Origin of the sequence: Agromyces sp. H17E-10, assembly GCF_022919715.1 — a bacterium.
GTDB lineage: Bacteria > Actinomycetota > Actinomycetes > Actinomycetales > Microbacteriaceae > Agromyces.
Genome location: NZ_CP095042.1, coordinates 1201296 through 1315174, shown reverse-complemented (window position 1 = coordinate 1315174; position 113879 = coordinate 1201296). Strand labels below are relative to the sequence as shown.

At 71.6% G+C, this 113879-nt stretch carries 103 protein-coding genes, 1 tRNA gene and 1 pseudogene (2 of these 105 cut by a window edge); 56 read left to right on the top strand and 49 right to left on the bottom strand.

All coding sequences use genetic code 11. The features are described 5' to 3' along the window. The 11 genes from MUN74_RS05975 to MUN74_RS05925 all read left to right on the top strand — a co-directional run. Positions 1–824 carry the 3' portion of a LysR substrate-binding domain-containing protein gene (locus MUN74_RS05975; RefSeq protein ID WP_244855511.1) on the top strand. It extends 130 nt beyond the left edge of the window, so the window shows 824 of its 954 coding nt (coding positions 131–954); the start codon falls outside the window, past its left edge; the stop codon is at positions 822–824. A gap of 236 nt (positions 825–1060) precedes the next feature. Then, complete coding sequence (locus MUN74_RS05970; RefSeq protein ID WP_244855510.1) at positions 1061–2677, top strand: LVIVD repeat-containing protein; 1617 nt, start codon at positions 1061–1063, stop codon at positions 2675–2677. A gap of 7 nt (positions 2678–2684) precedes the next feature. After that, positions 2685–3827 (top strand): ABC transporter ATP-binding protein, encoded by a 1143-nt coding sequence (locus MUN74_RS05965; protein ID WP_244855509.1) that lies wholly within the window; start codon positions 2685–2687, stop codon positions 3825–3827. Between the two features lie 100 nt (positions 3828–3927). After that, entirely contained in the window at positions 3928–5091 is a 1164-nt protein-coding gene (locus MUN74_RS05960) for a hypothetical protein (protein WP_244855508.1), read from the top strand. Between the two features lie 3 nt (positions 5092–5094). Then, positions 5095–6993, top strand: a complete 1899-nt coding sequence (locus MUN74_RS05955; RefSeq protein WP_244855507.1) for an ABC transporter permease — start codon at positions 5095–5097, stop codon at positions 6991–6993. Between the two features lie 523 nt (positions 6994–7516). Further along, complete coding sequence (gene gabT / locus MUN74_RS05950; protein ID WP_244855506.1) at positions 7517–8875, top strand: 4-aminobutyrate--2-oxoglutarate transaminase; 1359 nt, start codon at positions 7517–7519, stop codon at positions 8873–8875. A gap of 5 nt (positions 8876–8880) precedes the next feature. After that, on the top strand, positions 8881–10173 hold the full coding sequence (locus tag MUN74_RS05945) for a Glu/Leu/Phe/Val family dehydrogenase (RefSeq protein ID WP_244856363.1): 1293 nt from the start codon (positions 8881–8883) through the stop codon (positions 10171–10173). 47 nt (positions 10174–10220) lie between these two features. Beyond that, complete coding sequence (locus MUN74_RS05940; protein ID WP_244855505.1) at positions 10221–11690, top strand: NAD-dependent succinate-semialdehyde dehydrogenase; 1470 nt, start codon at positions 10221–10223, stop codon at positions 11688–11690. A 99-nt stretch (positions 11691–11789) separates the two neighbouring features. Continuing rightward, positions 11790–13151 (top strand): flavin monoamine oxidase family protein, encoded by a 1362-nt coding sequence (locus MUN74_RS05935; RefSeq protein WP_244855504.1) that lies wholly within the window; start codon positions 11790–11792, stop codon positions 13149–13151. Next, positions 13148–14029, top strand: a complete 882-nt coding sequence (locus MUN74_RS05930; RefSeq protein ID WP_244855503.1) for a universal stress protein — start codon at positions 13148–13150, stop codon at positions 14027–14029. Before MUN74_RS05935 ends, MUN74_RS05930 begins: the two co-directional genes overlap by 4 nt. A 70-nt stretch (positions 14030–14099) precedes the next feature. Then, a complete protein-coding gene (locus MUN74_RS05925; protein ID WP_244856362.1) occupies positions 14100–15620 on the top strand; it encodes an APC family permease in 1521 nt (506 codons plus the stop codon). A gap of 187 nt (positions 15621–15807) precedes the next feature. Here the strand turns inward: MUN74_RS05925 and MUN74_RS05920 are convergent, their stop codons facing one another. Both MUN74_RS05920 and MUN74_RS05915 read right to left on the bottom strand, forming a co-directional pair. Continuing rightward, entirely contained in the window at positions 15808–17445 is a 1638-nt protein-coding gene (locus tag MUN74_RS05920) for an amidohydrolase (protein WP_244855502.1), read from the bottom strand. Next, positions 17442–18737: an MFS transporter gene (locus MUN74_RS05915; protein WP_244855501.1), complete on the bottom strand. Its 1296-nt coding sequence runs from the start codon at positions 18735–18737 to the stop codon at positions 17442–17444. The genes MUN74_RS05920 and MUN74_RS05915 overlap by 4 nt, the downstream gene beginning before the upstream one ends. A gap of 179 nt (positions 18738–18916) precedes the next feature. Here MUN74_RS05915 and MUN74_RS05910 point away from each other — a divergent pair, with 179 nt between their 5' ends. From MUN74_RS05910 to MUN74_RS05890, 5 genes are read left to right on the top strand one after another with little or no spacing between them, the layout of a single operon-like run. Continuing rightward, positions 18917–19531, top strand: coding sequence for a TetR/AcrR family transcriptional regulator (locus tag MUN74_RS05910; protein ID WP_244855500.1), 615 nt, complete (start codon positions 18917–18919; stop codon positions 19529–19531). A 43-nt stretch (positions 19532–19574) separates the two neighbouring features. Then, positions 19575–20021, top strand: coding sequence for an FAS1-like dehydratase domain-containing protein (locus MUN74_RS05905; protein ID WP_244855499.1), 447 nt, complete (start codon positions 19575–19577; stop codon positions 20019–20021). Further along, positions 20021–20446, top strand: coding sequence for a MaoC family dehydratase (locus MUN74_RS05900; RefSeq protein ID WP_244855498.1), 426 nt, complete (start codon positions 20021–20023; stop codon positions 20444–20446). Before MUN74_RS05905 ends, MUN74_RS05900 begins: the two co-directional genes overlap by 1 nt. A gap of 1 nt (position 20447) precedes the next feature. Next, the gene (locus MUN74_RS05895; RefSeq protein WP_244855497.1) at positions 20448–21641 is read left to right on the top strand and encodes a UDP-N-acetylmuramate dehydrogenase; all 1194 of its coding nucleotides are present in this window, start codon (positions 20448–20450) and stop codon (positions 21639–21641) included. 31 nt (positions 21642–21672) lie between these two features. Beyond that, a complete protein-coding gene (locus tag MUN74_RS05890) occupies positions 21673–22059 on the top strand; it encodes a hypothetical protein (protein WP_244855496.1) in 387 nt (128 codons plus the stop codon). Positions 22060–22092: 33 nt separating this feature from the next. Here MUN74_RS05890 and MUN74_RS05885 read toward each other — a convergent pair whose 3' ends face one another. Together MUN74_RS05885 and MUN74_RS05880 are read right to left on the bottom strand one after the other, a co-directional pair. Next, positions 22093–22548 (bottom strand): hypothetical protein, encoded by a 456-nt coding sequence (locus tag MUN74_RS05885; protein WP_244855495.1) that lies wholly within the window; start codon positions 22546–22548, stop codon positions 22093–22095. A 2-nt stretch (positions 22549–22550) separates the two neighbouring features. Next, on the bottom strand, positions 22551–24257 hold the full coding sequence (locus tag MUN74_RS05880) for a PspC domain-containing protein (protein WP_244855494.1): 1707 nt from the start codon (positions 24255–24257) through the stop codon (positions 22551–22553). A 131-nt stretch (positions 24258–24388) separates the two neighbouring features. On the opposite strand from MUN74_RS05880, the gene MUN74_RS05875 reads away from it, so the two are divergent. After that, positions 24389–25573 (top strand): ATP-binding protein, encoded by a 1185-nt coding sequence (locus MUN74_RS05875; protein WP_244855493.1) that lies wholly within the window; start codon positions 24389–24391, stop codon positions 25571–25573. Continuing rightward, positions 25566–26234 (top strand): LuxR C-terminal-related transcriptional regulator, encoded by a 669-nt coding sequence (locus MUN74_RS05870; protein WP_244855492.1) that lies wholly within the window; start codon positions 25566–25568, stop codon positions 26232–26234. Before MUN74_RS05875 ends, MUN74_RS05870 begins: the two co-directional genes overlap by 8 nt. A gap of 84 nt (positions 26235–26318) precedes the next feature. Here MUN74_RS05870 and MUN74_RS05865 read toward each other — a convergent pair whose 3' ends face one another. The 9 genes and pseudogenes from MUN74_RS05865 to MUN74_RS05825 form a co-directional block, all read right to left on the bottom strand. Further along, entirely contained in the window at positions 26319–27911 is a 1593-nt protein-coding gene (locus tag MUN74_RS05865; protein ID WP_244855491.1) for a bifunctional phosphatase PAP2/diacylglycerol kinase family protein, read from the bottom strand. A 63-nt stretch (positions 27912–27974) separates the two neighbouring features. Further along, positions 27975–28619 carry a response regulator gene (locus MUN74_RS05860; protein ID WP_244855490.1) on the bottom strand — a complete coding sequence of 215 codons (645 nt, stop codon included), beginning with the start codon at positions 28617–28619 and terminating at the stop codon, positions 27975–27977. Next, on the bottom strand, positions 28616–29803 hold the full coding sequence (locus tag MUN74_RS05855) for a sensor histidine kinase (RefSeq protein WP_244855489.1): 1188 nt from the start codon (positions 29801–29803) through the stop codon (positions 28616–28618). The genes MUN74_RS05860 and MUN74_RS05855 overlap by 4 nt, the downstream gene beginning before the upstream one ends. 125 nt (positions 29804–29928) lie before the next feature. Beyond that, entirely contained in the window at positions 29929–30756 is an 828-nt protein-coding gene (locus tag MUN74_RS05850) for an ABC transporter permease (RefSeq protein ID WP_244855488.1), read from the bottom strand. Then, positions 30753–31699, bottom strand: a pseudogene (locus MUN74_RS05845) (ABC transporter ATP-binding protein). Before MUN74_RS05845 ends, MUN74_RS05850 begins: the two are co-directional and overlap by 4 nt. A gap of 90 nt (positions 31700–31789) precedes the next feature. Then, on the bottom strand, positions 31790–33055 hold the full coding sequence (locus MUN74_RS05840) for an RNA polymerase sigma factor (protein ID WP_244856361.1): 1266 nt from the start codon (positions 33053–33055) through the stop codon (positions 31790–31792). Positions 33056–33132: 77 nt separating this feature from the next. Continuing rightward, on the bottom strand, positions 33133–33960 hold the full coding sequence (locus MUN74_RS05835) for a YciI family protein (RefSeq protein WP_244855487.1): 828 nt from the start codon (positions 33958–33960) through the stop codon (positions 33133–33135). Between the two features lie 107 nt (positions 33961–34067). Then, positions 34068–35072 (bottom strand): isopenicillin N synthase family dioxygenase, encoded by a 1005-nt coding sequence (locus MUN74_RS05830; RefSeq protein ID WP_244855486.1) that lies wholly within the window; start codon positions 35070–35072, stop codon positions 34068–34070. A gap of 299 nt (positions 35073–35371) precedes the next feature. Beyond that, positions 35372–36073 (bottom strand): LysE/ArgO family amino acid transporter, encoded by a 702-nt coding sequence (locus tag MUN74_RS05825; protein WP_244855485.1) that lies wholly within the window; start codon positions 36071–36073, stop codon positions 35372–35374. 72 nt (positions 36074–36145) lie between these two features. Here MUN74_RS05825 and MUN74_RS05820 point away from each other — a divergent pair, with 72 nt between their 5' ends. Together MUN74_RS05820 and MUN74_RS05815 are read left to right on the top strand one after the other, a co-directional pair. Beyond that, positions 36146–37123, top strand: a complete 978-nt coding sequence (locus MUN74_RS05820; RefSeq protein ID WP_244855484.1) for a LysR family transcriptional regulator ArgP — start codon at positions 36146–36148, stop codon at positions 37121–37123. A 173-nt stretch (positions 37124–37296) separates the two neighbouring features. Next, positions 37297–37737, top strand: a complete 441-nt coding sequence (locus MUN74_RS05815) for a hypothetical protein (RefSeq protein ID WP_244855483.1) — start codon at positions 37297–37299, stop codon at positions 37735–37737. Here the strand turns inward: MUN74_RS05815 and MUN74_RS05810 are convergent. From MUN74_RS05810 to dgt, 4 genes are all read right to left on the bottom strand, one after another. Beyond that, on the bottom strand, positions 37713–38453 hold the full coding sequence (locus tag MUN74_RS05810; RefSeq protein WP_244855482.1) for a hypothetical protein: 741 nt from the start codon (positions 38451–38453) through the stop codon (positions 37713–37715). The two genes, MUN74_RS05815 and MUN74_RS05810, sit on opposite strands and share 25 nt — an antisense overlap. Before the next feature lie 5 nt (positions 38454–38458). Then, positions 38459–39685, bottom strand: a complete 1227-nt coding sequence (locus tag MUN74_RS05805; protein ID WP_244855481.1) for a pyridoxal phosphate-dependent aminotransferase — start codon at positions 39683–39685, stop codon at positions 38459–38461. Positions 39686–39862: 177 nt separating this feature from the next. Further along, positions 39863–42118 carry an esterase-like activity of phytase family protein gene (locus MUN74_RS05800; protein ID WP_244855480.1) on the bottom strand — a complete coding sequence of 752 codons (2256 nt, stop codon included), beginning with the start codon at positions 42116–42118 and terminating at the stop codon, positions 39863–39865. Between the two features lie 102 nt (positions 42119–42220). Continuing rightward, positions 42221–43738: a dGTP triphosphohydrolase gene (gene dgt / locus MUN74_RS05795; protein WP_244855479.1), complete on the bottom strand. Its 1518-nt coding sequence runs from the start codon at positions 43736–43738 to the stop codon at positions 42221–42223. A gap of 186 nt (positions 43739–43924) precedes the next feature. On the opposite strand from dgt, the gene MUN74_RS05790 reads away from it, so the two are divergent. The 5 genes from MUN74_RS05790 to rplA all read left to right on the top strand — a co-directional run bounded on the left by MUN74_RS05790 (position 43925) and on the right by rplA (position 46717). After that, positions 43925–43997, top strand: a tRNA-Trp gene (locus MUN74_RS05790). A 40-nt stretch (positions 43998–44037) separates the two neighbouring features. After that, positions 44038–44313, top strand: a complete 276-nt coding sequence (gene secE / locus MUN74_RS05785; protein ID WP_244855478.1) for a preprotein translocase subunit SecE — start codon at positions 44038–44040, stop codon at positions 44311–44313. 61 nt (positions 44314–44374) lie between these two features. Continuing rightward, positions 44375–45301 (top strand): transcription termination/antitermination protein NusG, encoded by a 927-nt coding sequence (gene nusG / locus MUN74_RS05780; protein WP_244855477.1) that lies wholly within the window; start codon positions 44375–44377, stop codon positions 45299–45301. A gap of 150 nt (positions 45302–45451) precedes the next feature. Next, positions 45452–45880: a 50S ribosomal protein L11 gene (gene rplK, locus MUN74_RS05775; RefSeq protein WP_231047780.1), complete on the top strand. Its 429-nt coding sequence runs from the start codon at positions 45452–45454 to the stop codon at positions 45878–45880. 147 nt (positions 45881–46027) lie between these two features. Further along, the gene (gene rplA / locus MUN74_RS05770; RefSeq protein WP_244855476.1) at positions 46028–46717 is read left to right on the top strand and encodes a 50S ribosomal protein L1; all 690 of its coding nucleotides are present in this window, start codon (positions 46028–46030) and stop codon (positions 46715–46717) included. A gap of 74 nt (positions 46718–46791) precedes the next feature. On the opposite strand, the gene MUN74_RS05765 is transcribed toward rplA, so the two are convergent. Both MUN74_RS05765 and MUN74_RS05760 read right to left on the bottom strand, forming a co-directional pair. Beyond that, positions 46792–47151, bottom strand: a complete 360-nt coding sequence (locus tag MUN74_RS05765; protein WP_244855475.1) for an SPW repeat domain-containing protein — start codon at positions 47149–47151, stop codon at positions 46792–46794. A 73-nt stretch (positions 47152–47224) separates the two neighbouring features. Next, the gene (locus tag MUN74_RS05760; protein WP_244855474.1) at positions 47225–47746 is read right to left on the bottom strand and encodes a dihydrofolate reductase family protein; all 522 of its coding nucleotides are present in this window, start codon (positions 47744–47746) and stop codon (positions 47225–47227) included. A 116-nt stretch (positions 47747–47862) separates the two neighbouring features. Here MUN74_RS05760 and MUN74_RS05755 point away from each other — a divergent pair, with 116 nt between their 5' ends. Continuing rightward, entirely contained in the window at positions 47863–48348 is a 486-nt protein-coding gene (locus MUN74_RS05755) for a winged helix-turn-helix transcriptional regulator (RefSeq protein ID WP_244855473.1), read from the top strand. A 22-nt stretch (positions 48349–48370) separates the two neighbouring features. On the opposite strand, the gene MUN74_RS05750 is transcribed toward MUN74_RS05755, so the two are convergent. Both MUN74_RS05750 and MUN74_RS05745 read right to left on the bottom strand, forming a co-directional pair. After that, complete coding sequence (locus tag MUN74_RS05750) at positions 48371–48643, bottom strand: acylphosphatase (RefSeq protein ID WP_244855472.1); 273 nt, start codon at positions 48641–48643, stop codon at positions 48371–48373. Between the two features lie 115 nt (positions 48644–48758). Beyond that, complete coding sequence (locus MUN74_RS05745) at positions 48759–50288, bottom strand: APC family permease (protein WP_244855471.1); 1530 nt, start codon at positions 50286–50288, stop codon at positions 48759–48761. Between the two features lie 148 nt (positions 50289–50436). Here MUN74_RS05745 and MUN74_RS05740 point away from each other — a divergent pair, with 148 nt between their 5' ends. Both MUN74_RS05740 and MUN74_RS05735 read left to right on the top strand, forming a co-directional pair. Then, a complete protein-coding gene (locus MUN74_RS05740) occupies positions 50437–50805 on the top strand; it encodes an iron chaperone (RefSeq protein ID WP_244855470.1) in 369 nt (122 codons plus the stop codon). Between the two features lie 166 nt (positions 50806–50971). Beyond that, the gene (locus MUN74_RS05735; RefSeq protein ID WP_244855469.1) at positions 50972–57097 is read left to right on the top strand and encodes a DUF7507 domain-containing protein; all 6126 of its coding nucleotides are present in this window, start codon (positions 50972–50974) and stop codon (positions 57095–57097) included. A gap of 66 nt (positions 57098–57163) precedes the next feature. Here MUN74_RS05735 and MUN74_RS05730 read toward each other — a convergent pair whose 3' ends face one another. The 4 genes from MUN74_RS05730 to MUN74_RS05715 all read right to left on the bottom strand — a co-directional run bounded on the left by MUN74_RS05730 (position 57164) and on the right by MUN74_RS05715 (position 61169). Further along, on the bottom strand, positions 57164–57955 hold the full coding sequence (locus tag MUN74_RS05730; RefSeq protein WP_244855468.1) for a tyrosine-protein phosphatase: 792 nt from the start codon (positions 57953–57955) through the stop codon (positions 57164–57166). Between the two features lie 140 nt (positions 57956–58095). Then, positions 58096–59460 carry an NAD-dependent succinate-semialdehyde dehydrogenase gene (locus MUN74_RS05725; RefSeq protein ID WP_244855467.1) on the bottom strand — a complete coding sequence of 455 codons (1365 nt, stop codon included), beginning with the start codon at positions 59458–59460 and terminating at the stop codon, positions 58096–58098. Between the two features lie 157 nt (positions 59461–59617). Next, complete coding sequence (locus MUN74_RS05720; protein ID WP_244855466.1) at positions 59618–60418, bottom strand: PDC sensor domain-containing protein; 801 nt, start codon at positions 60416–60418, stop codon at positions 59618–59620. After that, on the bottom strand, positions 60408–61169 hold the full coding sequence (locus MUN74_RS05715; RefSeq protein WP_244855465.1) for a FadR/GntR family transcriptional regulator: 762 nt from the start codon (positions 61167–61169) through the stop codon (positions 60408–60410). The genes MUN74_RS05720 and MUN74_RS05715 overlap by 11 nt, the downstream gene beginning before the upstream one ends. A gap of 116 nt (positions 61170–61285) precedes the next feature. On the opposite strand from MUN74_RS05715, the gene MUN74_RS05710 reads away from it, so the two are divergent. The 7 genes from MUN74_RS05710 to MUN74_RS05680 all read left to right on the top strand — a co-directional run bounded on the left by MUN74_RS05710 (position 61286) and on the right by MUN74_RS05680 (position 68866). Then, positions 61286–62455, top strand: coding sequence for a CaiB/BaiF CoA transferase family protein (locus MUN74_RS05710; RefSeq protein ID WP_244855464.1), 1170 nt, complete (start codon positions 61286–61288; stop codon positions 62453–62455). A gap of 48 nt (positions 62456–62503) precedes the next feature. Next, positions 62504–63700, top strand: coding sequence for an acyl-CoA dehydrogenase family protein (locus tag MUN74_RS05705; RefSeq protein ID WP_244855463.1), 1197 nt, complete (start codon positions 62504–62506; stop codon positions 63698–63700). 170 nt (positions 63701–63870) lie between these two features. Then, a complete protein-coding gene (locus tag MUN74_RS05700; protein ID WP_244855462.1) occupies positions 63871–65412 on the top strand; it encodes an aldehyde dehydrogenase (NADP(+)) in 1542 nt (513 codons plus the stop codon). Positions 65413–65630: 218 nt separating this feature from the next. Then, positions 65631–66455 (top strand): amino acid ABC transporter substrate-binding protein, encoded by an 825-nt coding sequence (locus MUN74_RS05695; RefSeq protein WP_244855461.1) that lies wholly within the window; start codon positions 65631–65633, stop codon positions 66453–66455. 104 nt (positions 66456–66559) lie between these two features. Beyond that, positions 66560–67219: an amino acid ABC transporter permease gene (locus tag MUN74_RS05690; RefSeq protein ID WP_305038271.1), complete on the top strand. Its 660-nt coding sequence runs from the start codon at positions 66560–66562 to the stop codon at positions 67217–67219. Further along, complete coding sequence (locus MUN74_RS05685) at positions 67206–68045, top strand: amino acid ABC transporter ATP-binding protein (protein WP_305038266.1); 840 nt, start codon at positions 67206–67208, stop codon at positions 68043–68045. Before MUN74_RS05690 ends, MUN74_RS05685 begins: the two co-directional genes overlap by 14 nt. 26 nt (positions 68046–68071) lie before the next feature. Beyond that, the gene (locus tag MUN74_RS05680) at positions 68072–68866 is read left to right on the top strand and encodes a Pr6Pr family membrane protein (protein ID WP_244855459.1); all 795 of its coding nucleotides are present in this window, start codon (positions 68072–68074) and stop codon (positions 68864–68866) included. On the opposite strand, the gene MUN74_RS05675 is transcribed toward MUN74_RS05680, so the two are convergent. The 3 genes from MUN74_RS05675 to MUN74_RS05665 all read right to left on the bottom strand — a co-directional run bounded on the left by MUN74_RS05675 (position 68751) and on the right by MUN74_RS05665 (position 73550). Further along, the gene (locus tag MUN74_RS05675) at positions 68751–70322 is read right to left on the bottom strand and encodes a flavin monoamine oxidase family protein (RefSeq protein WP_244855458.1); all 1572 of its coding nucleotides are present in this window, start codon (positions 70320–70322) and stop codon (positions 68751–68753) included. The genes MUN74_RS05680 and MUN74_RS05675 overlap by 116 nt on opposite strands. Positions 70323–70556: 234 nt before the next feature. After that, entirely contained in the window at positions 70557–71966 is a 1410-nt protein-coding gene (locus tag MUN74_RS05670) for an aspartate aminotransferase family protein (RefSeq protein WP_244855457.1), read from the bottom strand. A 33-nt stretch (positions 71967–71999) separates the two neighbouring features. Next, complete coding sequence (locus tag MUN74_RS05665) at positions 72000–73550, bottom strand: CoA-acylating methylmalonate-semialdehyde dehydrogenase (RefSeq protein WP_244855456.1); 1551 nt, start codon at positions 73548–73550, stop codon at positions 72000–72002. 194 nt (positions 73551–73744) lie between these two features. On the opposite strand from MUN74_RS05665, the gene MUN74_RS05660 reads away from it, so the two are divergent. The 4 genes from MUN74_RS05660 to MUN74_RS05645 all read left to right on the top strand — a co-directional run bounded on the left by MUN74_RS05660 (position 73745) and on the right by MUN74_RS05645 (position 77450). Continuing rightward, positions 73745–75301: a PucR family transcriptional regulator gene (locus tag MUN74_RS05660; protein WP_244855455.1), complete on the top strand. Its 1557-nt coding sequence runs from the start codon at positions 73745–73747 to the stop codon at positions 75299–75301. 196 nt (positions 75302–75497) lie between these two features. After that, entirely contained in the window at positions 75498–75956 is a 459-nt protein-coding gene (locus tag MUN74_RS05655; RefSeq protein WP_244855454.1) for a VOC family protein, read from the top strand. A 10-nt stretch (positions 75957–75966) separates the two neighbouring features. Then, complete coding sequence (locus MUN74_RS05650) at positions 75967–76701, top strand: winged helix-turn-helix transcriptional regulator (RefSeq protein WP_244855453.1); 735 nt, start codon at positions 75967–75969, stop codon at positions 76699–76701. Between the two features lie 104 nt (positions 76702–76805). Further along, on the top strand, positions 76806–77450 hold the full coding sequence (locus tag MUN74_RS05645; RefSeq protein WP_244855452.1) for a hypothetical protein: 645 nt from the start codon (positions 76806–76808) through the stop codon (positions 77448–77450). Positions 77451–77506: 56 nt separating this feature from the next. On the opposite strand, the gene MUN74_RS05640 is transcribed toward MUN74_RS05645, so the two are convergent. The 3 genes from MUN74_RS05640 to MUN74_RS05630 are packed head-to-tail and all read right to left on the bottom strand — an operon-like array spanning position 77507 to position 80765. Then, complete coding sequence (locus MUN74_RS05640; protein ID WP_244855451.1) at positions 77507–78883, bottom strand: NAD-dependent succinate-semialdehyde dehydrogenase; 1377 nt, start codon at positions 78881–78883, stop codon at positions 77507–77509. A 44-nt stretch (positions 78884–78927) separates the two neighbouring features. Beyond that, on the bottom strand, positions 78928–79317 hold the full coding sequence (locus MUN74_RS05635; RefSeq protein ID WP_244855450.1) for a cupin domain-containing protein: 390 nt from the start codon (positions 79315–79317) through the stop codon (positions 78928–78930). Further along, positions 79314–80765 (bottom strand): NAD(P)/FAD-dependent oxidoreductase, encoded by a 1452-nt coding sequence (locus tag MUN74_RS05630; RefSeq protein ID WP_244855449.1) that lies wholly within the window; start codon positions 80763–80765, stop codon positions 79314–79316. Before MUN74_RS05630 ends, MUN74_RS05635 begins: the two co-directional genes overlap by 4 nt. Before the next feature lie 344 nt (positions 80766–81109). On the opposite strand from MUN74_RS05630, the gene MUN74_RS19350 reads away from it, so the two are divergent. After that, positions 81110–82702 (top strand): winged helix-turn-helix domain-containing protein, encoded by a 1593-nt coding sequence (locus MUN74_RS19350; protein ID WP_454665265.1) that lies wholly within the window; start codon positions 81110–81112, stop codon positions 82700–82702. Positions 82703–82800: 98 nt separating this feature from the next. Beyond that, positions 82801–83322, top strand: coding sequence for a helix-turn-helix transcriptional regulator (locus MUN74_RS19345; protein WP_454665268.1), 522 nt, complete (start codon positions 82801–82803; stop codon positions 83320–83322). A 3-nt stretch (positions 83323–83325) separates the two neighbouring features. On the opposite strand, the gene MUN74_RS05620 is transcribed toward MUN74_RS19345, so the two are convergent. Next, complete coding sequence (locus MUN74_RS05620; protein ID WP_244855447.1) at positions 83326–83655, bottom strand: carboxymuconolactone decarboxylase family protein; 330 nt, start codon at positions 83653–83655, stop codon at positions 83326–83328. Positions 83656–83867: 212 nt separating this feature from the next. On the opposite strand from MUN74_RS05620, the gene MUN74_RS05615 reads away from it, so the two are divergent. The 5 genes from MUN74_RS05615 (at position 83868) to MUN74_RS05595 (ending at position 88345) form a co-directional block, all read left to right on the top strand. Continuing rightward, a complete protein-coding gene (locus tag MUN74_RS05615; RefSeq protein ID WP_244855446.1) occupies positions 83868–84290 on the top strand; it encodes a DUF6325 family protein in 423 nt (140 codons plus the stop codon). Positions 84291–84305: 15 nt separating this feature from the next. Beyond that, a complete protein-coding gene (locus MUN74_RS05610; RefSeq protein ID WP_244855445.1) occupies positions 84306–84653 on the top strand; it encodes an SHOCT domain-containing protein in 348 nt (115 codons plus the stop codon). Positions 84654–84685: 32 nt separating this feature from the next. Then, positions 84686–87040, top strand: a complete 2355-nt coding sequence (locus tag MUN74_RS05605; protein WP_244855444.1) for an arylsulfatase — start codon at positions 84686–84688, stop codon at positions 87038–87040. A gap of 77 nt (positions 87041–87117) precedes the next feature. Beyond that, on the top strand, positions 87118–87795 hold the full coding sequence (locus MUN74_RS05600) for a GAP family protein (RefSeq protein ID WP_244855443.1): 678 nt from the start codon (positions 87118–87120) through the stop codon (positions 87793–87795). Between the two features lie 145 nt (positions 87796–87940). Continuing rightward, on the top strand, positions 87941–88345 hold the full coding sequence (locus tag MUN74_RS05595) for a DUF7144 family membrane protein (protein ID WP_244855442.1): 405 nt from the start codon (positions 87941–87943) through the stop codon (positions 88343–88345). Positions 88346–88406: 61 nt separating this feature from the next. Here the strand turns inward: MUN74_RS05595 and MUN74_RS05590 are convergent, their stop codons facing one another. From MUN74_RS05590 to MUN74_RS05580, 3 genes are all read right to left on the bottom strand, one after another. After that, complete coding sequence (locus MUN74_RS05590) at positions 88407–89939, bottom strand: helix-turn-helix transcriptional regulator (protein WP_244855441.1); 1533 nt, start codon at positions 89937–89939, stop codon at positions 88407–88409. A gap of 130 nt (positions 89940–90069) precedes the next feature. Further along, positions 90070–90654 (bottom strand): cysteine hydrolase family protein, encoded by a 585-nt coding sequence (locus MUN74_RS05585; protein WP_244855440.1) that lies wholly within the window; start codon positions 90652–90654, stop codon positions 90070–90072. Positions 90655–90698: 44 nt separating this feature from the next. Continuing rightward, a complete protein-coding gene (locus MUN74_RS05580; RefSeq protein ID WP_244855439.1) occupies positions 90699–91079 on the bottom strand; it encodes a winged helix-turn-helix transcriptional regulator in 381 nt (126 codons plus the stop codon). A gap of 79 nt (positions 91080–91158) precedes the next feature. On the opposite strand from MUN74_RS05580, the gene MUN74_RS05575 reads away from it, so the two are divergent. Next, positions 91159–92031, top strand: coding sequence for an NAD-dependent epimerase/dehydratase family protein (locus MUN74_RS05575; protein WP_244855438.1), 873 nt, complete (start codon positions 91159–91161; stop codon positions 92029–92031). 66 nt (positions 92032–92097) lie between these two features. On the opposite strand, the gene MUN74_RS05570 is transcribed toward MUN74_RS05575, so the two are convergent. Further along, positions 92098–92436 carry a DMT family transporter gene (locus MUN74_RS05570; protein WP_244855437.1) on the bottom strand — a complete coding sequence of 113 codons (339 nt, stop codon included), beginning with the start codon at positions 92434–92436 and terminating at the stop codon, positions 92098–92100. A 128-nt stretch (positions 92437–92564) separates the two neighbouring features. Between MUN74_RS05570 and MUN74_RS19255 the strand changes: the two genes are divergently transcribed. Continuing rightward, positions 92565–93143 (top strand): TetR/AcrR family transcriptional regulator, encoded by a 579-nt coding sequence (locus tag MUN74_RS19255; RefSeq protein ID WP_305038265.1) that lies wholly within the window; start codon positions 92565–92567, stop codon positions 93141–93143. Here MUN74_RS19255 and MUN74_RS05560 read toward each other — a convergent pair. Beyond that, positions 93127–93579 (bottom strand): VOC family protein, encoded by a 453-nt coding sequence (locus MUN74_RS05560; protein WP_244855436.1) that lies wholly within the window; start codon positions 93577–93579, stop codon positions 93127–93129. The two genes, MUN74_RS19255 and MUN74_RS05560, sit on opposite strands and share 17 nt — an antisense overlap. 104 nt (positions 93580–93683) lie before the next feature. Between MUN74_RS05560 and MUN74_RS05555 the strand changes: the two genes are divergently transcribed. Both MUN74_RS05555 and MUN74_RS05550 read left to right on the top strand, forming a co-directional pair. Continuing rightward, a complete protein-coding gene (locus MUN74_RS05555; RefSeq protein ID WP_244855435.1) occupies positions 93684–94691 on the top strand; it encodes a helix-turn-helix transcriptional regulator in 1008 nt (335 codons plus the stop codon). Positions 94692–94808: 117 nt separating this feature from the next. Further along, positions 94809–95267 (top strand): hypothetical protein, encoded by a 459-nt coding sequence (locus MUN74_RS05550; protein ID WP_244855434.1) that lies wholly within the window; start codon positions 94809–94811, stop codon positions 95265–95267. 125 nt (positions 95268–95392) lie between these two features. Here MUN74_RS05550 and MUN74_RS05545 read toward each other — a convergent pair whose 3' ends face one another. The 6 genes from MUN74_RS05545 to MUN74_RS05520 form a co-directional block, all read right to left on the bottom strand. Then, positions 95393–96244 (bottom strand): ABC transporter permease, encoded by an 852-nt coding sequence (locus MUN74_RS05545; protein WP_244855433.1) that lies wholly within the window; start codon positions 96242–96244, stop codon positions 95393–95395. Beyond that, complete coding sequence (locus tag MUN74_RS05540) at positions 96241–97176, bottom strand: ABC transporter permease (protein ID WP_244855432.1); 936 nt, start codon at positions 97174–97176, stop codon at positions 96241–96243. Before MUN74_RS05540 ends, MUN74_RS05545 begins: the two co-directional genes overlap by 4 nt. After that, positions 97169–98359: a polyamine ABC transporter substrate-binding protein gene (locus MUN74_RS05535; protein WP_244855431.1), complete on the bottom strand. Its 1191-nt coding sequence runs from the start codon at positions 98357–98359 to the stop codon at positions 97169–97171. Before MUN74_RS05535 ends, MUN74_RS05540 begins: the two co-directional genes overlap by 8 nt. Beyond that, positions 98356–99537: an ABC transporter ATP-binding protein gene (locus tag MUN74_RS05530; RefSeq protein WP_244855430.1), complete on the bottom strand. Its 1182-nt coding sequence runs from the start codon at positions 99535–99537 to the stop codon at positions 98356–98358. The genes MUN74_RS05535 and MUN74_RS05530 overlap by 4 nt, the downstream gene beginning before the upstream one ends. Positions 99538–99741: 204 nt before the next feature. Continuing rightward, positions 99742–101253, bottom strand: a complete 1512-nt coding sequence (locus MUN74_RS05525) for a permease prefix domain 1-containing protein (protein ID WP_244855429.1) — start codon at positions 101251–101253, stop codon at positions 99742–99744. Between the two features lies 1 nt (position 101254). Continuing rightward, positions 101255–101620, bottom strand: coding sequence for a PadR family transcriptional regulator (locus MUN74_RS05520; RefSeq protein ID WP_244855428.1), 366 nt, complete (start codon positions 101618–101620; stop codon positions 101255–101257). A 271-nt stretch (positions 101621–101891) separates the two neighbouring features. Between MUN74_RS05520 and aceA the strand changes: the two genes are divergently transcribed. Both aceA and aceB read left to right on the top strand, forming a co-directional pair. Next, the gene (gene aceA, locus MUN74_RS05515; RefSeq protein ID WP_244855427.1) at positions 101892–103226 is read left to right on the top strand and encodes an isocitrate lyase; all 1335 of its coding nucleotides are present in this window, start codon (positions 101892–101894) and stop codon (positions 103224–103226) included. 120 nt (positions 103227–103346) lie between these two features. After that, a complete protein-coding gene (gene aceB / locus MUN74_RS05510; RefSeq protein WP_244855426.1) occupies positions 103347–105014 on the top strand; it encodes a malate synthase A in 1668 nt (555 codons plus the stop codon). 105 nt (positions 105015–105119) lie between these two features. Here the strand turns inward: aceB and MUN74_RS05505 are convergent, their stop codons facing one another. Then, on the bottom strand, positions 105120–106508 hold the full coding sequence (locus MUN74_RS05505; RefSeq protein ID WP_244855425.1) for an ATP-binding protein: 1389 nt from the start codon (positions 106506–106508) through the stop codon (positions 105120–105122). A 67-nt stretch (positions 106509–106575) separates the two neighbouring features. Here MUN74_RS05505 and MUN74_RS05500 point away from each other — a divergent pair, with 67 nt between their 5' ends. Continuing rightward, the gene (locus MUN74_RS05500; protein WP_244855424.1) at positions 106576–107133 is read left to right on the top strand and encodes a GNAT family N-acetyltransferase; all 558 of its coding nucleotides are present in this window, start codon (positions 106576–106578) and stop codon (positions 107131–107133) included. Positions 107134–107137: 4 nt separating this feature from the next. On the opposite strand, the gene MUN74_RS05495 is transcribed toward MUN74_RS05500, so the two are convergent. Further along, the gene (locus MUN74_RS05495) at positions 107138–108562 is read right to left on the bottom strand and encodes an MFS transporter (protein WP_244855423.1); all 1425 of its coding nucleotides are present in this window, start codon (positions 108560–108562) and stop codon (positions 107138–107140) included. 55 nt (positions 108563–108617) lie between these two features. Here MUN74_RS05495 and MUN74_RS05490 point away from each other — a divergent pair, with 55 nt between their 5' ends. Beyond that, positions 108618–109574 carry an ArsR/SmtB family transcription factor gene (locus MUN74_RS05490; protein ID WP_244855422.1) on the top strand — a complete coding sequence of 319 codons (957 nt, stop codon included), beginning with the start codon at positions 108618–108620 and terminating at the stop codon, positions 109572–109574. Between the two features lie 64 nt (positions 109575–109638). On the opposite strand, the gene MUN74_RS05485 is transcribed toward MUN74_RS05490, so the two are convergent. Next, complete coding sequence (locus MUN74_RS05485; protein ID WP_244855421.1) at positions 109639–110601, bottom strand: NADP-dependent oxidoreductase; 963 nt, start codon at positions 110599–110601, stop codon at positions 109639–109641. Positions 110602–110750: 149 nt separating this feature from the next. On the opposite strand from MUN74_RS05485, the gene MUN74_RS05480 reads away from it, so the two are divergent. Beyond that, on the top strand, positions 110751–111440 hold the full coding sequence (locus MUN74_RS05480; RefSeq protein WP_244855420.1) for a Pr6Pr family membrane protein: 690 nt from the start codon (positions 110751–110753) through the stop codon (positions 111438–111440). Positions 111441–111449: 9 nt separating this feature from the next. Here MUN74_RS05480 and MUN74_RS05475 read toward each other — a convergent pair whose 3' ends face one another. Together MUN74_RS05475 and MUN74_RS05470 are read right to left on the bottom strand one after the other, a co-directional pair. Beyond that, positions 111450–112253: an alpha/beta fold hydrolase gene (locus MUN74_RS05475; protein WP_244855419.1), complete on the bottom strand. Its 804-nt coding sequence runs from the start codon at positions 112251–112253 to the stop codon at positions 111450–111452. After that, positions 112250–112945, bottom strand: a complete 696-nt coding sequence (locus tag MUN74_RS05470; protein ID WP_370647348.1) for a YqaJ viral recombinase family protein — start codon at positions 112943–112945, stop codon at positions 112250–112252. The genes MUN74_RS05475 and MUN74_RS05470 overlap by 4 nt, the downstream gene beginning before the upstream one ends. 102 nt (positions 112946–113047) lie before the next feature. Here MUN74_RS05470 and MUN74_RS05465 point away from each other — a divergent pair, with 102 nt between their 5' ends. Continuing rightward, entirely contained in the window at positions 113048–113488 is a 441-nt protein-coding gene (locus MUN74_RS05465) for a DUF1294 domain-containing protein (protein WP_244855418.1), read from the top strand. A 3-nt stretch (positions 113489–113491) separates the two neighbouring features. Here MUN74_RS05465 and MUN74_RS05460 read toward each other — a convergent pair whose 3' ends face one another. Further along, positions 113492–113879, bottom strand: the 3' portion of a protein-coding gene (locus MUN74_RS05460) for a TetR/AcrR family transcriptional regulator (RefSeq protein ID WP_244855417.1). 176 nt of this gene lie beyond the right edge of the window; the window shows 388 of its 564 coding nt (coding positions 177–564); its start codon lies beyond the right edge, outside the window; it ends in the stop codon at positions 113492–113494.

Genomic DNA, 113879 nt, shown 5'->3' with positions numbered 1-113879 from the left:
GCGGACTGCGCGAGGCCGAGGACATCCTCGGCGTGCCGCTCTTCGAACGACTGCCGCGCGGCGTCACCCCGACCGAGTACGGCCGACCCTTCATCGAGCGGGCCCGTTCGGTGCTCGCCGAGCTCCGCGTCGCGGGCGAGGAGGTGCGGCTGCTGCAGTCGGGTCAGCTCGGCACCGTGACCGTCGGCACGCACCTCGCCGGCTCGAACCTGCTGCTACCGCGCGCGATCGCGGGGCTCAAGAAGGAGCATCCGCGCCTGACCGTCGTCGTGCGCGAGGGCACGCCCGACACGCTGCAGCAGCTGCTGCTGGCGGGCGACCTCGACCTCACCGTCGGGCGGCTCTCGCCGACCGTGCCCGTGCGGCTCGAGCAGGAGCGCCTGCACCAGGAGCCGATCCGGCTCGTCGCCCGGGCGGGGCATCCCGTGCACGACCGGTCGACCGCGCTCGCCGACCTCGTGGCGTACCCGTGGATCTTCCCCGTCGCCCAGACCGCGCTGCGCGCCGAGCTCGAGGCGGTGTTCTTCCACGAGGGGCTGCCGCTGCCGGCCGACCGGGTCGAGTGCACGTCGATGCTGACGCTGCGCAACCTGCTCGTGTCGACCGACGTCATCGCGGCGCTGCCCATGTTCATCGCGGTCGACGACCGGGAGCTCCGCATCCTGCCGACGCCGCTGAGCTCGATCCGCCGGTCGGTCGGCGTCACGATGCCGAAGGACCGGGCGCCGTCGGCGGCCGCCGCGGCCCTGCTCACGCACCTGCGCCGGGAGGGCGCGCGGCTCGCCGAGTTCGAGCGGGAGCACGCGCGGTCGCTCGCGGAATAGTGCGACGCTCCGGTCGGTCGAGTAGCGCGAAGCGCGTATCGAGACCACCGCCCGCAGCATCCGTGGTCTCGATACGGCGCTGCGCGCCTACTCGACCGACGGAGAAGCAGGTATGCCCGCTCGGTCATGGCTCCGAGCCGTATTGATATTGGACAGCATCGCTGGGTCGGGATGACGCTGAATCTACGACGCCCCCGCGTCGGACGATCTCACTCACTGCTGCCAATGGAGGCGACATGGCCGGCTCACCGTACGTTCCCCACGCGAAGAAGTACCGCCCCGAGGACTTCCAGCGAGTGGCCGGCGAACCGAGCGACCCCGAGCCCGGCACCTGGGGCATGCAGCCCGACGGCACCTTCCTGCCGCCGGCCTCGACCCCGTCGGTGCCGCGCGATGTCTTCGTCGACTGGCCGGGCCAGCTCGACTACCGCGACCCCGAGACGTACACGCTCAACGCGACCGCCGAGGCGTTCTACCCGATCGTCGTGAACACGAGCCACTCGTGGCAGTGCATCTACGACTGGGACGGCACCCGGTACATGCTGCACTACGGTGGCGGCAACCACTGGAAGCTCTACGACATCACCGACCCGCGCGACCTCACGATCGTCGACGAGGAGCAGTGGGGCTGGGACGACCCCCGCCCGCAGTTCGGCGCGACGACCGTGCAGTTCAACGAGAAGCTCGGCAAGCATGTCGCGATCCAGGCCTCCGAGACGCCGCGCTACTTCCTCAAGGGTCGCGTCGCCAACAAGTGGATCGACGACACCGTCGAGGGCCAGCTGAAGGAGTGGGAGGGCCTGCGCGGCTTCCGCACCTTCGAGATGAACGGCCCGAGCCCCCGCGACTGGACCCTCGTCACCGAGGTCTCGACCGACCCGAACCACGGGCCCGACGAGATCCAGGAGGGCAACGGCGTGCTCGACCTGCCCGTCTACTACGGCGACAAGTACCTCTTCGTCGCGACCGCGCCCGACAACACGTTCACGAACCAGCCCTACAAGACGACGCTGTGGGCCGCCGGCCACGCCGCCTACGACGTCAGCGACCCCGCCAACCCCGAGCTGCTGTCGACCTGGTGGGTGCCCGGCACCCGCGCCGGCGAGGAGGACGACTCGGAGTACCTCGAGGGCAACGACCGCTGGAACAACAAGACGAGCTGGTTCGGCTCGCGCATGGGCGTCTTCATGCCCCGCTCGGTCGAGTCGGGCTACCGCTACGCCTACGCCGCCCAGGGCGGCCAGGGCTTCTTCGTGCTCGACGTCTCCGACCCGGCGAACATCCACCACGTCGGCTGGTGCGCGCTGCCGACGAGCGTCGCCGGCACCGAGGGCGACAACGTCGACACGACCCAGGTCGAGGAGACCGGCTACGTCTACGTCTCGGGCTACCCGATGAACACCGACTGCTACGAGCCGGCGAAGGAGATCTACCAGATCGACGTCAGCGATCCGACGCAGCCCCGCGTCGTGCGCACGCTGCCCCGCCCGCTGCCGCCCGCCGAGGCGAAGTTCACCGACTGGGCGCAGCGCCGCGGCTCGTTCGGGCCGAAGCGCTCGGGCTACTTCACGAACACGGGCACCCCGCACGGCGGCGTCATCCCCTACGCGTTCTACGCCGCGGGCCTGCAGATCTTCGACGTGCGCGACCCAGGGGACCCGAAGGTGGGCGCGTACTTCGTGCCGCCGATGGGCCTCAAGGACGACGACGACCTCGCGGCGCCCGTGCACGGCATCTTCGTCGAGTGGGACCGCAACCTCATCTGGCTGTTCGCGAACCATGGCATCTACGCGGTCTCGACGCCGCTGCTCGGCGAGCCCGTCACGGGCCCGCCGGCGAACGCAGGGGAGTGAGCGGGCGATGAGCGCTGACAACGGAGGCGGACAGCTCGTCGTCGACGGGCTCGAGAAGCAGTACTCGCTCGACGGCACCGAGGTGCCCGTCGTGAAGGGCGTGACGTTCACGATCGAGCCCGGCAAGTTCTACTCGCTGCTCGGCCCGTCGGGCTGCGGCAAGACGACCACCCTGCGCTGCGTCGCGGGCCTCGAGACGAGCAACGGGGGCGCCATCTCGCTCGACGGCAAGGTGCTCTCGACGGCGACCTCGCACGTGTCGCCCGACAAGCGCGACATCGGCATGGTGTTCCAGAACTACGCGATCTGGCCGCACATGACCGTGTTCCAGAACGCGGTGTTCCCGCTGCAGGTGTCGAGCGGCAAGCTGCCGAAGCAGGAGGCGCGCAAGCGCGCGATGGAGGCGCTCGAGCTCGTGCAGCTCGACGGCTTCGCGCACCGGCCGGCCACCGCGCTCTCGGGCGGCCAGCAGCAGCGGCTCGCCCTCGCCCGGGCGCTCGCGCATCGGCCGAAGCTGCTCCTGCTCGACGAGCCCCTGTCGAACCTCGACGCGAAGCTGCGCGACACCATGCGCAACGAGCTGCGCAACCTCCAGCAGCAGCTCGGCATCACGGCGCTGTACGTCACCCACGACCAGTCGGAGGCCCTCTCGATGTCGGACCGCGTCGCCGTCATGCACGGCGGCCGCATCGTGCAGGAGGCGACTCCGCGCGAGCTCTACTACCAGCCGGCCGACCGCTTCGTCGCCGACTTCGTCGGCAGGGTCAACATGATCGAAGCCGTCGTCCGAGAGCGTGCGACCGCCGGGGATGCCTCGGCAGAGGCATCCGTCGAGGCCTTCGGCACTCGCCTCATCACCCCCTGCCCGCCCGAGCTCGGCCCCGGCCGCGAGGTCACCGTCACGTTCCGGCCCGAGAGCGTGCGCTGGCACGAGACCGCGCCGGCCCGGCCGAACGTGCTGCCCGCCAGGGTCGCGCGCGTCGAGTTCCTCGGCGAGATCGTCGAGTACGAGGTCGAGGTGCTGAGCCAGGCCTCGGGCGCCGTCGTCGGCACGCTCGTCGGCCGCGGCGCGCCGCTCGACTCGCCGACCGCGGGCAGCGACGTGTTCATCGAGCTCGCGCCGCACGCCTGCCGCGTGCTCGCCGACTAGGGGCCGCATCCGCCGGCGGTCGCCCAGGACGTTCCACCGCACCACCCGCTCCATCCGTCCCCCAACCCACGAGATCCACGTCAGAGAGGACACCCGGATCATGAAAGCAACCACAGCACGCGGCGGAGCCATCGCCCTCGCCGCGACGGGCATGCTGCTGCTCAGCTCGTGCAGCACCTCGTCGACCCCACAGGCCATCGAACCGTCGGGAGACGCCGCGAAGGCGGGCGCCTGCGACGCCGTCGAGGTCGGCCCCATCACCCGCTGCGAAAACTTCTACGACGACATCTGGCCCGCGATCGACGAGCAGATGGACGCGCTCTACGAGCAGGCCAAGGAGACCGACGGCGGACGCCTGGTGATCTGGGACTGGTACGAGCTCTCGCCCGAGGTCATCGCCGAGTTCAACAAGAAGTACCCCGACATCACCATCGAGACCCAGGGCCTCACGTACAACCTGTCGTCGGCCATCATCTCGGCGAAGGCGACCGGGGCCCGCAACACCGACGTCATCTCGGGCTCGATCGTCTCGGCCGCCGCGATGACCGACGAGGGCTACTGGGCCGACGTCGACTGGACCAAGTTCGGGGTGCCGAAGGAGTTCCTCGAGCTCGGCTCGACCGGCATGCTGCCCGACAGCATCAACGGCTCGCTCATGCAGGTCAACACCGAGAAGATCGAGGCGCCGCCCACGCTCGACGGCCTTCTCGACCCGAAGTACAACGGCAAGGTCTCGGTCGCGAGCTACAACGCCAACGTCTTCAGCGGCTACGGCATGGACAAGGGCGAGCAGGCCATGACCGACCTCATCGGCGAGCTCAAGTCGTCGGGCAACCTCAAGGTGCTCGAGGACCAGGACTCGCCGCTCTCGAACGGCGACGTGCCGATCGCGCTCGGCCAGACCCTGTTCAACCCGAACCCGAGCCTCACCGTGCAGCCCTACGAGGACGGCCCCGTCTTCGCGCAGTTCTCCGGCGTGAACGTCGACGCGAAGAACCAGGCCGGTGCCATGCTCTGGGTGCTCTGGAACGCGTACAACCCCGACTGGCTGAACCTGCGCATGACCGACGAGCAGTTCTCGACGACCCAGGTGCCCTACGCGGGCCTGCCGGCCACGGTGTTCGACGAGGCGACCGGGCTCATGAAGACGAACGCCGACGCCCTGCTCGAGGGGCTCGACGCGTCGACGAACATCGAGTCGCCCGACAACCGCGACGACTGGATCGCGATGATCAACGCCGCCGACGCGGCACTGAACGGATAACGCATGTCGACGGCAGGACGGACCACGAAGGCCGAACGCACCCGGCCGACCACGATGAAGGTCGCGACGATGATCGCCGGAACGGTGATCTTCCTCCTCCTCGCGATCCCGCTGGCCGTACAGGTGATCACGGCGTTCCGCGGTCCGTTCCTGCCGTTCGGCGTGTCGAGCGCGAAGTGGTCGGTCGACAACTTCGTCACGCTCTGGGAGCTCCGCGAGGACTTCTGGGCGGTGATCGGCTCGACCGCCCTCTTCGTCGGCGGGTCGACGATCATCTCCCTCGTGCTCGCCTTCGGGCTCGCCTGGGCGACGGTGCGCACCGACATCCCGTTCAAGCGGGTGATCTCGGTGCTCGTCGTGGTGCCGTTCATCATCCCGCCCATCGTCAAGGCGCAGGCGTACCAGCTCATGCTGTCGCCCGAGTCGGGCGTGCTCAACCAGCTGCTGCGGCTGCTGCCGGGCGACCTCGTCATCGACCCGTACTCGTTCGCGACGATGACGGTCGTGCAGTCGCTCACGAACGTGACGTTCCCGTTCCTCATGATCGTGCCGATCCTCACCTCGATGGACGGTTCCCTCGAGGAGTCGGCGCGGGTCTCGGGCGCCTCGTGGGGCAAGACCCTGCGGCGCGTCACGCTGCCGATGCTGTGGCCCGGCCTGCTCGGCGTCGCCGTGCTGACCGGCATCCTCGGGCTCGGCAGCCTCGAGATCCCGCTGCTGTTCGGCCAGGAGGCGGGCAAGAACATCTTCGCGCTGAAGCTCTGGAACCTCATCAGCGCCGGCGCGGGCGAGCTGCCGCAGTACGGCCTCGCCGCAGCGTGGGGCTGCGTGTTCCTCGTCATCACGACGGTCGCGTTCGTCGTCTACCTGCGCGCCACCCGTAACGCCGAGCGTCGTGCCTCGATCTCGGGCAAGGGCTTCCGGCCGACGATCATGAAGCTCGGCGCCTGGAAGGTGCCGGTGCTCGTCGCCGTCGTGGTGTTCGTGCTGCTCACCGCGATCCTGCCGATGTTCGCCCTCCTCTGGTCGGCGATCACGCCGTACCCGATCGCGTTCTCGTTCCAGGCGCTCGCCGCGCAGACCCAGTGGGGTGCGTTCGGCGAGGTGCTCGCCGACGGCGAGTTCTGGGCTTCACTCGGCCGCACCCTCGTCATCGCGGGCGGCAGCGCGACGATCGCGGTGGTCGCGGCGACGGTGCTCGCGTACGGCATCGCCAGGAGCCGGCGCACCGGCTGGATGCGGGGCATGGACCTGTTCGCGTCGTCGTCGGTCGCCATCCCTGCGGTCATCGCGGGCTTCGCGATGTTCCTCACCTTCCTCGTGATCAACCCCGTGATCCCGCTCGCCGGCACGATCGTCGCGCTCGTCATCGCCTACTCGTACCGGGTGTCGATCGCCTACCGCTCGGGCTACAGCGCGACGCTGCAGATCCGCAAGGAGCTCGAGGAGGCCGCGCTCGTGAGCGGCGCGAGCCCCTTCGAGGGGTTCCGCCGGGTCGTCGTGCCGCTGCTCATGCCCACGGTGTTCGCGGTGTGGATCCAGATGTTCATCCTCGGCACGAACGAGTTCACGCTGCCGGCGTTCCTCGCGACGCCCGAGTCGCGCCCGCTCTCGGTGTACATGTACGCGATGATCAGCCCGCGCTCGGCGCAGCTCTACCAGCCCGACCAGGGCGCGGCGATGGCGCTCATCTTCACGCTGCTCGTGTTCGTGATCGGCTACGGGCTGCAGTGGGCCGTCTCGCTGCGTGCGATCGGCCGGGCGAAGCGCCGTCCGACGATCCCCGGGCTCGGTACGCGGGCCACCGCCGCGGTGCCGAACGACCCGCCCGCTCCCGCGACCCGCGCGGTCGCCGCGCAGGACCTCGAGGACCAGCGCGAGCTCGCCACGGTCGCCGACTAGCGAGTCGCCCCGCAGCTCCGGTGGTCGAGTAGCGCCGAAGGAGCGTATCGAGGCCCCTCGAACGTGCACTCGTGGCCCGCTTCCGGGCGACGAGTGCACTTTCGGTTGTTCAGGGGTGGATGCCGCGCGCCCGCGCACCCCTCCAACGAGGTGCGCGCTTCCTTGTGTAGGAAGTTCTGGCACGACGGCGGCGTGTCGCTGCCCGACGCGCCGCCGCATGGGCGGAAGTTCCTACACAAGGGCCGGCGTCGAGTGCGCGGTCGGTTTCGCGGTGGGATGCTGCGGGGCGAGGTGCGGCCGCGGGCAGGGTCTCGATACGCATGCTCCTTCGTCGCTCGCTACTCGACCACCGGAGGGTCTCGATACGCGTGCTCCTTCGTCGGGCGCTGCTCGACCGACGAAGTGGTTGTACGTCGTGGCGAAGAACGTACCCCTGACCGTACACGCGGGCGCTGAGGCATCCCCGTTCTGCGACCTACCATCGACGCAACACGCCACCGTCGTCACTTGCATCGGAGCAGACATGACCCTCGTCGACACCCCGGCCACCACGACCGGAGGCCCCGCCCTCACCCAGGAGCGTCGCCTCGTCACCGCCATCCCCGGACCCCGCTCGCAGGAGCTGATGAACCGCAAGGCCGCGGCCGTCGCCGCGGGCGTGGGCCACACCCTCCCGATCTCCGTCGTCGCCGCGGGCGGCGGCGTCGTCGTCGACGCCGACGGCAACTCGCTCATCGACCTCGGCTCGGGCATCGCCGTGACCGGCGTCGGCAACTCGGCGCCCCGTGTCGTCGAGGCCGTCAGCGCGCAGCTCAACGCCTTCACCCACACGTGCTTCACCGTCTCGCCGTACGAGGGCTACGTCGCCGTCGCCGAGAAGCTCAACGAGCTCACCCCGGGCGACCACGAGAAGCGCTCGGCCCTCTTCAACTCGGGCGCCGAGGCCGTCGAGAACGCGATCAAGATCGCGCGCCACTACACGAAGAAGCAGGCCGTCGTCGCGTTCGACCACGCCTACCACGGCCGCACGAACCTCACCATGGGGCTCACCGCGAAGAACATCCCCTACAAGAACGGCTTCGGCCCGTTCGCCCCCGAGGTGTACCGCGCCCCGCTCAGCTACCCCTTCCGCGACGGCGGCCTCGATGGTCGCGAGGCGGCGGCCCGCGCGATCACGATGATCGAGAAGCAGATCGGCGCCGAGAACCTCGCCGCGATCATCATCGAGCCCATCCAGGGCGAGGGCGGCTTCATCGTCCCGGCCGCGGGCTTCCTCCCGGCACTCGTCGAGTGGGCGCAGGCGAACGACGTCGTCTTCATCGCCGACGAGGTGCAGACCGGCTTCGCCCGCACGGGCGCCTGGTTCGCGAGCGAGCACGAGGGCATCGTTCCCGACGTGATCGTCACCGCGAAGGGCATCGCCGGCGGCCTGCCGCTGTCGGCCGTCACGGGCCGCGCCGAGATCATGGACTCCGCCATGGCCGGCGGCCTCGGCGGCACCTACGCCGGCTCGCCGATCGCCTGCGCCGCGGCGCTCGCGACGATCGAGACCTACGAGCAGGACGGCCTCGTCGAGCGCGCCAAGGAGATCGGCTCGGTGCTCATCGGCCGCCTCAACGCGCTCCGCACCGCCGACCCGCGCATCGGCGACGTCCGCGGTCGCGGCGCGATGGTCGCGATCGAGCTCGTCGACCCCGCCACCGGCGCGCCCGACGCCGCCCTCACGAACAAGGTGGCCAAGTTCGCGCACGAGCACGGCGTCATCCTGCTCACGTGCGGCACCTACGGCAACGTGATCCGCTTCCTGCCGCCGCTCACCATCTCCGACGAGCTCCTCGTCGAGGGCCTCGGCGTCATCGCGGAGGGGCTCAAGCAGGCATGAGCACCATGATCGACAACGTCGTCGTGGAGAACGCCGCCCACGCGGCATCCGCCCCCATCGCGACGCCGCTCACCGACGCGCGCTCGCAGCTCGCCGAGGCCATCGCGCTGCTCGGCTACTCGGAGGGCACCCACCAGCTGCTCGCGACCCCCCGTCGCGAGCTCACGGTGAGCGTGCCGCTGCGCCGCGACTCGGGCGAGACCGTGCTCTTCACGGGCTACCGCGTGCAGCACAACTTCAGCCGCGGCCCAGCCAAGGGCGGCCTGCGCTACGCGCCGAACGTCGACATCGACGAGGTGCGCGCGCTCGCCATGTGGATGACCTGGAAGTGCGCCCTGCTCGACGTGCCGTACGGCGGCGCGAAGGGCGGCATCGCGATCGACCCCCGCGAGCACTCCAAGGCCGAGCTCGAGCGCGTGACCCGTCGCTACACGAGCGAGATCCTGCCGATCATCGGCCCGGAGCGCGACATCCCCGCGCCCGACATCGGCACCGACGAGCAGACGATGGCCTGGATCATGGACACCTACTCCGTGAACAGCGGCTTCACGGTGCCCGGCATCGTGACCGGCAAGCCCATCGCGCTCGGTGGTTCCCAGGGGCGTGCGAGCGCGACCAGCCGTGGTGTCACGCACATCGCGCTCGCCGCCCTCCGCCACGCAGGCATCACGCCCTCGCAGGCGACCGGAGCCGTGCAGGGCTTCGGCAAGGTGGGCGCCGATGCCGCGCGCTTCCTCGCCGAGGCTGGCGTCAAGGTGCAGGCGGTCAGCGACCAGTACGGCGCGGTCTTCAACGCGGCCGGCCTCGACATCGAGGCGCTCAGCGCCCACGTGCGCGAGACCGGCGCGGTCATCGGCTTCGCCGGTGCCGAGGCGCTCGACGGTGCGGCCCTGCTGCAGCTCGAGGTCGACCTGCTCGTGCCGGCCGCCGTCGAGGGCGTGCTGCACGAGGGCAACGCCGCCGACGTCAAGGCGAAGGTCATCGTCGAGGGCGCCAACGGCCCCACGACGCCCGCGGCTGACCGCATCATGCGCGAGAACGGCATCCTCGTCGTCCCCGACATCCTCGCGAACGCGGGCGGCGTCATCGTCTCGTACTTCGAGTGGGTGCAGGCCAACCAGGCGTACTGGTGGCGCGTCGACGAGGTCGAGGCCAGACTGGAGGAGCGGATGCTCAGCGCGTGGCAGCACGTGCTCGGCTACGCGACCTCGCGGGGCCTGTCGCTTCGCACCGCCGCCACCGCACTCGCGGTCGAGCGCGTCGCCGAAGCGCACAAGCTGCGCGGCCTCTACCCCTGATCGATGCGTCGCCCACGCCACGCAATCATCGAACGGAAAGCACACACATGACGAACGCAACGCTCGAAGCCTCGGTGCTCGACCAGGTCGAGACCCGGCTCTTCATCGGCGGCGAGTGGATCGACGCCGAGGGCGGCAAGACCCTCGCCGTCGCCGACCCCGCCACCGGTGAGACCATCAAGGAGATCGCCGACGCCTCGGTCGCCGACGGCCAGAAGGCGCTCGACGCCGCGGTCGCCGCGCAGGACGCGTGGGCCGCGACCGCGCCCCGCGAGCGCGGCGAACTGCTGCGCCGCGCCTTCGACACGCTCATGGCGCGCAAGGAGGAGTTCGCCCTCCTCATGACGCTCGAGATGGGCAAGCCGCTCGCCGAGGCGCGCGGCGAGGTCGCCTACGGCGGCGAGTTCCTGCGCTGGTTCAGCGAGGAGGCGGTGCGCATCTCGGGCCGCTACGGCCTGAACCCCGAGGGCACCGGCCGCATGGTCGTGTCGCAGCGCCCGGTGGGCCCGTCGTTCTTCATCACGCCGTGGAACTTCCCGCTCGCGATGGCGACCCGCAAGATCGCCCCCGCGCTCGCGGCCGGCTGCACCGTCGTGATCAAGCCCCCGGCCCTCACGCCGCTCACGACCATCGCGTTCGTGCAGCTGCTCGAAGAGGTGGGCCTCCCGAAGGGCGTCGTCAACGTCATCGCGACGTCGACCTCGTCGAAGGTCTCGGGCCCGATCATCGCCGACCCGCGCCTGCGCAAGCTGAGCTTCACGGGCTCGACCGAGGTCGGTCGCAGCCTCATGAAGGAGGCCGCCCAGGGCATCCTCCGCACGTCGATGGAGCTCGGCGGCAACGCCCCGTTCGTCGTCTTCGAGGACGCCGACCTCGACAAGGCGGTCGACGGCGCGATGCTCGCGAAGTTCCGCAACATCGGCCAGGCCTGCACCGCGGCCAACCGCTTCATCGTGCACGAGTCGGTCGCCGCCGAGTTCTCGAAGCGCGTCGCCGAGCGCGTCGCCGCCTTCAAGGTCGGCCGCGGCACGGAGGACGGCGTCGGCATCGGCCCGCTCATCGACGACAAGGCGGTCGCCTCGACCGACGCACTCGTGCAGGACGCGGTCGCCAAGGGCGCGAAGGTGCTCACCGGCGGCAGCGTCATCGACGGCGCGGGCTCGTTCTACGCGCCCACCGTGCTGGGCGACGTGTCGGCCGACGCGCGCCTGCTCCGCGAGGAGATCTTCGGACCGGTGCTCGGCATCACCACGTTCTCGACCGAGGACGAGGCGGTGCACCTCGCCAACAACACCGAGTACGGCCTCGTCTCGTACGTGTTCACGCAGGACCTCGCCCGCGGCCACCGCATGATCGACCGCCTCGCGACCGGCATGATGGGCCTCAACACGGGCCTCGTGTCGAACGCGGCCGCACCGTTCGGCGGCGTCAAGCAGTCGGGCATCGGCCGCGAGGGCGGCCTCGAGGGCATCCACGAGTACCTCGACACCAAGTACACGCTCATCCCGGTGGGCTGAGCGACGCTGGGCGGATGCCGCGGCGCGAGCTGCGGCATCCGCCTTCGTCATTTCCGGCGCGAGTCCCACACGGGCGAGCGCGAGCAAGAAGGAAGCATCATGGAACGCATCGATACCGACGTCGTCATCGTCGGCGCTGGAGCCTCGGGCCTCACCGCAGCGAACAAGCTGAAGGCCGCCGGCAAGTCCGTCGTCGTGCTCGAGGCGCGCGACCGCATCGGCGGCCGCCTCTGGACCGACGACATCGACGGCGCCATGCTCGAGATCGGCGGCCAGTGGGTCTCGCCCGACCAGGACGCCCTGATCGAGACGATCGCCGAGCTCGGCCTCGAGACCTACTCGCGCTACCGCGAGGGCGAGAACGTCTACATCGCCGAAGACGGCGAGCGGCGTCTCTTCGAGGGCGAGATCTTCCCGGTGCCGGCCAAGACCGAGGGCGAGATCGTCGGCCTCATCGAGAAGCTCGATGCGCTCGTCGCCGAGATCGATCCGGATGCCCCGTGGGCGCACCCGCGCGCGAAGGAGCTCGACGAGGTGAGCTTCGCCGAGTGGCTCGGCACCCAGACCGACGACGAAGAGGCCAAGCTCAACATCGGCATGTTCATCGCCGGTGCGATGCTCACCAAGCCGACGCACGCGTTCTCGGCGCTGCAGGCCCTCCTCATGGCGGCCTCGGCCGGCTCGTTCTCGAACCTCGTCGACGCCGACTTCATCCTCGACAAGCGCGTGGTCGGCGGCCTGCAGCAGGTGCCGCTCGGCCTCGCCGCGAAGCTCGGCGACGCGGTGCGCCTGAACCAGCCGGTGCGCAAGCTGCGCTGGAACCCTGACAACCCCGAGCAGGGCGTCGTCGCCGTGACCGACTCGCTCGAGGTGCACGCGCAGCGCGTCATCCTCGCCGTGCCGCCGATCCTCTACAGCCGCATCTCGTACGAGCCGCCGCTGCCCCGCCGCCAGCACCAGCTGCACCAGCACCTCTCGATGGGCTTCGTCATCAAGGTGCACGCCGTCTACGAGACGCCGTTCTGGCGCGCGCGGGGCCTGTCGGGCACCGCGTTCAGCCCCTACGAGCTCTGCCACGAGGCGTACGACAACACGAACCACGGCGACTCCCGCGGCACGCTCGTCGGCTTCGTCTCCGACGAGGAGGCCGACGGCGTCTTCACCCTCTCGGCCGAGGAGCGGAAGGCGAAGATCCTCGAGTCGCTCTCGCACTACTACGGCCCCGAGGCCCTGAACCCGGTCGTCTACTACGAGAGCGACTGGGGCAGCGAGGAGTGGACCCGCGGCGCGTACGCTGCGAGCTTCGACATGGGCGGCCTCGCCCGCTACGGCGCCGACCTGCGCAAGAACGTCGGCCCGATCCACTTCGCGTGCTCCGACATGGCCGGCAAGGGCTACCAGCACGTCGACGGCGCGATCCGCATGGGCCGCCTCGTCGCCGAGCAGATCATCGCGGCGTGAGCGCGGCCGAACACCTGCGCATCGTCGTCGGCTACACGGCCGACGAATCGGGTGCCGACGCGCTCGCGCTCGGCGCCCGGATCGCCGGGGCGACCGAGGCGTTCCTCGAGGTCGTCATGGTGCTGCCGATCGAGGCCCGCGGCGGCGTGGTGCCCCGCGACCCCGGCTACGAGCGGCACGTCAAGGCGCGTTCGCAGGGCTGGCTCGCCGAGGCGAGCGCGACGCTCGGCGACGACGTCGCCCAGTCGCTGCACATCCGCTACGCCGACTCGTTCGCCGAGGGCCTCATCGCCGCGGCGCACGAGTTCGGCGCGGCGCTCATCGTCGTCGGCGCGGCGCGCGGGGGACTGCTCGGCCGCTCGCGCATCGGGTCGGTCGCGAGCGCCCTGCTGCACTCGTCGGACGTGCCCGTCGCACTCGCCCCGGCCGGCTCGCGCGAGGTGCCGACGGCGCAGGGCATCACCCGCATCACGGCGGCGATCGGCCTGCGCGCCGGTGCGAGCGCCGTGCTCGAGGCATCCGTGCGCCTGGGCCGCGCCGCCCACGCACCACTCCGCCTCGTCTCGCTCGTGCCGATCGACCTGCCCTCCGGCATGGACGAGGAGCTCGCCGACCTCACCTCGACGGCCCATGCCGACGAGGTGCTGCTCGCCGCCCAGCGGGCGCTCCCCGCGGGCGTCGACGCGACCGTCTCCACCGCCACGGGCTCCAGCATCGAGGAGTCGGTGCGCGCGCTCGAGTGGCACGCCGGCGAGATCGTGCTCGTCGGCTCCTCGAGGCTCGCCACCCCGAGCCGCCTCTTCCTCGGGTCCACCGGCTCGAAGATGCTCCGCGAACTGCCGGTGCCGATGATCGTCGTGCCGCGCCCGACCGATTGAAAGACCCGCGATGACGCACCCCCACGAACACCACACCGAGCCGCACGCGCCGCTCACTACCGCGAGCGCGATGGTCGACGGCGCCGACCCGGGCCTCACGAAGAAGGGCCTGTCGGCCGGTTCGGTCGGCCTCATCGGCGCGATCGTCATCGGCATCTCGTGCATCGCCCCCGCGTACACGCTCACGGGCGCGCTCGGCCCGACGGTCGCCGAGGTCGGCACGCAGCTGCCGGCGATCTTCCTGCTCGGGTTCATCCCGATGCTGCTCGTCGCGTTCGGCTACCGCGAGCTCAACAGCGCGATGCCCGACTCGGGCACCTCGTTCACCTGGGCGACCAGGGCCTTCGGCCCGTGGCTCGGCTGGATGGGCGGCTGGGGCCTCATCGCCGCGACCGTGGTGGTGCTCTCGAACCTCGCGGGCATCGCGGTCGAGTTCTTCTACCTCGCGGTCTCGCAGGTGGTCGGGTTCTTCGGCGGAGATGCCGCGGCGGTCGCCGACCTCGTCGGCAACCCGTTCGTGAACGTCGCGACCTGCCTCGTGTTCATCCTCGGCGCGACCCTCATCTCGTACCGCGACATGCAGACGACGCAGAAGGTGCAGTACTGGCTCGTCGGGTTCCAGCTGCTCGTCATGATCGGGTTCGGCGTCGCCGCGTTCTGGCACGTCGCGAACGGCACGGCGTTCGACGCGACGCCCGTCGAGCTCAGCTGGTTCAACCCGTTCGAGGTCGGCTCGTTCTCCGCCGTCGTCGCGGGCCTGTCGGTCTCGCTCTTCGTGTTCTGGGGCTGGGACGTCACGCTCACGATGAACGAGGAGACGAAGGGCTCGCGCACCACGCCCGGCAAGGCGGCGACCCTGACCGTCACGATCGTCGTGGCGATCTACCTCTTCGTCGCGATGGGCTCGCTCGCATTCGCGGGCGTCGGCACCGAGGGCGTGGGGCTCGGCAACGAGGCGATCCAGGAGAACGCGTTCTTCTACCTCGCCGGACCGGTGCTGGGGCCGCTCGCGATCTTCATGTCGCTCGCCGTGCTCTCGAGCTCGGCGGCGTCGCTGCAGTCGACGTTCGTGTCGCCCGCACGAACCCTGCTCGCGATGGGCCACTACGGCGCCCTGCCGTCGAAGTTCGCGACCGTGAGCCCGCGCTTCTTCACGCCGGGTTACGCGACCGTCATCGCGGCGATCGTCGCGGCCGTGTTCTACACGGTCATGCGGTTCGTGAGCGAGGACGTGCTGTGGGACACGATCACGACCCTCGGCATGATGATCTGCTTCTACTACGGCATCACGGCGTTCGCGTGCGTGTGGTTCTTCCGCAAGACGCTGTTCGCGAGCGCGCGCAACGTGTTCTTCCGGTTCGTCGCGCCGCTCGTCGGCGGGTCGATCCTCGCGGTGCTGTTCTTCACGACGCTCATCGACAGCATGGACCCCGACTACGGCTCGGGCTCGGAGGTCTTCGGCGTCGGTCTCGTGTTCGTGCTCGGCATGGTGATCCTGCTGTCGGGCGTCGTCATCATGTTCTGGCAGCGCTGGAAGCGCCCGGCCTACTTCCGCGGCGAGACGCTCTCGCGCGCGGTCGCGGAGGAGTGAGCTTCGCGCCCACCCTCCGAACGCACGACGAGGCCGCCCCCTGCGACACCAGGGGGCGGCCTCGTTCTTCTTCCGCTGGTCGAGGAGCGCCCGTCTCCCACTCCGGTGGTCGAGGAGCGCCCCGACTCCCGCTCCGGTGGTCGAGTAGCGCCCGACGAAGGAGGGCGCGTATCGAGACCCGCCGCGCCTACGCCTCGTACACGGTGCTACCGCCGACGACGGTGCGGATGACGCGGGCGTCGAGCAGCGCGGACTCGCCGGCCTCGAACGGGTCCGCGTCGAGCACCGCGAAGTCGGCGGCGAGCCCCGCGGCGAGGCGGCCGCGCTCGTCCTCCTCGCGGATCGACGCCGCGGCGTCGCGGGTCGCGTGGCCGAGCGCCTCGGCGAGCGGCAGCGCGAACTCGGGTGCGTACGCCGGCAGCGAGGGGTCGAGCGCCGACTTGCGCGTGGTGGCGATGTAGAGGTTCGGCAGCGCGGGATGCGGCGCGGTCGGCGCGTCGGTCGAGAACGCGAGCAGGGCGCCCGCGTCGCGGTACTCGGGCCACGCGAAGCCGCGGTCGACGCGGTGGTCGCCGAGCTGCGCCTTCCAGTTGTCCATGATCGACGGGTCGCAGTGCACCGGCTGCATCGAGGCCGTGACCCCGAGGCGCGCCATCCGCTCGGCGGTGCCGGGGGCGGCGTACTCGAGGTGTTCGACGCGGTGCCGGCGCGGGCGGCCGGCCGGCCGGTCGCCGTTGACCTCGATGGCGTGCTCGATCGCGTCGAGCGCCGACGAGCTCGCGGCATCCCCGATCGCGTGCAGCGCCACCTGCAGGCCGGCCGCGTCGGCGGCGGCGACGACGGGGGCCATCTGCGCGTACGGCCAGATCGGGTCGGCGTTCGAGCCGTCGGCGTAGGGCGCGCGCATCGCGGCCGTGCAGGCGTCGATGACCCCGTCGGTGATGAGCTTGATGCCCGCGATGCGCAGCCACGGGGTGGCGGGCCGCTGCGCGAGCTCGACGGCGCGGGCGACCTGCGCGAGGTTCTCGGCGTCGTCGCCGGTGTTGTCGATGAGCCAGTACCCCACGAGGTGGAACGGCAGCCCGCCCCGCCGCGCGGCCACCCGTTCGATCGACGCGAGCTCGAGCTCGCCGAACGACATGTCGGCGGCGCCGGTGACACCCGCGGCGAGGTACGCGTCGAGCGCCCGCTCGACGGCGGCGTCGCGGTCGGCGTCGGTGGCGACCTCGGCGAGGTGCGTCCACACGTGGTACTGCGCGGCGGTCTCGTAGAGCATGCCGTCGGGCTCGCCCTCGGCGTCGCGGCCGATGCGCCCGCCGAGCGGGTCGGGGGTGTCTCGGGTGATGCCGAGCTCCGCGAGGGCTGCCGAGTTGACCCACGTCGAGTGCAGGTCGTTCGCGTCGAGGAACACGGGCACGTCGGCCACGACCTCGTCGATCATCTGCCGGGTGGGCGAGCCGCCCGGCACCGAGTCGAAGAGCCACGAGACGCCGAGCAGGTGCGGGGCGTCGGGTGCGGCATCCCGGGCGGCGCGCAGCCGGGCCTGGATCTCGCCGAGGTCGCGCGCATCGCGCAGCTGCACCCGGCCGAGGGCGTCGCCGAGCATGTGCAGGTGGGTGTGCACGTCGAGGAAACCGGGCACGACGAGCCGGCCGCCGAGGTCCAGCTTCTCGGCGTCGGGCCCGGCCGCCTCGGCGGCCGACGCCGCGTCGCCGACGTAGGCGAGCGTCTCGCCGTCGACGACGAGGGCCTCGGCCCATTCCGCGCCGTCGCCGGGACGGTTCGCGGTGAAGATGCGGGCGTTGGTGACGAGCGTGCGGCTCACGCGGTGACCTCCTGGGTCTGAACGGATGCCTCGGGGTGCGCGCCGCCCGACGGGTCGGACTCGGTGCACTGGAGGCGGGTGGACAGGCGGGCGACGACGACGGCCGGCACGGCGAGCACGAAGCTCGCGATGCCGAGCGCCACGGCGAAGCCCTGGTAGCCGAGCACGCCGACGAGCGCCGCCCCGATCACGGGGGTGAGGCTCGAGCCGACGAGGTACACGGCGAGCAGGGGACCCGACCAGCGGCCGTCGGCGTCGAGCGCGGCCGAGGTCGAGACGAAGTACATGAAGGCGATGGCGTAGACCGTGTTCCAGGCGATGAACACGACGATGAACGACGTCTCGTCGGTCGTGAAGCCCTCCACGATCTTCAGGATGCCACCGAGCACGAGCAGGACGCCGAGGGGGAGCGCGCGCCCCCAGCGGTCGCCGACGATCATGAGCAGCACCGACCCGACGAGCCCGCCCGCGGTCGCGCCGCTGAGCGCGAGTCCGAGACCTGCGTCGGTGAGGCCGGCCTGCTCGGCACCCATGGCGCCCGCCATCGCCCACAGCGAGTCCTCGCTCGCGGCCCAGAGGGCGAACGTGACGAGCAGCGTGAACCCGGCGATCGTCACGAGTCGGGTCGTGGCGGCGCTGCGCGCGGGCACCGCGCGCACGACGCCCGTGGGCGTCACCTCGACGGGCATCGCCTCGGCGACCGCGGCGCCGGCCTGCGGCGCGTGCACGGGGGCGGCCGGCAGCCAGCCGCTCACGGCGATGCCGACGAGGCTGAAGAGGGCGAGCGCGCCGAACACGTCGATCGGGGCGAGCCCGATGAGCGGGATGGCGAAGAGCACGATCGTGATGACGCCGCGGTTCGCGAGGCCGTTGAATCCCGCGACCCGGTCGGGGTTGCGGAACGCGGCGAGGGCGGCGCCGGCCGCCGCGACCGCGCCGCCCGCGCCGGCGCCGCCGAGCAGCAGCCCGCCGACGACGACGCCGGGCGCGGGCACGAAGGCGGCCGCGCCGAAGCCGATGACGCCGAGCGCGAGCCCGGCCCGCGCGACGAGCAGGCGCCGGGGGCCGGCGCAGAGGGGCGCCGCGGCGAGGCCGACGATCGCCGTCGCCAGCAGGGCTCCCGTCACGATCCAGCTCGCGGTGAGCAGGTCGGCGCCGAGTGCGGTCTGCAGGGCCGTGATCATGTACGGCGAGAGGTTGACGCCGAGGTAGCCGGCGATGGCGATCGCGAAGGTCGCGGTCGCGGTGGGCAGGCGCAGCGGAACGCGTGCGCTGAGGTCGGAGTGCGACATCGGGGCTCCGGTGGGGATCGGGGCACGTCGGCGTGCCGGGGGTGGCGCGGCGGGGGAGGCCGCATTAAATGAATGGTGTTCGTTTATTATGCACGGAGGCGTCCGATCCGCAACCCTGCGGCCCGAGGCATCCGCGTAGGCTGGCGGACCGGACCCACACCCGAGCCGAGGAGGAGCCCATGGCGAGGCCCAAGGTGCCGCTGCTGTCGACCGACCGCATCGCCGACGCCGCGATCGACCTCGTCGACTCGGGCGCCCCGTTCGGGGTGAACGCGCTCGCCCGCAGCCTGGGCGTGACGCCGTCGTCGCTGTACAACCACGTCGACGGGCGCGACGGCATCATCGAGCTCATGCGCGGTCGGCTCGGCCGCAGGTACCTGCCCGAGCTGCCGACCGGCACGTGGGACGAGATCGTCGTCGAGACCATGCAGGGGATGCGGCGGCTCTACGCCGAGCACCCCGCGATCGTGCCGCTCCTCGTCGGCAAGACGATCACCGACGACTCGGTCATCGCGAGCTACGACTCGCTCGCGACGGCGCTCGCCGAGGCGGGGTTCCCCGACGACGAGGTGCTGTCGGTCGTCGCCGTGCTCGACTCGTTCGCCCTCGGCTTCGGCCTCGACTACGCCTCGCCCGACGACATCTGGCAGCCGGGCGTGCCGACGCGGAGCCTCGGGCGGCTCATCGCCTCGGCCGAGCGCGGCGACGCGCGCAGCGATCGGGTGTTCGAGCTCGGCCTCGAGCTGGTGCTCGACGCGCTGCGGCTGCGGCTCGCGCGCCTGCGCGACGAGTGAGCGCGGCCCCTGTGGCGATCGGCGCGCCGAATAGACTGTCGGGGTGTCTGTGAACCCCGAGCTGCAGGGGCGGGTCTTACCGCCCACCGAGCCGTACCTCGTCGGTCGCGAGAAGGTGCGCGAGTTCGCCCGCGCCGTGTTCGCGACGAACCCGATCAACCTCGACCCCGAGGCCGCGCGTGCCGCCGGTCACGCCGACGTGGTCGCCCCGCCGACCTTCGCGGTCGTCGTGCAGGAGCACACGCTCGCCCAGCTGCTCGCCGACCCCGACGCCGGCATCGACTTCTCGCGCGTCGTGCACGGCGACCAGCGGTTCACGTCGAGCCGCGCGATCGTCGCGGGCGACCTGCTCACCGCGACCCTCACCGTCTCGAGCGTGAAGACGCTCGGCGCCCACTCGATGGTCACGGCCGAGTCGGTCATCACCGACGAGGGCGGCGCGCACGTCGTCACCGCGATCTCGACGCTCGTCATCCGAGGAGAAGACTGATGCCGACCCCCGACCTCGCCTCCCTCGCCGTCGGCGACGTCGTCGCCGAGCGGGCCTTCGAGCTCACGCGCGACTCGCTCGTGCGCTACGCCGGCGCCTCGGGCGACTTCAATCCGATCCACTACCGCGACGACGTCGCCGCATCGGTCGGACTGCCCGGCGTGCTCGCCCACGGCATGCTCACCATGGGCTTCGCCGTGCAGCCCGTCGTCGACTGGGTCGGCGACCCCGCCCGCGTCACCGACTACCAGGTGCGGTTCACGCGCCCGGTCGTCGTCGACCCCGAACAGGGCGCCGAGGTGACCGTCGTCGCGAAGGTCGGCCAGCTCGACGCCGAGGCCTCCGAGGCGCGCATCGACCTCACCGTGTCGTTCGACGGTGCGACCGTGCTCGGCAAGGCGCAGGTTCGCGTCGCACTCGGCTGAGATGACCGACGCCACGACCTTCTCCGAGCTCACGACCCTGCGGGTCGGCGGGCCGATCACGCGACTCGTCACGGCGACGACGCAGCGCGACCTCGTCGACCTGGCCCGAGAGGCCTGGCAGTCGGACGCCCCATGGCTCGCGCTCGGCGGCGGGTCGAACCTGCTCGTGGGCGACGAGGGCTTCGACGGCACCGTGATCCGCGTGGCGACGCGCGGCATCGAGGTGCTGCCCGGTGCCGCCGAGGGGTCGGTGCGCCTCCGCGTGCAGGCCGGCGAGACGTGGGACGACCTCGTCGACTGGACCGTCGAGCAGGGCTTCTCGGGCCTCGAGGCGCTGTCGGGCATCCCCGGTTCGGTCGGCGCGGCCCCAGTGCAGAACATCGGCGCCTACGGCCAGGAGCTCGAGGCGGTGCTCGTCGGCATCGAGTTCCTCGACGAGGGCGCCGACGCCCCGCGCCGCATGACGGCCGACGAGCTCGAGCTCGGCTACCGCACCTCGGTGCTCAAGCAGGGCCTCGCGGGCATCGTCGTCTCGGTCGAGCTCGACCTGCACGACACGTCGGCCGAGCACGCCGTGCTCGGCGAGGCGCTCGGACAGCCGATCGCGTACGCGCAGCTCGCGGGCGCACTCGGCGTGCAGCTCGGCGACCGCGTGCCGATCGCGCGGGTGCGCGAGACCGTGCTCGCGCTGCGTGCCTCGAAGGGCATGGTGCTCGACCCCGACGACCCCGACTCGGTGAGCGCCGGATCGTTCTTCACCAACCCCATCGTCACCGAGCGCGTCGCGCGCACGATGCCGGCCGACGCGCCCCGCTGGTACGTCGAGCCCGACGAACCCGACGAGGTCACCCCGCTGTCGACGCTCGCCTCCGGAACCCCGCTCGACGCGTTCCTCGAGCTGCAGGCCTCGCTCGAGGCATCCGACGCGCCCGCCGAACCGCTCGAAAATGCCCCCGGCCCGCTCGTGAAGCTGTCGGCCGCATGGCTCATCGAGCAGTCGGGTATCCGCCGCGGGTTCGCGCTGCCCGGTTCGCGTGCCGCGATCTCGTCGAAGCACACGCTCGCGCTCACGAACCGCGGTGGAGCGAGCGCGGGCGAGCTCGTGCAGCTCGCCCGGTTCGTGCAGCAGCGGGTGCAGTCCGAATTCGGCATCGTGCTGCGACCCGAGCCGGTGCTCGTGGGCGTCGAGCTGTAACCGGTCGATGCAGTCGCACTAGGGTCGAACGGTGGACCGCACCGACTTCATCGAACACCGCCGCCCCGACGGCGAGCTCGTCGGCTGGCTGCGCCCCGAGGGCGTCGGCGGCTCGGAGGGGTTCGTGCCGATCGACCTGCTCGGGCGCGAGCTCGGCGACGGCGCCGCGGTCGAGTGGCTCGACGGCGAGCAGCTGCTCGAGGCGCACGGCATCGGCTACCTGGCCGACCCGTACGTGCTGCGCCTCGACGACGGCACCGACCTGCGGGTGCGCATCACCGAGGTGAGCACCGTCCGCATCGTCGTCAAGAAGGACGACTTCGGCGCGATCGACGTCCCGCTCATGCGGTTCGAGCTCGCCTGGCCGATGCCGCCCGAGCTCACGCCCCTCGGCGAGCGCGAGCTGCCCGTCTGGTGACGGCGGTGCAGGCGGTGCGGATGCCGCGGTGCCTCAGTCGCGCGCGAGCCGGCGCCTGCGCTCGCCGCGACGGATGAGCCCCACGATTCCGAACAGCACGACCACGACGCCGATCGCCAGGAGGCCGTAGAGCACGACCGAGATCGGGTTGAGCTCCATGGCCGCGGCGAGCGCCTGGTCCCTGTTCGCGCTCCACGCGAGGGTCCAGAACACGAACGCCGCGCTTGCCGCGAACAGGAGCCCCCAGACCAGGGCGCCCCAGCGGATCGTCGGGCGTTCGACGTGAGTCGGCTGCTGCGTCGAGGCCGCCTCGGCCGGGTCGGCGGCGGCGACGGCTTCGAGCACCGGACCATCGGTCACCGTGCGCGGGTCGGTCTCCGCGTCGAGGAGCTCGCCCTGCAGCACCTCGGTCGCGACCAGGTCGCCGTCGTTCGCGAGCTCGACCGCCGTCTGCGGCCGCCGGTGCACGTGGTCATCGTTGGTGGCCATCTTCAGCCCTTCTGGATCTCGATCGTCACGGAACCCGACCCCTGTCGCAGGATCAACCAGGCGTCGATCTTGCCGCTCGAGGGGGCCGAGATGACTCGGCTCTCGTCTCCACTCAGCCGGAAGACCCGCCCCTCGGCGTCGCTGACTGGAACCGACGACCTGCTGCCGTCCCGTCCGATGAGGGTGATGTCGATGTCGCCCGCCTCGGTGGCGTCGACCGCCACGGTCGAATACTCGTCGACCATCAGGTAGGCGTCGCCTGTGCCCTGCGTGAGCGTCACGACCTGGGCGTCATCGGGATAGCCGTCGTAGGCGCCCATCGTGATGAGCGCATCGCCGACCGGTTGCACGAGCTGCTGCGGGTAGCCGAGCGAGATCGAGGCATTGGGGCCGATGAGCGTACCGTTCGGCGCGTAGACGCCCGCGGCGCCGGCGAACGTCGCGACGAGGCTCACCGCGGTGAGTGCGGCGAGCGCACCGCTGCGCCGGCGGAGCAGGGCCGCGACGATCATGCCCAACGCGAGCGTCATCGTAGCGACCGAGATCGCGAGCGGCACGGTGAACTCCGCCGTGTCGGGCTCGCCGAGCGCCCAGATCGCGGCGACGGCGCCGGCCACCACGGCGAGGCCGAGCATCGTGAAGACGAACGCGGCGCTCGCCCGGGGGCGCGCAGCTCGCCGAGCGGCGCGTGCGGCGTCGGCCTGTGCCGCGAGCTGACGCGCCCTGGCCCGGTTCTCCTCGGCGGCCTCCTGGCGCGCGAGGCGGGCGGCCTCGGCCTGGCTCGACTTCCAGGCAGCCTGCGACTCGCGCCAGGCCTCCTGTCGGGCGCGCCAGTCGGCGATCTCGGCGGCGTCGGCGCCCATGGGGGGAATTTCGGGCTCTCCTGTCGGCGGGGGCGTCGCGGGCGCCACGACGGCGGCAGCGACGAACGGGGCGGATGCCGCAGCCGAAGCCGCGGCCTCCGTCGGGGCATCCGCAGCGGGCTGCCCCGGACCGGTGGCGGGCGCGGAAGCCACGCGCTCACCGCCGCCGGCCGGGGTGTTCCGGGAGGCTCGATGTACGAGCCAGACGATGAGGGCGACGATCGCGCCGACGATGGCGAGCGCCCAGACGATCCGCAGCGGTGCGACGAGGTCGAGCCCGCCGACGTACAGCGAGGGCCACTCGGGCCACCAGCGCCAGCCGAGCCACCCGCCCTGCACGAGCGGGATGAAGCCGATGACGCCCATCACGGCGATGCCCACGATCGCGGGGTCGACCGTGCCGCGCATGAGGCGCTCGAGGTGGATCTCGCCCTCGGTGTCGGGCAGCAGCAGCCACGCGATCGCGTAGACGAGCACGAACGGCGCGCCGAGCACGGCGATGACGACGACGATGCCGCGCACGATGATCGGGTCGACGCCGATCCGGGCGCCGACTCCGGCGCACACACCGCCGAGCCAGCCCGCCCGACGGGGCACGCCGAGCCGGCGGAGCCAGGCGTAGAAGCCCGGCCCCGCGGCCCGATCGGCAGGGTCGCCGCCGTGCGCATCTCTCGAAGGGTCAGGAGCCGAACCGGCCGCGCCTCCGGCGTGCTGGCCGGCGGCCGCGGTCCGACCGCTCGAGTCAGCCGCCCCCGCAGCGTCGTCGTGGTCCCTCGCGTCCTCCGGCACTGGGCCGGACCCGGGTGTCTCCGAGTCCGCCTCGGGCACGGTCTGGTTCGTCTCCATGCCTTCGATGCTGGCAGCCCGGCGAGTCGGCCCGCCATGGGGTGAATCCCTGATTCGACCCTGAACGGGCTCAGCGGCCGGTGGCCGGGGCATCCCCGTCTGGTTTGATGGCTGGCATGGAGACGCCCCGCATGACCCGCCCGCGCGCCTGCGTGGCGACGGGGGTCGCGGCGGGGCTCGCGACGCATCTCGGCTGGCCGGTCGCGCTCGTGCGCGCCGCGTTCGTGGTGACGAGTCTCGCGTGGGGCGCCGGGCTGCTGCTCTACCTCTGGTTGTGGGTGCTCACCCCGTGGGAGGAGGGCGAGGCGCGCCCGACCCGTCGCGCCCCGGTCGCGTGGCTGCTCGTGGCGGCGTCGGCCGTGCTGCTCGTGATCGGTTGGACGACCCCCGGCGGCGTCGTCGAGTCGGGCGGCAACGGCCTCGGCTGGTGGTTCGGTGCGCTCGTCGCCGGGGTCGGTCTCGCCGTGGCGGCGGGCGCCTGGGCGACGCTCGTCGACCGCCCCGACCCAGAACGCGGGCCGCGGCAGGAGTTCGCGGTGCGGGTCGTCGTGACGGCGCTGCTCGCGATCACGGCGCTCGTGCTCGTGCTCGGGCCGATCGCCTCGTGGTACCCGGTGCCGACGTTCGCCGCCGCGCTCACCGTCGTGCTCGGCATCCTGCTCGTCTACGTGCCGACGCTCATCGCGAAGTGGCGCGAGCTCACCGACGAGCGCACGAAGCGCATCCGCGAGGAGCAGCGCAGCGAGATCGCGGCCCACCTGCACGACTCGGTGCTGCAGACCCTCGCGCTCATCCAGAACCGGGCCGGAGCGACGAGCGAGGTCGCACGCATCGCGCGCGCCCAGGAGCGGGAGCTGCGCGACTGGCTGTTCGCCGGCGACGCCCCGGCCGACAGCGACCTCGGCACCGACCTGCGCGACTTCGCCGCCGACCTCGAGATCGACTACCCGGTGACGGTCGACGTCGTGGCCGTCGGCGAGCAGCGCGAGCGGGCCAGCGGCGAGCTCGCGGCGGCCGCGCGCGAGGCGATGCTCAACGCGGCGCGGCACGCGGGCGGCGAGATCTCGGTCTACGTCGAGTCGACGCCCGACGCGGTGGAGGTGTTCGTGCGCGACCGCGGGCCGGGCTTCGCGCTCGCCGAGGTGCCGAGCGATCGGCTCGGCGTGCGGCAGTCGATCATCGGGCGGATGCGGCGGGCCGGCGGCTCGGCGACGGTCGCGCCCGGCGCCGGCGGTGTCGGCACCGAGGTGCGCCTGCGGTTCCCGGTCGACCGGCAGGCGACCGAACGGAGCGGAGCGGAGGCGTCCCATGGCTGAACGCGTGCGGGTCGTCATCGTCGACGACCACTCGATCTTCCGATCCGGCCTGAAGGCCGACCTCGACGACAGCGTCGAGGTCGTGGGGGAGGCGCACGACGTCGAGAGCGCCGTCGCCGCCGTCGTGGATGCCGCCCCCGAGGTCGTGCTGCTCGACGTGCATCTTCCGGGCGCCGCCGTTCCGGCGGGTTCGACCGGCGGGGCCGAGGTCATCCGACGCGCGGCGCCAGCGGTGCCGGGCACGAGGTTCCTCGCCCTGAGCGTCTCCGACAAGGCCGAAGACGTCGTGGGGGTCATCCGCGCGGGGGCGCGCGGCTACATCACGAAGGGCTCCTCGGGTGCCGACGTCAGTCGCGCGGTGCACGCCGTCGCGAGCGGCGACGCCGTGTTCTCGCCGAAGCTCGCCGGGTTCGTGCTCGACGCGTTCGGCGCGGCCGTGGGCGAGACCGCGCAGGCGAGCGACGAGCTCGACCGGCTGTCGGCCCGCGAGCAGGAGGTCATGCGCCTCATCGCCCGCGGCTACGCCTACAAGGAGGTCGCCGCCGAGCTGTTCATCTCTACGAAGACCGTCGAGACCCACGTCTCGGCGGTGCTGCGCAAGCTGCAGCTCTCGAGCCGGCACGAGCTCACCGCCTGGGCGAACGCGCGCCGTCTGCTCTGAGCGTCACGTCGAGGCGCCTGCGCTGAGGGCGCCCGCCCTGGGGTGCGTCCGGCCGGGATGCCTCGGCGCCCGGCTCCGCCGGGCTCAGGAGCCGGATCGCGGGCGGTAGACGTCGAGCGCGGCCGGGACGATCCGCACCGTCGTCCGGTACCCGGGCGCGGGGGTGCGGGCGCTCGCGTCGACCGTGGCCTCGGTCGCGACCTCGCCGTCGTGCGCGAATCCCGGCGGCTGCCCGTGCCGCGGGCGTACCAGCACGTCGATCGACTCGGTCGTGTACGACTCGAACCGCTTCGGCAGCAGTCGCATGCCGCGCAGCAGCGCGCTCGTGCGGCGACCGAAGGCGAGCGTTCCAGCGGCCCGCAACCGCGAGCCCGCGTGCAGCACGCGCACGTCGAGCACGCCGCCGTCGAGGCGGCGCCGTCGCATCGGCGCCGGAATGCCGGGGTCGTTCGGCCCGACGCCCACGTAGAGGCTCCAGACCCGGGCGCGACGCGCGCCGGCGACGATGTCGACGGGATCGGAGCGGTGCAGCACCCGGGCGGCCGCGACGGCGGCGGCGAGCCACTTGCCGGAGCGGGGCTCGCGCCGTTCTCGTTCGGTGACGAAGTCGGGGTAGAGCCCGACCGACGCCGTGTTCAGCACCGTGATGGGCGGGCCGCCGGCGAAGGCGAGCTCGGCGACGTCGACGCGCACGCCATCGCCCCGCTGCAGGGCGTCGACGGCGAGGTCGATCGTCGTCGCGCCGACGGCGCGGGCGAAGTGGTTGAAGGTGCCGCCCGGCAGCACGAGGAGGGGAACCCCGGCCGCCCGGGCCTCGTGGGCGACCGCCGCGACCGAACCGTCGCCGCCGCAGACGCCGACGACGCGCGGCGGATCGTCGCGCGCGAGCGCCGCGCGCACGGCGGCCCCGGGGTCTTCGTCGCCTCCGCCGTCGAGCACGTGCAGCTCGGCCATCGGCAGTCGTCGCTCGAGCACGGGCAGCGGGTCGCTGCGGACCACACTCGTTCCCGACGAACGGTTGACCACGATGAAGACGCCCGCGCCGTCGGGGCACGCGGGAAGGCTCCGGTCGATGCCGCTCGCGGACTCGGACACGTCGGCCGCGCCGCGCCGAGGCCGCACGACGACGGCGCCGAGCCCACCGACGGCGGCGCCGAGCGCGAGCCCGCCGACGACGTCCGAGAGCCAGTGCGCCCCGGTGTGCAGGCGGGAGTACGCGACGCCGAGGGCCGCCGGGGCGAGCACGGCGCCGAGCCGTGGCGACTCGATCGCGACCCCCGTCGCGAACGCGGCCGCGCTCGCCGAGTGCCCCGACGGGAACGACGGCGTGATGGGCGGCTTCGGCAGCCGCCGGCCGATCGGCACGTCCGCGAGCAGCGGGCGGTCGCCACCGAACACCCGCTTCGCGATGACGTTGGTGAGCGCGCTCGCGACGAGCAGCGATGCGAGCCCCCGCACGGCGACACGCGGCCGGCCCGTGACGGCGAGAATGCCCGCGATCGTCCACCACAGCACGCCCCGGTCGGCGAAGCCGGTGACCCGTGACCAGAACCGGTCGGCGAGCGGGTGCGTCCGGCGTCGGTTCACCGCGCGGGCTGCGGCGGCATCCGCATGCCTCACCCACGCGGGCAGGATCTTCGTACGCCGTACGGCGACTCGCAGGTTTCGGTTCACCACGCCGTCAGCGTAGGCGGCGACCGCGGTGCCGTCGACGGGTTGCGAAACGGCGCCGACGACCGATCAGATCAGCCCCAGCTCCATCGCACGGGTGACGGCGCGGGTGCGGTCGTTGACCTCGAGCTTCTCGAACACGTGCAGCAGGTGCGTCTTCACGGTCGCCTCGCCGATGTACAGCTCCGCCGCGATCTCGGGGTTCGAACGGCCTGCCCCGACGAGTCGCAGCACCTCGAGCTCGCGCGGCGACAGCGACGGCACGGGCGGTGCGGACGTGGCCGCGGCCTCCGACCGGACGCGCGACACGAGCTTCGCGGCGATCGACGGCGCGAGCACGGTCTCGCCGCCCGCGACGGCCCGGATGCCCGCGAGGATCTCCTCCTGCGGGGCGGCCTTCAGGAGGTAGCCGCCCGCGCCCGCCTCGATCGCGGCGAGGATGTGCTCGTCGGTCTCGTAGGTCGTGAGCACGAGCACGCGCGTGCCCGGCACCGCCGCGACGATCTCGGCGGTCGCGGCCGCGCCGTCGACGACGGGCATCCGCAGATCCATGAGCACGAGATCGGGATGCCGCGACCTGGCGAGCTCGATCGCCTCGGCGCCGTTCGCCGCCTCGCCGACGACCTCGATGCCGACGGCGGTCTCGAGCAGGCCGACGATGCCCGCGCGCACGATGGGGTGGTCGTCGGCGACGACGACGCGGATCGGGTTCACGCGGGCTCCTTCCCGGGCACGGCGATGCGCAGCAGCGAGCCGCCGTCGGGCGCCGGGCCGAACTCGAGGGTGCCGCCGACGAGCGCCGTGCGGTCGCGCAGGCCCGCGAGGCCGAACCCGCCCGGTGCGGGACCGTCGTCCGCCGGGTCACGACGGGTCATCGGTCCCGTCCCGTCGTCGCGCACGGTCAGCACGACCTCGTGACCGTCGTCGGCGACGGTGATCCAGACCCGGCGCGCACCCGCGTGCTTGCGGACGTTCGCGAGTCCCTCCTGTGCACTGCGGAGCAGCACGACCTCCAGTTCGCGATCGAGCGCCGACGAGGCATCCGCGTCGACGCTCACCCGCACGCCGGTCTCGCGCTCGAACGCCTCGCCGAGCCGGTCGAGGGCGGGGGCGAGGCCGCCGTCGGCCGAGACCGGGGCGAGCGTCGCGACGAGCCCGCGCGCTTCGGTGAGCGCCTCGCGTGCCATCTGCTCCATGAGTTCGACGTCGCTGCGCGCGGCCGCCGCATCGGGCGTCGCGTCGTCGATCGTGGCGAGCCGGTTGCCCGCGCGCTGGGCGACCATGACGAGCCCGGTGAGGCTCTGCGCGATCGTGTCGTGGATCTCGCGCGCGAGCCGCGCACGCTCGTCGCTCACACCCGCGTCGCGGTGCAGGACGGCGAGCTGACCCTGCGCGGCCTGCAGCTCCTCGAGCAGCCGGGCACGCTCCTCGCCGACCGACGCGATGTGCGTGATCCACAGGCCCAGTGCGAGGCTGAACCCGAGCGACAGCCCGACCACGGCGACGCCGGTGACGAGCCCGCTCGGTCCGGAGTGGGCGAGGTACCCGACGAGGAGCGCGACCGCGAGCACGACGTTCGACACGATCGCGCGCCGGGTCGACGGGGAGGTCACCCACAGGTACGGGTACGCGAACGCCTGCAGGATCGAGGCGCCCGGGTCGAACGCGACCCCGACGCCGACGACGACCGACAGCACGATCGTGATCACCACGTGCTGGCGTGCGTCCTCGCTCTCGAGGCGTCCGCGCAAGTACGCGAAGTACACGACGAGGAACACGCCCGACACCGTCCAGACGCCGTAGTCGGCGATGCCGTACGGCGGAACCGACAGGCCGAACAGCACGGTGACGATCGCGACCGCGATCGCCGCGGCATCCCACCAGCGGCGGTTCACCATGCCGCCATGCTCTCACGCACCGGAGGGGCGGGCACGTCCCCCGACATGCCCGCCCCGGCCTTCATGCGGGGCGCGCTCGCCCGGCAGTCACTCACGTACATGCCCGCCCCGGCGTTGGCGCAGCCTCATGCATCCCGCCGGATCCAGCGGAAGGTGAGTCGGCTGAGCACGAGCCCCACCACGAGCCAGATGCCGAGCGCGAGCGCGACCTGGCCGAGGTCCCACGCGCCGTCCTGCTCGAGGGCGGCGAACTCGTCGGGCAGGAACGCGGCGCGCATACCCTGCGCCATCCACTTGAGCGGGAACAGGCTCGCCACGTTCTGCATCCACTCGGGCAGCTGGTTGAACGAGAGGTAGACGCCCGAGATGAACTGCAGCACGAGCACGATCGGGATGACGACCGCGGTCGCCGACCGGCCGCTGCGCGGCACCGACGACAGTGCGATGCCGAGCAGCGCCGACGTCGTGATGCCGAGCACGAACACCCAGGCGAAGGTGAACCACTGCGCGGGGTCGGTCGGCAGGGCGATGCCGAACACCGTCGCCGCCGCGAGGAGCATGAGCGCGGCCTGCAGCACTCCCGTGACGAAGACCTGCCCGATCTTGCCGAGGAAGTACGACACGGGCGATAGCGGCGTGCCGCCGAGCCGCTTGAGGGTGCCGTCGCCCTTCTCGCCGGCGATGTCGACCGCGAGGTTCTGCAGGCCCGAGAGCAGGAGGCCCGCGGCGAGCATGCCGGGCAGGTAGAACGCGCCGACGCTGATCTTCGCGCCGTCGGGTCCGACGTCGCCCGACGCGCTGAACGCCGCCGTGAAGATGCCGAGCATGATGAGCGGGAACAGGAAGGTGAAGAACACCGTGTCGAGCGAGCGGAAGTAGCCCTTCGTCTCGTACGCGATGCGGGAGGCGCCGATCCGCGTGACGCCGATCGGCCGGGTGATGACGGTGCTCATGCGACGTTCGCCCCCTGAGCCGGTCGAAGGGCGGAGTCTTCGACGTCTTCGACGTCGACGACGGCGGCTTCGCCGACGAGCCCGAGGTAGATGTCCTCGAGGCTCGGGCGGATCACCTCGAGCTCGCGCGGCTCGCCCCGAATTCGTCGATGAGGGATGCCACGAGCCGGGCCGGGGCCTCGGTGCGAGCCTCGCGCGGCGCGCCGGTGCGGTCGCGCCACCGCACGATCGGCACCCGCGCCGCCTCGCCGCCGAGCGCGTCGATCGGTGCGACGTCGATGAGCCGGCCGCCGACGATGACGCCGGCCCGGTCGCCGAGTTGTGCGGCCTCGTCGAGGTAGTGGGTGGTCAGCACGATCGTGGTGCCCTCCGCCTTGAGGCGGCGGATGAGCTCCCAGAACGCGCGTCGTGCCGCGGGGTCGAATCCCGTGGTCGGCTCGTCGAGGAAGAGCAGTTCGGGCCGCCCGACGATGCCGAGTGCGACGTCGACGCGTCGGCGCTGTCCGCCCGAGAGCTTCTGCAGCCGGGTGCCGGCCTGCGCCTCGAGGCCGACCGCCGCGATCACCTCGTCGACGTCGCGCGGGTTCGGGTAGTAGCCCGCGAACTGGCGCAGCTGCTCGCGCACGGTGTACTGGCCGGTCTCGCCGCCCGACTGCAGGACGATGCCGAGCCGGGCGCGCCAGTTGCGGCCACCGCGGGCCGGGTCGACGCCGAGTACGGTCACCCTGCCCGCCGTGCGCGCTCGGTAGCCCTCGAGGATCTCGATCGTCGTCGACTTGCCCGCACCGTTCGGCCCGAGCAGCGCGAAGGTCTCACCGCGCGCGATGTCGAAGTCGATGCCGTCGATCGCGGTCGTGGCGCCGTACTCCTTGCGGAGCCCCCGGACCCGCACGGCGTTCTCCGGCAGGCGCGTGAACGGGGGACGCCTTCGTATGGTTTCCATGCCGACGAGCGTGCCGGAGTCCGCGTGGTCGCGGCAGCCCCCGGCCGTTCGATTCCGGCATCCACCGATCGGTGGATGCGGCGCGAGACCTCAGCCGAGATCGGCCAGCCGCCGCTCGAGGAACCTCCGCTCGGGCGCCGTCGGCGCGAGCGCGATCGCGTCGCGATAGCGGGCGGATGCCTCGTCGAGGCGCTGCGCGCGGCGAAGGAACTCCGCCTGCGCCGAGGGCAGCAGGTGGTACCCGGCGAGGCGGCCCTCGGCCTCGACGGCCGCGAGTGCGGCGAGCCCGGCCTCGGGCCCACTCGCCTCGCCGACGGCGATCGCCCGGTTGAACCGCACGAACGGCGAGTCGGTGAGCGACGCGAGCGCGTCGTAGCAGCCGACGATCGCATGCCAGTCGGTCGCGGCGGCGGTCGCCGCTCGGGCGTGCACGGCCTGGATCTCGGCCTGGAGTCGGTACGCGCCCGCCGACGGTCGACGCCCGGCGGCGACCCCGGCCGCGCCGCTCGATCGGTCGAGCAGCGCGAGTCCCTCGGCGATCTCGCCCCGATCCCAGCGCGACCGGTCCTGCTCGGCGAGTGTGACGAGGTCGCCCGCCGCGTCGACGCGCGTCGCCGCCCGTGAATGCTGCAGCAGGAGCATCGCGAGCAGCGCCCGCGCCTCGTCGGCGTCGGGCATGAGCGACACGACGAGCCGCGCGAGCCGGATCGCCTCGGCGGCGAGGTCGAGCCGCTGCAGCCGATCGCCCGACGACGCGAGGTAGCCCTCGTTCGCGATCAGGTAGACGACCGCGAGCACGCCACCGAGCCGCTCGGGCAGCGCCTCCGCCGGCGGTACGCGATAGGGGATTCCGGCGTTGCGGATCTTCTGCTTCGCGCGCACGATGCGCTGCGACATCGTCGCCTCGGGAACGAGGAACGCCCGGGCGATCTCGCGCGTCTCGAGCCCGCCGACGGTGCGCAGGGTGAGTGCGACCCTGGCCTCCATCGGCAGGGCGGGGTGCGCGCACGTGAAGACGAGGCGCAGCCGGTCGTTCCACATCGGCTCGTCGCCGGCGACGACGAGGTCGGCCGGGTCGGCGGGCCCGACGTTGCTGCCGTCGGCCTCCGCGTCCATGAGCCACTCCCTCACCTTCTCCGCCTCGACGCCGCGGCGCCGCAGGCGGTCGAGCGCGACGCGGCGTGCGGTCGTCGTGAGCCACGCACCGGGATTGCGGGGGATACCGTCGCGCGGCCAGGTCTCCGTCGCCCGCTCGAACGCGCCGGCGGTCGCCTCCTCGGCGACGTCCCAGTCACCCGTCGCCCGGATGAGCGTCGCGACGACGCGCGCCCACTCGCCCTCGAACGCGGTGCGCAGGGCCGCGGCGACCCCGCCCTCGTCGGACGGAGTCGTCGCATGCGCCTCGGACCCTGCCGCAGGCGCCCCGGCCTCGGTCAGGACCGTACCTCGGTCACCGCGCCGGCGACGTCGGCCGCGTGCGGCTCGAGCCGCACCCCGAACTCGAGCAGCTCGCGCTCGTCGCGTGCCGCGTGGTCCTCGTGGGGGTCGAACGGCCAGATCGGGCGCAGCTCGAGCGTGCCGCCACGCGCCATGGGATGCTTCGACGCGACCTCGATGGCCTCGGCGAGGTCCTGCACCTCGAGCAGGTCGAACCCCGCGAGCCACTCCTTCGCCTCGGCGAACGGTCCGTCGCTGACGAGCACCTCGCCGTCGCGTCGGCGCACGAACGTGGCGTCCTCGGGGCCGCGCAGCACGTCGCCGAAGAGGCGAACGCCGCGTCCGTCCATCTCCGAGACCCAGGCTTCGGGGTCGGCGCCGTCGTCGAGCGTCTCCCCGTCGGGGTCGGCGATCACGAAGAGCACGTACTGCCGGCCCTGCGCGGGGCGCTCGTGCAGACCGGCCGGCACGATCCGGGCGCCCGGCTCCGCACCGGGCCACTGCACGAACGGTCGCACCTCGACCCGGCCGAACCCGGCGACCGGATGCTTCGATGCGACCTCGATCGCCTCGTCGAGGTCGCGGGCGTCGATGATGTCGAAGCCGCCCACCGACTCCTTCGACTCGGTGAACGGTCCGTCGCTCACGAGCAGCTCGCCCTTGCGGACGCGCACGGTCGTGGCATCCACGCCGGGGCGCAGCCGCATGCCGAACTCGGCGATGCCGCGGGCGACGATGTCGTCGACCCACTCGCCGATGTTGTCGTCGGCGGGCACGTAGGGCAGGGCATCGACGCCCTCGGCGTACAACAGTGCGTATTCCATGGTGGAATCCTCTCTCTCGGTCACGCTATGCGAGTACGACGAACGGCGACAGCCGTTTTCGACACCCCACGCGAACTCACGAGTCGCCGTGTACGCGTCCAGCCGGGTCAGGCACCGACGAGCAGTCTCGGGTACTGCGCCTCGACGACGTTCGGGTGGGCGCGCAGCCGGCTCTTCAGCCAGTTCTCGCCGAACACCGGGTGCAGCGGGTTCGCCGGGTCCCGGGTGATGCCGGGCGCCTCGGCGGCGAGCTCGGGTGCGAGCTCGATGGTCGGGATCACGGCGTCGAGCGCGGGCCCGTGGAAGTACGGGATCGAGATGCGCTCGGTGCCGGGCGCGGGGGAGACGACGCGGTGCTTGGTCGCCTTGAGGTAGCCGTCGGTCGCGATCTCGAGCAGCTCGCCGATGTTCACGACGAACGCGCCGGCGGGTGCGACGACGTCGATCCACTCGCCGTCCTTCTCCACCTGCAGGCCCGCCTTGCCGTCTTCGACCGAGAGCAGCGTGAGCACACCGAGGTCCTTGTGGGCACCGACGCCCTGCGCGGGCTGCTCGGCCGAGACGCCCGGGTAGCGCACGACCTTCAGGTACGGCGAGGGCCGCTCGAAGGCGGCGTCGAAGGTGTCGGGCGCGGCGCCGAGCGCCTCGGCCCAGCTGCGCAGGAGACGGGTGCCGACCACGTCGAGCCGGGCGATCCACTCCTCGAAGACCGCGCGGAACTCGGGCAGCGCCTCGGGCCACAGGTTCGGTCCCTCGAGGATCCAGTAGTCGGGGGTGTCGGCCGTCATGGGCACGGCCGGGCGCTCGGCGCCGAGGTCGATCTGCTCGCGGATGTCGACGCGGCCGAGCGTGCGCTCGCCGCCCATGCGGGTGTAGCCCCGGAAGTGCGGGCTCGTGACGTTCTCGATCGCGAGCTTGTGCGACTCGGGGAGGGCGAAGAACGCCCGTGCCGCCGTATACGCGCGGTCGATGAGCTCGGCCGGCACGCCGTGGCCGATGAGCGAGAAGAAGCCGACCTCGTGCGTCGCGCGTCGGAGGTCGTCGCGGAACTGCGCCTGCTGCTCGGTCGTGCCGTTGAGCAGTGAGAGGTCGAGAACGGGGATGGTCGACATGGGATGGTCCTTTCGAGTGCCGGGTGGTGCGCCGACGATGCGGCGGCCCCGGCATCCGTTGACGTCGGCTGCTCGGCATCCGGTTCGACATCGATACGAGATCGGTTCGAGGCGGATGCCGCGGAGCTGACGCGGACGCGTCGGATGCGGCGTGAGCACGGGGCTGCGGTCGGCGGCGCGGGGAATCGCGCCCTGGGGTCGTCGGGGAGACGACCGCCTAGCGGCGACAGCAGCGACAGGTGAAGGTGCTCACGATGTCGGAAACGGTAGCACGACGGTTGGGAGCCCGCCATTCCCCGTCAGTGGGGCAGCACGAGCGATGCCGCGATCGCGAGCATGACGACGGCGATGATGCCGTCGAGGATGCGCCAGGCGCGAGGCGTCGAGAGCACCCGGCCGAGCAGGCGGGCACCGTAGGCGAGGGCGAAGAACCAGATGACGGATGCCGCGCCCGCACCGACCGCGAACCACCAGCGGCCGTCGGGGCCGTGGCTGTTCGCCACCGACCCGAGCAGGAACACCGTGTCGAGGTAGACGTGCGGGTTCAACCAGGTGAGCGCGAGGCACGTGAGCACCGCGCTCGCGAGGGTCGTACGCGTGGCGATCGCGGAGGGCGCGGCGACGGCGACGGAGGCGCCACGGGCGTCGGCGGCGGGAGTCCCCACGCCCGCCTCCGACGACCGAGGCACTCCCGCCTCCACATTGAGCACGTCGCCGGTGGGGCGCAGCGCGCGGCGGGCGGCGAGCAGCCCGTATCCGACGAGGAACGCGGCGCCCGCCCAGCGGATCACGTCGATGAGCCACGGCACCGCGCCGATCACGACGCCGATGCCCGAGACGCCGACGATGATCAGCACGAGATCGCTCACCGCGCAGATCGCCGCGACGGCGAAGACGTGCTCGCGACGGATGCCCTGGCGCAGCACGAACACGTTCTGCGCGCCGATGGCGACGATGAGCGAGAATCCGAGGCCGAGGCCGGCGAGAACGGGGGAGATCACGCAGTCGACGCTACGTCGCGAACGTGCATCAATCCAGCTCAAGATCCTTCAGAACCATTAGCGTTGCTTCAGATGCAGATTCCACTCGACCTCGCCAGAACCCTCGCTGCCGTGATCGACGAGGGCACCTTCGACGCGGCCGCCCGCCGGCTGCGGCTCACGCCGTCGGCCGTGTCGCAGCGCGTGAAGACGCTCGAGCAGCAGCTCGGCCGGGTGCTCGTGGTCCGATCGAAGCCCGCCCGCGTCACCGAGGCGGGTGCGGCCGTCGTGCGGCTCGCGCGCCAGCTCGCGCTGCTCGAGCACGACGCGCTCGCCGAGTTCGGACTCGACACGGAGCGGGGCGGCGCCGACGACTCCGGCGAGCCTCGCGCGGCGGCCGGCGCCTACCGCCCGGTGCCGATCCCGCTCGCGGTCAACGCCGACTCGCTCGCGACGTGGTACCTGCCGGCGCTCGCGCGGGTCGCGGCGGAGCATCCTGTCGTCTTCGACCTGCACCGCGACGACCAGGACTTCACGGCCGGCCTGCTCGAGTCGGGCACGGTCATGGGCGCGGTCACCTCGCAGGCCACCCCCGTGGCCGGATGCCTCGTGAGACCGCTCGGCGTCATGCGCTACGAGGCCGTGGCGACGCCGGGGTTCGTCGCGCGGTGGAGCGGCCGGGCCGAAGCCGAGCGCGGCGCCGGCCGGGCGGCATCGCGACACGCCGCCGCCTTGCCCGCCTGGCTCGCGCACGCACCGCTCGTCGACTTCGACCGCCGCGACCATCTGCAGCACGACGCGCTTCATGCCGCGGGCCTCGACCCAGAACGCGCCCCACGCCACTACGTGCCGGCGTCGAACGACTTCGCGAACGCCGTGAAGCTCGGGCTCGGCTGGGGCATGCTGCCCGAGTTCCAGTCGGATGACGAGCTCGGGCGCGACGAGCTCGTGCGCCTCGGCGGCGAGCCCGTCGACGTGCCCCTGTACTGGCAGCAGTGGAACCTCAGCTCGCCCCTGCTCGACGCCGTCGCCGAGGCGCTCGCGGCCGAGGCCCGCCGCACCCTCGCCTGACCCTGTGTAGGAAGAACCCGCGACACGCCGTGCACGGAGCGGTCGGCGGCGGCGTGTCCCGCGGTTCTTCCTACACAAGGGGCCGGGCGCCGACTGTGCTCCAGTGCTGGCACGCATGCGGCACACGAGCGGTCGCGCTAGCGTCGCGGGCGACCCGGGGCTGGGAGGGGCCCATGAAGATCTGGGTGGTCGCGGTCGTGGTCACGGCGGCGACCCTCCTCGCCGTCGCAGCGGCCTACGGCGTCGGCGTGGTCGCCGGCGTGCAGGCGGGAATCCCCGGGGCGGCTCCGATCGGGCGGGAGCCGCTCCGCGGGCCGGTCGACGACGCAGACCACGAGGGGTCGACGCTCGGCCTCCACGTGCACGACGAGGCGGTCGTGGTCGGCCCGTTCGACCCGTCGGGCACCGTCGAGGTGCGGTGCGCACGCGGCGAGTTCGTGCTCGGCGGCGGCCGGCTCGGGGCGGGCGACGGGCTGCGGGTCGTCGAGCAGGGGCCGGTCGCGGGCGACGGGAGCGAGTCCCGGCCGATCGGGTGGCGCGTCGAGGTGGAGCGCACCGATGTCGACCGCAGCCCTCGGCCGCTCGCGGCCTATGCGGTCTGCCGGTCGGGCTGAGTCGCACGCGTCAGGATCCGCAGGGGTCCGACGCGCCGGAAGTCCGCATCGAGCGCGTCGTCGAGCGCGGCATCCGATTCGTAGCCCACGACCGGCAGTCCCGGCCACCGCGCTGCGGCCTCGCGCCGGAGTGCCCGATACAGCGCATGGCCTCCGCCGAAGACGTTCGAGAGCCCGACGACCTCGCCCGTGCGATTGAGCACGCCGCCGCCCGTGACCGCTCCCGGCACCGATGTCGAGGTCTCCGCTCGGGCCGTCGCGAGCACCACCACGTCGGATGCCCCGACGAGCGGTTCTGCTAAGGCGTCGGGTAGGCCATGGGCGCGCCCCCACGTCTCGAGCGCGTCGGCGCTCGTCACCCGGACGAGCGCGGGGAGGTCGTCGGCGCCCGCCGACCCGCCCGCGATCGCCTCGGCGACGATCCACGTGGCGTCGAACAGCGGCGCCCAGCCCGTGGCGTCGGGATCGAGATCGGCGAACGAGTCCTTCACGCTCGTCGCATGCGGTCCGAGCGCCCCGAACACGGCCGCCGCGTCGAGGCCGGGCTCGAGGGTCACCGCCTCGGGGTAGCCGATCGGCGTCGACGACTCGGCCACCCACAGCGCGCCGTCGAGCGCGAAGCGCGACGCGATGCCGTGACTCTCGGCCACCGTGCGGCACCACTCCGCGTTGTTGCGCGCGGCGAGGCGCGCGAGCGCGGCGTCGCCCCGGGGCATCCGTCTCAGCCGAACAGGCGCTGCAGGCGCTGCACGCCCTCGAGCAGCGGCTCGTCGCCGAGCGCGTAGCTGAACCGCAGGAAGCCGCTCGGCCCGAACGCCTCGCCCGGCACGGCGGCGACCTCGGCCTGCTCGAGGATCAGGTCGGCGAGCTCGAGCGACGAGGTCGGCGTGACGCCGCCCCACTCGCGGCCGAGGAGGCCGGTCACGTCGGGGTAGACGTAGAACGCGCCCTCGGGCACCGGTACCGTCATGCCGTCGATCTTCGAGAGCTCGGCGACGATGAGCCGGCGTCGCCGGTCGAACGCCCGACGCATCTCCTCGACCGGCTCCTGGGGCCCCGTGAGGGCGGCGATCGCCGCGCGCTGCGAGATGTTCGACACGTTCGACGAGAGGTGCGACTGCAGGTTCGCGGCGCCCTTGATGACGTCGGCAGGGCCGACCATCCAGCCGAGGCGCCAGCCCGTCATCGCGTAGGTCTTGGCGACGCCGTTCACGAGGATCGTCTGGTTCGCGAGCCCGGGCACGGCCTCGACGATCGACACCGCGCGCGGGGCGGGGCTGCCGACCTCGCTCTCGAGCGAGCCGTAGGTCAGGTTCTGGTAGATCTCGTCGGCGACGACCCAGATGCCGTGCTCGAGTGCCCATTCGCCGATGGCCTGCACCTGCTCGGGCGCGTAGACGGCGCCCGTCGGGTTCGACGGCGACACGAACAGCAGCACCTTGGTGCGCTCGGTGCGCGCGGCCTCGAGCTGCTCGACCGTCACGAGGTAGCCCTGGTCGCTGCCCGCGAACACGTCGACCTGGCGGCCGCCCGCGAGCTTGATCGCCTCGGGATAGGTGGTCCAGTAGGGCGTCGGCACGAGCACTTCGTCGCCCTCGTCGAGCAGCACCTGGAAGGCCTGGTAGACGGCCTGCTTGCCGCCGTTGGTCACCACCACCTGCGACGCGGATGCCTCGAGCCCCGAGTCGCGCGCGGTCTTCGCCGCGATCGCCTCGCGCAGGTCGGGCAGGCCGGCGGCGGGCGTGTACCGGTAGTTCTTCGGGTCGCGGGTGGCGGCGAGCGCCGCCTCGACGATGTGCTCGGGCGTCGCGAAGTCGGGCTCGCCGGCGGCGTACGAGATGACCGGGCGACCCTCGGCCTGGAGTGCCTTCGCCTTCGCATCGACCTTCAGGGTCGCGGACTCGGCGATGGCGGCGATACGGGCGGACAGGCGCGGCTTCTCGGTCACACGGGTGAGTCTAATCCGGTGGCCGTGCCGCCGTGCTGGGCGTTTCGGCCGGTGTCGTCCGGTCCTCCGGACGGTCCGCCCGGGCCCGAACGCTGCGGGGGTGCGTTCCCGAGGCCCGAGCCCGCGACACGCCGGACGAACGTCGGGAACGCACCCCCGGAAGGGAGCGCCGTGGCGTCAGCCGACGGTGGCGGCGACGTCGGGCTGGTCGCTGAAGATGCCGTCCATTCCGGCTCCGACGAAGACCGCGATCTCGCCCGCGAGGTCGCCGGGCGCGTTCGGGTCGGTCGACGAACGGAACTCGACCGGCAGGAACTGGTTCTCGAGTCGGAAGGTCCAGCCGTGCACGGCGAGCCCCGCCGCGTGCGCGTCGGCGATCACCGGGGTCGGTGCCCCGAGGGTGCCGGCCGCCGTGCGCGGGATCATGACCGACTTCTCGAGGCCGACGCCGTCGGCGTAGCCGGCGATCTCGGCGAGGCCGGCGGGCGTCACGAGATCGGCGTAGGTGCGCGGGTCGCCCGCGGCCGTGAAGTCGTACGGGCGGCCCGACGAGCTCACAAGCTGGGCCAGGGCGACGTCGGTCATGCCGTCGAGCTCGCGCAGGTTCGACACCTCGAAGCTCTGCACGATCACGGGGGCGTCGGCGTCGTCGACGCCGTTCGCCCCGAGCGCCGCGACGAGCGGCTCCTCGAGCGAGAGGCCGATCGAGTCGAAGTACGTCGGGTGCTTCGTCCCGGGGTAGACGCCGACCTGGCGGCCGTCGCAGCTGATCGAGTGGCGGGCGAGGTCGATGACCTCGTCGAGGGTCGGCACCTGGTAGAGCCCGTCGAACGCGGTGTTCGCGGGTCGGGTCTGCGGCAGCCGCTCCTTCGCACGCAGGGTGCGCAACTCGGCGAGGGTGAAGTCCTCGGTGAACCAGCCGGTCACCTTCGCGCCATCGATGGTCTTCGTCGCCTTGCGCCCCGCGAACTCGGGGTGGGCGGCGACGTTCGTGGTGCCGCTGATCTCGTTCTCGTGGCGGGCGACGAGCACGCCGTCCTTCGTCGAGACCACGTCGGGCTCGATGTAGTCGGCGCACTGCACGATCGCCTGCTCGTACGAGGCGAGCGTGTGCTCTGGGCGGTGGCCGCTGGCGCCGCGGTGGCCGATCACGGTGACCTGCTCGGGCTCGATCTTCTCGCGGCCGAGGTCGATCACGGCGAACTCGGTGTCGTCGGGCGTGCCGGGCACGCGGGCGTCGTTGCCGGGGTAGTTGTTGTCGTTGGCGATGAGCAGGCGGCCGTCCTTCAGCTGCACGATGGTCTCGAACGACTGCACGGGCAGCGAGAAGACCTCGCCGGTGCCGTACCCGTCGCCCGCGCCGATGCCGTCGGGGTTCGCGATGCGCAGCGCGTCGAGCACGAGCGTCTTCTCGAGGTAGCCCTCGGCGTCGGTGCGCTTGAGGTCGACCTGGTAGACGCGCTTCGTGACGGCCTGGTCGCCCTCGAAGTCGTCGCGCTCGACGACGAGCAGCACGTCGTTCTTCACGGTGAAGGCGTCGCCCACGACGTTCGCCTCCTGGTCGGTCTGGTAGCTCCACGTGCGGCCGGTGTAGGCGCCGCGCTTCGTGTCGAACTCGTGAACCTCGCGCCGCCGCAGGTCGGCGTCGTCGGCGTAGGAGCCCTCGACGATCGGGTAGAGGTAGCGGCCGTTCACCGAGCCGGCGAGCGCCTCGAAGCCGCGGCTGGCGCGCACCCGCGGGGTCTCGCCGGCGGCGAGGTACGGGTTCTGCGGCGACTTCGCGCCGTCGAGCGAGTAGGGCTTCTCGAGCAGCGTCCCCTCGGCGTCGAAGTGCAGCAGGAACGGCCCGAACTCCTCGCCGACCCAGAAGCTGCCGTCCTTCGCGCGCACGACCGACTCGATGTCGAAGTCGGCGCCCGTGAGCAGGCGTTCGTCGGTCGCGTCGTTCACGATCGGGAAGTCGAGCACCCCGTTGCGGTCGTTGTACGAGATGAAGCGCTCGACCTCGAGCGAGCCGTCGCCGCCGTCGGCGGTCTGCCAGGCGGGGCGAACGAGGTAGTTGCGCAGCAGGAAGTCGGCCGAGTTGCCCTTCGACCCGAAGCCGTTGTCGGGCTGCGCCCAGAAGGTGCCGTCGGCGTTCTCGATCACGGCGGAGAACCCGGGGATGACCTGGCCGTTCCACGGCCCCTGGCGCCCGTTCGCGGCGGACGCGAGTGCGCCGGAGGCTGGGCCTTCGGCGAGGAAGTCGGCCGACAGCGTCGCCCGCGCGACCAGGGTCGGCTCGTACGACTGCATGGGCGAGGTCGGCGTGGTCTGCCCGTTGCCGACGGCCTGGGCGGCCGGTGCGGCGAACAGGATGGCGGCCGCCGTGGCGGTCGCGGCGGTGGCGGCGATGGCGCGCGGCAGGGCGCGTCGCGTGAGGTTTCGGCTCATGGCTCGAGCGAATCGGCCACGGTCTGCGGCACCGTGTCGGCCAGGCGACCGTTCGGCGACGACCCGGTGAACGGATGCCCCGCGCCGAACCCGGAACGGGGATCAGAGGTTCTGGCCGATGTCCCACAGTCGGTCGGGGCGCCCGTCGATCGCCTCCGAGACGGCGAGCGCCTGGTCGTCCGAGAGCGACGCCACGTAGTCGACGACCCCGCGCCCGACCCCGAGGCGCAGGATGTCGCCGGCATCGGGCACGGGCACGCCCTCGGGCCGGGTGCGGCGCAACTGCGCGTAGCCGTCGCCCGCGATCTCGATGAGCTCCCGCAGCCGCTGCGGCACGCGGTGCCGGTCGTACTCGTCGGTCGCCCAGGCGGTGAGCCCCTTCACGGCACGGGTGAGCACGCGGCTGAGCCCGCGCTGGTACATGGCGATGTCGGCGCGGTCGAGGATGAAGTGCCGGTGCACGAACTTCAGGATCTCGACCTCGTGCCAGGCGCCGCGATCGAGCGTCACGAGGCCCGTGCGCGCGACGCCCTCGGGAGCGGGCACGACCGAGGTCTGCAGGTGCCCGATCCAGCGGTTCGTGAACGACGAGAGCGCCCGCTCGCTGGCGATCGACCCGTCGAACGGCGTCGCGAGCAGGCCGTCGACGAGGTCGTCGGCGACCACGTCGACCGCCGCCGCGAACGCATCGTCGTCGGCGATCCACGCGTCCGAGCGACCGAGCTTGCGGCGCAGCGCCTCGAGTGCGGCACCGGCAGGCGCGGTGCGTTGAGCGAGCGCCTCGTCGTCGAGGACGCGCAGGATGCCCGACCCCTCCATCCACCCGCGGAACTCGCGCGCGACCGCGCCGTGGCTGAGCAGGCCCGCCCGGTAGAAGTCGTCGACGTCGTGGATCGAGTACGCGATGTCGTCGGCGGTGTCCATGATCGAGCATTCGAGCGACTGCTCCATGGGCCTGAGGCCGCGTCGCGCCTCCGCGAGGTCGAGCGCGTCGAGGTCGTATGCCGAGAACTTCGCCGCCTCGACCCGGTCGCCCGCGCGGCGCCAACCGCGTGGGAGCCCGCCGTCGGCGAAGGTCGCGGGCGTCGCGAACCTGGTCCACGGGTACTTGGCGACGGCCGACCGCACGGCGGCGGTGAGGTTGAGCCCGTGCGGCGCCGCCGCGCTCACGTCGAGGGTCGCGATGATGCGGTAGCTCTGCGCGTTGCCCTCGAAGCCGTCGGGCAGGCCGAGCGTCTCGAGGGCGAGCCGGTCGAGCACGCGCTCGCCGAGGTGCCCGAACGGCGGGTGCCCGAGGTCGTGCGCGCTCGCCGCGGCCTGCACCACGACGGCGTCGCAGCCGTGCTCCACCGCGAGCGCGTGGGCCGGCGACGAGGCATCCGCGAACCCGACGGCGATGGCACGGGCGACGGCGGTGACCTTGATCGAGTGGGTGAGGCGGTTGTGGATGAGTGGGCCGGCGCCCGGCTGCGCGATGACCTGCGTGACGGCCGACAGGCGCGAGAAATACGGTGAGAACCGGATGCGTTCGAGGTCGAGCCTGAACTGCGAGTGCTCGCCGACGACCTCGACGCTCGAGCTCGGTTCGGGGGTTCGGCGTGCGGCGCGGTCGGGGCTCATGGTCCCAATGTAGGCGCCGGTCGGGATGCCGCGTCGGGGCCGGTTCGCGCGAGGCGCTCGCGTCGCCTACACTGGTGGAGGTTGCTTTCCTCGGCAAAGCTTCACTGCGCCCGAAATCCCGGTTTCGGAGGCGGTTGAGCGGTGTCGAGAGAGTGATTCCGAGGCGTCCCGAGCAACCGGGGCCCTAGGGCGGTGGCTCAATTGGTAGAGCAGCGGTCTCCAAAACCGCAGGTTGCAGGTTCGAGTCCTGTCCGCCCTGCGAGCCGGCAGCGATTGCCGGCCCACGAAAGGTGTACGAGGTGGCACGAAAAGTTATCGACGAACCCAGTGAGGACGTCGTCGCCAACGCGAAGCGCGATCGCGCAGCGCGTCGGAATCCCTTTTCGCGCATCGCCCTGTTCATCCGGCAGGTCATCGGTGAGCTGAAGAAGGTCGTCACCCCCACCCGGCGGGAGCTCGTCAGCTTCACCGTCGTGGTGCTCGTGTTCGTCGTCATCATGATGGCGCTCGTGTGGGGCCTCGACCAGCTGTTCGGGTGGCTGGTGCTGTACGTCTTCGGAACACCGGGGGTCTGATCTGGCCTTCGGCCACACGACCCGCAGGGCGCCGGGGGCGCACGAAGAGAAGGATCGAGAAGTGTCAAGGACTGAGCGCGACGACGTCGACTGGGCCACCGCTGCAGAGCAGTCGGCTGAAGACGACGAGGCGCAGACGGGCAACGTCAACGAGCACGAGGAGCAGTCCTCGGAGCCGGCCGAGCACCGTGCGGTGCACCTCGTCGACGACGAGGGCAACGACATCGACCTCGAGGCCGTCCTCGACGCGATCGCCGAGGCGGGCGACCCCGAGGCCGACGCCGTCGTCGACGACGCCCTCGACATCGACTCCGCCGAAGAGGCCGAGGCGGCCCTCGAAGCCGTCGAAGAAGAGGCCGACAGCGAGTTCGACCCGTACGAGGAGTTCCGCAACGAGCTGCGCTTCCTCCCGGGCAAGTGGTACGTCATCCACTCGTACGCGGGCTTCGAGCGCCGCGTGAAGGCGAACATCGAGCAGCGACGCGAGTCGATGGCGATGGCCGACTACATCTACCAGGTCGAAGTGCCGATGGAAGACGTCGTCGAGATCAAGAACGGCCAGCGCAAGATGGTCACGCGAGTGCGCATCCCCAGCTACGTGCTGGTCCGCATGGAGCTGAACGAGGAGAGCTGGTCGGTCATCCGCCACACGCCGGGTGTCACGGGCTTCGTCGGCAACGCGCACAACCCGACCCCGCTGCGCTTCGAAGAGGCGTTCGGCATGCTGAAGAGCCTCGTCGAGCCCAAGGACGTCGCCCCCGCCAAGGGTGCGAAGGCCGGTGCCGCCGCAGGCGCCGCCCGCCAGATCCCCGCCGAGGTCGACTTCGAGATCGGCGAGACGATCACCATCAAGGACGGCTCGTTCGCCGGCCTGCCCGGCACGATCAGCGAGATCAAGCCCGAGAGCGGCAAGCTCACCGTGCTCGTCTCGCTCTTCGAGCGCGAGACCCCGGTCGAGCTCAGCTTCGACCAGGTCACCAAGCTCTAAGACCCAGAATCTCCACAGCCAACCCTCCGGTATACTCGGAGGGTTGTGCTGCGTTCGGCCCGTCCGAACCCACACGAACCACCGCCCTCCGGAACCGCCGGAGCGACGGGAGAGTGCCCGCCAGGGCGTTCGAACAGAAAGAGAGAAATCATGGCACCGAAGAAGAAGGTCACTGGTCTGATCAAGCTTCAGATCAACGCCGGCGCCGCCAACCCCGCACCGCCCATCGGTCCGGCGCTGGGTCAGCACGGCGTGAACATCATGGAGTTCTGCAAGGCCTACAACGCGGCGACCGAGTCGCAGCGCGGCAATGTGATCCCCGTCGAGATCACGGTCTACGAAGACCGCTCCTTCACCTTCATCCTGAAGACCCCGCCCGCCGCCGAGCTCATCAAGAAGGCCGCCGGCGTCGCCAAGGGCTCGGGCGTCCCGCACACGACCAAGGTCGGCAAGCTCACGCAGGACCAGGTCCGCGCGATCGCCGAGCAGAAGATGGTCGACCTCAACGCGAACGACATCGACGCCGCGTCGAAGATCATCGCGGGCACCGCTCGCTCGATGGGCATCACGGTCGAGTAAGGCCGACCGCGCCGGGTCTCGATACGCGCTTCGCGCGACTCGACCACCGGTGCAGGATGCCTCGCCCCGAGGCATCCGTCTTCAGAACTCTCATTCGTGGCAGCGCCCGCCAGGCGCGATGACCACACTCTCGCAAGGAGAACCAACATGGCACAGAAGTCCAAGGCCTACCGGGCCGCGGCCGAGAAGATCGAAGCCGGCAAGTACTACACCCCGACCGACGCCGTCGCGCTCGCGAAGGAGACCGGTTCGGCGAAGTTCGACTCGACCGTCGAGGTCGCGCTGAAGCTCGGCGTCGACCCCCGCAAGGCGGACCAGATGGTGCGCGGCACCGTCATCCTCCCGCACGGCACCGGCAAGACCGCCCGCGTCATCGTCTTCGCGACGGGCCCCGCGGCCGAGGCCGCCATCGCGGCCGGCGCCGACGAGGTCGGCGGCGCCGAGCTCATCGAGAAGGTCGCCGCGGGCTACACCGCGTTCGACTCGGCCGTCTCGACCCCCGAGCTCATGGGCCAGGTCGGTCGTCTCGGCAAGGTGCTCGGCCCGCGCGGCCTGATGCCGAACCCGAAGACCGGCACCGTGACCCCGAACGTGGGCCAGGCCGTCTCCGACATCAAGGGCGGCAAGATCGAGTTCCGCGTCGACAAGCACGCCAACGTGCACTTCGTCGTCGGCAAGTCGTCGTTCTCGGCCGAGCAGCTCGACGACAACCTCAAGGCTGCGCTCGAAGAGGTCATGCGCCTCAAGCCGTCGAGCGCCAAGGGCCGCTACATCCAGAAGGGCGCCGTGTCGACCACGTTCGGCCCCGGCATCCCGCTGGACGTCAACGCCATCTGAGTCGCCTGACTCGCACGAAGGCCCCGCCGGTTCACCGGCGGGGCCTTCGTCGTTCCCGGTCGGGAACGGTCGGATCAGTGCGGGATCGCGTCGTGGTGCGCACGCATGCTCGGCCGGATGGCGAGGGCGGCGGCGATCACGGCGATCGCCCCGCAGATCCACGACATCCAGGCGGCGCCCATGTACTCGCCGCTCGCGTAGCCGCCGACCCACGGCGAGATGATGAGCAGCAGACCGAGGGCGCCCTGCACGTACTCCATGGCGACCATGCCCGGCATCGCCAGATTGACGATTCCGGAGACGACGAGCAGTGCGCCGAGCACCAGCATCATCGCCAGGGATGCACCGACAGGGGTGACGAACAATGTCGCGACCATCACGGCGAGGCCGGCGGCGATCGCCACCCAGTCTTCCCAGCGTGTCCACTTCTTCATAGAAACCAGCCTCCTCAAGGTGGTGGCTCCCATCAGGGGGTCACTTCAACGGTATTCCCGACCGATCGGCCGGTCAATAAGCAGGTTCGAGGCGGAGGTCGACCACCGCTCGGGAGGCGTCGGCGTGCCGCAGCGGAACGACCGCCGTGCCGGGCGCGTCGTAGAGGCGCACGCCGTCGCCGAGCAGCACGGGCGCGACGTGCAGGTCGAACTCGTCGAGCACGCCGAGCGCGAGCGCCTGCATGCCGATGCCCGGGGAGAAGATCTCGACGTTCTTGCCGCCCGCTGCGGCGCGCGCCCGGTCGAGTGCGGTGCCGAGGTCGTCGACGTAGGTCACGTGTTCGGCCGGGCTCCCGTCGTGCGGGTGATGCGTGAGCACGAAGACCGGTCCGACCCAGGCGCCCCCGTACGGGCGGTGTCGGCTGATCGCCTCGTCCCAGCCGCGCCGGCCCGCGATGATCGCGCCGGTCGACTCGACGTAACGTTCGACGAGGCCCGGCGGCACGTCGATGCCGGCCAGCCACGACATGTCGTGGTCGGGACCGGCGACGAATCCGTCGAGCGACATCGTGAAGTGACAGACGATCTTGCCCATTTCGACTCCTGCTCGCTAGTGATTGCAAATTGCAATCGCAAACTAGCAGAAGTGATTGCGATCTACAATCATTCGTGAGTGGCGAGCTCTCTGGAGCTCTGGAGGGAGCGATGCCGATGAGGGACTCACCGCGCTCGGGCTGTCCCATCAACGCGGCCGTCGAAGTGCTGGGCGATCCGTGGGTGATGCTGATCCTGCGCGACATGGTCTTCGGCCGTCGGCGTCACTTCCGAGAACTCCTGAGCGGCTCGATCGAGGGCATCGCCTCGAACATCCTCAGCGACCGGCTCAAGCGGCTCGTCGCGGCGGGGCTGCTGTCGCAGGAGGAGCCGGTGCGCGGCCGGCGCGCGGCCTACTCGCTCACCGAGGCCGGCATCGATGCAGTACCGGTGATGGTGGCGCTCGGCACCTGGGGGCTCGCGCACAGTGCCGGCGAACCCGCGCTGCGGGTCCGTGCCGAGGTGCTGCGCGACGGCGGCCCCGAGGTCGTCGCCGCCTTCATGGAGGAGTTGCGCGAGGAGCATCTCGGCGTGCCGCTCGCCGACCCCGCACGCGAGCGCATCGGCGACCGGCTGGCGGCGGTGCGCGCGGCGGCGATCTGACGGCCGACGGTCGCAGGAGCGGTCAGCGGATGATGCGGAAGCCCTCGTCGTCGCCGCGCGGTTCGACCTCGTCGACCGTGAGCCCCGTCACCCGGGAGCCGGGCGGGCCCTGCTCGAGCCGGCGCAGCATCTCGCGCACGGCGCGTGACGGTCCCTGCACCTCGGCCTCGACGGTGCCGTCGGGCAGGTTGCGCACCCAGCCGCTGATCTCGAGCCGTTCGGCGTGCTTGCGCGCGAGGTAGCGGTAGCCGACGCCCTGCACGGCCCCGCTCACGATGACGTGCCGACGGATCACCCGGCCACCCTACACGCGCTGAGGACGAACGCACTCCGGGGGTGCTTTCCCGCAGGATCGAGCACTCGAACGGCTCGAACGTTGCGGAAATGCACCCCCGGAGCGGAGAGACGGGTCAGCGCGTCGGCGTCGGCTGCACCGCGGCGACGGCGCCGGTCCGGGCGCGGATCTCGTCGGCGACGGCGATCGCGTCGCCCGACGGGGCGTCGGACTTGCGGTCGGGTCGCGCGATGAAGAGGTAGAGCAGTCCGCTCACGAGGACCACGCCGAGTCCGATGAGCACGACCCAGTCGGCGAAGAACGACCCCGACGAGCCGGGCATCGCGAGCAGGACCATCGCGAAGATGCCGTACGCGAGCGCGAGCACGTTCACGATGAGGCCCCACGAGCCGAGCGAGAACGGTCCGGCGGGCTTCCATCCCCTGAGGCGCTGGCGCAGCGAGGCGAGCACGACCATCTGGAACGCGACGTAGATGCCGAGCACCGCGAACGAGGTGACCGGCAGCAACAGGCCGTCGTTGAAGAAGATCAGCACGCTGATGAGCGCCGGCACCGTGCACGCGACGATGAGCGCGTTCGTCGGCACCTTGTTGCGCGGCGACACCTTGGCGAGCCAGTTGTGCCCCGGGATCATTCCGTCGCGGGCGAACGAGTACAGCAGTCGACTCGCCGCCGCCTGGAGGCTCAGCACGCAGCTGATGAAGGCGGTGATCGCGATGACGAGGAAGAGCTTCGCGCCCACCGGCCCGAGTGTCGCCTCGAGGATGCCTGGGATGGGGTCGTTGTCGGCGCCCGAGACGATCTCCTCGAGGTTGGGTGCCGCGAGCACGTAGCCGCCGAACGAGAACAGCGCCGAGACGCCGCCGACGAGGATCGTCATCATCATCGCCTTGGGGATGCGCCGGGCGGGGTTCGCGACCTCCTCGGCGACGTCGCCGCACGCCTCGAAGCCGTAGAAGAGGAAGAGGCCGGCGAGCGCCGCGCCCATGAAGGCCGCGAGGTAGCTGCCGTCGCCCTGGACGCCCATCGTGTCGAAGAACACGCTGAAGTCCTGCTTGCGCTGGAAGACGAGCAGGTAGAGGCCGAGGCCGATCACCCCGACGAGCTCGGCGGCGAGGCCGATCTGGGCGACCCGGGCGAGGGTCTTCGTGCCCGAGAAGTTGAAGATGAACGCGAGCAGCAGCAGGCCGAGCGTGATCGTGAGGTTGATCGCCGGCGTGAGCTCGAGGCCGAAGAGGCTCGCGACGAAGCCCGACCCGAACTCCGCGACCGCGGTGATCGTGACGATCATGGCCCAGATGTAGACCCAGGCGGCCATCCACGCGTAGCGGCGGCGCCAGAGCCTGCGGGCCCACGGGTAGATGCCGCCGTGGATCGGGTACTGCGACACGACCTCGCCGAACACGAGCGAGACGAGCAGCTGCCCGGCGCCGACGATGACGATCCACCAGATGGAGGGCGGGCCGCCGACGGCGAGGGCGGTCGCGAACAGCGAGTACACGCCGACGAGCGGTGAGAGGTAGGTGAACCCGAGTGCGAAGTTCGCCCAGAGGCTCATCGAGCGGTTGAACGAGCCCTCGTAGCCGAGCACCTTGAGGTGCTCGTCGTCGCCGAGCTGGTTCGGCGGGGTGGTTTCTTGCGACATGTCGCCCTTTCGATCGACGTTGATCTCGCGCCCGCCCCCACGGGCGCACGGTACCGGCCAGCATAGCCATACCTACGGTGCTAAAGCTATAGCACTAGATGATTTGTCGTCGGATGCCTCGTGGCGGGCGTCGTGGCAGGATGCCGACATGGGAACCGTCACCGACTACCTGGCCTCGATCGACGGCGAGAACCGGGCCGCGCTCGAGCACGTCATCGCCGTCGCGCGCGAGCTCGACCCCGAGGCGACCGAGGGCGAGAGCTACGGCATGCCGGCCCTGCTGCACCGGGGCAAGGCTTTCGCGGCGGCGATGGAGGCCAAGCAGCACCTCGGTTTCTACCCGTTCAGCGGGCAGATCCTGCCCGGACTGGCGGCCGAGCTCGACGAGGCGGGCATCGCGTGGTCGACCGGCGCGGTGCAGTTCTCCGTGGAGCGTCCCGTGCCCGACGACCTGCTGCGCCGCATCCTCGGCGAACGCATCGCGCAGATCGACGCGCAGCTCGACGCGAAGCGCTGAGACGACGGGTCGTCCTCCTCGCGACCCGGACGGTCACATCATTCGCGTGATGTCGCCGGGGGATGCCGTCGGTACCGTATGACCCGCCGGGGGGTCGGCCGATCGAGGGGCTGAGTTCGACGCGCGATGCGCGAAGGGTACGCGGCCGGACGATCGGGGAAGACGCATGACCGACGACAGCCGCACTCCGGGCGCGGGCGCGCAGACCACGCAACCACGCGCTTCCAGCCGTCGACGACGACTGATCTCGCTCCTGCTGGCGCCGGTGCTGGTGCTCACCGGCCTCGCGGGCGCACTCGCGCTCCCGCAGGCGGCGCAGGCGGCAGGAACGTCGCAGGTGCTCGTCGACGTGACCGCGGTGGATGCGAGCACGGGGACGCCGATCACCGACCTCTCGCCCGGGCCGTGGGTCGGACTGGTGAAGAAGATCGGGTATCGAGTCGACTTCTCGTGCGTCACGTCGAACTGCGACAACGCGACGGTGAAGTTCGACCCGACGGCCCTCGATCCGAACTACGCCTACTACCGTCTGCTCACGCAGTCGGGCTTCACCCCGCCGCTCTCGGGCGGCTCGGTGACGGGGTCCGCGACCGCCGGGTACACGGTGTCGCTCGGCAACCTGGTGGCCGGGCAGTCGGGCCAGTTCGTGCTCGAGTACCAGACGGGCGTGGGCTGCGGCGACTGGAACGTCGTGCGTGACGGCGAGCGGACGTTCTGCCCCGTGGCGAACTTCCCGGACGGCTTCACGTTCACCCAGACCGTGCGCGGCAACGCCGACACCGCCTCGGGTGAGCAGACCTCGACGAGCGCCCCGGTGCGGTGGAGCATCCCGACTCCGTCTCCCGGAGTCGCGTACGGCGTCATGGTCGATCCGAAGGGCAACCGGGTCTCGCAGGGCGGCGTGCTCTCGACCGACCTTCCGTACAAGTTCACCGTCAACTTCGGCAGCGGCTGCGTCACCGCACGGGTCACGGCCTATACCGTGGTCGACGCCAACGGCACCATCTGCGCGAGCGGCTACACCGTGACGCAGAAGCTTCCGCCGGGCGCCGAGCTCGTCGCGGCGGACGGCGCGCCGACCGTCACCGGCGACGTGGCCACCGGTCTCGTCCTCACCTGGAACGGGCCGCCGTGGTCGTCCACGGCGAAGAACACCTCTGCGATCGGCTGGGGCGCGACGAACGGCTACGAGACCCAGACCGCGGGCGTCCCGCGCGTGGTGACGATCCAGTTCCCGCGCGCCAACCTCGCGCCCTCGCCCGACCAGACCTGCGGATACGAGGCGCACACGGGAGGCCCCGAGTCGACCGCCTCGGTGACCTACATCAGCATGCCCGGCGTGCCGGGAGAGGTCCGCACGGTGCAGGCCCCGCCCGGCACGGGTTACACGGTCCGGTGCGTCGATCCGTTCGGGAAGGCGGTCATGGACGCGAAGACCTCCACCTTCGACGGCGCCCGCCGCATCAGCCCCACGCTCTCCCCGATCACGGTCCCCGCCCCCGGCGGCGAGAACGACAAGGAGTGGCAGGTCACGGTCGCCAACCAGGCCAACGTGCCGGGTGTCGCCGTCGTCACCGACGACACGCTCGATCAGGCGGACGCCCACGTCTACCGGATCATCGCGCCGAGCGGTTCCACGATCGCCTGGACGGCCACCGACGGCACGACCACGCAGTCGGGCACCTCGACGACGACGGCCGACGCCCCGGCCGGTTTCTGGTTCGCGACGTCGACCGTGACCTCGCCGCCGCTCGCCGGGCCGAACGAGCTGCCCACGGGAACCTTCCGCACCGGATTCACGGTGCATTACCAGTACCGCGTCCTCGGGGACGCACAGCCCGGCGGACGACGTACCAACACGGCCAGCGCCGTCATGACCTACCCCGACTACCCGCAGCTCGCGGCCATCCCGCTCGGACCGACCTCGCACACCATCGAGTTCGAAGCACCGTTCACCGGCGGCAGCATCGACAAGTCCGCCCAGGACTCCGACATCAACGGTGCGCCCGTCTCGATCCTCGACATCCCGGCCACCGGCTCCGGTCGCGGCTTCTGGATGGTCGACGCATGGAACGCGGGCAACACCCCCGCCGTCCCGGTGATCGAGGACGCCCACCTCGATCCGAAGCTCCCCGTCTACCGGATCGGCCTCCGCCTCGACAAGACCGGGACGGCCGTCCCGACCTCGATCCCGGGATGGACCGGCACGATCGAGTACACGCTCGACAACGGCGTCACCGGCACGGCGCGCAACGACTACCAGGCTCCGGCCGGACGCTACATCGTCGCCGCGAAGATCACGGGCGACGAGATCCCCGGTGGCCGCGCCTGGGCGACCTCGAACGACCGGTCGCGCTTCATGGTGCTGTTCTACTTCTCGATCACCCCCGATGCGACGCCGGGCTCGGTGCACACCAACACCGCGACGGGGCACTTCGAGTACCCGAACTACGGCCTGCCGAGCCTGGACCTCGGCAGCGACACCACGCAGGTCACGCTGCGCGGACCCCGACCGGTGATCGATGCCGTGATGGGGGCGACGTCCATCGCCGGCGGCGCATCCCAGGCCACGACCACGTCGAACGTGACGTTCCAGACCTGTGGCAGCACCGGCAGCGTCCCGACCGACCGGGCCCCGTTCACGCCCGAGTACGTCTTCATGGCACCCGTCGGGTGGAACATCACTCCCGGATCGGCGTCGTTCGCCGTGGGCGCCGTGCCCGCCGGGGTGAGGTTCGCCTACGACACGGTGACGGTCTCGGGGGTGCCGCGGCAGGTGGCGGTCGCCTCGTGGCCGGCGGGCACGACCTGGGGCAGGAACATGGCGCTGCCGTGCATGAGCGTCATCGCACGCCCGACCGCTGCGGTGTCCGCCGGCACCGTCAGCGTGCCGCGCGGGTTCATCGGCAACACCGGAGACGTGCAGCCCACGGACATCTTCAACCGCCAGTTCACGGATACGCCGGACATCGACGGCGATCCGGCGACGCTGCGGTTCAGCGAGGCGCCTGCGCCGGGCGGCGTGCCGGTCGCGGCCGTCGCCGCGATGCAGGTGCTCAAGGAGATCTGCCTTCCCGACGCCGCCCAGTCGGACGGCTGCCGGTGGTACGCGGATCCGAACAACCGCGTGGGAGTACCGCCGAACTCGACGTCCATCAGGTATCGCATCTCGGTGGTCAACACCGGCAACACGAACCTCAGCGACGTGGTGGCCTACGACGTGCTTCCCTACCCGGGCGACACGGGCACGAGCGCTCCGACTGCGGGCACGCCTCGGGGGAGCACGTTCACCGAACAGGTGGCGAGCGTCTCCGACCTCGTCGGCTCGCCGACGGTCAGCTACTCGACCTCGGTGCAGCCCTGCCGCCCCGAGGTGGACGCCGCCGTGCCCGACTGCGGGAACGACTGGGGCAGCACCGCTTCGGGTGCTCAGGCGATCCGCATGACCCGCCCCGGCACGTTCGCTCCCGGGGCGCGCATCTCGATGCAGTACACGGCGTCGGTGCTCGACAGCCCCGGTGACGGTGCGGTCGGCTGCAACTCGCTCGCGGTCAGGGCCACCGGCCTCGGCACGGTGTCCGAGCCGGCGCCGGTGTGCGCGTCGATCGAGGAGACGGACCTCGCGGTCGCGGCGGGCACCCCGCAGCTGCAGGTCGGCCGCCCGGGCGTGCTGCCGTGGACCGTCGTCAACAACGGCGGTGCGGCCAGCAGTCAGGCGCTCGTGACGGTCGACATCCCGCAGGGTCTGTCGGCGTACCCGCTGCAGTTCGAGGGATGGCACTGCACCGCTGCAGATGCCGATGGCGCGCCGCAGTACGGCACCGCGGTCGGCCCGTCGACGCTCAGCTGCGTCCCGGACAGTCCGCTCCTGCTGGGGGTGCCGCAGACGCTGAACGTGCCGGTGGTGCCGACCGTCGACTCGTTCACCTCGACGGCGCACATCTCGGGGCGCCTGTTCGACGGGAACCTCGCCAACAACGATGCCACGATGACGGCCGCCGTCGCCCCCGCCGCTGCCGGCATCGGTGTGGCCAAGAGCGACGGGGTGACGACGGCGAGGCCGGGTGACGTGCTCACCTATACGATCACGGTGTCGAATCCGCTGGACTTCGAGACCCTGAGCGGTGCGACGCTCACGGACGCGCTGCCGGGTCGGGTGTCGTTCGTGTCGGCCTCCGACGGCGGGACGGAGTCGGGGGGCGTGGTCACGTGGAACCTGCCCGACCTCCCCGGAGCCGGCACGGTGACCCGCACCGTGAAGGTCATGGTGTCCTCGACGATCGACACCGCGACGCTGGTGAACACCGCGACGGTGACGGCACCGGATCCGGCGAGTCCGGGAACGACGCTGACGGGCAGCGCGACCGACACGGACACGGTGCGCACGAGTCCGGCGGTCACGCTCGTGAAGGGATCGACCGCACCCACCTATGGCAAGGTCGACGACACGGTCACTTACACCTTCTCGGCGACCAACTCCGGGGACGTGACCGTGACGAACGTCGCGATCAGGGACCCCCTGTCCGGGCTCTCCGCGTTGACCTACGTGTGGCCGGGCGCAGCGGGTGTGCTCGCACCGGGGCAGACGGTGACGGCGACGGCGACGTACACGATCACCCAGGCCGACCTGGATGCGACGCAGGTCGACAACACCGCCACGCTCAACGGCAGGGCACCCGACGGCGCGACGGTGACCGCGGTCGCCTCGCACGAGGTGACGAGCACCGCGACGCCGAGGATCGAGCTGGTGAAGACGGCCGACGGCACGGTGACCACCGAGGGCGACCGGGTGACCTACACGTTCGTCGTCACGAACACCGGCCCGTTGACGTTGGACGGGGTGACCGTGACCGACGGCCTGCCCGGCCTGTCGGTCATCGACTTCGGCGACTGGCCGGGGGCTGCCGGGGTGCTCGCGCCCGGGCAGTCGGTGACCGCGACCGCGACCTACGACGCACGTCAGACCGACGTCGATGCCGGGAAGATCGTGAACACCGCGACAGCGACCGGGCAGACGCTCGAGGGGCTCGACGTCTCCAACGAGGACGGCGAGACGGTCGCGATCGAGCGCACCCCGGGCATCTCGATCGTGAAGGACGCGCAGTACCACGCGGATGGGATCGGTCGGGCAGGGCAGGACATCGACTACGACTTCACGGTCACGAACACCGGCAACACGACCCTGACCGACGTCGAGATCACCGACCCGCTCGTCGGGCTGTCGCCGCTGAGCTACGTGTGGCCGGGGACGGCCGGAGTGCTGCTGCCGGGGCAGTCGGTCACGGCGACCGCGACGTACACGATCACGCAGACGGACGTCGACGGCTTGAACGGGGTCGCGAACACCGCGACCGTCACGTCGAAGGCACCCGACGGGAGCACCCCGACGGACGACGACACCGCCCGTCTGGACACTCCCGCGACCGCGGGGATCCAGCTCGTGAAGACCGCCGAACTCGCGGGCGGCACGCCGCACGCGGGCGACACGGTCACGTACCGTTTCGCGGCGACGAACCTCGGCGTGCTGACCCTGACCGGGGTCACCGTCACCGACCCGATGGAAGGCCTGTCCGACCTGACGTTCACCTGGCCGGGCGCGGACGGCGTCCTCGCGCCGGGGGAGACGGTGCACGCCACGGCGACGTACGTGCTCACGCAGGCCGACCTCGACGCCGGCAAGGTCGTGAACGCGGCGAGCGTCGCCGGTGAGCCGCCGGTGGGTGACCCGGTCGCCTCGGACGACACGGTGACGCTCGTGCTCCCCGCCGACGCGCAGCTCGAGTTCGAGAAGACCGGCACGATCGGCGACGGCCTGTGGGAGGCGGGCATGCCGGTCGGCTACGAGTTCACGTTGGAGAACACCGGCAACGTCACCTTGGCCGACGTCGCGATCGACGACCAGCTGGAGGGTCTGTCGCAGATCGCGTACGAGTGGCCGGGCGAGCCGGGCATCCTCGCGCCGGGCGAGACTGCGACCGCGACGGCCACCTACGCGCTGACCGAGGGGGATGCGGCCGCACGAACCCTCACCAACACGGCGACCGCGTCCAGCGACCGCGCGCCGAGCGTCGAGGACAGCGTGACGCTCGAAGGCCCGGTGCCGCCGACCGACCCCGTGCAGGCGGTCATCGACGGCATCTCGAAGCTCGCTCAGACCGGTGCGCAGACCGGCGTCCTTCCGGTCGCAGGCGGTGCCGTCCTGCTCGGCGGCATCCTGATCCTGATCACGCTCATCCGCAGGCGGCGACGGAACGGTGCCCGGACCGCCGGCTCGACACCGTCAGGAGACTGAAGGCGGTGAGACGACGGATGCCCCGGGGTCACGCGACCCCGGGGCATCCGGTCGTTCCGACGCAGGTCAGGCGGCCGCGGCCGCCCGGCCGGCGAGGCGGGCGCGCAGTGCGTCCAGTTCGGCGTCGGTGAGACCCGCGGCGGTGAGATAACCCGCCGCCCCGCCGTGCTCGCGGTCGACCCAGTCGAGCGCCTCTTCGATCGCCTCGGGCGGCGTGCCGGTGACGATCGCCTCGAGCTCGGGCGTCACCGGGATGCCGAACGACGCGACCATGCGCAGCATGCCGTCGGCCCACGGGCCCGCGAGGTTGTCCTGCGACGACGCGTAGTCGGCGACGACGGCGGCGCGCTCGGCACCGACGGCGTCGAGCATGAGCGCCGTCGCGACGCCCGTGCGGTCCTTGCCCGCCGTGCAGTGCACGAGCACCGCGGTCGGGGCCTCGTCGTTCGATGCGGCGATGAGGCGTGCGACCTGTGCGAACGAGGCGGCGCCGTGCTGCAGCATGCCGACGTAGAGCCCGCCGAGGGTCGGCATCGCCGCCGACAGCTCGGCCGCCGACGGTGCGCCACCCTTCATGAGCTGCTGCATCGAGTCGGCGACGGCCCCCTCGAGGATCGAGAGGTCGACGACGTCGAACGGCCGCGAGTCGGGCACGCGGTCGGGAGCCGACTCGCGTTCGGCCGGCGTGCGGAAGTCGACGATCACTCCCACTGCGGTCTCCGCGAGTTCCTCGAGCCCCTGCGGGCTCAGCCCCGAGAGCGCGTCGGAGCGGAACAGCACGCCGCTGCGGGTCGTGCCCCCGCCCTCGAGCGGCATGCCGCCCGTGTCGCGGAAGTTGAACAGGCCGTCGATGATCACAGTGCCCCCAAGGTCGGATCGGCGTCGCGGCGGCGCGAAAGGCGACCGCCGTTCGGCATCTTAGCCACGCGGGAGGCGGAAACACCGGATGCCCCGGGGCACGAGGCCCCGGGGCATCCGATTTCACGCGAAATGCATGATCAGCCGATGCGGATCATCTTCTTGTTCACGAACTCGTCGGCTCCGAAGCGACCGAGCTCACGGCCCGAACCCGAGCGCTTGACGCCGCCGAAGGGCAGCTCGGCGCCATCGGCGCCGACGACGTTCACGAACACCATGCCGGCGTCGATCTTGTCGGCGACGCGGAGCGCCTGCTCGTCGTCGGTCGTGAAGACGTACGAGCCGAGGCCGAACGGGGTGTTGTTCGCAAGCTCGACGGCCGCGTCCTCGTCGGCGACCTTGAAGACCTGCGCGACGGGGCCGAAGAACTCCTCGTGGAAGGCGTCGGAACCGGGCTGCACGTCGGTGAGGATCGTCGCCGAGTAGTAGTTGCCGTTCTTCGTGCCGCCCGAGTGCAGGGTCGCACCCTGCGCGACGGCGCGCGAGACCTGCTCGGCGAGCCCCTCGGCGGCCTTCGCCGACGAGAGCGGGCCGAGCGCGGTGCCCTCCTTGGCGGGGTCGCCCTCCTCGACCGCGTTCATCTTCGCGGTGAACTTCTCGAGGAAGGGCTCGTACAGGTCTTCCACGACGATGAAGCGCTTGGCCGCGTTGCAGGCCTGGCCGTTGTTGTCGACGCGGGCGAAGACCGCCTGGTCGACGGTCGCGTCGAGGTCGTCGGTCGAGAGCAGGATGAAGGGGTCGGAACCGCCGAGCTCGAGCACGACCTTCTTGAGGTGGCGGCCCGCGATCTCGGCGACGATCGCACCGGCGCGCTCGGAGCCCGTGAGCGAGACGCCCTGCACGCGCGGGTCGGCGATGACGGTCTCGATCTGCGCGTGCGAGGCGTAGATGTTGACGTAGGCGCCCTCGGGGAAGCCGGCGTCGCGGAAGATCTGCTCCATCGCGGCGGCCGACTCGGGGCACTGCTCGGCGTGCTTCAGCAGGATGGTGTTGCCGATGATGAGGTTGGGGCCGGCGAAGCGGGCGACCTGGTAGTACGGGAAGTTCCACGGCATGATGCCGAGCAGCACGCCGAGCGACGAGCGACGGATGAGGGCCGAGCCCTCGCCCGCGAGCAGGTCGATCTTCTCGTCGGCGAGCAGCGACTCGGCGTTGTCGGCGTAGTACTCGTAGATCGCGGCGGCGAACTCGACCTCGCCGACGGCCTGCTCGATGGGCTTGCCCATCTCGCGGACGATGATCTCGCCGAGCTCCTGCGCACGCTCGTTGTGCAGCTCGGCGACGCGGCGGATGAGGGCGGCGCGCTCGGCGACGGTCGAGTTGCGCGACCAGCCGCGGTGCGCCTCGGTCGCCGCGGTGATGGCGGCCTGCAGGCCGTCGTCGGTGATGGTGTCGAAGCTCTTGACGACCTCGCCGGTTGCGGGGTTGGTCACGGCATAGGGCATTTGGATTCTCCTTCTCGGGTGCACCGCGGAACTCCGCTCCCTGAGCCTGTCGAAGGGCCTGAGCCGCTCGAAGGGGGTGGGCGCGTGCCGCGATGCAGACGCTCGCGTCAAAGATATAACAACGAATGATTCTTCTCGACCCGGTTGCAGGGGATGCTCAGGGTCGGTCGCCGACGAGGACCCGGAACGGCGTTCCCGGGCAGTCGAGCGTCGTCGCCGGGGCATCCGCGAGCTGCCCGACCTGCAGCGCGGGGTCGGTCGACAGCACCACGCGACCGTCGGCGTTCACGAGCGCGAGCGGGGCGTCGACCGCGAGGAAGCGGGGGAGGAGCTCCTGCTCGAGCCGGCGCACCGAGATGTCGGCGCCGACCACCCCGACCATGCGCTCGCCGTCGGGTGCGTGCACGGGCATCGTGAGCGTGAGGATGTAGTCGCACGTGCAGAGGTGGTCGACGTACGGTCCGGTCACGTGCGCGTGCCGCGTCGTCGCGGGGATGCGGTACCACTCGAGGGCGCGGAAGTCGCGCAGGTACTCGGTGTAGCCCCGCGTCGACAGGTCGAGTCGGGTGGGCACGTCGGTCGAGCCGAGCACGGGGTTGTCGTCGAGCGGGCCGAGCCACCAGGCGAAGTGCACGTCGCGGCCGCGCACGATCTCGCCGTCGGCGATGAATCCGGCGCCGACGAGCAATGCGTCGGGCTCGGTCAGGCGCGGCAGCACGAGCCCGGCGACGACCTGGTCGAGCTCGGCCGGGCGTACCTCGCCGACGGCGGCGGCCGGCGCGGCGGGCGTGGCGGTCGCCTGCGCCGCATGGTCGGCGACGGCGCGGATGCCGGGAGCGATCGCCTGCTCGATGGGCGTGCGCCACTCGGCGAGCAGGTCGAAGGCACTCGCGAAGAGCCGGGCGACGGCGTCGGCGGCCTCGCGTGCGCCGTCGGGAAGCTCGTGGTCAGTGCTCATCGAGGCCGCCTCCCCGTTCGACGCGGGCCTTCGCCTGCAGCAGGTACGTCGCGAGCGACTCGACGAGGGCGCCGGCCGCCTCGCGGGCCTTTCCCGGCCGGCCCGCAGCGACCGCCCGCACGATGCGACGGTTGACCGCCGAGGCCTCGAGGCGTTCGTGGTCGTCGCCGAGGCCGAGCAGCAGGAGCGGCCCGAACTCGGCCTGGAGCCGGATCTGCTCGCGCACGAGCCGGGCCGACTGGCTCAGCACCGCGAGTTCGAGGAAGAAGCCGCCCTGGTTGGTGCGCGCAGCGGCCGCGGTCGAGAAGTCGGCGGCGTCGAGCCAGGCCGTGAGTCGTTCGGCGTCGGCGTCGGAGGCTCGCTCGGCGGCGCGTTCGGCGACGCCCGCGAGGATCGCGCCGAAGTACACGGCCATGTCGCTGAGCTCGACCTGTGCCAGCGCACGCAGGCGGGCGGTGATGATCGTGCGGTGCTCGGCGTCGTCGTGCACGACGAAGCTGCCGCCGTCGCGCCCGCGGCGGGTCTCGACGAGGCCGGCCTCGCGCAGGATGCCGAGTCCCTCGCGCACCGTGATGAGGGCGACGCCGAAGCGCCTGGCGAGTTCGGGCTCGCTCGGCAGTCGCTCGCCGGGGTCGAGCACGCCGAGCACGATGCCGTCGGTGAGGCGCTGCGCGACCTGCTCGGCGCGGCCCGCGTCGGCGAGCTGGGCGAACACGGCTTCGCGTGCGCCCGGGCCCACCCTCGATTCCATGGGTTCACGATAGCCGAGCGGGCGGCGGTCGACTGGCGGCGCGCGCAAAAAAGATTCACTATAGGATGAATGAACGTGCGGCCGACCGGTCGCGCACATGCGAAGGCGGATGGACCATGAGCGAGCGACCCGAGGCGACGACCCGAGGCGTGCTCGACGGGCTGCGCGTGGCGGACTTCTCCCGTGTGCTCGCCGGGCCCTACGCGACGATGACGCTCGCCGACTTCGGCGCCGACGTGGTGAAGATCGAACCTCCGGCGGGTGATGACACCCGGCACTGGAAACCGCCGGTCGACGCGAGCGGCATGGCCACCTACTTCGGCAGCGTCAACCGCAACAAGCGCTCGGTCGCGCTCGACCTCACGACCGACGAGGGGCTCGCCGAGGCCCGCCGGCTCGCGGCGTCGGCCGACGTCGTCATCGAGAACTTCCGGCCGGGAGTGATGGCCAGGTTCGGGCTGTCGTACGACGACTTGCGCGAGCTCAACCCCCGCGCCGTGTACTGCTCGATCACGGGCTTCGGCGCGGGCGAGGGTGCGGCGCTCGCCGGGTACGACCTGCTCGTGCAGGCCGTCGGCGGGCTCATGTCGATCACGGGCGACCCCGAGGGTGAGCCGGCGAAGGCGGGCGTCGCGCTCGTCGACGTGCTGTGCGGGCAGAACGCCGTCTCCGGCATCCTGCTCGCCCTTCGCGAGCGCGACCGCACGGGTCGCGGCCAGCTCGTCGAGGTCAACCTGCTGCAGAGCCTGCTCTCGGCGCTCACGAACCAGGCCGCCTCGACGCTTGCGACCGGGCGGGCGCCGCGACGACTCGGCAACGCCCACCCGTCGATCGCGCCGTACGCCGTCTTCCCGGCGCGCGACCGCGACCTCGTCATCGCCGTCGGCAACGACAAGCAGTTCGGCGCGCTCGTGCGGCTGCTCGCCGAGGCATCCCCGTCGGCCGCATCGCTCGCCGACGACGAGCGGTATGCGACCAACGAGGCCCGCGTCGCCCACCGCGGCCACCTGCACGCCGAGCTCGAGGCAGCCCTCGCGACGGCGCCCGCCGCGCACTGGGTCGCGGCGTTCAGCGCTGCCGGCGTGCCCGCCGGTCTCGTCAACGACGTCGCCGAGGCGATCGCCTTCGCCGACGGGCTCGGCCTCGAACCGGTCGTCGAGCTCGGGCACAGTCGCACGGTCGCGAACCCGATCGGGCTCCGCGGCGAGGCATCCCCCCGATATCTGACCCCACCGCCCGCGCTCGACGAGCACGCCGGCGCCGACTGGCGCGAGGCGGCCGAGTAGGCCCGCGCCCGCGCGACCCACGACCTGAGACCCACCGAAAGGAACACCATGACCACCGCACCCCGCATCGACCAGGTCTTCGACTTCGACGCGCTGCTCACCGACGAGGAGCGCGAGTGGCAGCAGAAGGCGCGTGCCTTCGCGCAGGAGCGCATCATGCCGATCATCGAGGAGGACTTCGAGAACAAGCACTTCCGCAAGGAGCTCATCCCCGAGCTCGGTGCGGCGGGCTTCCTCGGCATGCACCTCAAGGGATACGGATGCGCCGGGGCCGGCGCCGTCGCGTACGGCCTCGTCTGCCTCGAGCTCGAGGCGGCCGACTCGGGCTGGCGCACGTTCGTCTCGGTGCAGGGGTCGCTCGCGATGAGCGCCATCTACAAGTACGGCTCGGAGGAGCAGAAGCAGCAGTGGCTGCCGGGCATGGCGGCTGGCGAGCTCGTAGGCTGCTTCGCACTCACCGAGCCGCAGGGCGGCAGCGACCCCGCGGCGATGACGACGGTCGCCCGCCGCGACGGCGACGAATGGGTCATCGACGGCGCGAAGCGCTGGATCGGCCTCGCCGCGCTCGCCGACGTCGCCGTCGTGTGGGCCCGCGTCGAGGACCCGTCGGGCGAGTTCGGCGAGGGGGCTCGCGCGGTCCGCGGGTTCATCGTGCCGACCTCGACGCCGGGCTTCACGGCGACCGCGATCGACGGCAAGCTCTCGATGCGCGCGAGCGTGCAGTGCGACATCGACCTCGACGGCGTGCGCCTGCCCGCCGACGCGCTCCTGCCGGGCGCTGCCGGGCTCTCGGGACCGTTCGGCTGCCTCAACGAGGCCCGCTACGGCATCGTCTGGGGTGCGATGGGTGCCGCCCGCTCGTGCCTCGAGGTCGCACTCGACCGCTCCATCACGCGCGAGGTGTTCGGCAAGCCGATCGGCGCCAACCAGCTCACGCAGGCGAAGCTCGCCGACATGTTCCTCGAGGTCGAGAAGGGCACGCTCCTCGCCCTGCACCTCGGCCGGCTCAAGGAGGCGGGCAAGCTCACGCCCGCCCAGATCTCGGTCGGCAAGCTCAACAGCGTGCGCGAGGCGCTCGAGATCGCGCACCAGGCGCGCACGATCCTCGGCGGCGACGGCATCACGAACGCGTTCCCCGTCATGCGGCACGCGGCGAACCTCGAGTCGGTGCGCACGTACGAGGGCACCGACGAGATCCACCAGCTGATCCTCGGCCGCGCCCTGACGGGACTCAACGCCTTCTAGACCCGAGCCCGCCGGTTGAGGAGCGAGCGACGAAGGAGCACGCGTCTCGAAACCCCCTTCCGCTGGTTGAGGAGCGAGCGACGAAGGCGGTGGGTTGAGGAGGCGCGCCAGCGCCGTCTCGAAACCAGCACGCGTCTCGAAACCGCACCGATGAGAAAGACGAGAATGAGATGAACACGGATGCCTCGGGCATCGCGCCCCGCACGGAACCGCCGTTCACCCGCGACGAGCGCGTCGAGCTGACTCCCGCGAACGAGGTCGAGCTGGCGGTCGCACTCGCCGCGGCATCCGGGCTCGAGCGCTCGAGCCGTGCCGAACGCGGCCGATGGCTGCGCGCGATCGCCGACGCCGTCGAGGCGTACCGCGACGAGCTCGTCGCCATCGCGGGGGAGGAGACCCACCTCTCGGCGGCGCGCCTGAACGGCGAGGTCACGCGCACGGCGACGCAGCTGCGGTTCTTCGGCGACGTCGTCGACGAGGGCTCCTACCTCGAGGCGACGATCGACTCGCCCGACGCGTCGCTCATCCCGCCGCGGCCGTCGCTCCGGCGGATGCTGCGGCCGCTCGGCGTCGTCGCGGTGTTCGCGGCGTCGAACTTCCCGTTCGCGTTCTCGGTGCTCGGCGGCGACACGGCGTCGGCGCTCGCGGCGGGCTGCCCCGTCGTCGTGAAGGCGCACCCGGGGCACCCGCGGCTCTCGCGGCGCATCACGTCGATCGCGCGTGACGCGCTCGCCGCGGCCAGTGGCCCCGCCGACGCGCTGCGGCTCGTCGAGGGCATGGAGCAGGGCACCGCCCTCGTCGAGCACCCGAGGGTCACCGCGGTCGGCTTCACGGGCTCGACCCGCGGCGGGCGCGCGCTGTTCGACCTCGCGTCGGCAAGGCCCGCGCCGATCCCGTTCTATGGCGAGCTCGGCTCGATCAACCCCGTCGTCGTGACGCGGGCCGCGGTCGCGACGCCCGCACAGGTCGCGGGTGTGGCCGCGGGCCTCGCCGGCTCGTTCACCCGCGACGGCGGGCAGTACTGCACGAAGCCCGGGCTCGTGTTCGTGCCCGACGGTGCCGGGTTCGAGGCGGCGCTCGTCGCCGCGCTCGAGGGTGCTGCCGACGGCGCCGGCGTCACCGGGGCACCGCAGCGCCTGCTGACCGATGGCATCGCCGCCGCATTCGATCGCGGCTCGGTCGCGCTCGCCGAGCGCTCCGACGCCGAGCTCGTCTTCGCGGGGGAGCGGGCCGCCGACGTCGCATCGCCCGTCGTCGTCGCGACCTCGGCCGCCGCGTTCGTCGCCGCGCACGAGGCGTACCTCGAGGAGTGCTTCGGTCCGCTCACGGTGCTCGTGCGGTACGGCTCCGACGAAGAGCTCGCGCTCGCGCTCGACGTGCTCGAGGGCTCGCTGACCGCGTCGATCCAGCTCGCGCCCGACGAGGACGTCGCGGCGCTCGCGGACCGCCTCGTACAGGTCGCCGGGCGACTCGTGTTCAACGGATGGCCGACGGGCGTCGCGATCACGTGGGGGCAGCACCACGGCGGTGGCTGGCCGGCGACGACCGCGTCGGTGCACACCTCGGTCGGCGCGACGGCCATCCGTCGCTGGCTGACTCCGGCGACCTGGCAGGACGCCCCCGCCGCCGTGCTGCCGCCCGAGCTCGCCGACGGCAACCCGCTCGGCGTGCCGCGCCGGGAGGACGGGGTGCTCGTCGTTCCGGCTGGCTGAGAAGCGCCGACTCCCTCCGCTGGTTGAGGAGCGCCGACGCGGAGCGGCGACGCGTCTCGAAACCCGCACGCTCGCGCTTCGCGCTACTCGACCGACGACTCGCAGGGAATGCAACGCGGGGTAACGCCGTTTCACTCTGCGGCCGGGCCGTGATGGACTCGACCGCATCGACGCCGCAGACTCGCGGCCGCACCCCTCCCCACGAACGGAGCATCCACATGGCTCGCGCCCCTCGCGCCCGTACTCTTCTCGGCCTCGTCGCCGCATCCCTCGCCGTCGTCGCGCTCGCCGCCTGCTCGTCGGGCGGGTCGAACGACGCCGGCACCGACGCCTCCGCGAAGGGCGACGAGTACGGCCTCGTGACGCCGGGCACGCTCACGGTCGCGACCGAGGGCACGTACAAGCCGTTCACCTACCACGAGGGCGGCGCGGGCGACCTCGTCGGCTACGACGTCGAGGTGGCCGAGGCCGTCGCCGACAAGCTCGGCCTGAAGGTCGAGTTCCAGGAGACCCAGTGGGACGCGATCTTCGCGGGTCTCGACGCAGGCCGGTTCGACGTGATCGCCAACCAGGTCTCGATCAACCCCGAGCGCGAGAAGAGCTACCTGTTCTCGACCCCGTACACGGTGTCGCCGAGCGTCGTCGTCGTGAACGAGGGCGACACCTCGATCACGAGCTTCGACGACCTGAAGGGCAAGACGACCGCGCAGTCGCTCACGAGCAACTTCTACCAGCTCGCCGTCGACGCGGGCGCGAAGGTCGAGGCCGTCGAGGGCTGGGCGCAGGCCGTCGCCCTCCTGCAGCAGGGCCGCGTCGACGCGACCGTCAACGACAAGCTCACCTACCTCGACTACGTCAAGCAGACGCCCGACGCGAAGCTCGCCGTCGCGGCCGAGACCGACCCGAGCGAGAGCGCCCTCGCGTTCACGAAGGACAAGACCGCTCTCGTGAAGGCCGTCGACGGCGCCCTCGCGGAGCTCCGCGAGGAGGGTGTGCTCGCCGAGCTCGGAGAGAAGTACTTCGGCGAGGACGTCTCGCAGTAACGTCCGATCCGATCCGGCGGATGTCGCGTTCCGCCCCCGGTTCCCGAGTGGAATCATGGGGTGACGCGGCATCCGCCGTCATCTCTTAAGGCGGTGAAGCGATGATCGACTGGCAACTCGTGGCCGACTCCTTCTGGCCACTCCTCCTGGGTGGACTGACGGGCACCATTCCCCTCGCGCTGGCGTCGTTCGCGCTCGGGCTCGTGATCGCGCTCGGCATGGCGCTCATGCGCATCTCGAAGAACCGGGTGCTCAACGGCATCGCGCGGTTCTACATCTCGGCCATCCGCGGCACGCCGCTGCTCGTGCAGCTGTTCGTGATCTTCTACGGGATGCCCTCGGTCGGCCTCACGATCGACCCATGGCCGAGCGCCATCATCGCGTTCTCGCTCAACGTCGGCGGGTACGCGGCCGAGGTGATCCGGGCGGCGATCCTCTCGGTGCCCAAGGGCCAGTGGGAGGCCGGGTACACGATCGGGATGTCACCCGGTACGACCCTGCGTCGGCTCATCCTGCCGCAGGCCGCACGCGTCTCGGTGCCGCCGCTCTCGAACACGTTCATCTCCCTCGTGAAGGACACCTCGCTCGCCTCGACGATCCTCGTGACCGAGATGTTCCGCGTCGCCCAGGAGATCGCCGCGTTCAGCCAGAAGTTCCTGCTCATCTACATCGAGGCGGCGCTCATCTACTGGATCTTCTGCTTCGTGCTCTCGAGCGCGCAGAACCTCGTCGAGAAGAGGCTCGATCGCTATGTCGCCAACTGACCGGGATGCCGCGGGCACGACCCCGCCCGCGGGCACCGACCCGCTCGCCCCCGCCGAGGCGCCCGACGACCGCGTGCTGCTCGAAGCACGAGGCATCCGCAAGTCGTTCGGCGACAACGAGGTGCTGCGCTCGATCGACCTCGAGGTGCGTCGTGGCGAGGTCGTCGTGCTCATCGGACCGAGCGGCTCGGGCAAGACGACCGTGCTGCGCTCGCTCAACGGCCTCGAGACCCCCGACGGCGGCACCGTGTCGATCGCTGGCGGGCCCGCGCTCGACTTCGGGGCGCCCGTCACCAAGGCCGAGCGCTACGCGCTGCGCGACCGGTCGGCGATGGTGTTCCAGCAGCACAACCTCTTCCCCCACATGACCGTGCTGCAGAACGTGATCGAGGGCCCGCTGCGCGTGCAGAAGGTGCCGCGCGCGCAGGCGGTGGCCGAGGCGACCGCCCTGCTCGAACGCGTCGGCCTCGCCGAGAAGCGCGATGCCTACCCGTTCGAGCTGTCTGGCGGCCAGCAGCAGCGCGTCGGCATCGTGCGCGCGCTCGCACTGAAGCCGCAGCTGCTGCTGTTCGACGAGCCGACGAGCGCGCTCGACCCCGAGCTCGTGGGCGAGGTGCTGCAGGTCATCAAGGAGCTCGCCGACGAGGGCTGGACCATGGTCGTCGTCACCCACGAGCTCGGGTTCGCCCGGCACGCCGCCGACGAGGTGCTGTTCATGGACGGCGGGGTCGTCGTCGAGCGCGGCGCGCCGAAGGAGCTGTTCGCCAACCCGCGCGAGGAGCGCACCCGCAAGTTCCTCGAGCGGATCCTGCGGCCGCTCGACTGAGCGCGCCCGCGGGATAGCGTGGAGGCATGCCCGCCCCGCCGTTCGAGAGCGACGCGGCGGTGGTGCGCGCGGTCGAGGTCCGCGATCGCCGCGCGCGGCGGGCACGCATCGCGCTCGGCGTCTTCCGGCTCCTGATCGCGGCGCTCGAGGTCGTCGCACTCATCGGCAACTTCCAGTACGTGCTCGGGTTCCGGTTCTTCGCGACCGCCAACTTCTTCAGCTACTTCACCGTGCAGTCGGCGTTCCTCGCGGTCGTGACGCTCGGCGTGGCCGGCGCGTTCGCCCTGCTCGCGACGCACGACCCGCCGTGGCTCGGCGTCGTGCGCACCATGGTGACCGTGTACGTGCTCGTCTCGGGCATCGTGTTCGCGCTCATCGTCACGCAGGCGTCGACGCGCGACTACCGGGTCGACGTGCCCTGGTCGGACACGCTGCTGCACTTCGTCGTGCCGTCGCTCGCCGTGATCGCGTGGCTCGCCGACAGCATCATCGGCGTGAACCCGCCGGTGCCGTGGTCGACGATCGGCTGGGTGCTCGTCTTCCCGTCGGCGTGGCTCGTCTACACGCTGTTCCGCGGTGCCGACGTCGGCTGGTACCCGTACTTCTTCCTCGACGAGGCGCAGGTGGGCGGCCCCGTGGGGGTGGCGTTCTACTGCGCCCTCGTGCTCGTGATCTTCGTCGCCCTGACGGCCGGGCTCGTCGCCGTCAACCGCTCGCTGTGGCGGGCGGCGGAGGGGCGAAGGGCACGAGATCGTCGAGCACCGCAGCCTGGAACGCCTGGTCGTCGAGGTCGTCGAGCAAGCGCGCCTGCGCTGCGCTGAGGATGCCGACGAGCACGGGCGGCCCGTTCGAGAAGGGGGCGTCGGCGTCGCCTGCGACGTCGTCCCCGTCGGCGGCGGGCTCGGCGAACCCGTTCGCGGCGCCCACGTCGATCCAGGCCGAGACCTGGGTGCCGACGCCGACGACGGTGTAGAGGTCGGGCACCGACGCGGATGCGTCGCCCGTCGTCTCGCCGGAGTCGGGCAGCTCGGGCCGCCAGAACGCCTCGTCGAACCGCAGCCAGACGAGGTCGACCGCGCCCGTGCGCAGCTCGCCGAGCGCGCGGAGATGCCCGGCCGGCAGCGGCGGGTCGAACGCGAATGCGTCGGACTGCAGCACACCGAGCGGCACGGCGACGATCGCGCGGTCGGCCGACACCGACTCACCGGAGTCGAGCCGCAGCGACACCCGCCGGTCGGTCGCGTTGAGCTGCGTGACCGCGCTGCCGACGGCGATGTCGAGCCCGTCGGCGAGCAGGTCGGTGACATCGGCGAGTCGACCCGTCACGAGTCGGCGCGGCGCCGCGGCGAGCCCGGCGAAGTCGGTGTTCGCCGACACGAGGGTCGACCCGGCACCCGTGAACGGCTCGACGCTCGTGCGCACGGTGTGGGTGAGCCACTCGCCCGGGTCGACGCCCTCGACCTCACCGCCCGTCGGCGGCAGCATCCCCGCGCCCATGAGCGCGGCCGCGAGCGAGACGTCGTCGGCCTGCTCGCCCGCCCACGCGTGCGCGGCCGCGACGGCGTCGGGGCCGGTCGCCGGCACCGTGACGGTGCGGCCGTCGAGCGTGCGGGTCTCGGTTCGCCGGTTGAACGGCACGGTCGAGACGGATGCCTCGTCGAGGAGCGCCGCGAGCGCGTCGTCGTCGTCGACGAAGAGGGCGCCGAGTTCGACCGGGCGCCCGAACGCGTCGTCGCCGACGCTCTCGATGCGGCCGCCGATGCGGGTGCGCGCCTCGACGACGATGACCTCGAAGCCGGCCCGGTCGAGCTCGCGCGACGCCGCAAGACCGGCGAGACCCGCACCGATCACGGCGACGCGTTCGCCGGGCTCGGCGATCGACATGAGGGATGCGGCGGCCTCGACGCCCGAGCGCAGGGCGCCCTGCAGGGTTCCGGGCGCGTCGGCGGAGCAGGCCTCGCCGGCGAACCAGATGCGGTCGCCCACGGGCTCGGCGAGCGACTGGCGCAGTTCGGGCGTCGTGTCGACGGCGCGGAAGCCGAACGCACCGCGGGCGAACGGGTCGGTCGCCCAGCGCGACCGGCGCATGGCGGTGGGCAGCGGTACGCCGCCGGGGGTCGCGGTCGGGGCCGGGGTCGACGGCGTCGCGGTCGGCGTGGGCGTCGGTCTCGGCTTCGGGCCGGTGCAGCTCGCGAGCACGACCGTCGCGGTGCCCGCGATCGCCGCGGCGAGGAACCCGCGCCGGCTCACGCCGCCCCCGTCAGCCCGCTGTCGCATGCTCTCAGGCTATCCGGGTGGGGTGGGTTGAGGAGCGACCGACGAAGGAGGCCGCGTCTCGAAACCAGGGGCGTGGGTTTCGAGACGGTCGCTGCGCTCCCTCCTCAACCCGCTCGACGTCGCGTCTCGCGGTTTCGAGACGGTCGCTGCGCTCCCTCCTCAACCCACCGGACCGGAAACGACGGATCGCCCGCATCCGTGGGGATGCGGGCGATCCGGTTCGGGCGATGCCGGTTACGCGGTGACGTACCCGTCGGCGACCGTGAGCGCCTCGTCGATGATGTCGAGCCCGCGCACGAGCTCCTCCTCGCTGATGACGAGCGGCGGGGCGACGTGCATCCGGTTGAAGTGGATGAACGGCCACAGACCCGCCTGCTTGCACGCGGCGGCCACGGCACCCATGGGCGCCGCGTCGGCCCCGCCCGCGTTGAACGGCACGAGCGGCTCGCGGGTCTCGGCATCCTTCACGAGCTCGATCGCCCAGAAGAGGCCGAGGCCGCGCACCTCGCCGACCGACGGGTGCTTCGCGGCGATCTCGCGCAGGCGCGGGCCGACGACGCGCTCGCCGAGGTCGCGCACCCGCTCGAGGATGCCGTCGCGCTCGAACACCTCGAACGTCGCGACGCCCGGGGCGCACGCGAGCGGGTGGCCCGAGTACGTGAGGCCGCCCTGGAACGCGACCGTGTCGAAGTGCGCGGCGATCTTCTGCGAGATCACGACGCCGCCGAGCGGCACGTAACCCGAGTTGACGCCCTTCGCGAAGGTGATGAGGTCGGGCGTGACGCCGAAGTGGTTCACGGCGAACCACTCGCCGACGCGGCCGAAGCCGACCATGACCTCGTCGGCGATGTACACGATGCCGTACTTGTCGCACAGCGCGCGCACGCCCTCGAGGTAACCGGGCGGCGGCACGAGCACGCCGTTGGTGCCGACGATCGTCTCCATGATGATGGCGGCGATCGTCGTCGCGCCCTCGAGCACGATGACCTGCTCGAGGTGGGCGAGCGCACGCTGCGCCTCGTCTTCGGGCGTGGTCGCGCCCCACGACGAGCGGTACTCGTACGGGCCGAAGAAGTGCGCGACGCTGCCGTCGCTCGGCTCGTTCGCCCAGCGGCGCGGGTCGCCCGTGAGCGAGATCGCCGTGGCGGTGCCGCCGTGGTAGCTGCGGTACATCGAGAGCACCTTGCGACGGCCGGTGACGGCGCGCGAGAGTCGCACGGCGTACTCGTTCGCGTCGGCGCCGCCGTTCGTGAAGAACACCTTGTCGAGGTCGCCGGGGGCGGCCTCCGCGATGCGGCGGGCGAGCTCGCCGCGCACGTCGGACGCCATCGAGGGCTGGATCGTCGCGAGACGACCGGCCTGCTGCTGGATGGCCTCGACGAGGTCGGGGTGCTGGTGGCCGAGGTTGAGGTTCACGAGCTGCGACGAGAAGTCGAGGTACTCGTTGCCCTGGTAGTCCCAGAAGGTGGCGCCCGCGCCGCCCGCGATGGGCAGCGGGTCGATGAGGGCCTGCGCGCTCCACGAGTGGAACACGTGCGCGCGGTCGTCGGCGCGCACCTGCGCGTCGGCGGCGGCGTCGGGCAGCTGGTGCACGTCGCCGTGGCGGTCGGTGTACGCCGGTCCGTCGATGAGGGTGTCGGTCATTTCGGATGCCTCGTTCAGTGGTTTCGCCGGGACTCAGTGGTTCTGGGGGAAGCCCAGGTTGATGCCGCCGTGGGTGGCCGGGTCGAGCCAGCGGCTCGTGATGGCCTTCTCGCGGGTGAAGAAGTCGAAGCCCTGCACGCCGTAGGCCTTCGAGTCGCCGAACAGCGACTGCTTCCAGCCGCCGAACGAGTGGTAGGCGACCGGTACGGGGATCGGCACGTTGATGCCGATCATGCCGACCTCGATCTCGTTCTGGAAGCGACGCGCGGCGCCGCCGTCGTTCGTGAAGATCGCGGTGCCGTTGCCGAACTGGCCCGAGTTGATGAGGTCGACGCCCTCCTGGAAGGACTCGACGCGCACGACCGAGAGCACCGGGCCGAAGATCTCCTCGGTGTAGGCGCGCGACGTGGTGGGCACGCGGTCGAGCAGGGTCGGGCCGAAGAAGAAGCCGTCCTCGTGGCCGTCGACCGTGAACCCGCGGCCGTCGACGACGATCTCGGCGCCGTCCTGCTCGGCGATGTCGACGTACGACGACACCTTGTCGCGGTGCACGCCCGTGATGAGCGGACCCATGTCGGGCTCGACGCCGTCCTGGCCGGCGCCGTTGCCGATGCGCAGCTTCGCGATGCGCTCCTTGACCTTCTCGATGAGTTCGTCGGCGACGGGCTCGACCGCCAGCACGACCGAGATGGCCATGCAGCGTTCGCCGGCGGCGCCGTAGCCCGCGTTGATCGCCATGTCGGCGGCGAGGTCGAGGTCGGCGTCGGGGAGCACGAGCATGTGGTTCTTCGCGCCGCCGAGTGCCTGGACGCGCTTGCCGTGCTTCGAGGCGGTCTCGTAGATGTACTGGGCGATCGGGGTCGAGCCGACGAACGAGATCGACTGCACGTCGGGCGAGGTGAGCAGGCCGTCGACGGCCTCCTTGTCGCCCTGCAGCACGGTGAAGACGCCGTCGGGGAGCCCGGCCTCCTTCCACAGCTCGGCCATCCACAGCGCGGCCGACGGGTCCTTCTCCGAGGGCTTCAGCACGACGGCGTTGCCCGCGGCGATCGCGATCGGGAAGAACCACATCGGCACCATGGCCGGGAAGTTGAACGGGCTGATGATGCCGACGACGCCGAGCGGCTGCTTGATCGAGTACACGTCGATGCCGGTCGAGGCGTTCTCGCTGAACGCGCCCTTGATGAGGCTCGGGAACCCGGTCGCGAGCTCGACGACCTCCTGGCCGCGCGCGATCTCGCCGGCCGCGTCGGAGAGCACCTTGCCGTGCTCGGCCGTGATGATCGCGGCGAGCTCGCCCTTGCGGGCGTTCAGCAGCTCACGGAACGAGAACAGCACCGACTGGCGCTTCGCGATCGAGTAGCCCGACCAGGTCTTGAACCCGGCGACGGCGGAGGCGATCGCGGCGTCGATCTCGGCCTGGTCGGCGAGGGCGACCTCGGCCTGCACGGCGCCCGTGGCGGGGTTGTACACCGGCGCCGTACGGCCCGACGTCGACGCGCGCAGCGCGCCGTCGATCCAATGGCCGATCACCTTGCCCTCGGGGGCGTTGGTCGGGGACGTGGCGGTCTCCGTGATGCTCATCGCAGCTCCTTCCAGCTGTCTCTTCGGGCCCGGTTCGGACAGAATGCCCGATGCTCGGCTAAGCTTCTGTCTCCCAGTGTCGCAGAGGTGGAGTAGGCGGAACCGTGGCAGTTCGTCGCGAAGATGAATCGATCCGAACGGATCGTCCGGTCGACCCCTCGGCGGTCGCGCCGACGGCGGGCGACGGGTCGGCGATGCCGACCGTGCGCGAGATCCTCGCCCTCCAGGCGTTCGCCGACGGCGTGCCCGAGGTGCTCGTCGGCGGCGACGCGCTCGACGCCCTCGTGCGGTGGGCGCACGTCTCCGACAGCGCCGGGGTCGCACGCCTCCTCGACGGCGGCGAGCTGCTGCTCTCGACGGGCTCGGGCTGGCCGACCGACCCGGCCGAGCTCGAGGGGTTCGTGCGCGGCCTCGTCGATGCGGGCCTCTCGGGCCTCGTGCTCGAGCTCGGCGCCCACTACCGGTACGTGCCCGCGGTCGTCGTCGAGGCCGCCGCGCAGCACGGGCTCGCGCTCGTCGCACTGCACCACGAGGTGAAGTTCGTCACCCTGACCGAGGCGGTGCACAGTCGCATCATCTCGGAGCAGACCGCGGCGCTCCGCGCGCGCGACGAGGTGCGCGAGCGGTTCACGGCGCTCAGCCTGCGCGGCTCGCCCGCCGACTACATCGTGCAGCAGCTCGCCCAGACGCTCGGCGCCCCGGTCGTGCTCGAGAACCTCGCGCATGAGGTCGTCGCCGCCGATGTGCCCGGCGGCGGCGAGGCCGAGCTGTTCGCGAACTGGGAGTCCCGCTCGCGGCATGCGCACGACGACGACACGCTGCTCATCGTCCCGGTCGAGGCGCGCGGCATCCGGTGGGGCCGGCTCATCGCGCTGCCCGGTCCGCAGCACCCGGCCGGGCGCACCGGCGTGCTCGAACAGGGTGCGATCGCGCTCGCGCTCGGCCGGCTCGCCGACGGCGCCGAGGTCGACGAGTGGGTGCGCACCGGACGGCAACGGCTCGTCGACGCCCTGCTCGACGGCCGGTTCACCGGGCTCCCGGCCGCGGTCGGCCGGCTCGCGGCCGCCGGCTTCCCGGTCGAGGATGCGACGCTGTACGGTCTCGTGGCGGCGGGCTCGCCGATCACCGACCGCGCGGTCGACGCGGCCGCCCGCGCCCTGGGCGGGCGGGCGCTCGCGGGAGTCGTACCCGGCGGCTCGACGCCGGCCACGATCGTGCTGCTCTCGCTGCCGGCCGGAGCCGTGCTCGACGACGACGGGGCACGCGGGTTCGCCCGGTCGGTCGCCGGCTCCGAGGTATCCGCCGAACGGATCGTGCTCGCGATCGGCTCGCGCGCCGCCGGGCTCGACGAACTGCTCGGCTCGGTGCAGGAGGCGCTCGACCTCGCGCGCGCGCCGGGCACTCGCGGTGCGCGGGGACCGGTACTGCGCCGCGCCGAGAACCGCCCGCTCGTGCGGCTCGTGACCTCGATGCGCGACGACCACCGGCTGCAGCGGCACAGCGAGCAGATGCTCGCCCCGCTGATCGAGTACGACCTCGCGCGCGGCGGCGACCTGCTCGACGTGCTCGCGGCGACGCTCGCGCACCCCGGCAACCGCACGGCCGCCGCGTCGGCGTCGCACCTCTCGCGCTCGGTGTTCTACCAGCGGCTCGCGCTCATCGGCGATCTGCTCGACGTCGATCTCGACGACGGCGAGACCCTGACGGCCCTGCATCTCGCCCTGCTCGTGCGGCGGAGCGGCTCACGCTAGGCACTGGCCCGCGGCATCCCGAATCGAGTGGGCAGAGATCGTCCGGATTCGCGCAATCCTGGACGATCTCCGCCCACTCGATCGAGTCGAGGGTCGTCATCGAAATCGTGTTTACTTGCTATTGACAAGTGAACTTGTTAAGAGCAAGCTGAGTCTCGCAAGGACGAAAACGACGACGATCCCGATGGAGGAGATCATGACCACGACCAGCATCTTCGTGAACCTGCCGACGACCGACCTCGAGCGCTCGAAGGCGTTCTACGAGGCCCTCGGCTTCAGCATCAACCCCGCCTTCACCGACGAGAACGCCGCGTGCGTCGTGCTCGACGAGAACATCTACTTCATGGTGCTCACCCGCGAATACCTCGGCACGTTCACCGACAAGCAGATCATCGACCCGAAGACCCAGGCGCAGACGAGCATCTCGTTCACCCGCGACTCGCGCGACGAGGTCGACGCGGTGCTCGTGAAGGGGCTCGCAGCGGGCGGCAGCGAGCCTCGCGAGGCGCAGGACTACGGCTTCATGTACTCGCGCGACCTCGAAGACCCCGACGGCAACATCCTCGGCTTCCTCTTCATGGAGCAGGCCGCGGTCGAGCAGGGCCCCGACGCGTACCTGGCCCAGCAGGCCGCCGGCGGCTCGGCCTCGGCCTGAGGCATCCCGCATGGCGACGCGCGCCGCTCGCGGCTACGGCCAGTACAGCGGCGTGGCACGGGCCCTCGAGCGGGTCGGCGAACGATGGGCGCTGCTCATCGTCCGTGACCTGCTCGGGGGCGCGCGGCGGTACAGCGACCTCAAGGCCTCGCTGCCGCGCATCCCGACGAACATCCTGAGCGACCGGCTTCGCGAACTCGGCGAGTCGGGGGTGATCCGGCGCGTGCCGATGGTGCGCGGCGGCTACGAGCTCACGCCGCTCGGGCGCGAGCTCGCGCCCGTCGTCGCCGCGCTCGAACGCTGGGGCTGGGCGGTGCTCGGCGACCCCGGCGACGGTGAGACGGTGAGCGCCGACTCCGTCGCGTTCGCCCTGCGATCGGCATTCCGGCCGGATGCCGCGGCGTCGATGCCGCCCACGGAATACGTGCTGCACCTGATCGACGAGGGCGCCGCCGACGCGGTGGTCGTCTCGGTGTCGGCGATCGTCGTGGGCGGCACGCTCGATGTCGCCCCGGTGGGTCCGGGCGCACTGCCGCAGCCGCGCCGGTCGGCGTTCGAGCCCGTGCCGCAGGCCGTGCTCGAACTCGAGCTCGCGCCAGGCCGGCTGCGCGCGCTGCTGGCCGGCGAGCCATCCGTGTCGAAGACGTTCGCAGGTGACACCGAGCTGCTCGCGCGATTCAGCGAGACGTTCCGCATCGAGTCGGCGGGGCCACCGCAGGGGGCGGCCGACGCGGCGGTCGCGTGAGGCGGGCGTTACCCAAGCGATACGGAGAACTCCTTCCTCTTGAAGTGAGCGGGCCGATACGTTGATCGGACGCGGCCGGGGGGCCGCGTGCACGAAGGAGACCCATGCCTCGCAACGTATCTTTCCTCCGATCGTGGGCCGGAGCGGTTCTCGCAGCGAGCGCAGCCCTCGCGCTCGTCGGGTGCGCGACGTCGGGCGACGCGACCGAGCCCGAGCCGACGGCCGCGGCCACGGCCGCGCCGACGCCGGTCGAGACGCCGACGGCCACGCCGGTCGCCGTCGACCCGGCCGATGTGTCGACCTGGCCGGTGACGCTCGACGGCATGGGACCGATCCAACGCGAGGCCGCCTTCGAGGAGACGCTCGCCGGGCTCACGGCGTTCGAACAGGCGGAATACTGCCCCGGTATCGTGCAGCTCTCGGCTGAGGGCGAAGCGACGATGCTCGCATACCATCTGCCGGACTCGGACGAGATCGCAGGGGTGTGGGCGATTGGACGGCCCGACGGCGATGGCGCCGTGCCGGCCTCGCCCGCGACCGAGGCCGGCATCCAGCTCGGCTCCACGATGGACGAGCTCGCCGCAGCCTACCCCGACCTCGTGCCGACGACCCAGCCCGCCGGGGAGTCGCAGGGTTACGCGGTCGGCGACAGTGCCGCCGGGTACATCAACTTCCTCGTCGAGTACGACTCCGTCGTGGTGATCGGCGTGCAGGCGCGGCCCGGTGTGCCGAAGGAGTTCTGCGGCTGACGCGAACGAACCCGCCGGCGATGACGCCGGCGGGTTCGTGTTCGGGAGCGTTCGGGCTACTTCGCGACGAACGAGAGCCGCTTGTTCGAGAACTCGCCGATGCCGACGGGGCCCATCTCGCGGCCGAAGCCCGAGCGCTTGACCCCGCCGAACGGCAGCTCGGCGGCCTCGGCCGCGATCGTGTTGACGTGCGTCATGCCGACCTCGAGACGCGAGGCGACGCGGGCCGCGCGTGCCTCGTCGGTCGAGAAGACCGAGCCGCCGAGGCCGAGCGCGCAGTCGTTGGCGAGCTCGAGGGCCTCCTCGTCGCTGTGCACCCGGTAGACCGTCGCTACCGGTCCGAAGATCTCCTCGCGGTACGACTCCGAGTCGCGCGGAACGTCGGTGAGCACGGCGGGGGAGTAGTACGCCCCGGGGCCGTCGGCGAGGACGCCGCCCGCCTGGAGCTTCGCGCCCTCGGCGATCGCCTTCTGCACCTGCGCGTGCACCGTCTCGGCGGCGGTGCGCGTCGACAGCGGGGCGTACTGGCCCTCGCCGAGGTCGAGCTGGTCGCCCGGCTCGAGGCCCGTCGCGAGCTTCGTCAGCTCGGCGACGAACTCGTCGTAGATGTCGTCCATGACGATCATGCGCTTGTTCGAGTTGCAGACCTGGCCGCCGTTGTAGACGCGGAAGTCCCACGCCGCCTTCGCCACGGAGGCCACGTCGTCGGCGTCGAGCACGACCATCGGGTCGATGCCGCCGAGCTCGAGCACGGCCTTCTTGAGGTGGCGGCCCGCCTGCTCGCCGATGATGGCGCCGGCGCGCTCGGAGCCCGTGAGCGAGACGCCCTGCACGCGCGGGTCGGCGATCATGGTCGCGATCTGGTCGTGCGAGGCGAACACGTTCTGGTAGCCGCCGACCGGAACGCCGGCCTCCTCCATGATCTCTTGGATGGTCAGGGCCGAGCGCGCGCAGATGTCGGCGTGCTTCAGGATGATCGTGTTGCCGAGCACGAGGTTCGGCGCCGCGAAGCGGGCGACCTGGTAGTAGGGGAAGTTCCACGGCATGACGCCGAGCAGGGTGCCCACTGGCAGCTGCTCGATGACCGCCTTGCCGGGGATCGTCGACGGGATCTCGTGGTCGGTGATGAGGCTCGGGCCGTACACCGCGTAGTACTCGATGATCGAGCGGGCGAACTCGACCTCGTCGAGCGACTCCGCGATCGACTTGCCCATCTCGACGGCGATGAGCCGGGCGAGCTCGTCTCGTCGCTCGTCGAAGAGCTCGGCGACGCGCTTGACCACGGCGGCGCGCTCCTGCACGCTGCGTTCGCGCCACTCGCGGTAGGCGGCATCGGCCGCCGCGAGCGTCTGCTCGATCTCGGCGTCGGTCGCCGACTCGAACGTCTCGACGATCTCCCCCGTCGCGGGGTTCTGCACCCGGTACTTGGCCATGTCTGCTCCTCCTGAAACCTGAATCCTGAAACGTGGAACGCGCCTCAGCGCGAGATGAACACCTTGCGGAGCGGTTCGCGGACCGTCCAGATCGTCTTCATGCCGGCCTCGAGGCGCACGACGGCTCCCGGTGCGAGCACGATCGGGTCGCCGGGGCGGCCCGTCGACGGCACGTGCTCGAACTCGACCGTCGCGGCGCCCGCGAGCACGACGAACACCTCGTCGACCTCGACGTCGCGCATCGCGCCGACCGACATCTCCCACACGCCGATCTCGCCCGCCGCCGACTCGTCGAGGGCGAGGTACGCCGTCGTCGGGCTGCCCGCGACGACCTGGTCGGCCGGCACCGGCTCGTGCTCGAGCGCCAGCCCCGGGGCATCCGTCACCGCACCGGCGAGAAGCCGCAGCACGTCGTCCTGCCCGTCGGCGCTCACGAGTCGAACCCCAGGCCGAGCGCGTCGAGCGTCTTCAGCAGCACGTTGCGCTTGCCGCGGTTGTGGTCGGCTCGGTCGAGCGACCAGCGCGTCGCGTTGATGCCCATGGCCGCCGCGGGCTCGGGCGGGAAGGGCAGCGGGCGTTTGCGCACCATCTCGAGCGTCGTGCGCTCGTTCTCGCGACCCTCGAGCAGGTCGAGCATGACCTCGCCCGCGAAGCGCGTCGAGCCCACGCCGAGACCGGTGAAGCCCTGGGCGTAGGCGACCCGGCCGTCGCGTGCGGTGCCGAAGAACGCGGTGAACTGCGTCGACGTGTCGATCGCGCCCGCCCACTGGTGGCTGAACTGCAGGCCCTCGAGCTGCGGGAAGGTCGTGAAGAAGTGGCTCGCGAGCTTCTGCCACGTCTCGGGACGGTTCTCGTACTCCTCGCGCACCTTGCGGCCGTAGTGGTAGATCGCGTCGTACCCGCCGAACAGGATGCGGTTGTCCTTCGAGAGACGGTAGTAGTGGAACTGGTTCGCCATGTCGCCGATGCCCTGGCGGTCGTTCCAGCCGATCGAGGCGAGCTGCTCGGCCGACAGCGGCTCGGTCATGAGCACGTAGTCGTAGACCGGCACGGTCATGAGCCGGTTGCGCTTGAGCAGCGACGGGAATACGTTCGTCGCGAGCACGGCGTGCTTCGCGTCGACGCGGCCGCCGTGGGTGACGACGCTGACCGCGCCCGTCGACCCGGGCGTCTCGAGGCTCCGCACGGGCGAGTTCTCGAAGATCTCGACCCCGCGCTCCTCGGCGACGCGGGCGAGCTCGGCGGCGAGGCGCGCCGGGTGCACCATGGCGTTGGTGCGCTTCTCCCACACACCTGCGAGATAGGTGGGCGAGTTGACGGATGCCCGTACCGCGGCCTCGTCGAGGAACACGACGTCGTCGCCCTCGCCGTGCTTCGCCGCCTCGTCGGCCCAGTCGCGCAGCCACTCGACCTGGTGCTCCTCGATGGCGGGGGCGAGCTGGCCGGTGCGCTCGAACTGGAAGTCCATGCCGTACTTCGCCTCGCTGGCCTCGATCTCGTCGAGGTTCTGCATGCCGAGGCGGTGGAGGATCTCCATCTCCTTCGGCCAGCGCGCCTGGCCGTTCTCGTCGCCGTGGGTGAGGCTCGCCTCGCAGAAGCCGCCGTTGCGACCCGAGGCCGCCCAGCCGATGCGCTTCGCCTCGACGAGTACCACCCGCGCGTCGGGGTTGCGCTCCTTCGCGAGGAGCGCGGTCCACAGGCCGGTGTAGCCGCCGCCGACGACGACGAGCTCTGCGACCTTCGTGCCGGCGAGCTTCGGCCGCTTCGGCTTGAGGGTGTCGGGCAGGTCGTCGCGCCAGAACACCGAGTGACCGGTGCCGGCGAGCGAGTGCTCGATGACGGATGGACTGGGGGTGCGTCGTTCGAAGACGGTGGTGCCCACGGGGTATCACTCCGATGCGATTGGTTGTCATCCATCCTGACGGCGTCGGGCCTCGGTCGCCACCGGCGTGTGTCGGGATCTGGCCGCGCGGCCGAACGACTTGTCCGGCGGCCCTGCGGCGCCGCACGCGTCCGCCGGACCACGCCCCGTGCCGACGCCGGTCGGCCAGGATTTCGGCCCGTGCCGGCGCGGAAGTCAGCGTACCCCCCGTTCGTGGGGCAAGGCCCTGAATTCTGCGAGATGTCGTGCCGAGATGTCCCCCATCCGTGCATAGACTCCCACCTATGGACGGTTTGACGGCCGTGGGGGAAACGTCATCGGGAGCGGGTCCGGAAGCCGTCTCGATGATCGAGCGGCCGACCCCGCTCGACGGGCACGTGCCGAAGTTCGCCCCGGCTCGAGCGCACGGTGCCACCGTGAGCCGACGCCGACTCATCGATCGTGCGCGCCGTTCGCACGCTCCCCTCGTGAGCCTCGTGGCTCCGGCCGGCTACGGCAAGACGACGCTGCTGCGCGAGTGGGCCGAGGTCGACGATCGCGCCCTCGTCTGGGTCTCGCTCGACCGGTTCGACGACGATCCGGCCGCCCTCGTCAACGTGCTCGCGGTCGCGTTCGAGCAGGCGATGCCGGGTGACGAGCGGCTCGCCGCGGTCGTCGCACTGCCCATGACCGGACGTGCCGTGCTCGGCGGAGCGGCACCCATGCTCGCCGCGGCGATCGAGTACGTCGGCACGTCGTTCGTGCTCGTGCTCGACGATGTGCACGAGGCCGGTTCGCCCGACTGCCAGGACGTCCTCGAGGTCGCCCTCGGCCGGATTCCGCTCGGCTCGCAGGTCGTGATGGCGAGCCGGCACGTGCCGCCGTTCCTCTCGCGCCTGCGCCTCGGCGGCGACGTCGTCGAGATCGGCGCCGATCACCTGCGACTCGACCTCGACGACGCCCGGCGGGTGTTCGACGTGCTCGACGTCGGCGCCGACGACGAGGTGCTCGAGCGGCTCGTCGCGCACACCGAGGGGTGGCCGACGGGCATCACGCTCGCCGCGCTCGTCGCGCGCGACGGCGGAGACCCCGTCGAGGTCGGCGGCGACGACCGGTTCGTGGCCGACTACCTCTATCGTGCGTGCTACTCGGCACTCGACCCCGACGACCAGGCGTTCCTGCGGCGCACCGCGCTGCTCGAACACCTCTCGGCCGGATGCTGCGACGCGGTGCTCGAGCGCAACGACTCCCGGGCCCGGCTGCGCGAGCTCGAGCGGCGGGGGCTCTTCCTGGTGCCGGTCGACCGGCGCCGCGGCGAGTACCGCTACCACCAGCTGTTCCGCGAGTTCCTGGTCGCGGAGCTCGACCGGGCCGAGCCCGGCGCCGACGTCGACCTGCATCGCCGCGCCGCGAAGTGGTGCGAGACGCATGACCACGTGCACCTGGCGATCGAGCACCTGCTCGCCGCCGGCGACCACGAGCAGTCGGTGCGGCTCGTCGCCGAGCGCGGCCTGACGGCGTATCAGGCCGGCGATCTCGCCGCCCTGACCCGGTGGATGGAGGAGCTCGGCGACGAGGCCATCGCCTCCTTCCCGCCGCTCGTCGTGCACGCGGGCCTGCGCGCCATCCTCGCCGGGCAGGCGGCGGAGGCCGACCGGTGGGCGAGGCTGTTCGACGGCATCGACTACGCCGGGCCCCCGAGTTCGGGCTTCCCCGCTTCGAGTCCGCGCGAGCGATGGTGCGGGTCATCATGTGGCGCGAGGGCCTGGCGTCGGCGACCGCCGACGCCGAGTACGCGCTCGGCGAGGAGTCGGCGTCGAGCATCTGGCGCGACCAGGCGCTGCATCTCGTCGGCTGGACGACGCTGCTCGGCGGCGACGTCGACCGGGCGGTCGAGCTGTTCGAGCGGGCGACGGCCCAGGCCGAACTGTTCGGCAACTCCGACACCATCATCCTGAGCGAGGCGGAGCTCGCGATCATCGCGTTCGAGCGGGGGGCGATCGCGGATGCCGCGACCCACGCGGACCGCGCGCGCGGCGTCATCGCCGCGAGCGGCATGCAGGGGTACGCGACCACGATGCTCGCCCTCGCCGTGAGCGCCCGCATCGCGATCAAGAGGCGCGACCTCGAGACCGCGGAGGGCCTGCTTGCGAGCGTCATGCGCGATCGAGGCCTGTGCACGCACGTGATGCCGGTGTTCGCCGTCAAGGTGCGGCTCGAACTCGCACGTGCGTTCGCCGCGCTCGGCCGGACGCCGACCGCCGCCCACCTGCTGCAGGAGATCGACGAGCTGATCCGGGCGCGGCCCGGCCTCGGCACCCTGGTCGACGAGGTCGCCGAGTTCCGTGGCTCGCTCGAGCAGTCGCGCGAGATGCTCGGCAACTCCCCGCTCACGCCCGCGGAGCTGCGGCTGCTGCCCTACCTGCAGACGCACCTGACGATCGGCGAGATCGGCGAGCGGTTGTTCGTGTCGCGCAACACCGTGAGTTCGCAGGTGGGGTCGATCTACCGCAAGCTGCAGGTCACGACGCGCGGTGCGGCCGTCGAGCGGGCCGGCGAGCTCGGCCTGCTCGGATGACGGTCACGCGTCGTCGCTCACGAACGTCTCGAGATCGAGTCCCAGCGCGACCGAGAGGTGCTGAGCCGCAGCGACCGCCCTCGGCACGCCGACGACCGGCACCGTGCAGATGATCACGTGGACGAGCTCTTCGGCGGAGGCTCCGGCGCGCACGGCGGCGTCGGCCGTCGCCGCGAACGAGGCGTCGGTGCCGCCGACGCCGACGAGTGCGGCCAGGCGTGCGATCGCGACCGGCTTCGCCTCGAGCGGGCTCGGCGCCTGCTCCGTGAACGCGTCGCTCGAGAGTCGGTCGTCGGCGAGGGCCAGCCGGCGCAGCACTTCGATGTGGTCCATGTCGGGTGCTCCTCTCGATGCATTCGATTACATCGTTCGACACGGCTCCACGCATCATGCAGATCACGCGAACGTGGATGCCGCGGCTCATCACGCGATCTGCGTGATGCAGGCCGCCGACGCGCTCAGCACGATGGAACCCGGGCGTGCTTCCGCGCGCCCGACCGCCGGGGTGCAGTGCTCCGGGCCGAGACGCCGAGGGGGCGCGATTCATGGATGATCTCGAGTTCGGGCCGGTGGAGCTGGTGCTCGCCGCCTATGAGGGCGATGCGCCCGACGCCGGTGTGATCGAGGCGGTGCTCGACCTCGTCGAGGCCGGCACGGTCAGACTGCTCGACCTGGTGCACGTGTCGCGCACCGAGGAGGGTGTGGAGTTCCTGGAGCTGGACGAGTCGGGCATCACGCTCGGCGAGATCGAGCTCGCTGGCGTTGGCCTCGTCGGCGAAGAAGACGTGCACGAACTCGGCGGACGACTCCCGGTCGGGGCATCCGCCCTGCTGCTCGTCGTCGAGCTCGTGTGGGCGAGGCACCTCGCCAGCCGCCTGCTGGCGGCCGGCGGAGCCGTCGTCGATTCGGTGCGGATCCCCGCGCCGGTGGTCAACGCGGTCGTCGCTGAAGCGCGCGACGACCGGTAAGGGGGAGGAACGAAGATGCCACTGTTGAGAAGGTTCGGACGACCGGGACTCATCGGGATGGCCGCCCGCACCGCGGTGGTCGCCGGCACGGCGACGGCCGTGAGCGGCGGCGTCATGCGGCACCAGCAGCGCAAGGCCGACGAGCGGTACGAGGCGCAGCAGTACGAGATGCAGCAGCAGGCTGCGCAGCAGCAGTACGCCGAACCGCAGTACGCGCCGCCGCCGCCCGCGCCGGCCGCGGCCCCCGCACCCGCGGGCGGCACCGACGTCGTCGCCGAGCTGCAGAAGCTCGCCGACCTGAAGACCCAGGGCATCCTGAGCGATGCCGAGTTCGAAGCCGCCAAGGCGAAGCTGCTCGGCTGAGCCGGGCCGAAGACGCAAGAGGAGACATCACGATGCCCGACGAGAACAGCAACTCCGTGATCGGGGCCCAGCTGCCCCCCGCGCGTACGCTCCCGTTCCCGCCCAAGCCGTCCGGCAGCTTCGCCGGTCGTACGCTCGCCGAGTCGACGTACGCGCCGCTGCCGCCCGAGCGCCACCTGAACGAGGGCGCGCCGAACGTGCTCGTCGTCCTTATCGACGACGCCGGTCCCGCGCTTCCCGCGCCGCTCGGCGGCAAGGTGAACACGCCCACGCTCGACCGGATCCGTCAGAACGGCCTCGGCTACAACCGGTTCCACACGACGGCCATGTGCTCGCCGACGCGTGCGTCGCTGCTCACCGGGCGCAACCACCACCGGGTCGGCGCCGGCCAGATCGCGGAGCTCGCGAACGACTGGGACGGCTACTCGGGGCACATCCCGAAGTCGAGCGCGACGATGGCCGAGGTGCTGCGCAACTACGGCTACTCGACCGCGGCCTGGGGCAAGTGGCACAACACGCCCGCCGAGGAGACGACGAAGGCGGGGCCGTACGACAACTGGCCGACCGGCAACGGCTTCGAGTACTTCTACGGCTTCCTCGCCGGCGAGGCCTCGCAGTACGAGCCGAACCTCGTGCGCAACACCACGAGCGTGCTGCCGACGAAGACGCCCGAGGAGGGCTACCACCTCTCGGAGGACATCGCCGACGACGCGATCGCCTGGCTGCGCGACCACAAGGCGCTCGCGCCCGACCAGCCCTTCTTCATGTACTGGGCGACCGGCGCGATCCACGGCCCGCACCACATCATGAAGGAGTGGGCCGACAAGTACGCCGGCGTCTTCGACGACGGCTGGGACGCCTACCGCGAAGAAGCGCACGCCGGTGCGAAGGCCGCCGGCTGGATCCCGGAGGACGCGGAGCTCACCCCGCGGCCCGAGTCGCTGCAGGGCTGGGACGAGATCCCCGACCACCAGAAGCCGTTCCAGCGTCGCCTGATGGAGGTGTGCGCCGGGTTCGGCGAGCACGCCGACGTGCAGGCCGGCCGCCTGATCGACGAGGTCGAGCGCCTCGGTTACCTCGACAACACGATCGTCATCTACATCTGGGGCGACAACGGCTCGTCGGGCGAGGGCCAGAACGGCACGATCTCCGAGCTGCTCGCGCAGAACATGATCCCGACGACGATCGACCAGCACATCGCCGCACTCGAGGAGCTCGGCGGGCTCGACGCGCTCGGCACGCCGGCGACCGACAACCAGTACCACGCCGCGTGGGCCTGGGCGGGGTCGACGCCGTACCAGGGCATGAAGCTCATGGCCTCGCACCTCGGCGGCACGCGCAACCCGATGTTCATCCAGTGGCCGGGGCACATCGAGCACGACCCCGAGCCCCGCACGCAGTTCCACCACGTGATCGACGTCGCACCGACGATCTACGAGATCCTCGGCATCTCGCACCCCGAGACGGTCAACGGCATCCACCAGGACCCGATCGACGGCACGAGCTTCGCCTATTCGATCGACGACAAGGCGGCCGACGGTCGGCACCGCGTGCAGTACTTCGAGATCATGGCGAGCCGTTCGATCTACGAGGACGGCTGGATGGCGTCGACGACCGGGCCGCGCCTGCCGTGGGTGCCCGGCGCCCCTCCCGGGATCGCCACCTGGACCCCCGACGACGACAAGTGGGAGCTCTACAACCTCGACGAGGACTGGAGTCAGGCCCACGACCTCGCCGCGGAGCATCCCGAGAAGCTCGCAGCCCTCAAGGAGAGCTTCGCGATCGAGGCGGCGAAGAACGACGTGCTGCCCGTCGGCGGCGGTCTGTGGGTGCCGGTCTACCACCCCGAGCTGCGCATCTCGTCGCCGTACTCCGAGTGGGAGATGACGGCCGACACGGTGCGCATGCCCGAGTTCGTCGCCCCTGCACTCGGCAACAAGCCGAACCTCGTCACCATCGAGGCGAAGGTCGGCGACACGGCGAACGGCGTGCTCTACAAGCTCGGCGGCGCGGGCGGCGGCCTGACGGCGTACGTCGAGGACGGCGTGCTCAACTACGAGTACAACCTGTTCCTCGTACAGCGCACGAAGATCGCCGCGTCCGAGCCGCTGCCGGCCGGCGACGTCACGATCGAGATCGAGACGAACTACGTCGAGCCCCGCCCCGGCGGACCGCTCAGCGTGGTGCTGCGCGTGAACGGGGCGGAGGTCGGCTCGGGCACGGTGCCGATCAGCGCCCCGCTGCTCTTCTCGGCGAACGACTGCCTCGACATCGGCCGCGCGTACGGCGGTGCCGTCTCGCGGGCGTACGCCGACAAGATGCCGTTCGCGTTCGACGGCGACATCGGCCGGGTGCACATCGCGTATAGGCTTCCGGCCAAGGCGTGATTCTCCGCCCGAAGACGAGCGAGGAAGGGCCTGAGCGGTCTGGACGAGGCGAGAACTGAATCTGCGATCGGTGCGGCATGAGCGGGGTGCTTGAAGCCCTCGTCCATGTCGTGCCGATCGCGATCGCCGTGGCCGCGAGCTCGGTGCCGATCCTCGTCACGCTGACGATCCTGCTCTCGCCCAATGCCGAGCGGTTGTCGGGGCCGTTCCTGGCGGGCTGGCTCGTCGGCATGACGGCGCTCGTCATCGGCTGCACGGTACTCGCGGAGGCTCTGCCTCGCGAGGGATCGGGTCGCAAGCCGAACGAGGCCGTCGGCATCGCGGAGATCGTCGTCGGCGTGCTCATCATCGCCGTCGCCGCGATCGGCCGCCTTCGCAAGCCCGGCGTCGCCTCCGACGAGCCGCCGAAGTGGCTCGCGTCGATGAACCGGCTGGGTCCCTGGGAGGGGTTCGCGCTCGGTGCGGTCCTGAACCTCCGGCCGAAGAGCCTGCTCCTCATCGTCGCCGCTGCGCTCTCGGTGCGCGGCGCCGAGTTGACCACGGGGCAGACGGCGATCGTGCTCGTCGTCTTCATCGTGCTGGGCGCTTCGACCGTCGCGGTGCCGATCATCGCCGCGAAGGTCTCGCCCTCACGCACCGCGCCGAAGCTCACGGCCATGCGCGAGTGGATGGCGCGCCACAGCCGCACCGTCACGGGGTTGATCCTCCTCGTGATCGGCGTCTTCGTCATCGTCACGGGCATCGGCCGCCTCTGATCCGCCCCGCGGGCGATCGGGCCGGAATCACTTAACCTGAGTGATGCCTGTGTGATTCGCTGCTCGCTAGCGTTTGCTCGAACGGATGCGACGCGCGACACCCCTGTCGTACGCCGGGCACCGTACCCCACAGGGAGGAAACGAAATGAGCGACACCGAAACCACCGGCTGGGTCGGTTGGGGATACTTCGCCGCGATCGTGCTGTTGATCGCCGGCATCTTCGACGCGATCTACGGCCTCATGGCCGTCATCGGGCCCGACACCGCCTACTTCCTCACCAGCGAGAACCTGTTCATGATGAACGTCGCCGGGTGGGGCTGGTGGCACATCGTGATCGGCGCGCTGCTGATCATCACGGCCCTCGCCCTCTTCGGCGGTGCGACGTGGGCGCGCGTCATCGCGATCATCCTCGCGATCCTGAACGCCATCGGGCAGCTGTTCATGATCCCCGCCCAGCCGTGGCTGTCGATCATCCTCATCGTGCTCGACATCCTCGTCATCTACGCCCTCACGGTGCACGGCCGCGAACTGAAGCGCGCCGCCGCCTGAGCGGACTCGACCAGCGCCCCGGGCGGGCCGGCCTCGTGCCGGTCCGCCCGGGGCGTTCTGGTCAGTCGGCGGCGAGAGCGGCGGCCGGCGCGTGCTGCTCGAGGAACTCGTAGACCTCGGTCTGGTCGACGCCCGGGAAGGTACCCGTCGGCAGCGCCGCGAGCAGCGACGTCGGGGTGCGGGCGGCCGGCCACGAGGCATCCGCCCACTTCTCGGCCAGGCCCGCGGGAGCCTGGCAGCAGGCGGGGTCGGGGCAGCGCGAAACCGCACGGTGCGGTGTCTCACGACCGCGGAACCACTTGACGTGCTCGAACGGCACGCCGACCGAGACCGAGTACTCGCCCTCCTTCGCCTTCTCGATGCGCGAGGTGCACCAGAACGTGCCCGAGGGCGTGTCGGTGTACTGGTACCAGGGACTGAACCGGTCCTCCACGTCGAAGACGGTGCGGGCCGTCCAGTTGCGGCACACGGTGGTGCCCTCGACGGCGCCGAGCGCGTCGGAGGGGAAGCGCACCCGGTCGTTCTCGTACGCCTTGATGATCGTGCCCGACTCGTGCACCTTCATGAAGTGCACGGGGATGTCGAGCCGGGCGGTCGCGAGGTTCGTGAACCGGTGCGAGGCCGTCTCGTACGAGACGGCGAAATGGTCGCGCAGCTCCTCCATCGAGATGCGGCGCAGGTTCTTCGCCTCGGTGAGGTAGCGCACGGCGGCCTGCTCGGGCAGCAGGATGGCCGCGGTGAGGTAGTTCGTCTCGATGCGCTGGCGCAGGAAGTCGCCGTAGCTCGCGGGCTCCTCGTGGCCGAGCAGGTGGCTCGCGAGCGCCTGCAGGATGGGTGAGCGCGAGTCGCGCGAGGGCGACTGCTGCGTCGGCAGGTAGATGCGGCCGTTGCGCTTGTCGGTCACCGAGCGGGTCGAGTGCGGCAGGTCGCCCACGTAGTGCAGCGAGTAGCCGAGGTGCGAGGCCATGTCGGCGACGAGCTGGTGCGACACAGGCCCGCCGGTGTGCCCGACGGCGTCGAGGAGCTCGGCCGCCTTCAGTTCGAGCTCGGGGTAGAAGTTGTCGCGGGCGCGCATCTCCGCGCGGAGCTCGGCATTGGCGCGCCGTGCCTCCTCGGGGGTCGCCGCGCGTTCGCGGTGCAGCCGGTCGATCTCGTTGTGCAGCGCCAGGATCGTCTGCAGGGTCTGGTCGTTCATCGTCTTCGCGACGCGGAACGGGTCGAGGCCGAGCGCGGCGAACACCGGGCCGCGCTGGGCACGTTCGACGGCGATCTCGAGGGCGGCGCGCTCACTCGGCGCGTCGGCGCGCAGCAGTTCGTCGACGGTGGTGCCGAGGGCGAGGGCGATCGTGCGCAGCATCGACAGGCGCGGCTCGCGCTTGCCGTTCTCGATGGCGCTCACCTGGCTCGGTGCACGGTCGACGGCCCGGGCGAGTTGCCCGAGCGTCATGCCGCGGGCGGTGCGGCGGTCGCGGATGCGACGACCGAGTGTGAGCGCGTCGACGTCGGTCGACGCGGATTCGAGCGAGGCGGCGTCGACCGCGGTCGGTTCGGGGCGGGGGTCGTGACGCTGGTCGAGTCGATCGGCGGTGATCATGCCATCGATGCTCGCACGCGTGCGCGGTTCTCACAAACGGAACAATGGCTGAAGTTCTGCAAATCGACCGTTCAAAGCAGGGCTCAGATCCCGATTTCGGATGCTCCGATCTCGAAGAATTCCGAGAATGCTAATCGCCGGCGATGATCTCGTCGGCGCTCGAGACCGTTGCGTAGCCGTCGCCGAGTGCAGCCATGAACGCGGCGTGCACCTGGGCTGCGGGCACGACGAGCCCGTCGAACTCGAGGTCGGGCGCGGCGCACGCGTCGTGCGCGACGGTGACCGTGTGGCCGAGGTCGGCGGCGGCGCGCACCGTCGCGTCGACGCACATGCTCGACATCATGCCTGCGACGACGAGCTCGACCGGCGCGGCGGGCTCGACCGGCTCGCCGGACGCGCCGCCCGCGATCGCGTCGAGACGCTCGGCGAGGTCGGTCGAGAGGAACGAGTTCGGGTGCTCCTTGGTGACGACGGGCTCGTCGGCCTGCGGCGCGACGAGCGGGTGGATCTCGATGCCCGGGGTGCCCGGCTGGAAGAACTCGGCGTCCGGGGAGTCCCACACGTGCTGGACGTGCACCACGGGCTCGCCGCGCTCGCGCCACGCGGCGAGCAGGCGAGCCGCGGCTGCGGCCGCCTCGTCGGGGCCGACGAGCGGGTGACGTCCGCCGGCGAAGTAGTCCTGCTGGATGTCGATGATGAGGAGCGCATGGGTCACTCGCCCACCGTAGCGTCGGATGGCCGCGAGTCGCTCCGACGAGGTCAGCCGAGCGTGCGCTCGCGTGAGGCGAGCACCTCGGGCACGTGCCGTTCGGCCCAGTCGCGCATCGCGCCGATCGGCTCGAGCAGCGACTCGCCGAGGGGCGTCAGCGAGTACTCGACGCGGGGCGGCGAGTCGGCGTACGCCCGGCGCTCGATGAGGCCGTCGCCCTCGAGCGCGCGAAGCGTCTCGGTGAGCACCTTCGGCGTGACGTCGCCGACGCGAGCGCGCAGCTCGGTGAAGCGCAGCGTGCCGGCGCGCGACAGTGCGAGGATCACGAGCATCGTCCATCGTTCGCCGATGCGCCCGAAGATCACCCGGCTGGGGCAGTCGGGCGCGAGCACGTCGCGGGGCTCGTCGACGATCGCGTTCGGTTCGGACATCGGACCCCCGTGGCTGGTGCGGTTCCCTCGAGGGAACTTCCGTTGAAGTAACCGGCGACGCGTCCGTAGCGTCTCGGGCATGAGGATTCTACTGACCGGGGCAACCGGATACATCGGGTCGGCCGTGCTCGCAGAGCTCGTCGGCGCAGGGCACGACGTCGTCGCGGCGGTTCGCAGCGAACGGGCGGCCGACGAGGCGCGGGCGCACGGGGCGACCGCGGTGGTGGGCGAGCTGATGGATGCCGCGTGGCTGGCGTCGCAGCTCGCCGGCGTCGACGCGGCGATCCACACCGCGGCGCCTGCGACCGACGCTGCCGCCTTCGACACCGCGATCGTCGACGCGGTGCTCGCGGCGTTCGACGGCACCGGCCGGCGTTACGTGCACACGGGCGGCATCTGGGCCTACGGCGCGGGCGACGACCTCGCCGACGACGCGACGCCGAACCCGCCCGAGCTCGTCGCGTGGCGGGTGCCGATCGAGGAGCGCCTGCTCGCGGCATCCGGCTCGGTGACGGTCATCGTGCCGGGCGTCGTCTACGGCCGTGACCGTGGACTCGCGAGCCTCGTGGTCGATGCCCCGCGCGACGACGCGGGCCGCGTCGAGCTCGTCGGCGACGGCGACCAGCACTGGACGTGGGTGCACGTCGACGATCTCGCGCGCCTCTACCGGCTCGCGGTCGAGCACGAGACGGGTCTCGGCCGGCTCATCGCGTCCGACGGCTCGCCGACGACGGTGCGCACGCTCGCCGAGGCGGTCGTCGCCCGAGGGGACGCGACGGGTGTCGTCGCCGAGGGCGCCGAGCGATCGCGCGCGCGACTCGGCGCGACGTTCGCCGACGCCCTGCTGCTCGACCAGCGGGCGTCGGGTGCGAAGGCCCGCGCGCTCGGCTGGACGCCCGTGCACGGGAACGTCGTCGCGGAGCTCGTCGGTGACGAGGCATCCGCCGCCTGATCGGGCGTCGGTCGAGGCCCACCGGGCCGGTGCGTCCCGAGCGGGCCGCCACGTCGGCATCGGGGCTCACGCCGCCGATGCCGACGTGTCCGTGAGGCGCAGCAGCACCACGCCGCCCACGATGAGTGCGAGTGCGAGCCCGCGGAGCAGGCTCATCGGCTCGTGCAGCCAGAACATGCCGACGAGCGCCGTCCCGATCGCGCCGATGCCGACGAAGACGGCGTAGGCCGTGCCGACGGGCACCGACTTCATCGCGAGTTCGAGCAGGGCGAGCACTGCGACGGTGAGCACCCCGCACACGATCGTGGGAACGAGCTTCGTGAAGCCCTCGGTGAGCCGGATGCTGTGCGCCCAGGCGATCTCGAGGAGCCCCGCGGCGATGACCGCGATCCAGCCGACGCTCACGGGGTCACCGGCCTCGGGGCCGGCTCGGCGATGGTGTGGGGCGACATGGCTCTCCTTCACAAGTGGACAATGTGTCCACTTGAGTCTGCCACACGAATCGGACACGGCGTCCACTTAGACTCGGATGCATGGATCCCCTGATCGAGCCGCCGCCCGCGGAGCGCGCCGACGCCGCGGCGAACCGCCGCCGCATCCTCGACGCGGCCGAGCGCCTGTTCGCCGAGCGCGGTCCCGATCTGACGATGTCCGAACTGGCCGAGGCGGCCGGCGTCGGCAGGGGCACGCTCTATCGCCGATACCCCGACGTGGCCTCGGTTGCGGTCGCGCTGCTCGACGAACACGAGCGCGCGCTGCAGGCCCGCCTGCTGGACGGCCCGCCCCCGCTCGGCCCCGGCGCGGCGCCCGCCGACCGTCTCGCCGCGTTCTACGGCGCCATGGTCGAACTGCTCGAGCAGCACCTCCCGCTCGCACTCGGGGCCGAGCAGGGTGCCGCGAGGTTCGCGACGGGCGCCTACGGCTTCTGGCGGATGTTCGTCGCCGCGCAACTCCGTCAGGCGGGCGTCGACGACACCGCGTTGCCCGACGTGCTGCTGGCACCGCTCGCGCCCGAGGCCTACGCGCACCTGCGCCGTGATCGCGGGCAGCGCCCCGGGCAGGTCGTCGCTGCGCTCACCCGCCTCACTGCGGTGCTCACGGACGCCCGGTAGCGCCGACCGCCTCGCCGGCACCCGAATCGAGCATCTCGAGGTAGTGCACGTTCGTCATGACGCCGAGCACGTTGCCGAACGGGTCGACGAACGATGCCGTCACGAAGCCGGGCCCATGCTCGGTGATCGGCAGGAGCGGCGTCGCCCCGAGCTCGGTGAGCCGCGCGACGGCCTGCTCGAGGTCGTCGACGTGCCAGTGCATGATCGCCCCGCCCGGTGCGCCGGCCGTGCCCGCGAGGACTTCGGGGGCGAAGCGGCGGTCGATGAAGCCGAGTTCCTGCTGGTGGTCGCCGATGCGGAACTCCACGTACGCCGCACGGCCGTCGGGGCCGGGGCGGTTGAAGTACGGCTCGATGCCGAGCACCTCGGTGTACCAGGCCGCGGCCGCGGCGGGGTCGTCGACGTAGCAGTTGATGGTGGCGATGCCTCGCAGCATGTGCTTCTCCTCGTGTCTCCGGCGACCCGTCGTCGCCCTGATGAATCCATGATCGAACGCAGAAGTGCTCACCTTCTGACTACTTTTGCGACGAGAATCGGAACATGCGCGCAGATCGGCTCGTCGCCACCCTCCTCGTCATGCAGGCACGCGGTCGCGTGACCGCGAGGCAGCTCGCCGAGGAGCTCGAGATCTCGGTCGCGACGGCGCGCCGCGATCTCGAGGCGCTCTCGGCCGCCGGCATACCCGTCTACCCGCAGCCCGGCCGCGGCGGCGGCTGGCAGCTGCTCGGCGAGGGCCGCACCGACCTCAGCGGGTTCACCGCGGCCGAGGCACGTGCCCTGTTCCTCCTCTTCGGGCCGCGCGCGGGCGAGAGCGAGGCGGCGCGGTCGGCGCTGCGCAAGGTGCTGCGGGCACTGCCGGCGACCTTCCGCGCCGAGGCGGAGGCCGCCGCCGAGTCGATCGTCGTCGACTCGGGCGGGTGGGACGCGCCGGCGAACCGGCCGCCGGCGGCCGTCGCGGCGCTGCAGGCGGCCGTGCTCGAACGACGCGTCGTCGGGTTCGAGTACACGCGGTGGGGCGGCGAGCCCACCGCCCGGCGCGTCCGTCCGCTCGGCCTCATCGACACGCGGGGCACCTGGTACCTGATCGGCGAACCGGCGGCGGATGCCCCGGGGCCGTCGCCTCGCGCGGCGACGGGGTCGTCGGCAGCCGGGCAGCGGCGCAGCTACCGCGTCGATCGCATGGCCGACGTCGAGGCGCTCGCCGATCGGTTCGAGCCGCCCGCCGACTTCGACCTCGACGCGGCGTGGGCCGAGCTGCGCGATGCAGCGCGCAGCGCTCGCAGCCGGGCGGAGGCGGTCGTGCTCGTCGATGCGGGTGTCGCCGCCGAGTTCCGCGGTTGGCTCGGCGCCGAGCCGGCGACGTCGGTCGAGCCGGCCGACGCCGCCGAGCCCGACGGTCGAGTGCGCCTGCGCGTCACCGCCCCGAGCGAGACCGTGCTCGTGCGCCGCCTCGCAGGGTGGGCGAGCGCGTGCGAGGTGGTCGAGCCCGAGCGCCTGCGCGTCGCGCTCGCCGGGGTCGGCGCCGCGCTCACCGCCCGCTACCCCTGACCTCACGATGAATGGTACGCATGGGCACCCGTCCCCATTTCGTGCTGTCGGAGGCGCCTGCTTGGATGGAGCGGGGGACCGGGAACGACTCGGTACCGAAATCAGGGGAAATCACAGATGACTGCATCACGTCCGCTCGCCGCTGCCTCGTTCGCACTGCTCGCGCTGCTCTTCACGGGCTGCGCCGCCGGCGGCTCGGGCTCCGACGGCGCCAAGGCCGACTCGAAGGGCGAGGCCGCAGCCGCGCCGGCCGACCAGAGCAAGGAGGAGGCCTGCGAGATCGTCAAGGGCACCCTCTCCGAGCTCGAGTCGCTCTCGTCGGTCGACACGAGCGACCCGGCTGCCGCCCTCGAGGCCTTCAAGGGCGCCCAGTCGAAGGTCAGCGACGCCGCCGACCAGATCGGCAACGCCGACGTCAAGCCCGCCGTCGACGGTGCGGCGACCGCGATGAACGAGTACGTCGAGTACGTCGACGGCATGCTCGCCGACCCGGCGAACGCCGACATCTCGGCCATGAGCGACCACATCCAGGCGCTCACCGAGAGCATCACCGAGCTCACCACGGTCTGCGCGTAACGCGACGACCGCACGGCAACGCAGCAGCGGGGCGCACCACTCGGTGCGCCCCGCTGCCGCGTCGTGCGAAGTTCGGCGATCCGGATGCCGCGGCGCGAGGCCGAGGCATCCGGGCCGCCTGCGGCTCAGCCGCCGCTCATCGTGCGGGCGATGTCGGCCGCCGAGTCGCCCGCGCGCTTGAGCACGTAGCCGACGAGCGCGAGCGCCGCGAGCGTGAGCACGAGCATGATCGTCGAGACCGCGGCGATCTCGGGGCGCAGGCCGCTGCGGAGCGCGCTCAGCACGTACACCGGCCACGGGGTGGAACCCGAGACGCTCACGAACGCCGCGATGACGGTGTTGTCGAGGCTCAGCGTGAACGACAGCAGGAACCCGGCGAGCACGGCGGGCATCGCGAGCGGCAGGGTCACCCGGCGGAACGTGGTCACGGGCGTCGCGTACAGGTCGGCCGACGCCTCCTCGAGCTTCGCGTCGAGGCCGATGAGGCGTGCCCGCACGAGGTACGCGACCACCGCGACCGAGAAGAGCGAGTGGCCGATCACGAGTCGCACGATGCCGTCGTTGAAGATCGCGATGCCCGCGTCCTGGCCGAGGGTCACCATCCACGGCAGCAGCGACACCGCGTCGACGATCTCGGGCGTGACCGACACGAGGAGGAGGAGCCCGAGCAGCCAGAGCTGCCAGCGGCCGGGATGCCGCGCCATCGCGAGGCCCGCGAGTGCGCCGAGCAGCGTCGCGACGAGGGCGGCGATGAGACCCGTCCACACCGACACGAGCACCGCGTCGCGCACGGCGGGCTTCAGGAAGAGCGCGAGGAACGAGTCGAAGCCGAAGTGGTCCCAGCTCACGAGCAGGCGCCCGACGTTGAACGACGAGGCGATGACGACCGCGATCGGCAGGAACAGGAAAATCAGTACGAGCACGCCCCACACGCCGAAGGCGCGGTCGGAGAGGCTGCGGGTCGACGGGCGGCTCATGCGCCGGCTCCTTCCACGACGGCGGGGGCGGTGACGGCGCGTGCACCGGCCGGCTGCGCTGGGCCCAGCACGAGCCGGTTCCGGCTGCGGGCCGGCAGCGTGACGAGCCAGACGATGCCGGCGCCGATCGCGACCGACACGAGGATGATGCCGATCAGGACCACCGCCATCGCCGAGCCGAGCGACCAGTTGAGCGCCGTCTGGAACTGCCCGGCGACGAGCTGGCCGACCATGTTGCCCTTCGCGCCGCCGAGCACGGTCGCCGTGATGTAGTCGCCCATGAGCGGGATGTACACGAGCAGCACGCCCGCGATGATGCCGGGCTGCGCGAGCGGCAGCGTGATGCGGAAGAACGTCGTCCACTTCGGGGCGCCGAGGTCGGCGGACGCCTCGCGCAACGGCCCGCTCACGCGGTCGAACGCGACGAACAGCGGCAGGATCATGAGCGGCAGGTAGTTGTAGACGACGCCGAGCAGCACCGCCTGGCGGGTGTTCAGGATCTCGAACGCCGGCAGCCCGATGCCCTGGGCGAGCGTCGACAGCCAGCCCTCGGGGGCGAGCAGGATCTGCCAGCCGATCGTGCGCACGAGGAAGTTCGTCCAGAACGGCACCATGACGAGCGCGACGAGCAGGCCCCGGCGTTCGGGGCGCACTTTGACGGCCATCCAGTACGCCACCGGCATGCCGATGACGAGGCAGATCGCCGTGCCCGCGAGGCCGATCCACAGCGTGTTGAGGAACGTCGTGAAGAACGCGGGCGTGAACACCTCGGCGTACCGGTCGAACGAGAGGTGCTCGAGCGAGTGCGTCGAGAAGATGTCGGGCTTCTCGCCGAAGCTGAACACGACGACGATCGCGACCGGCACGACGAAGAAGCAGACGAGCCACAGCCAGGCCGGCAGGGCGAGCAGGATTCCAGAGTGTTTACGCACCGGCGGCCGCCTTCACCTTCGTGGCGATCTGCACGATGCGCTCCTGGGCGCTCGTGAGCTCGCCCTCGTGCATCGTCGCGAGCTGGTCGGGGTCGAAGAAGATGAGGTCGAGCATCTCGACGCCGGCCTCCTCGGCGGCCGCCCGGATGTCGGCCTCGCCCGTGTGGTAGCCGATGTAGTCGACCTCGGCGAGGGCGTTCTCGGGCTCGAGCACCCAGTTGATGAACGCGTGCGCGGCCTCGGGCGAGGGGGCGCCGGCCGGGATGGCCCAGTTGTCCATCCACAGCTCGGTCGCGGGGGAGCCGAGCACCCACTTCCATCGCTCGGGGCGGCTCGTGGTCTCGAGGATGCCGAGCCGGGCGTCGCCGTTGAAGGCCTGGATGAGCGCCTGCGTGCCCTGCGGGATCGCGCCGGAGCCCGGGTTCGAATCGAACGCCGAGAGGTGCGGGGCGAGCTCGTTCACGAGGAAGGCCTCGGCCGCGTCGAGGTCGTCGGGGTTCGTGGTGTTCCAGTCGATGCCGTTCGCCCAGAAGTAGAGGCCCGTGAGCTCGGCCGGGTCGTCGAGGAGGCTCGTCTTGCCGCTCGCCTCGTTCTGCGCTGCGTCGATGAAGTCGTTCCAGTCCGTGAGCTCGCGCTGGATCACCTCGGTGTCGTAGACGAACCCGGTGGTGCCCCACGCCTTGCAGATCGAGTACTGGTTGTCGGGGTCGAACGTGCGGCCGAGGAACTCGGGGTCCATGTGCTTCAGGTTCGGGATGAGGTCGTGGTTGAGCGGCTCGAGCAGGCCGTGGTCGGCCATCGGCTGCACGAAGGGGCCCGTCGGCACGACGAGGTCGTAGCCCGACGTGCCGCGTGCGCCGACGAGCTTCGCGACCATCTCCTCGTTGGAGCTGAACGACGACACGGTGATCTTCGGCCCGACCGTGGCGGTGAACTCCTCGAGCACCTCGGGAGCGTCGTAGTCGCCCCACGTGAAGATCGAGAGCTTCTGCTCGAGGGGTCCGCCCGTCGCCTGCGGCGCCTTCGAGGTCGCCGCGGCGGTGGGCGCGCACGCGGCGAGCAGCCCCACCGAGCTCGCGGCGGCCGCGAAGCTCAGGAACCGGCGACGCGAGATCTCGCGTCCGATCGTGCGGGCGGCCGAGCGGTGCGCGAGGATGCGCAGGCCGCCGTCGGGGCCCGTCACTGCACGGCCTCGGCGGAGAACGCCGCGGTCGGCACCGGGTCGTCGAGCGAGACCACGCCGGCCTCGGCGTCGTCGGGGTAGAGCAGCACGTGGGCGGCCTCCCACTCGCAGGCGACCCGGTCGCCGACGGCGATCGCGGGTGCCTCGGGGGTCGGGCGGCGGGCGATGAGCGTGCGGTCGCCCTGCAGCTGGACGAGGTACTGCATCGTCTCGCCGAGGTGCGAGACGCCGAGCAGCGTGCCGTGCACGGCGTTCACCCGGCGGTCGCCGTTGGCCGAGGCATCCGCCTTCGTCAGGCGCACGAACTCGGGACGCACCGCGGCGACACCGGCCGCACCCGCACGGACGCCGCCGTCGACCGGCGCGGCCGCGGCGACGATCGCCTCGGCCGCTTCGACGGCCTGCCCGTGACCGGCGACCTCGCCGCGGAAGAAGTTCTGCTGGCCGACGAAGCCCGCCACGTACGCCGACGCGGGCTTGGCGTAGATCGAGTCGGGGTCGGCGAGCTGCTCGATGCGGCCCTTGCGCATGATCGCGATGCGGTCGCTCATCGAGAGCGCCTCGCCCTGGTCGTGGGTGACGAACACGAAGGTGATGCCGAGCTGCGACTGCAGGAGCTTGAGCTCCACCTGCATCTCCTCGCGCAGCTGCCGGTCGAGCGCGCCGAGCGGCTCGTCGAGCAGCAGCACCGAGGGGCGGTTGACGAGGGCGCGCGCGAGGGCGACCCGCTGCTGCTGGCCTCCCGAGAGCTGGGTCGGCTTGCGGTCGGCGAACGAGCGCATCTGGGCGAGGTCGAGGGCGTCGGCGACGCGCTCGCGGATCTCGGCCTTCGGCGTGCGCTTCTGCTGCAGGCCGTACGCGACGTTCTCGGCGACCGACATGTGCGGGAAGAGTGCGTAGGCCTGGAACACCGTGTTGACGTCGCGCTTGTACGGCGGGCGCCCGAGCACCGAGGTGCCCGAGATGCGGATGTCACCGCCGTCGGGCTGCTCGAAGCCGGCGATCATGCGCAGGGTCGTGGTCTTGCCGCAGCCGGACGGGCCGAGCAGCGAGATGAACTCGCCCGGCTCGATCGTGAGGCTCAGGGCGTCGACCGCCGTCTGGTCGCCGTATCGCTTGGTGACGCGGTCGATCTCGACCGATCCCGTTGCGCCACCGGGCGCTGTCGCCGTACTCACCGATGAGACCTCCACGTTCTGCGCGACGTCGCGCTCGGCCCATTCAAGCCACCGCCGAGCGGCCGGGGCAAAACGTGCGCGAAGTTCCGGACGAACCATCGGTTCGGGGTCGCAGCCCTGACAGTTCGTCCGGCCGACCAGTCGGTCGGCCGGACGAGGTCAGGTGGTGTCGTGGTGCTGCGTCCGGCCCGTCGCCGAGCCCGCTCAGGCGAACCCGAACACCGGCGGGAACACGACCACGAGGATCGCCGCCCACGCGAAGTACACCGGCAGGAGCGTCGTCTGCCAGCGTTCGAGCGCCGCGAACCCGGTGTGCCGCCGCAGGAACCCGAGCTGCAGGCGCAGCGCCCACACGAGGTTCACGAGCAGGATCAGGTTGAGGCCGAGCGAGGCCGTCTTGTTCGCGCTGAACCCGAACTCGCCCGTGCGTGCGAGCATCGCGACGAGCACGATCGCGTCGAGCACGAGCGCCGTCGCGAGCATGAGCGCCTGCAGGCGGTCGAACCAGCCGGGCGGCAGCAGCGGGTCGCGCGCCGAGATCGAGTAGACGAGGAGCCCGACGACCACGACGAGCACGGCGTCGAACGCGATGAGCAGGTCGCGGCTCGCGTCGACGAGGTTCCACTGCACGAGCGCGGCCACGACGAGCGCGAGCATCATGATCGTGAACAGCGGCGTGAAGACCTTCGTGAGCACGGGCGCGATGTTCTCGATGACGCGCTGCTTCGCGCCGACGAGCCAGGCGGCGACGAGCACCGCGCCTGCAGCCCCGAGCGGCAGCACCCATTCGCCGACGAACGGCATCACGTCGACGCCGATCGATGCGAACACGGCGACGGTGAGCATCGAGAGCGCCCCGCCGCCGAGCGCGATGAGCACGTAGTAGACGAACCACTCGCCGCTGAACCGCACGAAGTCCATGCGGGCGCGTTCGTCGCGCCAGTCGTCGCCGACGTACGCGAGCCCGGTGGCGAGCCAGAGCGCCACGATCGATCCGAGCATGGCGAGGATGCCGGTCGCCGACGAGATCGCGGCGACCGTCGTGCCCGCTTCGTCCGCTTCGGAACCGATGAACGGGTAGAGGTTGAGCGCGAGCCCGACGCCCGCGAAGACGACGCCGACGATCGCGAGCACGGCGATCGACGGCCGGCGTCGCCACGCGAACCAGAGTGCGAGGAACGGCAGGACGATGACGGCGATGTTGAGGGCGACCGTCGAGGGATCGCCCGTCGCGAGTTCGACCGCCTTGACGGCGAGCCCGGCGCCGGCGCCGAGCAGCAGCGCGACGGGCAGCCCGTTCGCACGCCGATACCAGGGCAGGCGCCGGCCGGCGGCCTCCGCGTCGCCGCCGGGAAGAGCCGACCCGGCCGAGCCGGCTGGCCCGTCGTCGTCGCCCGACAGCACGAGCTGCTTCCACAGCCGCTCGGAGTGCTCGCGGGCGTACTCGCGAGACAGGTCGTCGACGCCGCCGAGGCGCTTGACCGCGACGAGGAAGGCCTCGTCGACCGTCAGGCCCGCCGAGACGAAGTGGTCGACCGTGTCGAGGAGGTGGCTCTCGAGTTCGTCGAGATCGGCGGCGTTCACGGCGTCGTGCCGCTGCATCCACCCGCGCCACGAGGCGACGAGCGCGTCGAGGTCGGCCGGTGCGTCACGGGGCGCGCCGGGGGCACCGGCCGGCACGTCGCCGGGCAGGTTGCGGGGTTCGTCGATCGGCACGTCAGGCCTCCCCGAACGCGAGGCGCAGGCGCGGGCCGCCGTCGTCGGGCCACACCTTGCTCAGCACGTCGCCGACGACCGACCACTGCCGTCGCTGGTCGGCGAGCACGGCGGCGCCCTGCTCGCTCAGGCGGTAGTGCTTGCGGGGGCGGCCGGAGTCGGCCTGCCGCCACTCGGAGTGCACGTGCCCCTGCCGCTCGAGCCGGTGCAGGAGCGGGTAGAGCATGCCGTCGCTCCACTCGAGCTCGCCGCCCGAGAGCGCGGTGATGCGCTGCAGGATCGCGTAGCCGTACGACTCGCCGTCGGCGAGGATGCCGAGCACGACCGGGGTCGCGGCGGCGGCGACGAGGTCTTTGCCGATGCGCATGGGGTCCCTCCATACATTGAGCTGCAAGATACCTAGAACCGAGAGGTACCTAGAACTGCAAGGTATCACGTCGAGCCGCGCGATGCGATCGGGACGGCCCGAGCGCCGGCACGCGCTGGCTTCTTCCGCGCCGCAGAAGAACGGCGAAAGTTCACCCCCCGATTCGTCGGGTCGGCCCCTCGCGGCGGGCGCAGCATGGGTTCACAGACGAGCGGACACCTCGCCACGAGGCATCCGGAACCGCACAGCAGCACCACCGAAGGAGCACCCCATGAGCACCCCGATCCGCCCCGGCGACCAGACCCAGACCGCTGCCGAGCTGCAGCTCGAGTGGGACGCCGACCCCCGCTGGGAGGGCGTCCGCCGCGACTACACCGCCGAGGACGTCATCGCCCTCCGCGGCCCGGTCCGCGAGGAGCGCACGCTCGCGAAGCGCGGTGCCGAGAAGCTCTGGGAGAACATCCAGAAGAACACCGGCAACGCCTTCGAGCGCATGGAGGACCCCGAGTGGTCGGCCGCGCTCGGCGCCCTCACCGGCAACCAGGCCGTGCAGCAGGTGCGCGCCGGCCTCAAGGCCATCTACCTCTCGGGCTGGCAGGTCGCCGCCGACGCGAACCTCTCGGGCCAGACCTACCCCGATCAGTCGCTCTACCCCGCGAACTCGGTGCCCGCGGTCGTGCGCCGCATCAACAACGCCCTGCTGCGTGCGGGCCAGATCGAGACGGATGCCTCGGCCACCGGGATCACCGACTGGATGGCGCCGATCGTCGCCGACGCCGAGGCCGGCTTCGGCGGACCGCTCAACGCGTACGAGCTCATGCACCAGATGATCGAGGCCGGCGCGGCCGGCGTGCACTGGGAGGACCAGCTCGCCAGCGAGAAGAAGTGCGGGCACATGGGCGGCAAGGTGCTCGTGCCGACCTCGCAGCACATCCGCACGATCAACGCCGCCCGACTCGCGGCCGACGTCGCGGGCGTGCCGTCGATCATCATCGCCCGCACCGACGCTCTCGCGGCGACCCTCATCACGAGCGACCACGACGAGCGCGACCGTCCGTTCGTCACGGGCGAGCGCACCGCCGAGGGCTTCTACAACGTGCAGAACGGCATCGAGCCCGTCATCGCCCGCGGGCTCGCGTACGCCGAGTACGCCGACCTGCTGTGGGTCGAGTCGGCCGAGCCCGACCTCGACCTCGCGCGCCGGTTCGCCGAGGCCGTGCACGCGAAGTTCCCGGGCAAGCGCCTCTCGTACAACTGCTCGCCGTCGTTCAACTGGAAGCGCCACCTCGACGACGACCAGATCGCGAAGTTCCAGCGCGAACTCGCGTCGATGGGCTACGCGTTCCAGTTCATCACCCTCGCGGGCTTCCACTCGCTGAACCACGGCATGTTCACGCTCGCCAAGGACTACAACGAGCGTCACATGTCGGCCTACGTCGAACTCCAGGAGGCGGAATTCGCCTCGGAGGCCGCCGGCTACACCGCCACGCGCCACCAGCGCGAGGTCGGCACCGGCTACTTCGACCAGATCGCCACCGCGCTCAACCCGCAGAGCGCCACGCTCGCCCTCGTCGGATCGACCGAGGAAGACCAGTTCAACCACTGACGCCATTCGCGGGTTGAGAAGGCGGCCCGCCGCCGTCTCGAAACCCGACACCGATCGACTCGGTTTCGAGACGGCCCTGGCGGGCCTCCTCAACCCGCGAACATCCAAGGAGACGAAACCATGAGCACCATCACCCTCGAACGCACCGAGACCGAACCGCGTACCGCGACCGGCAGCTTCGCCGTCGTCGACCCGCGCATCGAGATCACGGCCCCGCTCGGCGAGCGATACGACGAGATCCTCACCCCCGAGGCGCTCGAGTTCATCGCCGAGCTGCACGACCGGTTCGCGCACACGCGGCACGAGCTGCTCGCCGCCCGTCTGCAGACCCGTGTCGACGCCGCGAACGGCCGCGACCCGAAGTTCCTGCCCGAGACCGCGCGCATCCGCGAGGATCGCAGCTGGCGTGTCGCCGGCGCCGGCCCCGGCCTCGAGGACCGCCGCGTCGAGATCACCGGCCCCACCGACCGCAAGATGGCGATCAACGCGCTCAACAGCGACGCGAAGGTCTGGCTCGCCGACCAGGAGGACGCCACGAGCCCCACCTGGCAGAACGTGGTCGAGGGCCAGCTGAGCCTCTTCGACGCCCTGCGCGGCCGGCTCGAGTTCACGAGCCCCGAGGGCAAGCAGTACCGCCTCGAGCGCCCGATCGCGGAGACCCCGACGATCGTGTTCCGCCCGCGCGGCTGGCACCTCACCGAGAAGCACCTGAAGTTCCACGACCGTTCGGGCCGGGCGATGCACGCCTCGGGCTCGCTCGTCGACTTCGGGCTGTACTTCTTCCACAACGCTCGCCGCCTCATCGAGCTCGGCCGCGGCCCGTACTTCTACCTGCCGAAGCTCGAGTCGCACCGTGAGGCGAAGCTCTGGAACGACATCTTCGTCTTCGCGCAGGACTACGTCGGCATCCCGCAGGGCACCGTCCGCGCGACGGTGCTGATCGAGACGATCCAGGCCGCGTTCCAGATGGAGGAGATCCTCTTCGAACTGCGCGACCACTGCGCCGGGCTCAACGCGGGCCGCTGGGACTACATCTTCTCGATCGTGAAGACGTTCCGCAGCCGCGGCCGCCGCTGGGTCTTCCCCGACCGCACGCAGATCACGATGACGGTGCCGTTCATGCGGGCCTACACCGAGCTGCTCGTGTCGACCGCGCACCAGCGCGGCGCGTATGCCATCGGCGGCATGAGCGCGTTCATCCCGAACCGCCGTGACCCCGAGGTGACCGAGCGCGCGCTCGCCGCGGTCTCGGCCGACAAGCGTCGCGAGGCGGGCGACGGCTTCGACGGCACCTGGGTCGCGCATCCCGACCTCATCCCGACGGCACGCGCCGAGTTCGACGCGGTGCTCGGCGACCGGCCGAACCAGCTCGACCGCCTGCGCGAGGACGTCGAGGTCACCGCGGCCCAGCTCCTCGACATCCCGTCGGTGGGCGGCGCCGTGACCGAGGCCGGTGTGATCGACAACATCCAGATCGCGATCCGGTACATCGAGTCGTGGCTGCGCGGCACCGGTGCCGCGGCGATCGAGAACCTCATGGAGGATGCCGCGACCGCCGAGATCTCGCGCTCGCAGATCTGGCAGTGGCTGCACGACAACACGGTCACCGCCGAGGGCACCCGCATCGACCAGACGTACATCGTCGGTGCGATGGGCGAGGCCGTGCGCAGCCTGCCCCGCTTCGAGGGCGACCGCTTCGACGACGCGATCCAGGTGTTCCGCTCGGTCGCGCTCGAGCCCGAGTTCCCCACGTTCCTGACGCTGGGGGCCTACGCCCGCTTCCTGTGACGGGCGCGCAGTCGGTCGAGTAGCGCGCAGCGCGTATCGAGACCACCCACGAGGTGGTCTCGATACGCTGCGCCACTCGACCGACGCTGTGCCGCCTCGGGCGCGTCAGCGCAGCGGCACCCGCACGTCGCTGCCGCCCTCGGGCGTCAGCCGCCGGTTCATCGCGAGCAGCATGGGCGCCGGGGCGAAGCCGCCCGCGAACAGCGCCTCGCCCTGCCGGAACCACGGCGACCGCGCGATGAGCGCCGCAGGGGCGTAGCCGAAGTACTCGGCGAGGCCGGCGAGGTCGACGGGGGAGCTCATCTTCATGAGTGCGAGGTTGTCGCACTGCGACACGATGCCGGGGTGCACCTTCGACGGACGCTGCGTCGAGAGCAGGAGCCAGAGTCCGTACTTGCGTCCCTCTGCGGCGATCTGCTCGATGCGGTCGCGCACCGCGACGGCGAGCGGCGAGCTGAGCGCGGGCGAGCAGAGGTTGTGCGCCTCGTCGATGACGATGAGGGTCGGCCGGCGCTCCTCGCGTCGCTCCCAGAGGTCGTCGAGCACCGAGAGCGCGACGACGAGGTGCTGGTCGGGCGTCGAGAACCCGCCGAGGTCGAGCACGGTCGCGTCGGCCCGCTCGTCGATGACGAGGGTCGCCTCCCGGTCGTGGCCGGCCCACACCTCCCAGTTCAGCAGCCCCATGTTCTCGATGCGCAGGCCGAGCGCGCGGCGCACGGGATCGCTCGAGCCGAGCAGCGCCGGCAGCACCTGACCGGGCTCGTCGGCGCTAAGCGTGTCGCTCAGGTGCACGATCGCGTTGAACTCCTCGCGGTCGGCGACGGGGTCGAGGCGCAGCACGGCCGCCTTGGCCTCGAGGCTGAGGCTCGGGAACCGGGCGCGAAGCGGCTCGCTGCCGGGCGTCGACGGTCGCAGCACCCGGATGTCGCGCTGCCGCAGCAGGTCGGCCGTCGGTCCGTCGGCATCGGGATTCAGCTCGCCGAGCCGCACGAAGTCCGAGTTCGGGTCGAACACGACGACGGGCAGCGAGGTGTGCGCGATGAGCTGCTCGAGCACGACGCCGAGCGCGTAGGTCTTGCCCGAACCGCTCTGGCCGACCCAGAAGGTGTGCCGGTTGAACCGGTGCGCGAGCAGTCGGGCCGGACGGATCGGCGGGCTGAGGTTGACGCCGATCTCGAGGGTCGCGCCCATCGCCGCGTGCACGAGGTCGATCGTCTCGGCGTCGGCCGGCTCGACCGTCGCATCGGCGAACGGCCACCCGCCGTGCGGGTCGAAGCCCGTGTCGACGATGCGACCGAGCAGCCGCCCGTGCAGCGCGTCCCGGCCGTCGTCGTCGTCGACCTCGCGGTCTTCGACGAGCCCCAGGTGGCGCTCGCCCGCGGTCGCCACGATGAGCAGGGTGCCGGCGATGAACGGGGTGCCCGAGGCATCCGGGATCGCGAACGAACGCCCGTCGTCGGAGCGGGCGCGGAGCGACGAACTGCGGTCGGCCATGCGCTGATCATGGCACGTGCACGTCATACGCGGGCGCGTGTCGGCCGGCCTCTGCGAGAATCGCGACGTGACCGCCGTGACCGAACTGCTCATCCGCCGTGCGGAACCCGCCGACCTCTCGGCCCTCGCCGACCTCGCGGCCGAGACGTTCCCGCTGGCGTGCCCGCCGCACACGACGCCCGAGGCGGTCGCCGACTTCGTCGCCCGCAACTTCACGGTCGCGCATTTCGAGGGGTACCTCGCCGACGCCGACCGGGTCGTGCTCGTGGCCGAACGCGGCGCCGAGGCATCCACCCGCCTCGTCGGGTACACGATGCTCGTCGGCGGCGAACCGGGCGACGCGGATGCCGCGGCCGCCGTCACCGCACGGCCCGCGGTCGAGCTCAGCAAGTTCTACACCCGCGCCGACGAGCACGGCGGCGGCATCGCGGGGCCGCTCATGGCCGCGACGCTCGACGCCGCGCGTGCGAGCGGTGCAGCGGCGTGCTGGCTCGGCGTGAACGAGGAGAACGCACGCGCGATCCGCTTCTACGAGAAGCAGGGCTTCGCGAAGGTCGGCCGCAAGCACTTCACGGTCGGCGGTCGCATCGAGAACGACTGGGTGCTCGCGCAGCCCCTCGCGTGATCGCTCAGGCGGGCGACGGCGCGGCGCGAGCCGCACGGCGGGCGATCCAAGCCGTGCCGAGGCCCGAGACGAGGAAGATCACCGCGAGCACGCCCCAACCCCAGACCCCGTGCGAGATCGCGGTCGCGTTGACCACGAGCGGCGCCGCGAGCGCGCCGACCGAGTAACCCATGCCGAACACCCCCTGGTAGGTGCCGGCCCGCACGGGGTCGGCGAGCTCGAAGCTGAGCCCCCAGCCGCCGGCCTGCGAGAGCACCTCGGCGAACGCGTGCGCGAGCGCGGCGATGACGAGCACGGCGATCGCGAAGCCGGTCGGCAGCCCCGCGGCAGCCGCGTAGACGAGGCAGGCGCCGGCCATCAACCACGCGGCGATCGCCGACACCCGCCCGGCGACCCGCAGATCGTGCGTGCCGCGTGACATCGGCACCTGGAAGACCACCACGATCACCGTGTTGAGGATGAGCAACGCCGCGATGAGCACCTCGGGGGCGGCGGTCTCGCGCGTGATCCAGAGCGGCACGCCGAGCTCGCCGACGCCGAACTGCATGCCGAAGATCGCGCTGAGCACCGTGAGTGCGAGGTAACGGGGGTCGCGCCAGGGGGAGTGTGAACGCCAGCTGCGGCGTTCCTCGGCGATGGCGTCGGCGGTGGCCGCGGCATCCACCGAACCGGTCGCGGTGACCACATCGGCGACCGCCGGCCGCGCCGGGGCATCGACCCGCGCGGGCAGCCGCACGAGCTGGAAGAGGCCGAGCAGGTACAGCGCCCCCGCCCCGATGATGAGGCCTCGGTACGCCTCGGCGGTGCCGAGCGCGAGCGCGAGCGCGCCGAGCCCCGAGCCGACCGCGATCGAGACGTTCGTCACCGTGCGAAGCACCGCGCGGGCGTGCACCCGCGACTCGCCCTCGAACGCACGCGCGATGATGGCCGACCGGGTCGAGTTCGCGCCCTGCTCGAAGAGCCCGCAGATGACGGCGATGACGAGCGCCGACACGAAGTCGCCCGCGAACACGTAGGCGATGAGCGCCACGCCCTCGATCGACGTGAACAGGATGAGCAGCCGCTTCGCACTGAACCGGTCGGCGAGCCATCCGCCCGCGAACGAGGCGATCACGCCGGCGGCGCTCGCCGCGGCGAGCACGACGGCGACCTCGCCGGGGGTGAGGCCGACGATGAGCGTGAAGTAGAGCACGGTGACGGTGAGGAAGATGCCGCGGCCGATGCGCGAGATGAGCGTCGCGCCGACGAGGATGCGCAGCACCGGGTCGGCGACCGAGGCCGCGAGGCGCGCGCGCCAGGTCGGGCGAGTCGGGCCGGTCGCGCCGACCGACCCGGACGCGGTCGACCGGGAGGGCGCCCCGGGGTCGACCGCGGGGGTGGCACCGGTGTCGGGGAGGGGGTCGGTGTCGGTGGGGGAGGTAGGGCTCACCCCTCCGTTCTGCCAGAGCAACCCGGGCCGAGAAATTGATGTAGCGTTCAGCTACATGTTGCGCTACGTGCTGAACGAGACCGACGTGGCGGCGGTGCGGTTCGGCATCTCGCCGCTGTCGGAGCTCGGGCTGTCGCTGCGGGCGATTCGCGACCCGTCGCGATTCCCGCTGCAACTGCCCTGGGTCGCGCGCACGGAGGCGGCGCGAGCCGGCCTCGACCACGCGGTGCTGTCCGCGCTCATCGACGATCGACTGTGGACGCCCGACTTCCTGAACCCGCGCCCCGAGTCGCCGCTCACCCGGCTCGACGACGAGTTCGCGGCGCTGCTCGAGACGCCGGCCCATGTGTTCCGCAGCGACCTCGAGGCGGTGCACGGCGAGATCCCAGCGGTGTTCGCCGGCTCCCACCGCGCGGCCCTGCGGCGCATCGTCGCCGCGCTCGGCGAACTGTGGGAGACGGCGTTCGCCCCGTACTGGCCGCGGATGCGCGCGGTGCTCGAGGCCGACGTCGTCTACCGGGGGCGCCAGATCGCGCAGTCCGGGGTCGGGGCGATGCTGGGCGGGCTGACGAGCACGGTCGACTTCGCCGACGGCGTGCTCGCGGTCAGGCTGCGGCATCCCCTCGAGCGCACCCAGGCGATCGGTGGTTCGGGCCTCACCCTCGTGCCGACGATGTTCACCCGGCGCGCCTCGGCCCCCGTCGGCGAGGGCCCGCCGATGCTGATGTACCCGGCCCGCGGGCAGGGTGCACTCTGGGAGACCGAGCGCGTCGCGAACCCCGCGGCCGTCGCCGCGGTGCTCGGCGAGACCCGGGCCCGGCTGCTCTCGGCGCTCGGCGACCCCGCGTCGTCGACCGAGCTCGGCGTGCGCTTCGGGGTCACCGCGTCGGCCGTCAACCAGCATCTGCGCGTGCTGCGCGACGCCGGCCTGGTCGTGTCGACGCGGTACGGGCACAGCGTGCTGTACCTGCGCAGCGAGCTCGGCGCGGCGTTGCTCGCCGCCGGACGGTGAGCGGCGTCCGCGAGGCCGGGCGCCCGCGACCGGCGCCGGGACGGCCGGATGCCGACCCCCCGCGTCAGGCCGGGTCGGGGGCGACGCGCAGCACGACCTTGCCGCGCACGTGGCCGGCCTCGACGATGCGGTTCGCCTCGGCGCCCTCCGCGAGCGGCAGCTCGCGGTCGACGTGCACGCGAATCGACCCGTCGTCGATCAGGCGGGTGACCACCGCGAGGGTTCGCGCGTCGGGCGACACCGAGTAGCCGGTGGCGCGGATGCCCCGGGCCGAGGCCTCCTCCTGCATCGTGGGCCACGATCCGGTCGGCACGTTGACGACGAGCCCGCCGCGGCGCAGCGCGTCGAGGGAACGGGTGCCCGTGGCATCCCTCACGTTGCCGATCAGGTCGATGACGACGTCCTGGTCGCGGGCGATCTCCTCGAAGCGCTCGGTCGTGTAGTCGACGACGCGATGGGCGCCGAGCTCGCGCAGGAAGTCCGCGTTGCGCGCCGAGGCGGTCGTCGTCACGGCCGCCCCGAAGTACGCTGCGAACTGCACGGCGAAATGGCCGACGCCGCCCGCCCCGGCGTGCACGAGCACCCGCTGCCCGTCGTGCACGCGTGCCGTGTCGACGACGGCGCCCCACGCCGTGAGCGCGGCGAGCGGCACGGCCGCGGCCTGCGCGAAGTCGAGCGATGCCGGCATCGGGGCGACGCTCATCGAGCTCACGCTGACGAACTCGGCGAAGCTGCCGCTCGTGCGTGGCACGCGGCCCATGCCGTAGACGCGGTCGCCCGGCTGCAGCGGATGCGCCGCGTAGGGCGCCTGCTCGACGACCCCGGCGAAGTCGTGGCCGAGGATCGCGGGGAAGCCCGTGATCGCCGCCGACGTGCCGCGGCCTGCGCGGGTCTTCACATCGATCGGGTTGACGCTCGCGGCGACGACCCTGACGAGCACCTCGTCGCTCACCCGAAGGGGCCGCGGCACCTCCGCGAGATGCAACTCGTCGGGGCCGCCCGTGCGGTCGATCACCAGGGCGTGCATCGTGGGCCCGTCTGTCGGTCGTGCCTGCGTCGTGTGCGTCATGCGTCGTCCTCCCGCATCCATCTTGCCGCGATCGCTAGGCTGCGATCAGCGCCGCGACGAACGGCGTCGTCTCGTGCCGCTCGGGCGGCCCCGGTGGGAGGTGCGCAATGCGTCGGTTCTTCGGTGTGCTGCGAATCGTCGCCGCGGCCGCGATCGTCGCGGCGGTCGTGGGCCAGTTCGCGAAGAGCCTCGGCATGGTGCCCGACCCCGCCGCGTTCGTCGTCAACTTCTTCAGCTTCTTCACGATCCTCTCGAACTGCCTCGCCGCGGTGGTGCTGCTCGTCGCCGCGTGGTCGTCCTTCACGCGCGAGCGCGACTCGGCGGGCTTCACGGTCATGCGCGCGTGCGCGACCGCCTACATGACGACGACGCTCGTGGTCTACAACACGCTGCTGCGCGACATCTCGCTCGACCAGGCGACGACGCTGCCGTGGTCCAACGAGATCCTGCACCTGTGGGCGCCGCTCTACCTGCTCGTCGACTGGGTGCTCGCGCCCGGACGGCGCCCGGTGCCGTGGCGACGGCTGTGGACGGTGGCGGTCTTCCCGCTCGTCTGGGCGGCGTACACGATGCTGCGCGGGGCGATCGTCGGCTGGTACCCGTACCCGTTCCTGAACCCCGAGGTGAAGCCGGGCGTGGGCTACGACGGGGTGCTCGTCTACATCGTCGCGATCGCCGCCTTCATCCTGCTCGTCGGCGCCGGCGTCATCGCGGTCAGCCGCACGGCCTGGCCGTACGGGCGGCGCGCCGACGAGGCATCCGCCCTCGGATCGGCAGCCGAAGCGCTCTCGCGCTGACGCCCTCGGTCAGGCCCGCCGCACCCGCTCGAGCCAGTTCGCGAGGTGCTCGGCGAGCACCGCGTTCTGCCGCGCAGGCCCCGCGTCGCGCTCGGTGAGCATCGCGAGCGGAGCGCCGAGCGCACCGGCCCAGCGCTCGCCGACCGGCACGGGATGCACGGGGTCGCGCGGCGCCGCGACGACGAGCGTACGGACGCCGCGTGCCGACACCTCCGCGAGCTCGCCGTCATGCACGAACGCGCGGTTGCGGGGGATCTCGACGAGTCGCATCGCACGACGCGCGGCATCGGGCGAGGTGAACTGCGAGAGCAGCCCCTTCGCCGCCGCGGGCGACTCGTCGGCGATGCGCTGGTACACCTCTCGTTCGCGGAACTCCTGCGCACCGGCCGGCCCGGCGTCGAGGAGCAGTTGCCCGATCACGGGGAACGGGCGCAGGTTGCCGGGCAGTGCGCGATCGTCGAACGACGGCCGCACGAACACGGCGCGATCGATCGGCAGGAGCTCGCCGATCAGCAGCCGAAGCGCGATCGCGGCGCCCATCGAGAGCCCGATCACCGTGAGCGGCTCGCCGTCGCCCGGCTCGCGCCCCGTGGCCTCCAGCACCTGGGCGCGCGTCGTCTCGGCGACCTCGGCCGCGAGCCGGTCGATTGCGAAGTCGGCGGGCTCGCCGACCGTGAGGTAGCCGCCGTGGGCGCGGACGTCGGGTGCGATGACGAGCTCGTCGTCGCCGGCGACGGCGCGCACCGCGGGGGCGAACAGCTCGAGCGGCTGCCGGCGGTCGGCACCGAGGCCGTGCAGCAGGAGCGTCGTCACGCGAGGGCGCCCGGCCGGTAGTACGCGCGCGGATCGGCGACCCGCGGATCGGGCCGGATCGCCGTGAGCAGCTCGTTCGCGAGCCCCACGAGGATCGCGATCTGGTCGTCGTCGCGGTCGACCCACCGGCACTTCGGCTCGTCGGCGACGGGCACGAAGTCGGCGTGCTCCTCCCACACGACGAGGGTGCGCTCGGCGCCGAGCACGTACTGCTGCCACCACACCTGCCTGAGATAGCCGCGCGGGATGCCGCGCCAGGGCTTCGACGTCGTCTTGATCTCGCACAGCTCGAGCGCGCCGTTCGGGGCGACCCGCAGCCCGTCGGGCGTCGCGAGGTGGCGCCGCTCGGTCTCGGCGTGGAAGAGCAGCGTCGACCCCTCGAGCCCGTGCGTGCGCTTCGCCCACTCGGCGATGACGGGCTCGCGGGCCCGGCCGTGGTCGGTGTACCGGCTGCCGCCGAAGCTGTGCCGCGAGCCGTGCAGCTTCTCGTGGGCGGCCGTGCGCACCGACTCGCGGGTCGCGAGCTTCGCCGCATCGGTCGCCGTGATGCCCTGCGACCGGGCGCGCAGCCAGGCGACTCGGTCACTCGAGTCGGCGACGACGCGGGTCTCGTGCGGATGCCTCGGCCGAGGGTCGGGCGGGGGAGCCCACGTGTCGCCCTCGAGGTCGAAGAGGGCGAACGGTTCTGGCACGTTCCGAGCGTACTCGCCGCCACCGTCGGATGCGGTGCGGCGTGCGGTCGCCGGTGAAGCGGAGAAGCGCCTCCGAAACCGTCGTGCCCGTACGATCGACGAATGCCCCGTGACACCTCGGCCCCCGGGCGGAACGCCCGCCCCGCGGCATCCCCTCGACAGGCCGGCGCCTCCCGCGATCTCTCGCGCCCGCTGCCGGCGGCGCTCAGCTGGATCGTCCTGGCCGCGTTCGCCGTGGTGGTCGCCGTCGGCGTCGTCACCGCGGTCGTCCCGTGGTGGATCGCCGCGTGGTACGGCGCGTGCTCGCTCGTCGCGTTCGCGGCCTACGGGTTCGACAAGCTCGCCGCCGGCCGGGATCGACAGCGGGTACCCGAGCGCACGCTGCATCTCGTCGACGTCATCGGGGGCTGGCCCGGCGCGCTCGTCGCGCAGCAGTGGTTCCGGCACAAGACACGCAAGCGCAGCTTCCGCCGCGTGTTCTGGGCCGGCGTGGTCGTGAACGTGCTCGTCGTGGTCGCCCTCGTCGTCTGGCTCGCGCGGTAGGCGTCAGCCGGTCGCCGGCGTCGCGAACAGGGTTGCGATCAGCCGTTCGCGGTCGGCGCCGAGCGCGTCGTCGAGCCGCCCGCCCGCCGAGAGCCCGCTCACCCCGTGCAGGAGGCTCCAGAGCAGCTCGGCCCGCACGGTCCGCTCGCGCGCGTCGCGACCACCGGCGGCTCGTTCGATGATCGCGAAGCCCGACACGAGTGCCTCGGGCGTCTCGCTCGAGGCGAAGGCGAAGCTCGTGCGCGCGGAGGCCATCGCCTCGTAGAGGGCGGGATTCGATCGGGCGAAGTCGAGATACCCCGTGATGAGGTGGTGCAGGTCGTCGCCGGGCGCGGCCATGCGGGTCGCGAGCTCGGTGTAGCCGGCGACCACGAGGCGCTCGACGATCTCG

What these genes read in the sequence shown, in the direction of transcription:
- MUN74_RS05755 (WP_244855473.1), top strand. Translation starts at nt 47,863, where the DNA reads ATGAGGGACTCACCGCGCTCGGGCTGTCCCATCAACGCGGCCGTCGAA.
- MUN74_RS05490 (WP_244855422.1), top strand. Translation starts at nt 108,618, where the DNA reads ATGTTGCGCTACGTGCTGAACGAGACCGACGTGGCGGCGGTGCGGTTC.
- MUN74_RS05590 (WP_244855441.1), bottom strand. Translation starts at nt 89,939, where the DNA reads ATGATCACCGCCGATCGACTCGACCAGCGTCACGACCCCCGCCCCGAA.
- MUN74_RS05960 (WP_244855508.1), top strand. Translation starts at nt 3,928, where the DNA reads ATGAAAGCAACCACAGCACGCGGCGGAGCCATCGCCCTCGCCGCGACG.
- MUN74_RS05560 (WP_244855436.1), bottom strand. Translation starts at nt 93,579, where the DNA reads ATGCTGCGAGGCATCGCCACCATCAACTGCTACGTCGACGACCCCGCC.
- aceB (WP_244855426.1), top strand. Translation starts at nt 103,347, where the DNA reads ATGAGCACCATCACCCTCGAACGCACCGAGACCGAACCGCGTACCGCG.
- MUN74_RS05605 (WP_244855444.1), top strand. Translation starts at nt 84,686, where the DNA reads ATGCCCGACGAGAACAGCAACTCCGTGATCGGGGCCCAGCTGCCCCCC.
- MUN74_RS05710 (WP_244855464.1), top strand. Translation starts at nt 61,286, where the DNA reads ATGAGCGAGCGACCCGAGGCGACGACCCGAGGCGTGCTCGACGGGCTG.
- rplA (WP_244855476.1), top strand. Translation starts at nt 46,028, where the DNA reads ATGGCACAGAAGTCCAAGGCCTACCGGGCCGCGGCCGAGAAGATCGAA.
- MUN74_RS05725 (WP_244855467.1), bottom strand. Translation starts at nt 59,460, where the DNA reads ATGCCCTATGCCGTGACCAACCCCGCAACCGGCGAGGTCGTCAAGAGC.
- MUN74_RS05820 (WP_244855484.1), top strand. Translation starts at nt 36,146, where the DNA reads ATGCAGATTCCACTCGACCTCGCCAGAACCCTCGCTGCCGTGATCGAC.
- MUN74_RS05935 (WP_244855504.1), top strand. Translation starts at nt 11,790, where the DNA reads ATGGAACGCATCGATACCGACGTCGTCATCGTCGGCGCTGGAGCCTCG.
- MUN74_RS05970 (WP_244855510.1), top strand. Translation starts at nt 1,061, where the DNA reads ATGGCCGGCTCACCGTACGTTCCCCACGCGAAGAAGTACCGCCCCGAG.
- MUN74_RS05620 (WP_244855447.1), bottom strand. Translation starts at nt 83,655, where the DNA reads ATGGACCACATCGAAGTGCTGCGCCGGCTGGCCCTCGCCGACGACCGA.
- MUN74_RS05915 (WP_244855501.1), bottom strand. Translation starts at nt 18,737, where the DNA reads ATGTCGCACTCCGACCTCAGCGCACGCGTTCCGCTGCGCCTGCCCACC.
- MUN74_RS05700 (WP_244855462.1), top strand. Translation starts at nt 63,871, where the DNA reads ATGAACACGGATGCCTCGGGCATCGCGCCCCGCACGGAACCGCCGTTC.
- dgt (WP_244855479.1), bottom strand. Translation starts at nt 43,738, where the DNA reads ATGAGCCCCGACCGCGCCGCACGCCGAACCCCCGAACCGAGCTCGAGC.
- MUN74_RS05695 (WP_244855461.1), top strand. Translation starts at nt 65,631, where the DNA reads ATGGCTCGCGCCCCTCGCGCCCGTACTCTTCTCGGCCTCGTCGCCGCA.
- MUN74_RS05900 (WP_244855498.1), top strand. Translation starts at nt 20,021, where the DNA reads ATGCCGACCCCCGACCTCGCCTCCCTCGCCGTCGGCGACGTCGTCGCC.
- MUN74_RS19255 (WP_305038265.1), top strand. Translation starts at nt 92,565, where the DNA reads ATGGATCCCCTGATCGAGCCGCCGCCCGCGGAGCGCGCCGACGCCGCG.
- MUN74_RS05880 (WP_244855494.1), bottom strand. Translation starts at nt 24,257, where the DNA reads ATGGAGACGAACCAGACCGTGCCCGAGGCGGACTCGGAGACACCCGGG.
- MUN74_RS05650 (WP_244855453.1), top strand. Translation starts at nt 75,967, where the DNA reads ATGGCGACGCGCGCCGCTCGCGGCTACGGCCAGTACAGCGGCGTGGCA.
- MUN74_RS05615 (WP_244855446.1), top strand. Translation starts at nt 83,868, where the DNA reads ATGGATGATCTCGAGTTCGGGCCGGTGGAGCTGGTGCTCGCCGCCTAT.
- MUN74_RS05670 (WP_244855457.1), bottom strand. Translation starts at nt 71,966, where the DNA reads ATGACCGACACCCTCATCGACGGACCGGCGTACACCGACCGCCACGGC.
- MUN74_RS05870 (WP_244855492.1), top strand. Translation starts at nt 25,566, where the DNA reads ATGGCTGAACGCGTGCGGGTCGTCATCGTCGACGACCACTCGATCTTC.
- MUN74_RS05855 (WP_244855489.1), bottom strand. Translation starts at nt 29,803, where the DNA reads ATGGTGAACCGCCGCTGGTGGGATGCCGCGGCGATCGCGGTCGCGATC.
- MUN74_RS05850 (WP_244855488.1), bottom strand. Translation starts at nt 30,756, where the DNA reads ATGAGCACCGTCATCACCCGGCCGATCGGCGTCACGCGGATCGGCGCC.
- MUN74_RS05885 (WP_244855495.1), bottom strand. Translation starts at nt 22,548, where the DNA reads ATGGCCACCAACGATGACCACGTGCACCGGCGGCCGCAGACGGCGGTC.
- MUN74_RS05600 (WP_244855443.1), top strand. Translation starts at nt 87,118, where the DNA reads ATGAGCGGGGTGCTTGAAGCCCTCGTCCATGTCGTGCCGATCGCGATC.
- MUN74_RS05965 (WP_244855509.1), top strand. Translation starts at nt 2,685, where the DNA reads ATGAGCGCTGACAACGGAGGCGGACAGCTCGTCGTCGACGGGCTCGAG.
- MUN74_RS05875 (WP_244855493.1), top strand. Translation starts at nt 24,389, where the DNA reads ATGACCCGCCCGCGCGCCTGCGTGGCGACGGGGGTCGCGGCGGGGCTC.
- gabT (WP_244855506.1), top strand. Translation starts at nt 7,517, where the DNA reads ATGACCCTCGTCGACACCCCGGCCACCACGACCGGAGGCCCCGCCCTC.
- MUN74_RS05485 (WP_244855421.1), bottom strand. Translation starts at nt 110,601, where the DNA reads ATGCACGCCCTGGTGATCGACCGCACGGGCGGCCCCGACGAGTTGCAT.
- MUN74_RS05645 (WP_244855452.1), top strand. Translation starts at nt 76,806, where the DNA reads ATGCCTCGCAACGTATCTTTCCTCCGATCGTGGGCCGGAGCGGTTCTC.
- MUN74_RS05705 (WP_244855463.1), top strand. Translation starts at nt 62,504, where the DNA reads ATGACCACCGCACCCCGCATCGACCAGGTCTTCGACTTCGACGCGCTG.
- MUN74_RS05895 (WP_244855497.1), top strand. Translation starts at nt 20,448, where the DNA reads ATGACCGACGCCACGACCTTCTCCGAGCTCACGACCCTGCGGGTCGGC.
- MUN74_RS05640 (WP_244855451.1), bottom strand. Translation starts at nt 78,883, where the DNA reads ATGGCCAAGTACCGGGTGCAGAACCCCGCGACGGGGGAGATCGTCGAG.
- MUN74_RS05595 (WP_244855442.1), top strand. Translation starts at nt 87,941, where the DNA reads ATGAGCGACACCGAAACCACCGGCTGGGTCGGTTGGGGATACTTCGCC.
- MUN74_RS05800 (WP_244855480.1), bottom strand. Translation starts at nt 42,118, where the DNA reads ATGAGCCGAAACCTCACGCGACGCGCCCTGCCGCGCGCCATCGCCGCC.
- MUN74_RS05685 (WP_305038266.1), top strand. Translation starts at nt 67,206, where the DNA reads ATGTCGCCAACTGACCGGGATGCCGCGGGCACGACCCCGCCCGCGGGC.
- MUN74_RS05715 (WP_244855465.1), bottom strand. Translation starts at nt 61,169, where the DNA reads ATGGAATCGAGGGTGGGCCCGGGCGCACGCGAAGCCGTGTTCGCCCAG.
- MUN74_RS05520 (WP_244855428.1), bottom strand. Translation starts at nt 101,620, where the DNA reads ATGCGCATCGGCAAAGACCTCGTCGCCGCCGCCGCGACCCCGGTCGTG.
- MUN74_RS05675 (WP_244855458.1), bottom strand. Translation starts at nt 70,322, where the DNA reads ATGCGACAGCGGGCTGACGGGGGCGGCGTGAGCCGGCGCGGGTTCCTC.
- MUN74_RS05465 (WP_244855418.1), top strand. Translation starts at nt 113,048, where the DNA reads ATGCCCCGTGACACCTCGGCCCCCGGGCGGAACGCCCGCCCCGCGGCA.
- MUN74_RS05910 (WP_244855500.1), top strand. Translation starts at nt 18,917, where the DNA reads ATGGCGAGGCCCAAGGTGCCGCTGCTGTCGACCGACCGCATCGCCGAC.
- MUN74_RS19350 (WP_454665265.1), top strand. Translation starts at nt 81,110, where the DNA reads ATGATCGAGCGGCCGACCCCGCTCGACGGGCACGTGCCGAAGTTCGCC.
- MUN74_RS05680 (WP_244855459.1), top strand. Translation starts at nt 68,072, where the DNA reads ATGCCCGCCCCGCCGTTCGAGAGCGACGCGGCGGTGGTGCGCGCGGTC.
- MUN74_RS05760 (WP_244855474.1), bottom strand. Translation starts at nt 47,746, where the DNA reads ATGGGCAAGATCGTCTGTCACTTCACGATGTCGCTCGACGGATTCGTC.
- MUN74_RS05765 (WP_244855475.1), bottom strand. Translation starts at nt 47,151, where the DNA reads ATGAAGAAGTGGACACGCTGGGAAGACTGGGTGGCGATCGCCGCCGGC.
- MUN74_RS05835 (WP_244855487.1), bottom strand. Translation starts at nt 33,960, where the DNA reads ATGGAATACGCACTGTTGTACGCCGAGGGCGTCGATGCCCTGCCCTAC.
- MUN74_RS05955 (WP_244855507.1), top strand. Translation starts at nt 5,095, where the DNA reads ATGTCGACGGCAGGACGGACCACGAAGGCCGAACGCACCCGGCCGACC.
- MUN74_RS05550 (WP_244855434.1), top strand. Translation starts at nt 94,809, where the DNA reads ATGACTGCATCACGTCCGCTCGCCGCTGCCTCGTTCGCACTGCTCGCG.
- MUN74_RS05925 (WP_244856362.1), top strand. Translation starts at nt 14,100, where the DNA reads ATGGTCGACGGCGCCGACCCGGGCCTCACGAAGAAGGGCCTGTCGGCC.
- MUN74_RS05740 (WP_244855470.1), top strand. Translation starts at nt 50,437, where the DNA reads ATGGGAACCGTCACCGACTACCTGGCCTCGATCGACGGCGAGAACCGG.
- MUN74_RS05580 (WP_244855439.1), bottom strand. Translation starts at nt 91,079, where the DNA reads ATGTCCGAACCGAACGCGATCGTCGACGAGCCCCGCGACGTGCTCGCG.
- MUN74_RS05575 (WP_244855438.1), top strand. Translation starts at nt 91,159, where the DNA reads ATGAGGATTCTACTGACCGGGGCAACCGGATACATCGGGTCGGCCGTG.
- MUN74_RS05665 (WP_244855456.1), bottom strand. Translation starts at nt 73,550, where the DNA reads ATGAGCATCACGGAGACCGCCACGTCCCCGACCAACGCCCCCGAGGGC.
- MUN74_RS05815 (WP_244855483.1), top strand. Translation starts at nt 37,297, where the DNA reads ATGAAGATCTGGGTGGTCGCGGTCGTGGTCACGGCGGCGACCCTCCTC.
- MUN74_RS05660 (WP_244855455.1), top strand. Translation starts at nt 73,745, where the DNA reads ATGCCGACCGTGCGCGAGATCCTCGCCCTCCAGGCGTTCGCCGACGGC.
- MUN74_RS05610 (WP_244855445.1), top strand. Translation starts at nt 84,306, where the DNA reads ATGCCACTGTTGAGAAGGTTCGGACGACCGGGACTCATCGGGATGGCC.
- MUN74_RS05810 (WP_244855482.1), bottom strand. Translation starts at nt 38,453, where the DNA reads ATGCCCCGGGGCGACGCCGCGCTCGCGCGCCTCGCCGCGCGCAACAAC.
- MUN74_RS05505 (WP_244855425.1), bottom strand. Translation starts at nt 106,508, where the DNA reads ATGGCCGACCGCAGTTCGTCGCTCCGCGCCCGCTCCGACGACGGGCGT.
- MUN74_RS05735 (WP_244855469.1), top strand. Translation starts at nt 50,972, where the DNA reads ATGACCGACGACAGCCGCACTCCGGGCGCGGGCGCGCAGACCACGCAA.
- MUN74_RS05655 (WP_244855454.1), top strand. Translation starts at nt 75,498, where the DNA reads ATGACCACGACCAGCATCTTCGTGAACCTGCCGACGACCGACCTCGAG.
- MUN74_RS19345 (WP_454665268.1), top strand. Translation starts at nt 82,801, where the DNA reads ATGCAGGGGTACGCGACCACGATGCTCGCCCTCGCCGTGAGCGCCCGC.
- MUN74_RS05945 (WP_244856363.1), top strand. Translation starts at nt 8,881, where the DNA reads ATGATCGACAACGTCGTCGTGGAGAACGCCGCCCACGCGGCATCCGCC.
- MUN74_RS05555 (WP_244855435.1), top strand. Translation starts at nt 93,684, where the DNA reads ATGCGCGCAGATCGGCTCGTCGCCACCCTCCTCGTCATGCAGGCACGC.
- rplK (WP_231047780.1), top strand. Translation starts at nt 45,452, where the DNA reads ATGGCACCGAAGAAGAAGGTCACTGGTCTGATCAAGCTTCAGATCAAC.
- MUN74_RS05940 (WP_244855505.1), top strand. Translation starts at nt 10,221, where the DNA reads ATGACGAACGCAACGCTCGAAGCCTCGGTGCTCGACCAGGTCGAGACC.
- MUN74_RS05720 (WP_244855466.1), bottom strand. Translation starts at nt 60,418, where the DNA reads ATGAGCACTGACCACGAGCTTCCCGACGGCGCACGCGAGGCCGCCGAC.
- MUN74_RS05545 (WP_244855433.1), bottom strand. Translation starts at nt 96,244, where the DNA reads ATGAGCCGCCCGTCGACCCGCAGCCTCTCCGACCGCGCCTTCGGCGTG.
- MUN74_RS05480 (WP_244855420.1), top strand. Translation starts at nt 110,751, where the DNA reads ATGCGTCGGTTCTTCGGTGTGCTGCGAATCGTCGCCGCGGCCGCGATC.
- MUN74_RS05745 (WP_244855471.1), bottom strand. Translation starts at nt 50,288, where the DNA reads ATGTCGCAAGAAACCACCCCGCCGAACCAGCTCGGCGACGACGAGCAC.
- aceA (WP_244855427.1), top strand. Translation starts at nt 101,892, where the DNA reads ATGAGCACCCCGATCCGCCCCGGCGACCAGACCCAGACCGCTGCCGAG.
- MUN74_RS05830 (WP_244855486.1), bottom strand. Translation starts at nt 35,072, where the DNA reads ATGTCGACCATCCCCGTTCTCGACCTCTCACTGCTCAACGGCACGACC.